Below are 105,831 nucleotides of genomic sequence, written 5' to 3'. Positions count from 1 at the left end.
GAGGATGAATGAAATGTCAAAAGGATACAAGTTCACAAAAGAAGAGTTAGTAGAGGCGTGGAAAGATCCACAAGTAAGAGAGAAGTTAAAAGACTTACCGAAACACCCATCGGGAAAAGCGTTAAATGAATTAAGTGAGGAAGAGTTAGCGGAAATTCAAGGGGCATCAGATGTACAACCAGAAACAACACCGCTTTGTGTGGGAGTCATTATAGGAATAACGGCATCAATTAAAATTTGTAAGTAGATAGGTTTCATTCAAAAGGGGTATTCATCTCCTTTTGAATGAAACAGATTCCAATATTCGAATGCGAAAAATCGAATGTTGGAATCTGTTTCCCCTGAAGGGGACCAATTTATTGGAATATGGATTTTAAAATAAGGAAGGGGATTAAATTATTATGTTAATTCACTCATATATAAATGAAAAGGCATTTGCAAAGAGTCTTAATTTGAAAGAGCGTTATAAAACGCTAAAAAGTAGAAGAGATTTATTATTATCGGAGGATTTAAATTTAGCCCAATTAAATAAATGGATAGATAAAATGTTTAAAAGTAATAAAGCTGATTTTGATTTTAAATTAAAGATGAATGAAATGACAAAAGAAGATTTTGCGAGTTTAATTGAGAAAATTCCTGAATCCAAAGAGCATTTATATATAGATGAATTAAATGAACATGTGAATTTGCGCGTGTTAGAAATGGGAATAGAGTTGTGTAAAAGTAAGCCATTAAGTGCAGAGGAAGATTTAGGGTTTATAGAATTTGTTAGGCCGTTTGCACTTTATGCAGCCGAAATGATAGATAGTTCGTTGAAATATAGATTAAATAAGATACGTTATGAGCATGAAGAAATTAAAGAAATGCTAGTACGATCTTTAGTAGAAGAGTTATTAAATAATGCGGTGCGCTCACTAGTCTTAGAATTTAATATTGCAAAACTAAGGGAGGAACTGGTAGGGGAGACTCCAGAAGAGCGATTTCTTTCCTTTGTCAGAGAGAAAGCTAGAAATAAGGAGAATTTAATTGCGTTCTATGAGGAATACGCAACATTAACGCGAAGGTTAATTTTGAGAACAGAGTATTTTATACAAAATGTTCAAATGTTACTATTTCGTTTGAATGAAAATTGGCTACAATTACAAAAAGAATTTCAATTGCAGGATGCATCATTAAGCGAAATTAAGGTTGGATTAGGAGATACACATCAAGAAGGAAAAACGGTTGTTCAGCTTGTGTTCTCTTCAGGTAAAGAAATTTTATATAAGCCAAAGTCTATGGAAATTACGAAATCGTACCATGCGTTTTTAGAATGGATGAATGAGGTAAGTGGAAGTATACAACTTCCATCATATAAAGTTTTAGACTGTGGTGAATATGGATGGGAAGAGAAAATATTGTATAAACCGTGTTCTTCTAAAGAAGAGGTAGAGCGTTACTATTCACGTTTTGGTAAGTTGATTGGTTTAATGCATATGTTAAAGGGTGCGGATTTGCATTTTGAAAATATAATTGCTCATGGAGAGTATCCATACATTATTGATTCGGAGACGATTTTTCATCAATATCCAAAACTGAATTTTCCAGATAGTGCGGAAGTAAAATTGAAATATGAACAAAGCGACTCAGTGATAGGATCTGGATTGCTGCCGCAAGCTATGTTTCAAAATATCGATGGAAAAGGTATCGATTTAAGTGCTTTAAATGGAAAAGAGCAAGATTTGCCGTTTAAGGTGTTGGCTTTAAATCAAAATAGTAAAGATGAAATGGAATTTACTATGAAAGAAGCTAAAAGTCAAAGTGCTAAAAATCTACCGAAACTTGGAGTAGAAGAGATTTATGTAGAGGATTATTTGAACTTTATTATTGATGGTTTTCAGGAAATGTGTAAATTTTTTATTGAGTATAAGGATGAGATTTTATCAGAAAGAGGACCTTTAATTACATTTAAAGAAAATAAAATTCGCATTGTTGCTAGGGCTACTCAACAATATTGTAATTTCCTACAAGAGTCTACACATCCAGACTATATGAGAGATTCAATTTTATTGGAACAATTATTTGAAAGAGTATGGTATTACCCATATGAAAATAAGGAACTAGTCATTCATGAGATTCAAGACTTATTACGTGCGGATGTTCCTATATTTACGACTTTTACAGATTCACGAGATCTATATAGTAGTACAGGTGAAAAGATGGAAGACTTTTTTAAGGAGAGCGGTTATGAGCAAGTATATAATAGAATTTATCATTTTGATGATAAGGAATTGGAAAAGCAACGAGGATGGCTGAAGTTGGCAATACAGGGAAATAGAGAAATTGATATTAAAGTGAGAAGAAAAGAGAGTTACAGAAGTGAATTATTAGAAAATCATCAGGAGACAATCTTGCAGGAAGCAATAAATATCGGAGAGTCTTTAGTAGAGAATGTAGTATTATCTGATGATAAAACAACAGCTTCATGGTTACAAGCAAATGTTATTCACGACAAGTGGTATGTTGCCCCTATGAAGCAAAATTTATATGACGGTTTAGGTGGCGTAGCACTATTCTTATTGTATCTAAATAAAGTTACAGGAAACGAAAAATATTTAGAGGTTGCTCATAAGGCGTTGAAATCAGCGATGAACCCTTTATCGAAAGCGAAGGGGCTTCTATCGACCTTCTTGGGTAAATATTCATTGTTATATCCATTAGCACATTTTCAATCTATAAGTCCTAGAAAAGAATATCAGGATTTTTTAGAAGAAATAAAAGTAGAATTAAAAGAAAGGCTCAAAGAAGAAGAAGAGTTTGATTTGTTAAGTGGCTCAGCGGGAGTTATTCAAGTGGCCCTTAATGTATTTGAAATGACAAAGGATCAAGATTATTTAGATCTTGCTGATATGTACAGTAAGCATTTGGCGGAAAATGTATCAATATTAGAAAATGGAGTAGCGTGGAAGAATAAACATACTAACAGTTATTTAGGTGGTTTTTCTCATGGAACGAGTGGTATCGCTTGGAGCTTATGGCGTTCGGGGATTATGAATAGGAATCAAGAATATATTGATTTAGCTAAAAAAGCGCTTGCTTATGATCGATCATTGTTTGACAAAGAAGAAAGTGCGTGGAAAGACACGAGAGAGAGTGAGAAGAAGTGCTTACATCAATGGTGCCACGGTTCCACCGGAATAGGATTGAGTAGGGTTTTAGTAAGAAGCTATGAAGAAGATGTAGAAATGGACGAAGAAATTCGAGTAGCTGTAGATAATGTACGAAAGTATGGATTTAAAAATAATGATACATTATGCCATGGGAATATGGGGGACACGGAATTACTATTGGCTGTTTCACAGTTATATGGTAATAAAGAATTGTATGAACAGGCGATACAAATTGGCATACAAGTTATTAATAATTATAGAGAAACGGGTAGTTATCAATGTGATGCACCAGATGATATTCAATCATTCGGCATGTTTGTAGGAATAGCAGGAGTTGGTATGCAGTTATTAAGACTATTACAACCGAATGAAATTCCATCTGTTATGACATTAGAAAATGTAAAAGGATAAATGAAAAGACATTCTACCTTTTGGTAGAATGTCTTTATTATACATTTACATTTATTATACCTTTTCGAACAGCTTCAGCTAGCGCTTCAGAACGAGAACTCACCTTGAACTTTTTAAATAGTTTCGTTAAATTATATTCAACAGCCCTAGAACTCATATATAATTCATCTGCAATTTGTTTATTACTTTTTCCTTTCGCGATGGATTCAAGAATTTCTAATTCTTTTTGTGTAATTGTAACATGGCTTGATGCTCTTTTCGTATCTAAGTTATCAACAGTCATATCTTCAACTCGAAGTTGTCGCAATAGAGAAATCGGGATTAAAGTATACCCATTTAAGACAGCACGAATAGCCATTAATAACTCTTGTTGTGATGCTGATTTGCTAACAATACCGCTAATACCAGAATCTATTAATAAATTAAATTGAGATAAATATTCGAAGCCTGTGTAGAGAATGATTTTTGCATCTGGTTGTATGTGTAAAAGTTTTTGAGCCACATCAAGTCCACTATAATTAGGCATGTTCATGTCTAAAAGATATATGTCAAAAGGTGTTTTTGAACTTTGAGAAATTGCTTCCTGTTCGTTTAAAATGTATGTTGCCTGAATATCTGCTTCTAATTCAATCATATTTTTTGTGCCTTCACCAACTATTTGGTGATCGTCTACAATCAAAACGTGTATCATTTTATTCACCTCGGTATAGTAATATTTACTTGTAGTCCATTTCCAATTTCTGAAATAAGTTGAATTTCGCCTCCTATTCCTTGAACACGCCCTTTAATCCCAGATAAACCCATATGTTTATTTGAGGAATAAGGGACTTGAGTATTAAAGCCGATGCCGTTATCACGATAATCTAGATAAATACAATTATTCTCCTCCCATAAGAATATATTAATTAAAGTTGCATTAGAGTGCTTATCAGCATTGTTTAATAATTCTTGGATAATACGATAAATAGATAGAATTTTATCAAATTCGTAATGATTCTCCTGTATTGAGTCGTATTCAAATTGAATTCGGAAATTAGTACGTAGTTGCATTTGTGCTAATAGCTCTTTAAGCGCACCTATAAGACCAATTTCAGATAGAAGAGCAGGTTTTAATTCATTACAAGTGTCACGAATTTGTTGAATAACATCTAACATACCGAATTTTATTTTTTCTAATTGTCCCTGCAATTCACCTGGTACAGTATGCTCTTTTAATACGGTTTCTAGTTTACGATACCAGACAATTTGGTCTTGCAAGGCAGCGTCATGAAGATCTGCAGCGAGTCGACGCCTTTCAGTCTCTGAGATTTGAAATAGTAGACGTGAAAGAGTTGCTGAGTGTGTTTTATTTGCTAGGCTTTCTTTTTCTAAAGATTGAATGATTTGGTTAACTGAATTTAGGTTTTCATAAACGAGACGTACATATTTGACGATAGCGATAAACCAAGTCTTTTCATTGATATTAAATTTAATATTGTTGGTTTTATTTCCAACCCAAATGTAATGCTTTGTATTTTGAGTAGAATATAAATAAATACCGATACATCCGTCATCTTCTAATAAATCATTTATATATCCCGATTCCATTCCCCATTGTTTCTTTTTCGAAAGATTAAATTTTTCTGTTTCCCCGTAACTCTTATAACAATTATATGTATTTTGTTTTATATCAAATTCAATAAATTGTATAAAACACGGTTTTAGTAGGGAGATAATTTCATTCATAAATTTCTTCTCTAAATCTTTTACTTTCATAATGGAAGAAAGTTGTTGTGCGAACTGATCAATACTTACATGTAGATTGGTTTTGCTTCTGAATAATTGATTGCGAAATGTGAAATCTAATCGTTCCTTTATTACAAGAAACAGTATGTTTAAAGGGAAAATGATAATAAAATTTTGCATGAGTCTAATTAAGAAACGTTCGTCAGGATTAATACCCCAGCTTATAATTAATGTAATAATGATAGTTGGAATTAATGAAAGCATAGAGTAGTACCGAACACGATCAAACATAAAATCAATATCAAAGATTTGCTTTGTTAATATTAAATAAAAGTAGCCAATTGGAATGCAAAATAGGAATAAGGCTGCAATATCAGCTCTAATCATGGCTGCATTTAATAATATCCTTGGAAGCGCATATAGCATGATAAATGGCCCGAAAGAAATACATTGGATAACTAACATAAATTTAAAAAAAGGTCTGTGTAAAGTATTTCTATATTTTATGTATCCTTTTAAAAGAAAATATAAACTTAAAAGAATACTAAAGCATAAATAAGCTAAATCTGTGTAAGCAGAGACTTGTTGCAAATTTGGAAAAAAGGTAACGGATAATAAGCCAGTAGTAACAACGGTCATGTATAGACAAATGTGAAATCTAACCACATTTTTATGTATAATAATAATTTCCTTCCGCTTAAACAGCTGATATAAAAATAAAGTAAGAAATAAAGATACACTTTGAAAAGAGATACTTATAATCAAGAGTCCGCCAAAATCAGATTTACTAGATATAGAAGAGGCGGAAAGGCTAATAGAGGTTGCTAATAAAAAAAGCATAAAATAACGCTCTTCTCGCCTTATAGCTTTATTTCTATAGAGAATAAAACATAAGCTTAGAATGGTTAGAGAAAAAATCATTGGTAGATATAATGTAATAAGTAGCTCTTCGTTGTCTGAAGTAGCTGCTGTACTATAAGTAGAAATCTTATCATTCTTTATAGTTTGAATTTCGGTTGCATTTAAAAATTGATTTTGGTACCGATTGAAAACCCCTAAATAAGGATTCTCCCCATCTACTTTGTAGATTTCATCGCCTACTTGTAATGCTGTTTTTGCAGCCCAACCCGACGTATCAATTTGACTGATTGTATATGTCTTATCGTTTTCTTTAGAAGCGATAATGCCACTGTAAGGCTGATAAAATTTGTAGAGGATGTAACTTTGTATGATTAAGTAAAAAATTATTAATGAAATTACGAAATAAATTGGACGTTGTTTAATCATTGCTAGAAATACCTCACTATCATATATAATTTCGGAATCCCGCAATAGGATTGCGGATAATAGCAAAAGAATATGTAATAATATAAAACTATAAAAATTGGTGGGGTGAACGATATATGATTAGGGAATTAGTTGAACGTATATTAGAAGATATTCAATTTAAAAATGTGTGTAGTCAAGGAACCATAGCCATTGATGGTATATCAAAACAAGAATTAGAAATTATATTAGGTACTTTAGATAAATCGACTTTACTTAGTAAAGCTGCTGAGACATGGAAGTAAACTAAATTAGAGTATCAATTAACCTATCCTTATTTGCTTGACTGATTGAAAGTTGTTCGATGTATCTTTGACATTTGTATACATATAGGTTTTGCATAACAGAGCAATACTCCATCGATCCACCGTATAGTAATATGTGTTTTAAAGTTTCTAATGTTTGATTATTTAATTCGTTATATTGTATCTCTTGATTAAAGAATTTTTTTATAAGTATAAAGTTATCATTTTTACTATTTAAATAATATAGTATTGGTAAAGTTTTCTTTAAATTAAGAAAATCATTTTTCTTATCCCATTGCATAATATCACGCATATCGTTTTTTATTTGATTAATAACGCCTATACATATTGCGTAGTTTTCAATTAAAGAACGCTGGATAGGGTTAATATTCCCTGTTCCTAATAAGCATGCAAGTTTAATTAGATATCCAGATTTGTGAGTTACCATATCAATATAGTCTTTCTCAGAATGGATTTCATTTTTAAGATCTAGCTGTTGTCCATTAATAGAGTTTAAAATACAAGAGTGTATTTCGTTTTTGAGCCAGTTTTTCATTTGAATTGAAAGGGAAGATTTGTCAACTTCTTGCAAACAAATAAGTAAGAATCCCATAATTATATTGAGATTTGTGGCAATTGGATGTTTTGTCCAAGGTCCTTCTAAGAAATCTTCATCTTGAATATCATCCATAATATCTAGAGAGAGCATAAGTAATTCTATAATTGTTAGCAGTAATTGTTTTTCTTCTTCATTTTGGTTATCTTGAAATATTTCATAATGTACGAGAGTGATGTTGGCAAAACGAGTAGAATCATTGAATTTGTATTCAATATATTCTGAAGAACATTGACGTAATGTAGATTCGAAAAAATGTCCATAAACCAGTTTTTTTGCACGCAAAATTAATTCATTTTGTAATGAATAAATCACTCGCAGCTCCCCTTTTGTAAAAATTCGGAATATTCCAATTGTAACATAAGAGGGAGATCTTCACAATTAAGCATATCGCAAATGCGATATGTTTTTTTTATGAAGATGTTGCGGAAAATCCCGCTAATTTGTTTGCGGTAACTACAACGTGCATTGCGGACAATAACGTTTAAAAGAAGGATATGATAGGAGTACAGATTAAGACAACACAGTTTAATAAACGAGAAAAAAATAATCTAATATGGATTGAGAATAAAGGAGGAGAATGATGAAGAAAGTTTTAAGTGATCGAGAAAAAGAAGTAGCTGTGTTGATTGCACGAGGTTTGAAGGATGTTGAAATAGCAAGGGAGTTATTTATTAGTAGAAGGAGAGTGGGGGAATTAGTAGCCTCAATTAAAAGAAAGTTAGAAATACATTCAAGGGTCCAAATTGGAATAGCTGCATATTTTTTAGGATTAATTACATTTGAATTTAATTTTAATCATGGTAACCATGAGGGTGTTGCTATGATTAATAGTTAAAGAGATAGGGGGGAATAAAATGGCAAAGGTGCCCTTTATAGAACAGATGGAACATAGCGAATGTGGATTAGCCTCATTGGCGATGGTCTTTAGTTTTTATGAAAAGCATGTTTCGTTAGCTGAATTAAGAGAAGAGTTTGGTGTTCCAAAAGGTGGTACATCTTTATACCAGCTTATGCATATTGCTAGGAAAAATGGTTTTCAAGTAAAAGGATATAAAGCTGAATATGAAGCTTTAAGCGAAGTTAAATTACCAGCAGTTATCCATTGGGAACATAAACATTATGTAGTCCTAGAGAAAGTGACAAAAAAGGGGGCTATAGTTATAGACCCTGCTTACGGAAGAAATAAAGTCTCTAAAAAAGAAATGGAGGAAAAGTATTCTGGATTTGTATTAACACTAGAACCAGATGAGTCATTTCAAAAACAAAAAGGTGTCTCTCATTTGCAATTCTTTTTATCGTTTGTGTTAGGGAAAAAGAAATTAATAGCTTTAATTGTATTAGCTTCTTTGATAATTCAGGCTTTTGCGCTGGTGATTCCATTTGTAACAAGTTGGATGACTGACCACGTAATTGTTCCGAGAGATCCGAGTTATATGAATATGATAGGTTACAGCATTTTAGTATTGCTAATAAGTTATCAAGTATTTGCTTCGTTAAGAGGCTTTCTAATAGCGAAATTGCAAACGGCAATTGATATGTCTTTAATGCAAAGTTTTATAGAAAAACTACTAAGTCTTTCTTATAACTTTTTTGAGAATCGATCCATGGGAGAACTGTTATTTAGAGCAAATTCCAATGTATATATTAGACAAATATTATCTACTAAGGTAATTTCCTTTCTTATAGATGGAATTCTGCTTTTCACTTACTTATTCTTCATGTTTCGTTATTCGACTTTATTAGGACTCGTTGTGTTAGCGGTTGGGATTGTTATATTCGCCTTACTTGTCATGAGCACGACTGTTTCTAAGAAGTTAGCTGATAAAGAGGTTTCGGCTCAAGCTCAAGTTCAAAGGATTTTGTCTGAGAGTATTAATGGGATTAGTGATGTGAAGGTTATGGGATTGGAAAAGCAAGTGTATAAAGAATGGAAAGAACGCTTTGGTTCTCAACTTATTCATGCAGAGAAGAGATCTATATGGACGGCATTGATGAATACATTAGCAGGTTCTATTCAATTTATCTTACCGTTGTTTCTACTTTGGTTCAGTGGACAACAGGTGCTAGCTGGAAATATGACATTAGGAAGTGTACTCGGCTTTAACGCGTTAGCGATTTCGTTTATAACACCGATTATTTCCATTGGGAGTGGCTATGGTGAATTGATTTATATTAGCTCTTATATTCAGCGGATTTACGATGTAATGCATGCGAGATCGGAGAGAGAGGTAAATCAATTTTCAGGAATTAAGAAACTGAATGGTGATATTGAGTTTGACAACGTTTCTTATCGTCACAATTATTTCAGTGAAGATGCAATTCAGAATGTTTCATTTAAAATCAAAGCTGGTGAGAAGGTCGCAATTGTTGGGGCGTCCGGTTCTGGAAAAAGTACAATTGTAAAAATGCTTCTCGGACTATATACACCAACGAAGGGGAAAATCCGATTTGATGGGATTGAAAGTGAAAAGTTAAATTTGAAATTTTTAAGGAAATCAATAGGTGTTGTTTTCCAAGAAGCGAGATTGTTTAACAAAACGGTAGGAGAAAATATTATTGCACAAAGGAAAGGTGTACCTCCAAATGGAGTAATTGAGGCATCAAAGCAAGCGAATATATTAGAAGATATTATGATGCTACCATTAAATTTTCAAACGATGGTATCTGAATTTGGAGTTAACTTCTCTGGTGGGCAAAGGCAAAGGTTAATATTAGCTAGAGCATTGGTAACAAACCCATCTATTTTAATATTGGATGAAGCGACAAGTGCACTCGATACATTGTCTGAAAGAGTTATTGATGAGAATTTAACTGATATGTTATGTACAAGGATTGTCATTGCACATAGATTAAGCACGGTTAAGAATGCAGATAAGATTATTGTTATGGATAAGGGAGCAATTGTAGAGATAGGATCACATACAGAGCTACTTGAGAAGCAAGGATATTATTATCAATTGTCAAAAGCTCAGGAAGTAAAAGGAGGGATTAAAAGTGAAAGATTGGCTTAAATATCGAAACACAATAGCGAAAATAGGTGCTGGAATTACTGTGGGATTATTATTAAACCTTCCTATAGTTGGAGTTAGTACGATAAGCGCTGAAGAAATGAAACATAATCAAATTAAAGAAAATTCGTATGTGTTTACATTGAGGCAAGGTGAAAATACGGATGAGATGATAAAGGAAATTAGAGATAAATATCCCGATTTAAAGCTAGAAGTAATAAAAGAAATTAAGATGCTGAATATTGAAGGTGATAATTTAGAAAGAGTACAAGAAGCGAAGCAGCATTTATTAAAAAATTATAAAGGGATAATTGAAAAAGCAGGTAGAGAGGATGTAGTGGAATTAAAGCCGCCCACTATAGTAAAGAATCCTTCAAATAAAATAAAATACGCACCTTCACAATTAGAACAAGAAGAGGCCGATTATAGCAAATGGAAATGGGATGTCGATAAGGTAACAGAAAATGGGGAGAGCTATAAAATTGAACAAGGAAATCATAGTGTAAAGATTGGTGTTATTGATAGTGGGATTGATGTAAATCATCCTGCGTTAAAGGGAAATATAGTTAGTCAGGGGAAAATTTTAGTTCCGAATGTAGAATCAATTGAAGATAATATTGGTCATGGAACAATGATTGCGGGGTTAATAGCTGCTGATGGGAAAATAAAGGGGGTAGCGCCCAAAATTGGGATTGTACCATATAAAGTATTTCAAGGTAGTTCTGCAGATTCAAGTTGGATTATTAAAGCTATTGTAGAGGCTGCAAATGATGGTATGGATGTTATCAATTTAAGTTTAGGAACATACAAGTCCATTAAAGACCCAGAAGAAGGAGCTGTGTATTTAGCTTACAAAAGAGCAATAGAATATGCGAATAGTAAAGGGAGTTTGCTAGTGGCTTCCTCTGGAACAGAAGGATTCGATATTTCAAATCCTTTTCAATTAGCTAAGCAAAGAGGATATGAAAACGACTTGCAACTTCATATGCCTGGGGGGTTACCGGGGGTAGTCACTGTTGCGGGAACAAATAAAGAGGATCGATTATCTTATTACTCTAATTATGGAACAAATGTTGATATTGCTGCTCCATCAGGAGATTATGGATCTTTGTGGGAAAGTGAAAAAGTGGGAGATGAAACAGCTATGGTATTAACCACATATCCTACAAATCTTCCGCAATCTCAACTAAGTGAATGGTTAGGATTTGATAGAGGATATGAGCTGATGATTGGAACGAGTCTAGCAGTTCCTAAAGTATCTGCTACAGCTGCACTTGTAATTGCGGAATATAAAGAAAAGTTTAGGCTGAAGCCTAGTAATGGATTTGTTAAAACGAGGTTATATCAGGGGGCTAAACCGGCATTGGGTGACGGGAAAAAATACTTTGGAAAAGGCATTGTAAATGCGAAGGGTGCACTTGATTTTCGAAATACAAATTTTAAAAAATGGGAGAGATAGGGATGAATTTTAAAAAGTTTTTACTTATGATTGGCGGAATTGCTTTAGGAATGGCAGTTATTTACTTTATTAAACAGTAAAAGGGGATGTTATATATGGCATTTGAAATTCAAGGTTTAAATAAAACATTTGGTGAATATAAAGCTGTTGATGATTTAAATATACGTGTAGAAGAAGGTGGAATTTTAGGGATGCTGGGCCGGAATGGTGCTGGTAAGACGACAACAATTCGTATGATCTTAGATTTAATCAAACCGGATAGCGGCCAAATTCTATGGAATAATCGCCCTTTTTCAAAGAAAGACTTGTCTATCGGCTATTTACCAGAAGAGCGTGGATTATACCCGAAAATGAATGTAGTGGAGCAATTAGTGTATTTCGGCAAGTTAGAAGGAATGCCAGCAAATCTTGCAAAAAGGCATGCGTTACAGTGGCTAGAAAAATTAGAAATGACACCACATTTAAAGAAGAAAACAGAGGAATTGTCAAAGGGAAATCAACAAAAAATCCAATTGATTTCAGCGATATTGCATAATCCGGAATTCATAATACTAGATGAGCCATTTAGTGGATTGGATCCTGTAAATGCAGAGATGTTAAAAAATGTTGTACTTGAGTTGATCGCGCAAAGAAAAACGATTATCTTTTGTAGTCATCAAATGGACAGTGTAGAAACGTTCTGTGAGGAAATTTGTATTATGAAAAACGGTCAAATTGTATTATCGGGTGCCTTGTCAGATATTAAGAAAAGTTATCAATACAAATATATGACGTTGCAAACGGAAGGGGATATTGAACCGATTCTTAAGAAGAAAAATTTCAATTTTGAAAAAGTTAATCGTACGTTCATGATTAAAGTTAATGATGGAGAGGATGCATTTTCGCTGCTTGAAGATATTAAAACTAAACAATATATCCGAGACGTTTCTATTAAAGAACCTTCTTTACATCAAATCTTTGTTGAAAAGGCGGGTGCATAAGTAATGAGGAATTTCTGGATTGTTTTAGGGCAAACGTACTGGGATCGTGTGAGGACGAAAATATTTATTGGGATGACATTGTTATTAATAGGAGGAGGGATATTCTTATTCTCTTTTCCAACTTTAGTACAAAAGTTTTCTGGAGAGAAAGAAAAAGCAAAGGTTGTATTTATTTCTGAAGCACCTAATGTTACGGTGGATCAATCTAATCTTAGTAAAGCTCTTCCGGAATGGGATTGGTCTTTAGGAGATAAAACAAAATTAAATCAATATAAGCAAGAATTGTTAGATAAGAAAATCGAAGCGCTCTTTATATTAAAAGAGGGCGTGGGTGCTGAACCAGTATTAGATTACTTTATGAAGCTGGATAATCCTAAGTTGATTCAAAGTGCACAGGTATTTGTACAAAATCAGTATTTTCAAAGTGCGGTAGTTAAACAACAGTTATCAGAAGAGGCTGTGAAATCACTGACGATGAACGTGCAAGCGAAAAAACAAAACTTAAATAACGAAGAAACAAGTTCGTTCTTACTAGTATATTTATTAGTAGCGATTATGTACTTAGCGATCACTTCATATGGAAATGCTATCGCGACAGCAGTTGCGTCAGAGAAGGCCTCACGTGTTATGGAAGTGATGGTCACAAAAGTATCTCCTGTCCATATGGTTTTCGGGAAAATTTTAGGAGTCGGTCTTGCTAGCTTGACACAGTTATTTATTTTCTTCCTTAGTATGGCGCTATATATTAAATCTGGAATTTTTAAGGTGTCGGATTCGTTTTTTGGAGTGAATATTGATGTGAATTTGATTACAGGTGAGCATGCTGCATATTTCTTGTTATATTTTGTTCTCGGTTACTTCGTTTATGCGGCACTTTTCGCAGTGTTTGGTTCGATGGTAAGCAGGCCAGAAGAATTATCCGGAACAACGATGCCAATCACTCTTATATTGATGGGAAGCTTAGTGGTGGAGTTATTAGTAGTACTTGATAACCCTGAAGGGCTAGTATCAAGGGTAACATCATATGTACCGTTTACAGCTCCGATTAGTATGGTAGTTAGGATTATTAATGGATCGGTTGGGAATTTAGAAATTATTACATCTATGGTTGTATTATTGGCTAGCATCAGTTTAATTGCTATGTTTGCAGCGAAGGTCTATCCAAAAGGTGTATTAAGAAGTGGTAAGAGCCTTAAATTTAGTCAATTGTTAAAAAATAATTAATTGTAGGGGGGAATAAATAATGAGATTTTTTTCGAAAAGAAAACAAAAAATGATGGATAGTAGTGGCGAGAGAAGTGCGAAAAAAATAGTTGAGTTATCTGTGGAAGAGATGAGAGGAATTCAAGGAGCGTCTAGTGAATCGAACGATTATCTCTATGATTCCTATGTAATTAGGAATCAAAGTTCCTTAGCTTTAAATAAGAGGTTTCTTCCTTAATAGTAATCATAAAAGAGTAGTTAGGCATAGTGAAGAGTCACTATACCTAAACTGCTCTTTTTATTTTGGGATTGAAAAGAGATAAATTTAATGTTGTTATATATAAAATTAAAAGTTACTATTAGTACGTGGTAATAAAAAATGAGTTTAATATTTTCTTTCAATATTATTCAAATTTCGGTTGTAAGTTGTAAATCTCATTAATACATATAAATTAATAATATTTTGGAATGGGTGTCTGTGATAGCATTCTCCTTTTACCAAACTTATTGTACAATAGAAACAAGGGGGAGATTAGTTTGAAGGCAAGTCTTTTACAAGAACAAAGCTTACGTTTGGCAATGACACAAGAGTTAAGGCAAGCGATTACAATGCTCCAGTATAATGTACAAGAATTATCGGAGTTTTTGTATGAGCAATCGTTAGAGAATCCCCTTATTGAGTTAGGTGGTTTTGAGAGGGAGAAGAAAAAGAGCTCTAACAACAGTAAAAGTACCAGCAAACAAGTCGAGAATCAGATGGAAATCTACAGTGTGGATTCTACAACGATTCAGCAACATTTATTAAATCAAATACAGTATTATAAAATAGAGGAAGAAGAGCGAAAAGTAGCTTCTTTCATTATTATGAACATGGATGGAAATGGGTATTTACAAGAAACGAATGAAGAGTTAGCAAATCTTCTTTCCGTACCACTTCATGTAGTTGACCGCTCTGTAGAGCTTGTCCAATCACTGGAGCCAGCAGGGGTAGGAGCGCGTAATATTCAGGAATGTCTAACTTTGCAATTGAAGCGCTTACAAAGACGGAATGGATTAGCAGAAGAGGTTGTAGAAGACCATTTCGCTTATTTCGTGAAGAAAGATTGGCGAAAGCTCGTTCAAGTGTTGAAGTGTAGTAATGAGGAATTGCAATCGGCGGTGAACTGTATTACGTCATTACAGCCGAAACCAGGTCTTGCGTTTTCTTCTGATAAACCACTTTATATTGTGCCTGATATGGCAGTGAAAAAAGATGGCGATCGTCTCGTTTTACAAATGAATGAGAGAAATATGCCGAGAATTGAAATTCATTCTGAATATAGTGCGCTTCTTAATAATAGTGAAAGTGAAGTAGCATCTTACGTTTCAGAAAAGTATCAGCATGTGCAGTGGATTATGCGTAGTTTGAAACAGAGAAAACAAACGCTTTTGCAAGTAATGACCATTATTATGGAAAAACAACGTGATTTCTTCTGGAAAGGTCCGGAGTATTTAAAGCCACTTGCTTTAAAAGAAGTAGCAGAAGAGTTAAGCGTCCATGAATCGACAATTAGTCGGGCAACGCGAAATAAATATGTGCAAACACCACACGGTTTATTTGAGATGAAATCGTTCTTTAGTAATGCCGTTTCGACTACTGAAGATGAAGCAGTTTCTACAAAGCGTGTAAAACAATTTATTCAAACGCTTGTTGAGGCAGAGAATAAGAAAAAGCCACTTTCAGATCAAAAGATTTCAAAATTATTAGAAGAAGAGCATGAAATCGTTATTTCTCGAAGAACAGTGGCGAAGTATAGAGAGCAAATGCACATTCCAGCGTCGTCATTACGAAAAACAATCGGATAGGTGAAGAAGATGAAAGTTGTACTGTATACAAAAAATGATTGCGGCCTTTGCGTGAAGGCGAAACAAGTTTTACAGGAAGTACAATGTGAATATTCTTTTCAAATCGAGGAAATAGATATATATGAAGATAATGACCTTTTAGAAAAATATCATCTAATGATTCCGGTTGTAGAAATAGACGGAAAACAAGTAGAATATGGTAACATTCACAAAGGTGTCATAATAAACTATATAAAGAATGCAGTTAAGAGTTGAATAAGTTTCTATCTCCTGTTACAATAATACACGTAGCAGGGATTATTTTTTTAACCTATGTGGGACACAAAATGTCACTACGGGACGTAAAGTGACCATGGAGGAAAAATGAACCGATGTAGTGAGGAGAAAAGATATGCGCTCATGGATTCAGAACACAAAAAAATTATTACCTGATCTGCTACCTGTTATGCAAACGAGAATGCAAATTCTTCAATACATTAGGCTCATGCAGCCGATTGGAAGAAGAAACTTATCAGCAAGTCTCGGTATGACAGAACGAGTATTGCGAAGTGAAGTTCAAGTTTTGAAAGAACAAAACTTAGTTCACGTCGCTTCTTCTGGAATGACATTGACAGAAGAAGGAACAGCTTTAGTTCTTGCTTTGGAAGACTTTATGAAAGAAATTTCCGGGTTAAAGGTTTTAGAAAAGCAACTTAAGGAAACATTAGACTTGGATGAAGTTTTCGTTGTCCCTGGTGATAGTGATGAATCGCCTTGGGTCAAACTGGAGATGGGCCGTGCTTGTGTGACTTGTATAAAAGACCGTCTGACAGCGAATAATATCGTTGCTGTGGCTGGAGGAACTACGCTAGCTGCTGTTGCGGACATGATGCAGCTTGATTGCAAAGATTTACATATGCTATTTGTCCCAGCACGTGGTGGAATTGGAGAAGGCGTCGAGTTAGAAGCCAATACTATTTGTGCCAAGATGGCGCAAAATACGATGAGTAATTATCGCTTATTGTATGTTCCAGACCATGTTAGCAGCGAAGCATATGCGTCTATTGTGACAGAGCCTTCCGTGAAAGAAGTTCTTGAGTTGATTCGATCTTCCAATATCGTCATTCATGGAATAGGTGATGCGTTAACAATGGCACGTCGCAGAAATACTTCAGAAGCAGATTGGTTAAAGATTCAGGCAAGCGAAGCAGTTGGCGAAGCTTTCGGTTACTACTTTAATGAACAAGGAAATGTTGTTCATAAAGTAAGAACAGTTGGTATGCAACTTGAGGATTTACAAAATGTATCTCACGTTGTTGCAGTCGCTGGAGGTTCTTCAAAGGCAAAGGCAATACAGGCTGTAATTAAACAAGGGCACACTTCAATTCTAATTACAGATGAAGGTGCAGCAAAACAGTTAACAAAGGGTATTACCCTTTAATATAATCCCCCAAGGAGGAAATTCAAATGACTAAAATTGGTATTAATGGATTTGGACGTATCGGACGTAACGTATTCCGCGCAGCTCTTAACAACTCTGAGGTAGAAGTAGTAGCAATCAACGACTTAACAGATGCTAAAACATTAGCTCACCTTTTAAAATATGACACAGTTCACGGAACTTTAAATGCAGAAGTATCTGCTAACGAAAACAGCATCGTTGTTAACGGTAAAGAAATTAAAGTTATCGCTGAGCGTGACCCAGCTCAATTACCATGGAGCGACTACGGAGTAGAAGTAGTAGTAGAATCTACTGGCCGTTTCACTAAAAAATCAGACGCTGAAAAACACTTAGGTGGATCAGTTAAGAAAGTTATCATCTCAGCTCCAGCTTCTGACGAAGATATCACTGTAGTTATGGGTGTTAACCACGAACAATACGATGCAGCTAACCACAACGTAGTATCTAACGCTTCTTGTACTACAAACTGTTTAGCTCCATTCGCTAAAGTATTAAACGAAAAATTCGGCGTAAAACGCGGAATGATGACAACAATTCACTCTTACACTAACGACCAACAAATCTTAGACTTACCACACAAAGATTTACGTCGTGCTCGTGCAGCAGCTGAAAACATGATCCCAACATCTACTGGTGCAGCTAAAGCTGTAGCATTAGTATTACCAGAACTTAAAGGTAAATTAAACGGTGGCGCTGTACGTGTTCCAACTGCTAACGTTTCTCTAGTTGACCTAGTTGTTGAACTTGACAAAGAAGTAACAGTTGAAGAAGTAAATGCAGCATTCAAAGCAGCAGCTGAAGGCGAATTAAAAGGTATCCTTGGATACAGCGAAGAGCCATTAGTATCTATCGACTATAACGGATGTACAGCTTCTTCTACAATCGATGCATTATCTACAATGGTAATGGAAGGTAACATGGTTAAAGTACTTTCTTGGTACGATAACGAAACTGGTTACTCTAACCGCGTAGTAGACCTAGCAGCTTACATGACTTCTAAAGGTCTTTAATTCTTAATTATATAAGTTATCAATGACAAAACGAGGGAGAGGGTTTGTTCCCTCTCTCTCTTCTTTCGTTTTAAAAGCAAATGTGTTAAGCTTTTGAGTGGGTTTTGTCAATCCTAACTAGTAGTCGGAGGGAAATCCAATGAACAAAAAATCAATTCGTGACGTAGATTTAAAAGGTAAGCGTGTATTTTGCCGCGTTGACTTCAACGTACCTATGAAAGAAGGCAAAATTACAGATGAAACTCGTATCCGTGCAGCTCTTCCTACAATTCAATATTTAGTAGAGCAAGGTGCGAAAGTTATTTTAGCAAGCCACTTAGGCCGTCCAAAAGGTCAAGTAGTAGAAGAAATGCGTTTAACTCCAGTAGCAGCACGTTTAGGCGAGCTTCTTGGTAAAGACGTTAAAAAAGCAGACGAAGCATTCGGACCAGCTGTACAAGAAATGGTTGCAGCAATGAACGAAGGCGACGTATTAGTTCTTGAAAACGTACGTTTCTATGCGGGCGAAGAAAAGAACGATGCAGAACTTGCGAAAGAATTTGCAGCTCTTGCTGACATCTTCGTAAACGATGCATTCGGTGCAGCTCACCGTGCTCATGCTTCTACAGCAGGAATCGCAGACTACCTACCAGCAGTATCTGGTCTATTAATGGAAAAAGAGTTAGAAGTATTAGGTAAAGCACTTTCTAACCCAGAACGTCCATTCACAGCTATCATCGGTGGTGCGAAAGTAAAAGATAAAATCGGTGTAATTCGTCATCTATTAGACAAAGTAGATAACTTAATCATCGGTGGCGGACTTGCTTACACATTCGTTAAAGCTTTAGGTCATGAAATTGGTCTATCTCTATGTGAAGACGACAAGATTGAACTAGCTAAAGAATTTATGCAACTTGCAAAAGAAAAAGGCGTAAACTTCTACATGCCAGTTGATGTTGTAATCACTGAGGAATTCTCTGAAACTGCAACAACTAAAATCGTTGGTATCGACTCTATCCCTTCTAACTGGGAAGGCGTGGACATCGGTCCTAAAACACGTGAAATTTATGCAGATGTAATTAAAAACTCTAAGCTTGTTGTATGGAATGGACCAATGGGTGTATTCGAAATGACTCCATTCTCACAAGGTACAAAAGCAGTAGGACAAGCATTAGCAGATGCAGAAGGTACATACTCTGTTATCGGCGGTGGTGACTCTGCAGCAGCTGTTGAAAAATTCGGTATGGCTGATAAAATGAGCCACATTTCTACTGGCGGCGGTGCGTCATTAGAATTTATGGAAGGTAAAGAGCTTCCAGGTGTAGTTTGTCTTAACGACAAATAAGTAGCAGCCAAAGAAAAAGGACGGTGCAAAGCATGCGTAAACCAATTATCGCAGGTAACTGGAAAATGAATAAAACTCTATCTGAAGCAGTTAGCTTCGTAGAGGAAGTTAAAGGTCAAATCCCAGCAGCTTCAGCTGTTGATGCAGTAGTTTGCTCTCCAGCTCTATTCTTAGAGCGCCTTGTAGCAGCGACTGAAGGAACTGATTTACAAGTAGGTGCACAAAACATGCACTTCGAAAAAAATGGTGCATTCACTGGCGAAATTAGCCCAGTAGCACTTAGCGACTTAAAAGTAGGCTACGTAGTACTTGGCCACTCTGAGCGTCGTGAAATGTTTGCTGAAACAGATGAGTCAGTAAACAAAAAGACTATCGCAGCATTTGAACATGGTTTAACACCAATCGTATGTTGTGGTGAGACTTTAGAAGAGCGCGAAAGCGGAAAAACATTTGATCTAGTAGCAGGTCAAGTGACAAAAGCACTTGCAGGTTTAACAGAAGAGCAAGTTAAAGCAACTGTTATCGCTTATGAGCCAATCTGGGCTATCGGTACAGGTAAATCTTCTTCTTCTGCAGATGCAAACGAAGTATGTGCGCACATCCGTAAAGTTGTTGCAGAAGCTGTTTCTCCAGCTGCTGCAGAAGCTGTTCGTATTCAATACGGCGGTAGCGTAAAACCAGAAAACATTAAAGAGTACATGGCACAATCTGACATCGACGGCGCTTTAGTTGGCGGTGCTAGCTTAGAGCCTGCTTCGTTCTTAGGTCTTCTGGGGGCGGTAAAATGAGAAAGCCAACAGCTTTAATCATTCTTGACGGTTTCGGACTTCGTGAAGAAACTTACGGGAATGCTGTAGCACAAGCTAAGAAACCTAATTTTGATGGTTACTGGAACAAATTCCCTCACACAACGCTTACAGCTTGTGGCGAGGCAGTAGGTCTTCCAGAAGGTCAAATGGGTAACTCTGAGGTTGGTCACTTAAATATCGGTGCTGGCCGCATTGTATATCAAAGCTTAACACGCGTAAACGTTGCAATTCGTGAAGGTGAGTTCGATAAGAACGAAACGTTCCAAAGTGCAATTAAAAGCGTAAAAGAAAAAGGTACTGCACTTCATTTATTCGGTTTACTTTCTGACGGTGGTGTGCACAGTCACATGAACCACATGTTTGCTCTTCTTCGCTTAGCAGCTAAAGAAGGCGTTGAGAAAGTATACATTCATGCATTCTTAGATGGCCGCGATGTTGGACCAAAAACAGCACAAAGCTATATTGATGCAACAAATGAAGTAATTAAAGAAACAGGAGTAGGACAATTCGCGACTATCTCTGGTCGTTATTACTCCATGGACCGTGACAAGCGTTGGGATCGCGTAGAAAAATGTTACCGTGCTATGGTGAATGGTGAAGGACCTACTTATAAATCAGCGGAAGAGTGTGTAGAAGACTCTTATGCAAATGGTATCTATGATGAATTCGTATTGCCGTCTGTAATTGTTAACGAAGATAACACGCCAGTTGCAACAATCAATGATGATGATGCAGTTATCTTCTATAACTTCCGTCCAGACCGTGCAATTCAAATTGCTCGTGTATTTACAAACGAAGACTTCCGTGAGTTCGATCGTGGTGAAAAAGTACCTCACATTCCAGAATTCGTATGTATGACACACTTTAGTGAAACAGTAGATGGTTACGTGGCATTCAAGCCAATGAACCTTGATAACACTTTAGGTGAAGTTGTTGCGCAAGCGGGATTAAAGCAACTTCGCATTGCGGAAACTGAAAAGTATCCGCACGTTACATTCTTCTTTAGCGGTGGTCGTGAGGCTGAATTCCCAGGAGAAGAGCGTATCTTAATTAACTCACCGAAGGTTGCAACGTATGACTTGAAACCTGAAATGAGCATTTACGAAGTAACGGACGCTTTAGTAAATGAAATCGAAAATGATAAACATGATGTTATCATTCTTAACTTTGCGAACTGTGATATGGTTGGCCATTCTGGGATGATGGAACCAACAATTAAAGCAGTAGAAGCAACTGACGAATGTTTAGGAAAAGTTGTAGAAGCGATTCTTGCTAAAGATGGTGTAGCACTTATTACTGCTGACCATGGTAATGCTGACGAAGAATTAACTTCTGACGGAGAGCCAATGACAGCTCATACAACTAACCCGGTTCCTTTCATCGTTACTAAGAACGACGTAGAATTACGTGAAGGTGGTATCTTAGGTGATATCGCTCCAACTATGCTTACACTTCTTGGTGTTGAGCAACCGAAAGAAATGACAGGTAAAACAATTATTAAATAATTTGCTTATATAAAAAGGAGAGAATTTATTATGTCAACAATTATTGATGTTTATGCTCGCGAAGTCCTTGACTCTCGTGGTAACCCAACTGTAGAAGTAGAAGTTTACACAGAAAGCGGCGCTTTCGGACGCGCTATCGTACCAAGTGGTGCATCTACTGGTGAGCACGAAGCAGTAGAATTACGTGACGGTGACAAATCTCGTTACCTTGGTAAAGGTGTTGTTAACGCAGTAAACAACGTTAACGAAATTATCGCTCCAGAAATCGTTGGTTTCGACGTAACTGACCAAGCTGGTATCGACCGTGCTATGATCGAATTAGATGGCACTCCAAACAAAGGTAAACTAGGCGCTAACGCTATCCTTGGTGTATCTATGGCAGTAGCTCACGCAGCAGCTGATTTCGTAGGTCTTCCATTATACCGTTACCTTGGTGGATTCAATGCAAAACAATTACCAACTCCAATGATGAACATCATCAACGGTGGTTCTCACGCTGATAACAACGTAGACTTCCAAGAGTTCATGATCTTACCAGTTGGTGCTCCAACATTCAAAGAATCAATCCGTATGGGTGCTGAAGTATTCCATGCACTTAAAGCTGTATTACATGACAAAGGTCTTAACACTGCAGTAGGTGACGAAGGTGGATTCGCTCCAAACCTTGGTTCTAACCGTGAAGCATTAGAAGTAATCATCGAAGCTATCGAAAAAGCTGGTTACAAAGCTGGCGAGAACGTATTCTTAGGAATGGACGTTGCTTCTTCTGAGTTCTACAACAAAGAAACTGGTAAATATGACCTTGCAGGCGAAGGCCGTACTGGCTTAACTTCTGCAGAAATGGTTGATTTCTACGAAGAGCTTTGCAAAGACTTCCCAATCATCTCTATCGAAGATGGTTTAGACGAAAACGACTGGGATGGTCACAAATTATTAACTGAGCGTCTTGGAAGCAAAGTACAATTAGTTGGTGACGACTTATTCGTAACTAACACTCAAAAACTTGCTGAAGGTATCGAAAAAGGTATCTCTAACTCAATCTTAATTAAAGTTAACCAAATCGGTACTTTAACTGAGACTTTCGAAGCTATCGAAATGGCTAAACGTGCTGGTTACACAGCAGTTGTATCTCACCGTTCTGGTGAAACTGAAGATGCTACAATCGCTGACATCGCAGTTGCAACTAACGCTGGCCAAATCAAAACTGGTTCTATGAGCCGTACTGACCGTATTGCTAAGTACAACCAATTATTACGCATCGAAGACGAACTAGGCGAAATCGCTGTTTACGATGGTATCAAATCTTTCTACAACATCAAACGATAATTGTAGAAAATAACGACAGACCGTGAGAAATCACGGTCTGTTTTTTTATGCTAAAATTGCTCACCCGTCATAAGTGACATGAAATGTTTAAAGAAACGATTATAATTAAAATCAATTGCGATTTGATGACTTGGCCAATCCATAAATGGTTTAGAATTTCCTAAAGAACGAAATTCCCCTATGCTTGCTCCTTGTGCATAAGATTCGGTCATGACAACGATAGGTGATTTGTGATACGTAAACATAGAGTTATCAAGTAAAGCGAGTATTGGCATTGTGTCATGGAAGGGGCTACCCTTTAAATGTGGTAGAGCATTTTTATAATAGCCGTAGTAATAATGATCGAATAACGGTTTGACGAGTGGGGCTTTTCCTTTTGCTTCAATATATTCAGCCATTTCTGGTGTAATGATGGAATATTGGGTGACGTTTAATGGATAGATGTACATGTTAGGTGAGGATTGAAGGACTATATTAGCGGCAGCAGGATCGCCATAAAAGTTTGCTTCAGAAATAGGGGTAACATTACCAGGATGTAAAAAGGCACCGCCCATTACGTAGTAAGATTTAATTTGTTTCATTAACTGTTTGCACATGATAAATAAAATTGCTAGAGAGGTAAGTCTTCCTAAACTTACAATGATTAATTCATCTTTATACTGTTCAATAAGAGGAATCACTTCAAAGAAATTCTCCATCTCTCCGTTAGTCACATTCCCATTTGGAATAATTGGCCCAAGCCCTTGTTTCCCGTGTACTTCTGTAAAAAAAGCAGGCGGGGCACCAGTAAGAGGGCGTTCTGAACCACCGAATATCTTAATATTTCTATTCCTTGTTTCATTCTTAAGAAAATGAGCATTTTGTACGGCCATCTCTTTTGGAACATTACCGTAATCAGCAACAATACCGATGATTTCTATTTCATCGATAAAGAATGCTAAGAGGAGAGCCATCGTATCATCAATGCCAGGATCACAAAAAATAAGAATTTTTTTGGGCATATGTTCACCACCTATCTTGTTTATATATATGTAAGCTTAAAGGTAAAAAGATTATTTTATTGAAATAACAACCTTTAAAATTCAGAAAATAAAAACTTCTTATATTAGGTCAAGGTTTTTGACTTAATTTTCTCTTGGAAATGTAGTCATATCAAGGTTGTAAGCGTATAACATAGGTGTTTTTTGATGTCAAGTTGATAAATTGCAGCTTTTTACAATTTATACTATGATAAAGATATTAACAGAAGATCGTATAAACAAGAGGGATGATGAACATGAAATTTACAAAGATTCTTGTCCAAATTGCTGCTCTTTACGTTTTTTATATGGTTGGAACTTGGGTACAAGAAATGTTAAATATTCCGATCCCAGGAAGTTTGATTGGAATGTTCCTCTTACTTGTTTTACTTAGCCTAAAAGTTCTTCCAGTGAAATGGTTCGATTTAGGAGCAGAAACACTCGTTGCTATTATGCCGTTTTTATTAATTCCGCCAACGCTTGGCCTAATGAATTACGGTGCTTTTTTTATGAGTAAAGGAATTTCTCTTTTCATTACAGTTGTAGCGAGTACATTTTTAATCATTATTGTCGCAGGACATACAGGACAATATCTTGCGAATAGAAAGGAAAGAGAGTCGCGATGAGTCAAATATTAATCGGGATCGGTTGGGTTCTTTTTACGGTGCTATTATATCAATTATCTAAAAAAATCTATAAATTATTTCCAACACCATTCACCATTCCAATGCTTGTAGCAACAGGATTAATGGCTTTCCTATTTATCGTGCTTGATATACCGTATCAACATTATATGGAAAGTGGTGGTGGCTGGATTGCAAAGCTACTTGGACCCGGTGTTGTAGCATTTGCAATTCCTCTTTATAAACAACGCCACGTTCTTCAAAAATATGTTGTACCGATTGCCGGCGGGGTACTAGTAGGTACAACAGTTGCCATTGCAAGTGACTTTGCTATTGCGTCACTTATGGGAACAGATAAAAGCTTAATTTTATCTTCTTTACCAAAATCAGTGACAATGCCAGTTGCGATGAGTGTTTCAGAGCAAGTTGGTGGTGTACCGTCATTAACAGCAGCTTTCGTTGTTATTGCAGGTATTACTGGAACGATTACCGGCCCGCTTTTATTGAAATGGAGCCGCGTTACAAACTCAGTTGGTAAAGGGATCGGATTTGGATGTGCTTCTCATATTATGGGTGTGATGAGAGCGATGAAAAATAATGAACATGAAGGTGTTATTGGATCGGTAACAATGACATTAACAGCGATTTTGACATGTTTGCTCGGGCCGTTATTTGCAATGATGTTCATGTAGTAGAAGAAAAGCGAGAGCAACCTTATAGCTCTCGCTTTTCTATAGAATTTATGCTACAGTTACAATAACTGAATTTTTGTAGGAGGTACGCCAAGTGCATACGTTATTATCCGTTTTACTTATTATTGTATCGATTTTAATGATTGTTATGGTACTTATGCAGTCTAGTAATAGCTCAGGCCTTTCAGGTGCAATTTCAGGCGGTGCAGAGCAATTATTTGGTAAGCAAAAAGCACGTGGAATTGAAGCGGTATTAAACCGTATTACAATTGTTTTAGCTGTATTGTTCTTCGCATTAACAATTGGTGTTACGTACTTAAACTTATAGAATGGAAAGAAGAAGCGTTAGTAAGATGTACTAATGGTTCTTCTTTTTTTGTTTTGCCATTTGAAAGATGTTTCTAATTAGATTATAGAAATATAAATATGGTACACTAGATATAGAAAGAATACGACTAGATTACAGAAGAGAAAGAGGAGAAGTACATGATGAAATTAGCATCTCCGAAACCATTTACATTTGAGGGTGGAGACCGCGCTGTTTTATTACTACATGGATTCACAGGAAACTCAGCTGATGTACGCATGTTAGGGCGTTTCTTAGAAAAGAAAGGCTACACTTGTCATGCGCCAATTTATAAAGGGCACGGTGTACCACCAGAAGAACTTGTTCATACAGGTCCTGAAGATTGGTGGCAAGATGTAACGGAAGCATATCAGCTTTTAAAAGATAAAGGGTTTGAGAAAATTGCTGTCGTTGGATTGTCACTTGGCGGCGTATTTTCTCTAAAATTAGGTTATACAGTACCGGTTTTAGGTGTAGTGCCAATGTGTGCACCGATGTATATTAAGAGTGAAGAAACGATGTACCAAGGTATATTGGCATATGCCCGCGAATATAAAAAGCGTGAGCAAAAATCACCAGAGCAAATCGAACAAGAAATGTTGGAATTCCAAAAGACACCGATGAATACATTAAAAGCATTACAACAATTAATTGCTGACGTACGTAACAATGTGGACATGATTTATGCACCAACATTTGTTGTACAAGCGCGTCATGATGAAATGATTAATACAGATAGTGCGAACATTATTTATAACGGTGTAGAATCAACGTTAAAAGACATTAAATGGTATGAAGACTCTACGCATGTCATTACACTTGATAAGCAGCGTGACGAGCTACATGAGGATGTATATAACTTCTTGGAGCAACTAGATTGGTAAGATCTAGTTGCCTCTTTTTTTCATAAGGAATTTTTTGTGAAAACTGTAAAAATCATAAGGGGAGTATTGAAGTTTCGCTTTATACATCCCCTATCTTTCGGATACACTAAATAATATAAGGTTTTAAAGGAGGTATTTTTGCTTGGAAGAAATCATACAAGAACATATTGATAAGTTGTTATTATTTATGAGAGAAGAAGCGTATAAACCGCTAACGATACAAGAGTTAGAAGAGGCATTTGGGATTGAAGGTTCTGAGGGCTTTAAAGATTTCGTAAAGGCACTTGTAACGATGGAAGAAAAGGGACTTGTTATTCGTACTCGTAGCAACCGTTACGGTCTTCCTGAAAAGATGAATTTAATACGTGGTAAGTTAATTGGACATGCACGTGGCTTTGCGTTTGTTGTACCAGACGAGAAGAAAACAGGAGACGACGATCTTTTCATTCCGCCTACAGAATTAAACGGTGCGCTTCATGGTGATACAGTATTAGCACGCCTTAGTTCTCAATCGAGTGGTTCGCGTCAAGAAGGTTCCATTGTACGCATTTTAGAACGCGGAACGAAAGAACTAGTTGGTACATATACAGAATCGAAAAACTTTGGATTTGTTATACCTGATAATAAGCGCTGGACGAGTGACATTTTCGTATTGAAAAGCGCATCAATGGGCGCTGTAGAAGGTCATAAAGTAGTTGTGAAAATTACGAGCTATCCAGAGAATCGTTTAAGTGCAGAAGGTGAAGTTATTCAAATTCTAGGTCATAAAAATGACCCAGGAGTAGATATTTTATCTGTTATTCATAAACATCATTTACCTTTAGCATTCCCAGAGGAAGTGATGGAACACGCAAACAGTGTACCAGAAACGATTTCAGAGGAAGATTTAAAAGATCGCCGTGACCTACGTGACCAAATGATCGTAACGATTGACGGTGCAGACGCGAAAGATTTAGATGACGCTGTTACAGTAACGAAGCTTGAGAACGGTAACTATAAGCTTGGCGTTCACATTGCGGATGTAAGCCATTACGTTCAAGAAGGTTCTCCAATTGATGTAGAAGCAGCAGAAAGAGCGACGAGTGTGTATCTTGTTGACCGTGTAATCCCGATGATTCCGCATCGTCTATCTAACGGTATTTGTTCATTAAATCCGAAAGTAGACCGTCTGACGTTATCTTGTGAAATGGAAATCAACAATTTAGGTGACGTTGTAAAGCACGAGATTTTCCAAAGTGTAATTAAAACGACAGAGCGTATGACGTATGCTGACGTAAGAAGCATTTTAGAAGATGAGGACGAAGAATTAATTAAACGCTATGAGCCGCTCGTACCGATGTTTAAAGAGATGGGCCAATTGGCACAAATTTTACGTGAAAAACGTATGCGCCGCGGGGCAATCGACTTTGACTTTAAAGAAGCGAAAGTATTAGTAGATGAAGAAGGAAAACCGACAGACGTTGTTATGCGTGATCGTTCTGTATCAGAGAAGTTAATTGAAGAATTTATGCTTGTCGCGAACGAAACAGTAGCAGAGCACTTCCACTGGATGAACGTACCATTCATGTACCGTGTCCATGAAGATCCGAAAGAAGATAAGCTAGAGCGTTTCTTTGAGTTTGTAACGAACTTTGGATATGCGGTAAAAGGACGTGCAAATGAAGTACATCCTCGTGCGCTGCAACAAATTCTTGAAATGGTTCAAGGGCAGCCAGAAGAAGTAGTCATTTCGACAGTAATGCTTCGTTCTATGAAGCAAGCACGTTACGATGCAGAAAGTTTAGGTCACTTTGGTTTATCAACTGAGTTCTACACACATTTCACATCACCAATTCGTCGTTACCCAGATACGATTGTTCATCGATTAATTCGTGAATACATCATTAACGGTAAAGTCGATAATGAAACGCAAGCAAAATGGCGTGAAAAATTACCTGAGATTGCAGATCATTCTTCTAATATGGAACGCCGTGCTGTTGAAGCAGAACGTGAAACAGACGAAATGAAAAAAGCAGAGTATATGGTCGATAAGATTGGTGAAGAGTATGATGGTATGATTAGCTCTGTAACAAACTTCGGTTTATTCGTAGAGCTTCCAAATACAATTGAAGGTCTTGTACACGTTAGTTACTTAACGGATGATTACTATCGTTATGATGAGCAGCACTTCGCAATGATCGGCGAACGTACAGGTAACGTATTCCGCATTGGTGACGAAATTACAATTCGCGTTATTAACGTAAACAAAGACGAGCGTGCAATTGACTTTGAAATCGTTGGTATGAAAGGTACGCCTCGTCGTAAGTTCAAAGACCGCCCAGTCGTGATCGAACAGCCAAGAACAGGCAGAAAGAAACGCGGCGGACGTAGCGAACGCAGTAATGAGCGCGGCGGAGAACGTGGCACAGGAAGAAAATTTGATCGTGGTGGCAAAGGTAAAGGAAGAGGATCTGCATCCGCGTCCGCTAGCCAACCAGGGAAAAAAGATGGTAACGGCAAGAAGAAAAAAGCATTCTTCGAAAACGTACCAGGATTTAAGAAGAAAAAGAAAAAGCGTAAGTAAGAAAAGGATGGCTTCGCTTTGATAAAAAGCGGGGCTTTTTCTTTTTTCTTAGTGGCTGGAGAACGAGCCACTTCCGCTTTTTATGGAATCCAGCTACAGTGGCTAGAATGTTCGGCGGCTTCGCTTCTTCCCGAGAGGCAAAGAGCGCCTCAAGGTCAGAAGCTCCATCCACCTCACATTCTGAATGAGCCACTTTCGCTTTTTGTATAATCCAGCTACAGTGGCTAGAATGTTCGGCGGCTTCGCTTCTTCTCTAGAGGCAAAGAACGCCTCAAGGTCAGAAGCTCCATCCACCTCACATTCTGAACGAGCCACTTTCGCTTTTTGTATAATCCAGCTACAGTGGCTAGAATCTGTTGGCCATTTCACTCCCTCGGACGAAGCAAAAAGCGCTTCTCTGTCGGGAGTCCCAATGTCCAAAGATTCTAAGCGAGCCACTTTCGCTTTTTAGTAACATTTGTTACAATAGTAAAAATAGAGGAGGGACGTTATATGCCAAAAGGTTCAGGTAAGGTTATTGCACAAAATAAAAAAGCTTTTCATGATTATTTCATCGAAGAAACATACGAAGCAGGGCTTGTCCTTCAAGGAACGGAAATTAAGTCGATTCGCGCTGGACGCGTGAACTTGAAAGATGCGTTTGCACGTGTACATAATGGTGAAGTATGGGTTCATAATATGCATATTAGTACGTACGAGCAAGGAAATCGTTTCAACCACGATCCGCTTCGTACGAGAAAGTTACTTCTGCATAAAAAAGAAATTGAGAAGTTAGCTGGTGCTTCAAAAGAAACAGGATATGCACTAGTTCCAGTTAGAATCTATTTAAAAAATGGATTTGCGAAAATGGCACTTGGTTTAGCAAAAGGTAAGAAACAATACGATAAACGTCACGATTTAAAAGAGAAAGAAGCTAAACGTGAAATTGCACGCGCGTTCCGTGATCGCCAAAAGATGTAATACAGATATTTACATTTGTAAAACGGCGCGCGTATGTTATAATAACTTATGTAAGGTTGTTGCACATTGAAAAACAGCTCTTAGTAGCTATCACGAAATTTTCTTCGTATGCTCCATTTTTATCATGGGGACGTTACGGATTCGACAGGGATAGTTCGAGCTTAGGTTGCGAGTCGAGGGGATCGGCCTCGTTAAAACGTCAAAGCCTATAATTGGCAAACAAAACAATCTTTCTTTAGCTGCTTAATTGCACTAAAGGTTCCTCCCTCCATCGTCCATGTGGTAGGGTAAGGGACTCAAACTAAGTGGACTACGCCGGAGTTCGCCGTCTGAGGACAAAGGAAGAGAATAACCAGACTAGCAACTTGGAAGCCTGTCGATAGGCCGAAGAGTTCGCGAAACGCTAATATATCGACTACACTCGTAGAAGCTTAAGTGCCGATATTTTTGGACGTGGGTTCGACTCCCACCGTCTCCACCAATACATATTTGGTGGTTTTTTATTTTTGTATGATATGAACCATAAGTTTGCCGGAATGGCAAGCTTATGGTTCTTTTTATTTGCGGCAAACTTATACTTCTAATATGCACACAACAAAAAAAGATAGCTCAATAGGCCATCATTAGTAGGTTATATAATTATCGTTATTGGAAGTTCTATGGATTACTCTTCATTTAAGGTTTTAGAATTAGATGGGCATATTATATATAGAATCCTTAATGTAAATCCCCTCATAGTTTTCTGAATATTATGGGAGGATGTAAATACTGTGAACACTGTATATTTAGTGTTTAATTGATCTTATAATAAAAAAAGCGCGCTAAATTGAATTGAAAGGTGCAAAAACATGATTACAAATCAACAATTAGTAATAAATAATTTAGAAGAAAAATTAAAAGTATTTACTCATACAGTTAGTGGAGAACTTATAACAGAAGAAGATTTCGTCATAGCAAATACAGGAATTCCTACTGATACATTCAATGTAGTAGTGCCGAAATCTCCAAGTATCAAAAATGCAGCTAAGATTAGACATGGCATTGATGATTTTTCTCATGAAAAATATCCCTTTAGTATTTGGATTGATGCTCAGTATTTAACCGAGGATTGGACAAAACTTATGCAAGAATATGACCTAAAAGAAGCAGAACGTAATGTAATGATGAAACTTGAAAATACTCTTAATGTTGGTCAAAGAATTTCCGATCAACTTATGATTACTAATGTAAAAAATAATGAAGAACTTTTAAAATATATAGATGTATTCATGAGCTTATTTGAGGGTACACGAGAAAAAGACGCATTAGAAAGTTATTTTAATAAGTTTTCTCAAGTGAAATTAGGTTCAGAAGTTCAAATGTTTATTGGATGCATAGATGAAATGCCTGTAACTACGGGTTTATTAATAGAAAGCAAAGATAGTTATGGTATTTATGATGTGATGACAAAAGAAACATTTAGAGGTAAAGGAATTGGCAGTGAAATGTTTCAATTTCTTCTAAATCAAACAACGGATAAACAAAAACCAGTTGTATTACAAGCTTCAGATGATGGAAAAAATATCTATAAGAGATTTGGATTTATAGATGTGGGAGAAATGGTTGTATTTGAATAGGGAGTTTTCTTATTAAGCTAAAGGTGTGTTTTGATCAATCTTTGTTCAAAACACGCTTTTTCTTTTTGTTTGTTTATCAAGGTTATTCCTCTTAATAATTCCTTAGCGTATAAAATTTGCGTTATGTTGTCGAGATCGCAAACATAACATGTGGACTGTATATCATATTCACGCTCGGTTAACATAACGTCCTATTATAAGAAGTTCTTCTCACCAACAATCCACGGCTTATTAACATGCTGTGAAGCATCCTCTTCACCTATATAAGCAGTTTCTTATTCATCCCGTTATATCAGTGGCTATAAGCTATCAGTTTCTTTATTTCCTATACTATATATGTATAAAATTCCGCATAAGCTAACGGCAAGCTTATGCGTTAATAATTAACTCACGGCAAAGTTATGCTTCCATTTTCTTTGGATAATCAGTTGAATATCTTCTAAAATAAGTGAATTCCGGCAAGTTTATGCTTCCAATTGCGGCAAACTTATAGGTAAAGTGACATTTTGTATGATATGAACCATAATCTTGCCAGGTTGGTGAGGTTATGGTTCTTTTTGTTTGCGGCAAATTTATGATTCCAAAAATAAAGGGAGTATCTCTTGTTAAGTAAGAGATACTCCCTTTATTTGTTTTAATAATTATTTTACACCTAATTTTTCTTTTGTTTTTGCAGGTAAATCTGATTTTTGTACTTCTTCATAAGATTTAACCTCTGTGTTTGGTATATCTGTTTTCTTTTCGTCCTCTTGTTTAATGTAAAGGCGTAAAAATGCATTTTCTTTCATTTTTTCATTATTTGGTTTTTCGCTAGTGAAAGTAACTTTCTTTTCGTCTCCATCTTCATTATAAGTAGGTAAAGTATAGACGCGTCTATTATCTTTAATCTCACCTTCACCTTGAATTTGAACGTAGTATTCTTCTGTGCCAATTTTACTTGGGGAAGATATATCACATCCTACCGTAAAGCTAGCGAATAAGGCGAAAGCAGCGCATGAAGCAAGTAATTTTTTCATATGAAAACTCCTCTATAAGTTATTTGTGTATTTAAATTGGACTATAACTAGTTATTAGTTTACAAGGGATGAATATTTGCAAACATCGATGTATCTAACTGGAAACTTACATTTTTGTAAGGAATCCTTATTTTGAAATCTATCTATATAAAAAGTGATTTTTAGTCATCTTGAATGATTTTAAATTTAAAGTAGTAATGAAGATATATTATATGAAAAGTTGTTGAGCGATTTTAATAACAGTAGCAACACCAGATAGTAAAATAAAACCGCCTAAGCAAGAAACAGTAACAATTTGGTTGAATAATAAGTTTTGGTTTTCTTTCATAAGGATTCGCTCCTTTAATTAATTTAGTAATGTATGATTGCAATGAATTTATATATTACATGAAAAGTTGTTGAGCGATTTTAGTAATAGCCGCAACACCAGATAGTAAAATAAAACCGCCTAAGCAAGAAACAGTAACAATTTGGTTGAATAATAAGTCTTGGTTTTCTTTCATGAGAATTCGCTCCTTTAAGTGATTTGATAATTTATAATTGCAATGAATTTATATATTACATGAAAAGTTGTTGAGCGATTTTAGTAATAGCCGCAACACCAGATAGTAAAACGAAGCCGCCTAAGCAAGAAACAGTAACGATTTGGTTGAATAATAAGTCTCGGTTTTCTTTCATGAGAATTCGCTCCTTTAAAAGTGTTTTTATTGTTGATTGATTATCTACTTTTAGTTTATATAAAATGTAAGATTGAAAACATCGAAGTAACTAACGATTGGCTTACAGTATTGTAAGGAATCTTACAGAAGTATGAAAAAAGGCTATTCTATTGAAAGAATAGCCAAAGCTGAAGTAGATGTTGTTATGGAGTTCTCTCATCTACTTCTACTTATCTCCATTAATTTTGAATGTCTAAATTAATTTTCGTTTTGATTATGTAATGCAAAAAAATCCCTTGAGAAAACGATGTAATTAGTATTATGATAAGTTGAATATGAAAAAACGTTGAAGAGGTAGTTGTAGTTGATAGAAATAAATTCCAATTATTTGCAACTACATTAGAACTAGAAGTATGCAATTGAATACAAGTTGCAATTTATCTTAAACCTTAAGGATTAATACAACTAGTTATCCAAGTACTTATTCAAATGGTTGAGACATATTTATTTCAAGGTACAATGGACTTTACAGAATAGAAAGGTATTTTCAATGAAAACAAATAAAATCCTTACAAATGCATCTTATTTATTTGTAAGTAACATCATCGTTCGCTTTGCACTTGCTGGTGCTACCATTATGTTCGCTAAATATTTTTCAAAAGACGACTATGGCACCTTAATCGTTGCATTAGCTGTTTCAGCAGTTGTTTGTTATTTTACAGATGCCGGTTTAACACATACCTTTATGCGTGAAGGGACAAGACAAGGAGCTAATATTAGCACACTCATAAGTAGTTATTTACGTGTAAGATTGGTATTAGCTGTTGTAATTTCTATTTCCTTCATCATTTTTGCACAATTTTTCTATACGGATCCTTATTTACGTTCCACAGTTTATGTAGTTGTACTGCCGACAATGTTTGGTGCAACTTTACAAGGAGTTGGGATGGCTTATTTCCAAGTAACGGAACGTATGCAATTTACGGCTGTTATTTCTGTTCTACAAGGATTGACAGCCGCCGCCGCCCTTCTATTAGGAATGATCTTTCAGTGGGATATAATGCTAGTTGCGGCTATGTATGGAGCATCTAGTCTTATTACAGGATTTATAGCATTTATAATGGTCATTCGTTATACGACTATCCATAAAGGTTGGGACAAGAAAATTTTAAACCAGCTTTTGGTTTTCACAATAAATGGTATTATCATTATGTTACTACCTCAATTAGGACCAATTATATTGGAAAAGGTTGCTTCAAGAAGCGATATTGCAGATTTTGGGGTGGCTTCACGAATACCGTCAGTACTTTATCAAATACCAGGTGTTGTTGCAGCTGCATTTTATCCAAAGCTATTTGCATTTGGAAATGAAAAAAAGCTTGATGAGCATAGGAAACTATCACATTTTGAATTAAAACTTATGTCTTTCTTAGGAATGGGAATTGCTATTCCATTTATTGCTGATCCAGGATTTTGGATTGTAGCCATATTAGGTGAAAAATATGTATCAGCAAGTGGTGCCTTAGCTATTTTAGCTTTTATGGTTATTTTGCAATCCATCAACTATCCACTTGCTGATAATTTAACAACAATTGGACAACAATGGAAACGAACAACAACAATGGCAATTGGCCTAATTGTAGCTATTATTAGTTATATAGTATTAGGAAGCAAGTTTGGAATGATAGGTACCGCGGTAGCATCTATATTAACAGAAGGAACCTTATTACTAGGATTTACTCTATTTGTTCATAAGGGTTTCCAATTATTGTTTAAAGGGATCATATTCAACGTCTTAGCATTTGTAATTAGTTACGGTATTTATTGTACCGTATTAATCAATTTACCATCGCTAGTATCTTTAATACTTACTGGCTTAATATTTGGGATTATTGGCCTTATAATTGATCCGCAAATACGCCTATTAGTTGTAGGGTTTTTAAATGAAAAATTACTTTGTAATAACAAACTTTCCAAATACCTCAATAAACTTCTTAAGAGGTAGCACGAAGTGCATATCTAGATAAGATAAGTTTGTACCCATATAGAAAAAACGCTATTCTTTCTGTAAAATCATAGGAAAGGATAGCGTTTTTGTATGTCTATTTCTGTAACAGGTGAATTACAACTATTCGCTCAAGAGATTCAAAGGTTTTTATCTTCAAATACATTACGAATCTTGCTAAAAAGATTTGCTTTGTGTAACGAACCAGTAAGTATCAGACAAAATATTTAGTATTTTTATGTGTATGGGTTAGTCAAAATGTTGCTAAAACTTCTTGAGTAAGTTAAAGGATCTTGTAATTTGAAGCGTTCCCCACAATAAAAAGGCAGGAACATATCAAATATGTTCCTGCCCTTGATTTTATTGAGTTTAACATCTATGGTCTAAATATAAAATGATTTGTTTTTTTCCTGGGTTATAGGCAGAAAATTTTCTGATTGGTTTATTGAAGAAAATTATAGGGAATTTCTTAGTAGTTGTTTCACATTCTGTAATAAAATAGATCCTTCAGATTATTCGTATTATTTGTTGAAATTTAAAATAGAACCAAGTACATATATTAGTGTAGCAGGTAAGTGAATTAATATGGGATATAAAAAAGCTGATGACAGCACGTCACCAGCTTTTTTTATTATCTTTCTTTCGGAAGTACAATCCCTTTATATAATTGAACTGTAATTAAGTAATAAACTGTATAGATCACTGCGAAAATTGCCAATGGAATCCAAATGCGGAAGTATGGATCAACCACAATGATGGAGAACAGATTCATACCAACAATTACATGGGAGATACCAATAGTAGCTGGGAATAAAAATACTAACAATAACTCCTTATAGATTGATCTTGCTAATAGCTCACGACGTACTCCTATTTTACGTAACATTTGATAGCGCTTCGTATCTTTCGTTGCACCAGATAGAATTTTAAACATTAAGCAACTTGCCATCATAGCTAAGAAAGCAATTCCTAAGAAGAAGCCCATAAAGACTGTACCACTTGTGAAATTGTACATGAATTCGTAAAAGCTATATTTACTATTCAACTGATCCGTAGTTATATCTTTATATTTTGCTAATTGTAATTGATCAAGTTCTTTCCATTCTTTCTTATACGCTGCATAATCATTAGTTTTTCCGATTACAACATATTGTTCTACTGTCTTTATTTGATTGTACATCTTTTGGTCTACAATTTTTATATGTTGTTGTTTGTATAAGTATTCAGGCTGTATTTCTTTGAATGCATTCTTCCATTCTTCCGAAAGAGTAGGACCGTCAATTGTATCGTTTTGACCTTTCTTTACAATTGCTCCAACAGGAAGTTCACTTGCAGTTTTTTCTACTTTACCGATTTTCTTTTTCTCAAATCCAATTTGAACGAGAGGTCGATTCTTTTCTAAGTCTTCTTTCAAGTAGTAAACAAATTGCTGATCTACTTTGTAGCGATAGTCTGCTTGTTCTTCGAATTTGATCTTTTTTAATATTTTTTTCTCATCTGCTGTTGGGTTATGAACTGCTACATCATATAGTTTAGTAATATCGGTAGCGAGGCTAATATTATTTTTAAAAGCCATTCCGCCAGCAATTGCTCCAACTGCAAGGGCAATTAACATTGCTACAGTTGCTAATACTTTCGTTAAATCATTCACTCGGAAGGTTAATTGAGCAAAAGTAAAAGAGTTTAATCCTTTTTCATTTAATGGCTTAATTTTTTTCAGTAATTTCATAGTTAGCGGTAATAAAGAGATGAAAATAAGATATGTTCCTAATGTCGTTGCTACTGTAGCGATAGGAAATCCAGCAAATGATAAAGTTTCTATGTTTATTAATGCTGCATATCCAATTGCTAATGAACCAGCACCAATTACTGATACAAAGAAAGTTTTGATTCCTTTTACTGAAGGTTTGTCTGTTTTCATCTCAGAATGAACGAGTTGTAATATTGTAATGCGAGATAGTTTTGCTGTATTCATAATGGCAGCTATGAGAAACAGAATGAAGAAAAATATTACTGTTATACGAATAGATGGAATATAAAGAGCATGGTATCCATCGGAAGTAAAATCTAACTCTTTCATAAGGAGTTGTCCAATTCCTTTAGAAAGTCCGATACCGATTCCAATCCCAATAATAAGTGAGCTGATACCGATAGCTAAAGTCTCTATAAACATGAGCATTGTAATTTTATATTTTTTTGCACCTAACATCATATACATACCGAATTCTTTTTGCCTTAATGAAAGTAAAAATGAATTCGCATATAAGATGTAGAAGAAGGTGATAGTCGCTAATAAAAACGAACCTATTTGAAAGATGATTCCAATAGTGCTCACCATTGCATTTGCTTTAATAAATGAATCATTCGTCGCTAGTGTTTGGAACATATAAAAGATAGAAATGGACATAACAAGTCCAATTAATAAGACAATGTAATCTCTTATTTTACTTTTTAGTCCTGACATGGAAAGTTTGAGTAACATGTTGTAAATTCCTTTCTTATGCTTTTTGTGTGCCTAAATCAGCAAGTACATTTAAAATTTCTTTATAGAACATTTCGCGGTTTGTTGTACGATGTAGTTCTCTATATAGCTCACCATCTTGAATGAACAAAATGCGCTGGCAGTAACTTGCGCTAAATGGATCATGAGTAACCATCATAATTGAAACATTTTGTTCTTCATTAAGGCTTTTCATTGCATCTAAAAGGCTAGTTGCATTTTTAGAATCAAGTGCTCCTGTTGGTTCATCTCCTAAAATAATTGCTGGCTCATGAACGAGTGCGCGTGCAGCAGCGGAACGTTGTTTTTGTCCACCAGATACTTCTGAAGGATACTTTTTTAGAATTGCTGAAATTCCTAACATCTCTGCTACTTTCGTTACCTTTGGTCCAATTTTTCGAGAAGGAACACCCTGCAGGGAAAGTGGCAATGCAATATTTTCATAGATTGATAAATTTTCTAAAAGGTTAAAGTCTTGAAAAATAAATCCTAATTTTTTAGAACGGAAATCAGAGAGTGCACCTTGCCTCATTTTTGTAATATCAGTTCCAGCAATTTCAACTTTGCCGTCTGTTGCATGATCTAATGTAGAAATTACATTTAATAATGTTGTTTTTCCTGAACCAGATGGTCCCATAATTCCTACAAATTCACCTTCTCGAATTGAAAAGGATAAACCTTTTAAGGCGTATGACTGATTTTCACCTTTTTTACCATATACTTTCTGAACATTTTTTACGTCTACAACAGGTCTTTGCATTTTTATATCCTCCTATATGTTATCTCTTGCTATTATTTTTTTCGGATAGGCATTAAGTTCCAATAAGTTAAGCAGCGCCAAATCCATTCTACAGGTCCAAAATTGAAATATTTTAACCAAACGTTGCTAAGCCAGATTTGTAGAATCCATGTTAGGAAACAAACACTTACCATAGCGATTGCTGGTGAAAATACGTTTAGAGTTAGTGGTAAAATGAACATTCCAATAAAGGTCTGTCCTAAATAATTACTCATTCCCATTCTCCCGTAAGCTTGTAATGGTTTTAATACAGTGCTTCCTACTGTACTTTTCAACAAAGCTACAAGGATTAAAATATAAGTTATTGTGAGAAATGGCTGTAAAATGTTTAGTAGTATAAAAGATAGCTTTGCACTTGGTGTTAGCATTTGTATAGTAATTCCAATTATAGAAACACCGCTAAACATAATAATGAGCCATTTATGAAGATTTGGACGTTGCTTCAATTTTGTTAGAACATCCAACTTCATTAGTGAATACCCTTCTATAAAATAGATTAAAAATGAAGTTATCATAGTTAATATTTGAAGAGCATCAAGAAATGGCGGTATGTTCGACTTTAACTGAAATATATAATCGTAATATACTATACTTACGATTATGCCTATTACATGTAAGCTTAAAGAAATTACTAACAATAACCGGCTAGGAACTTTATGAAGACTTAATAATAGTAACCCGACAATGGCGTAAGAGATTAAAACATCTCCTCCCCAAATGCTAGCGTGTAATAGACCGATTAATGCCAGTATGATCATACGACGTATATAAATAAAATATGGTTGCCCCTTTGCTTTCACCCGGGCCAAGAATAGGGCTGATCCAGCACCAAATAGTAGAGAGAAAATGGCATAAAACTTGCCGGTTACTAAAATGTTAACCCATTTGTTATCTGGTAAATTAGTATTAGATACACCAACTTCGTTAAAAAACATAGATATATTCACTAAGAAAATGCCAATTAAGGCAAAACCTCGTATGACATCTAAATCAACAATTCGATTCTTTTGAGGTAAACTTTGTTTTATTGCATTCATAATTCATACATCCTTTCTATGATGATTTTTAGTACATGTATTGCTTGATTAACTATTGTTAGTTTACAAGTGATTAAAAGTTGCAAACATCGATGTATCTAACTGGAATCTTACATTTTTGTAAGGAACCTTCATGTAGATATTTTTTATGTGCATAAAAAGACTCTAAGGAATTACTGGTAAGTAGTAATTCTTTAGAGTCTTTTTGATGAGGAATAAGTTAACTTGAAAATCAAATAAATTGAATGAAAAAACAAATAAAACTGAAAATGGCATAAAAAGAAAAATTTGTTATAATAGCGAATGTTGTATATTTTGGAGGTGAAGAACTTGGGTGCTTATTTATTCCCGATTAAGACGGCGATCATTACATTTCCAATCGCTGGTTTTATTTTATTAATTCCTTTTTTAATTTGGCAGTATCGCAAGCATGGGTATATTAATTATTTACGTATGTTTGTTTTGTACTCTTTATTATTATTTTCAATGGCGGCCTATTATTTAATTATTTTACCGTTTCCGGCAACGTTTGATACGTGTAGTATGCAACGTCCAGGAACACAGCATTATCAAATAACACCTTTTACTTCAATCATGGACATCTTAAGAGAAACAAAGGTGAATTTTGCGAATCCAATGTCATACATTGGAATTTTGAAAGAGCGTGCATTTTTACAGGTGGCATTTAACTTTCTTTTATTGTTACCATTAGGCGTTTATTTACGATATTATTTCCGTCGTAATCTGTTACAAACTGTTATTATTACATTTTTTGTTTCTTTATTCTTTGAAGTTACACAATTATCTGGATTCTATGGATTATATAATTGTCCATATCGTTTATTTGATGTTGATGATTTATTCTTAAATACGCTTGGTGGATTTGCTGGATATATGATTGCACCAATATTTACTTATTTCCTACCAGATGTACATGCGATGGATGAAAAAGTTGATTTTGAAAATAAGCCAGTTCGTATGACACGACGTTTCCTTGCTCTTTGGATGGATTGGTTTGTTATTGGGATTGTGACTTCTTTAATATTCAATGTGAAAGTTTCCATAGCATTTATATTTAACCCTGCTGAAAAATTGGACGAGCTTTTACTTGGCTTCGTTTGGATATTCGTTTATTTTATTGTTGTTCCTTATTTCACAAATGGGAAAACAATTGGGAAATGGATTCTTCATTTTAGAGTAAAAGGGCAAGGAGAGAGAATTACTTTCATTGAATTATGTAAACGCTATGGCCTGTTATATTACGGGATTGGTGGTATCAATTATATTTTAATTGCTTCTAGAATATTGAATGAGCAATTAGAGATAATTTTCCTTTTATTATTCTTTATTTTCAATGGTTTAATTTTATTGCATTTTGTATTGCATATTTTCAAACGAGATAAGCGTTTATTCTATGAGAAAATGAGTAAAACGTATAATGTGATAACTTTTAAAAAGAACAAATAAATAAAAAAAGCATCTGTTGAGATGCTTTTTTTATTTATTCACAATGTTATTGTAGGATTTTACTGTCAGTATATAGTAAGCAAAATAAATCAATGTATAGGCAACTATGGTAGTTAAAACTGGAATGAAAATATCTATGCCAAGTGTATTAGAAAGTGCATTTAAAGCGACAATACTATGCAAGCTACCGACAGTAAGTGGCAAAATGAATATAAAGGCAATTTGTTTTGCAATCGATTTAAAAATGGTTTGCTTACTTACACCTAATTTACGTAAAATGATATATTTGTCTTGATCTATAGTTGCTTCTGTTAATTGTTTAAAGTAAATGATGCTTCCAGTTGCAGCTAAAAAGACAAGTCCTAAAAAGACACCAGCGAAGATGACTAATCCTGTAGCTTCCACAACACCTGTATAAGCGCTGTATTTAGATATTAAATGGATGTCTTTAGGAAGGAGTATTTGCAGTGCTTTTGTTAACTCCTTAGTATTTTTGTCATCGGATACTTTATATGCTTGTAGCATATAGGGTTCTTGTTTTTTTGTAATATCAGAAAAAACTTTGTCGGTCACTACGATGGTGAATTCATGTAATGAGTCATTTAATATATTATCTTGAATTTTCCCTACAAATTGCAATGAATAATCATTACCTGAAAGATGCAGTTTTGCTTTGCCATTTTTATATTCAGTTTGAAATGTATTACTCCTATTTGCATCAAGGGCAATGATTTCTCTATTTTGAAGGGATACTTTTATATCCTTCTTCGTTTTATCGGCTAGAGTATTGAATGTACTCTCTGATAATAAATTTAATTTTTTAGGATTTCTTTCAAAATCGACTGGTAAGATGCCATTCACCTGTAAGTCTGCTTTTATTTTTATTAAAGGGATGGTAATTTTCTCTTTTATTGTATGATTAGAGTTTCTTATTGTATTTTCAATTTGCTGATCTATATGTGAATCGGTTTTTACATACATAAAGCTAAACGGTTCGGTTTTATTAATCATTACCTTATTTTTATAATACATACTATAAGAAGCACCGATTCCACACAGTGTGACTGTGCTTAATAGCGCAATGGCAGTTAGTGTTTTTGCATTTGATTGAATACGTGCTAATAGTTGAGACACACTAACCACATTAATCCCACGGTAATAGCGTGTTTTATTCTTCTGTAAGCCAAGTAATAAAAAAACAGTAAAAGAACGAAATATGAAATATGTACCAACTATAGAAAAACCTAAAATAATACACATATTCCGTATCGTATGGTCTAGCCATATAGAAGAGAAAATAGGTTGAAGTGCGAACCAGTAAGAAGAAATAACTAAAATAATTCCTAATAAGGCGGTCCATATAGAGCCTTTTGGAATGAGCTCATTTTGTCTCTCAGCCCGAAGTAATTCAATTAATTTAAACTTATAAATTATGCTATAACCTTGAAAAGATGTTATTAAAATAATAACGGTAAATATGAGTATGGTATGCATGATTGCTTCTAGAGAAATAGAAAACGAAATAGCAGTTGATAATTGCATTACTTTTAAAAGTAACATGGAAAACACCTTTGAGAGTAAAGCTCCGATGCTCATTCCTATAATGAGTGCAAACATTCCTATGATGAGATTTTCATAAAATAACAGGGCACCAATTTGACGTTTTCGAACACCTAGTAAGGAATACAACGCAATTTCTTTTTTTCTTCTCTTTGTGAAAAATGAATTTGAATACGAAATGAATATTGCTACAAAAATGATTAGAATAACAGAAGAGGCTGTAAAAACATCTGAAATCCCTTTAGCTGTATTCGTTTGTTCTACGATATCTTCGTTATATTGTAAGGATACAAAAATAAAATAAATGACAATACTAAGTATCATAGATGCAAAGTATAGTACATAATTTTTAAGATTTCTTTGCAAGTTTTTTTGGATGATACTAAATGGAGTCATACCCGTTACCTCCAAGAGCAGAAATGATACGTAACAGTTTTTGGAAAAAATCTTCTTGTGGCATCTCACCCTTTACAAGTTCCGTGAAAAATTTTCCATCTTTAATAAAGAGGATGCGTTCGCAATAACTTGCTACAAAAGGATCATGCGTAACCATCAAAATAGTGGCTATTTGTTTTTTATTTAATGCTTGTAGGCTGTTTAGTAAATGAGCTGCTGATTTAGAGTCCAGTGCACCTGTAGGTTCATCAGCTAAAATTAATTTCGGTTTTCCTATAATAGCCCTCGCTGCTGCAGTACGCTGTTGTTGTCCACCAGAAATTTGATACGGATATTTATTTAGCAATTCTTGAATGCCAAACAGTGTGGAAACTTCATCGACACGTGCATCAATTTCGTGTGCATTCATATTTCTTAAAGCAAGTGGTAGAAGTATATTATCCTTTATCGTTAACGTATCAAGTAAATTGTAGTCCTGAAAAATAAAGCCTAATGTGTCACTACGGAATGCAGTAAGTTGTTCATCTTTCATTTTTATAATATTTCTTCCATCAACAATAATTTCTCCTGTGGTTGGTATATCAATTGTCGATAATATATTTAATAAAGTAGATTTTCCAGATCCAGATGGACCCATTATGCCAACGAATTCACCTTCAAAAATTGTGAGATCAATATCATGGAGGGCAGTAAATATGCTACCTCTATTACTAAAGACCTTTCTTACGTGTTTTGCTTGTAATACGGGGTTCAATATGGATCCTCCTCTATTGTATGATAAGCTTATTGTATGGTAATTTTATACCCTAAACCATAGGACAACCTTACAAATTATAATTCAAACCTTACAAACTTGTAAGGTTAAAATAGTGCTAGGAGGCAAACTTTTTATGAAAGTCTTATTAGTTGAAGATGAACCAACTATTCGTGAAACAGTGGCCGATGAGTTAAGAAAATGGGGATTTGAAGTATGGGCAAGTACAAACTTTGAACATATTTTAAACGATTTTTTGGCTCAATCTCCGCAACTTGTTTTACTTGATATTAACCTTCCTCATTTTGATGGATTTTATTGGTGTAGAAAAATTCGTGAAGTATCGAAAGTACCAATTATTTTCTTATCATCTCGTGATAATCCTATGGATATGGTAATGGCCATGAATATGGGGGGAGATGATTTTATGCAGAAACCATTTTATACAGATGTTTTAGTAGCTAAAATTCAAGCTCTTATGAGACGTACATATTCTTATACACAAACGGAAACAAATGTTGTTGAATATGAAGGTGTCGTATTAAATTTACAGAGCGGGGAAGTAACATATCATAATCAAATATTGGAATTAACAAAAAATGAGTTTAAAATTTTACAGATATTAATGCAGAATATAGGATCGATTGTAAGTCGAGATAATATTATGCGTAAACTCTGGGAAAATGAAAGTTTTGTTGATGATAATACATTAACAGTAAACGTCGCTCGTGTAAGGAAGAAGCTTGCTGAACTTGGAAAAGAGGAATTTATCCATACGAAGAAAGGGCAAGGTTACATTATTACATGAGTATTTTTCGTTACGTAAAAGAACGCCGGTATTTTATGCTTCTTTACTTTTTGATTATGTCATTTATTTCTACCATGATTTATTTAAGCGAGGGATTAAGTAATACAAAAGCAAATCTTATATATATCAATGTCGTAAGTGCAATTTTTATTTTTATCTATCTTATAATCGGGTATTTTTATCATAAAAGATTTTATAAAGAACTTCATATTGCTCTTCATTTAGAGCAGGATACAGTTATTGCAATCCCAAATCCACATACATATGAACAGGAACTATATACAGATATATTAAAAAAACTGTACTTAGAGCAACAAGAGCAAATGTATGTATTGCATGAGGAAAAGAAAGAGTATCATGATTTTATTATGTCGTGGATTCATGAAGTGAAAATACCGATTGCTGCTAGTCAACTATTAATGCGCAGTGGCAAACCGGCAGATATTTTAATTGATAAATTAGAGGATGAGTTAGGAAAAATAGATCACTTTGTTGAACAAGCTTTATACTATTCACGGCTTGATTCCTTTTCAAAAGATTATTTCATTCAAGAAGTTTCTCTCGAGGCGATTACGGGTACTAGTATGAAAAAATATGCTAAGTCATTTATTTCAAAGCGCATTCAATTTGAACGTACAAACTTACAACTTCTAGTAGAGAGTGATACAAAATGGCTATCTTTTATTGTCGATCAGATTGTAGCAAATGCATTAAAGTATACGGATTCGCATGGAGAAATTAAGTTTATCGGAGAAGAAGACGAAGCGGAAAAGCGTCTCATTATTCAAGATAACGGCATTGGTATTAAGCTTGAAGACGTTGGACGAGTATTTGAACGTGGATTTACGGGAGCAAATGGACGAGTTCATACGAAATCAACTGGATTAGGATTATATTTAGCGAAACGATTGTCTCATAAATTGGGGCATGATATTTCTATTGAATCGAAAGAGAATGAATATACAAAAGTGACAATACATTTTCCTAAAGGGAATCAATATCATAAGATCGCGAAAACATAACAAAAGCACTTATTCTATGGATAAGTGCTTTTGTTATGTTTTCTTTTATCCTATTATCCGCCGAGATGCCTGTAAAAGTCCGATTGGAGGGAATTAAAAATTTACTTTATTCAAATCTTAATATGTTTTGTGTTTCTATACATACCTATTGTAAGATTATATAGAGTTCTCCTAATAAGCTGTTTTAATGGATTTTTTAGGGATTTAATATTTATAAGTCGTAAATAATTTTTTATCTAACTAAGTTATATTGAAGTAGAGGTGAACCATCGGTGAGGCAGGTGTTAGTAATTAAAAATGAACGGTCTTTAGCAAAGAAAATCGTAAGCGGTTTAACGGAAGAAGGCCACTTCATTTTAAAACTTCACAATGAAAACGAAGGTTTAAATATAGCATATGAACAAGATTGGGATATTATTATATTAGATTGGGATTCATTAAGCATATCTGGACCAGAAATTTGCAGGAAAATACGACTTGTTAAAATGACACCCATCATTATTGTGACCAACAATATTTCTAGCAAGGATTGCGTAGCAGGGTTACAAGCAGGAGCTGATGATTATATAAGAAAACCATTTGCGAAAGAAGAATTAGTAGCAAGAGTTCAAGCTATTTTAAGGAGAAGTAACTGTAACCAGCAAAATGAGATAAACTTTTATCAGTTTAAAGATCTCTTTGTTGATGCATCTAGCAATATTGTGAAAAAAGGTGGTAAAAATCTCTCGCTTACGAAACGTGAGTACGACTTACTTGTATTTTTAATCAAGAATAAAAACACAATATTGAGCCGTGAAATGCTTTTGAACCAAGTTTGGGGACATAACGTAGTCGTAAATCCAAATGTAGTAGACTTATATATTGGATATGTAAGAAAAAAGTTAAAGTGTGAGAAGAAAGACAGATATATTCAAACGATACATGGTAGAGGCTATTCAATGGTTGAATGATAAAAATAAGATAATAAAGTAGTTTCTGTGAAATATGAAAAGACAGAAACTATAAAAAGAAGATTGCTATCAGGAAATGGTCATTTTTTTGCAGTAGAAACCATGTTTTATAAGGTATGGGGGATGGATCTGCTGCGCATTAGTTGAGACCGTATCAAATTTATTTTTAATTTTATTAACTCACACCATTCACAAGATTTTCACATAATTAATGACTATACTTATTTACAGGATATTCAAATGAAAATGATTATCAATATTGATTTAGGTGAATAGCAGTTATTATCTAATTCAATCTTTGGAAGTCATCATTTTCGAAATAAATTACATAATAAGGAGTATACGTATGAAAAAAACTATGCTTTTAAAATTAGTAAGTATTCTAGCAATTTTCACTTTAATGTTAGTAGCTTGCTCAGATTCAGGTAAAGAAACTTCGAAGGCTACTAAAGATAATGGTAGTGATAAGCCAAAAACGGTTGAAATCACTGATGCGCATGGAAAAGTTACTGTTCCTGTAAATCCAAAGAATGTAGTTGCTTTAGATAATAGAACGTTTGAAACTTTAGCTGATTGGGGAATTAAATTAGCTGCTGCTCCAAAGGATATCATGCCTGCTGATTCAGCATATAAAAAGGATGAAAAAGTTCAAAATATTGGGAATCACCGTGAGCCAAATCTTGAAATTATTGCCGCTGCAAACCCTGACCTTGTAATTGTTGGTCAAAGATTTGCTAGCCATTACGAAGAAATCAAAAAATTAGTACCAAATGCAGCAGTTATTGATCTTAATGTTGATGTTTCTGAGAAGGCTACTAAGCCTGGAGAAAACTTAGTAAAAGGACTTAAAGATTCTACTGTTACTTTAGGAAAAATCTTCGATAAAGAGAAAGAAGCTAAAAAATTAGTAGCTGATTTTGATAAATCTATTGAAAATGCAAAATCTGCTTATAACGGAAAAGATAAAGTTATGAGTGTTATCGTTACTGGTGGTAATATCGGTTTTGCTGCGCCGCACTCTGGCCGTGTTTGGGGACCAATGTATGAAATTTTCGGTTGGACTCCAGCATTAGAAGTTTCTAATTCTACTGCAGGTCATAAAGGTGACGACGTTTCTGTTGAAGCTATTGCACAAACAAATCCTGATTGGCTGTTCGTATTAGATCGTGATGCTGCAACATCTGATGCAGCTAAGTCAGCTCCTGCTCAGGATGTTATTTCTAAATCACCAGCTCTTCAAAACACAACTGCTGTTTCTAAAAAACAAGTTATTTATGCACCAGCAGATACTTACACAAATGAATCAATTCAGACTTATATAGAGTTATTTGGAAATCTTGCAAAAACTTTAGCTAAGTAGTGTAAAGGAGTACGAAGCAGTGTCAAAAAATATAATTTCTAGGGTTGAGAATATTTCTCAACCCCAGTTTTATAATCACAATAAATTATGGACAAAATCTTTTATAATAGCGATTATAGTTGTTATAATTTTAGGGATTATATCACTGTTTACTGGCGTTTATGATATACGTGGACAAGAGGACGGGACAGAGATGTTTTTCATAACTCGTGTTCCGAGAACTGTTGCATTAATGCTTACTGGAGCTGCAATGGCGATGGCAGGTCTCGTCATGCAACTACTTACACAAAATCGTTTTGTTGAACCTACTACAACGGGGACTATTGAATGGTCAGGCTTAGGCCTGCTTTTTGTGTATTTACTATTTCCTGCCCCAACTTTAGTTCAAAGAATGACTGGTGCAATCATTTTTTCTTTTATAGGAACTATGATTTTCTTTCTATTTTTAAGAAGAGTTAAGCTCCGTTCGTCTTTAATTGTCCCGATTATTGGATTGATGCTTGGAGCAGTTATTTCTGCAGTATCTACTTTTTTGGGACTCCTTTTTCAAATGACGCAAAGTATTGAAACTTGGTTTGTAGGTTCATTTGCTAACATTCAGGTGGGAAGATACGAATATTTATGGCTGATTGTTATCATTACTTTTCTTATTTTTATGTATGCGAATAGATTGACGTTAGCTGGGCTAGGAGAAGATGTCGCAACAAGCCTTGGCGTTAATTACAATCGAATTGTTCTTTTTGGGACTGCTCTTATCTCTGTTGCAGTTGGGATTGTTGCAGCTGTTATTGGAAATTTACCTTTCTTAGGGTTAATTGTTCCAAATATTGTTTCCATGTTTAGAGGTGATGATCTTAGAAGTAATTTACCTTGGGTGTGCTTGATCGGAATGGGGACAATAACTGCCTGTGATATCATTTCTCGAACAATTATAAAACCTTTTGAATTACCTGTTTCTTTAATACTTGCATCAGTAGGAGCAGTCGTGTTTATTACTATTTTATTGAGAAAAAGAAAACCAAGGAGGCTACGATGATCACATTAGATTATAGAAATAAAGAAAATGTCGAAGTCGATTCTAGCCTTCATAATGAAAGTAGATCAGCTAGCGCTTTTCGTTCTAAGAAGGAAGCAAGACGTTATTGGATTGTACTGATAACATTGATTGCTTTAGGCCTCCTTTCTTCATATGGACTTTTAGTGTATAACAATCCAGTTCCGATAGATTCACCTTCTTTTATCCCAGTTGTTAAGAGAAGGATTGTAGCTATTGTTGCAATGATTATTGCAGCTGTTTGCCATAGTTTGTCGACAGTTGCTTTCCAATCCATTACGAATAATAAGATTATTACTCCTTCACTGTTAGGTTTCGAATCACTTTATTCAGCAATTCATACGAGCACAATATTCTTCTTTGGTGCTAGTGCATTGATCAATTTTAATGGAATTGGATCATTTTTATTTCAAGTCATTCTTATGGTCCTCATGAGTTTGATACTTTATGGATGGCTACTTTCCGGTAAATACGGGAATTTACAACTTATGCTTTTAGTTGGGATTATCATTGGCACTGGACTAAATTCTATGTCAACTTTCATGAGAAAACTACTTGCGCCTTCAGAGTTTGATATTTTGCAAGCGAAATTATTTGGCTCTGTTAATCATGCAGATCCTGCCTATTTTCCTATTGTAATTCCGATGATCATAATTGTAGCAGTATTAATTTTTGCTCATTCTAAGAATTTGAATGTCTTATCACTAGGAAAGGATGTTGCTACTTCTTTTGGAGTTAAATATCAACCTAGTGTAATTTATACGCTTGTATTAGTAGCTATTTTAATGTCTATTTCAACAGCTCTAATTGGGCCACTTACTTTCTACGGATTTTTAGTAGCAACTTTGAGTTATCAGGCGGCATCAACGTATGATCACAGATATATTTTCCCAATGGCTTTTGCAATCGGATTTTTAATAATGACGAGCGCATACTTTTTAATGTATCATGTATTCCATGCTCAAGGCGTAGTTTCAGTTATTATTGAATTATTTGGTGGAATTATATTCTTAACTATAGTTTTAAGGAAGAGGGCTTTATGATAAAAATTGATAATGTTAAAAAGTTCTATACTGATAAGGTAAAAATAGGACCTTTGGATATTGAAATACCAAAAGCGGGCTTTACTTCTTTAATTGGACCAAATGGTGCTGGAAAGTCTACGACACTTTTGATGATAGGAAGACTTTTAGATATGGATGAAGGTCAAATCCAAGTAGCAAATATGGATGTTTCTGAATCCAAATCAAAAGACTTAGCAAAAGTTTTGACTATATTGCGACAAGAAAATCATTTTGTAACGAGGCTTACTGTTAGACAATTAGTTGGATTTGGGCGCTTTCCTTATTCAAAGGGAAGATTAACGAAAGAGGATGAAGTTATTATTTCTAAATATATCGACTTCCTAGATTTAACGAATTTAGAGAATAGATATTTAGATGAGCTTTCTGGTGGTCAAAGACAAAGGGCATATGTAGCGATGGTATTGTGCCAAGAGACTGAATATGTACTTTTGGATGAGCCGCTAAATAACCTGGATGTTGCTCGATCTGTTCAAATGATGGAGCACTTGAGACGTGCGGCTAATGAATTTGGAAGAACAATTTTGACTGTTATGCATGACATAAATTTTGCAGCTAAATACTCTGACAAAATTTGTGCGATGAAAGATGGACAAATTGCTGCTTTTGGAACAGTAGAAGAAGTTATGGACTCAACACTTTTGACAGATATTTTTGAAACAAAAATAGAGATTATTAATGGTCCTTATGGGCCGATCGCTGTTTATTAGTTATAAAATGTATACTGTAGCTGCTGTCTATATTTTGTAGGCAGCAGCTTTTTTATCTGAAGAATTAACAAATCTTTTATCAGCGCTTCAAAAGCTAACGAAGGTAATTGAAGAGCTGTAGTGGTTGTTACATGTAAAAAGAAGCATAAGCTGACAAAAACGATCAGCTTATGCTAATTCATATTTCGAATATAAAAAGTGGAGTTTTAATCAAACAAATTAAAAACTAAATTGTGGCTTCATATCACCTGTATAAGGTTCATGTTCAACAAATACAGTGATGTCTTTCCCTGCTTGGTCTTTACCAGTTCTTTTATAAGTAAATTTCTTATTATTTAGTTCAGTAAGTTCAAGAGCCGCACCATATTTATTATTTCCAATTGAAACATGAGCTCTTATTTTATTTTCATGCACAACATCGAAGTAGCCATAGTCACCGCGGCTTTGGCCTGTTTCGCTATTGAAGAATTCATATTTATTAGATTTGTCATCGAATTTTGCTAGACTTATAAAATTTGAATTAAACTGTGTTACATCATTACCAGCTTCATCTAATACTTTTGTTCCGTGCCAAAGGGTTCCGCCTAAAATCTTATCTCCATCAACGTTTTTAACGATATCGCCTGTAGTTGTGTTCAGCTGCTTGTCCGGATCAGTGAAAGAAAGCTCTTTTTCTTTATATGGAACATGTTCAACGAAAACTTCTACATCTTTACCGTTAGCATCTTTCCCCATTCGTTTATAAGTAAATACATTCTTATTTAGCTTTGTCATATCAACAACAGCTTGATATTTCATTGATTCTGAAATTAATATTCTCTTCTTCCCATCATTTGTGATAAAGAAAGTTCCTTTATCGCCACGACTTGCACCTGTTTTAGCGTCAAAGAATTCATATCTTCCTGACTTTGCATCATATTTTGCAAGACCAATGAAGTTTGCATTTTCTTTTGTTAAGTCATTTTTATCTTTATCTAATACTCGTGTACCTTGCCAATTTGTGTCGCTAAGAATGTTAGCCATTTTTTGGCCTTTCGTTAACTTATTTTCCTTTTTTGTTTCTTTAGCAGCTTGTTCTTGTTTCGGTTTACTATGATTTTCTTCGGCTTTCGTACCAATGCACCCGGTTAGTGCGATTGTGAGTCCGAGCAATATAGATGATAGTGCTTTCGTTTTTTTGTTCATTTTTATCGTCTCCTCATTTTATAAATGTAAGTTGTACGGTTTGTGATTATAGTAATAGTTACTACGTTTATTATGTTAATACTGGAGTATAAACTGCCTCTAAATAAAACATTAAAAAAAGATAAACTAATTCCTAAAATTTTTTCATACTTATAAAAAGGTCTTTTACATGAGGTGAATGTAAATCTCTCATTTTGAAAAACGGCGTAATTAAATGGGCGGATTCATATTATGTTTACAGTGCGATTTTAGATGTGATGCTATACTGTGTATAGGATTTTATGTGTGTATGTTGTGTCGTTTTTTGTCGGTAAGTCGATATATTATGAAAATCGCTGATATAAATTGGGTTGCGACGATATATTTCGAAAATCGCCGATATAATTTGAGTTGCGCTGATATATTTGAAAAATCGCTGATATATTTTGGAGGGGAATAAAGATGATTGTGAAAGAACGGAAAATGTCCGTACATTTGCTTCAATTAGAAGCTTTACTTAGAAGATTGCCTGCTCATCATCCAAAAAGGAATGTGGTGGTTGAAAGTCTAGCGAAATTTATGGCTGGCTATAAAGGAGAGCAGGCAATTGAATATCCGCTTAGTTTTCTATCTGAAACAAAATATAGCATTTTACATGACATCAGATTGTTTGATCAGAAACATTATTTTCAAATTGATGCCCTCATAGTTTCCTCATGTTTTCTTCTTTTTCTTGAAATAAAAAATATCATTGGTACGTTAATTTTTGATGCAAAGTTTAATCAACTCATTCGAATCGCAGATGGTACTTCAGAAGAGGGTTTTCCAGATCCGCTTTTACAAGTGAAACGGCAAGAGATGCAGCTGAGAAAATGGCTGAGTTTGCATGGTTTATATAATATTCCGATTGAATCTCTCGTTGTAATTAGTTCTCCTCGTACAATTATTAAAACTTCAGATGAAATGCTTCCTAATAAAATTATCCACGGTGCAAATTTACCTAATAGAATTAAACAAATGGAAAGTCAATATAAAGAAGACGTAATTGATAATGTAGATGGACTTATAAATCAAATTATGAATGAGCACATTCCGCAGCGACAAAATATTCTTGCACAATATAAAGTGAAAAAAGAGGAATTGCTAAAGGGCGTGCAATGTGAGGAATGTTTTACAATGGCAATGTTAAAAGAAAAACAGGGATGGCGCTGCTCAAACTGTAATAGTACGTCTAAAAATGCTCATTTACGTGCTTTACAAGACTACACACTTCTGTTTGGAATGATAACTACTAATAGCAAGTTGAGGGATTTTCTTAATATGCAATCTAGTTCTGCGGTTAAAAGACTCCTCAAAACAATGAACATCCCACACACTGGCACCAACAAAGGACGAACCTATGATTTAACCCACCTCCAATTATAATTTTGCTATAATAAATATGTACTTATACGAAGGGGAGTTTAATGAGAAAATGAAATCATTTAATATTGATCATTTTATCGCGAGTGTTTTACAGTGGATATTAAATATAGCGTTAATTATATTATCCATTGTCTTATCTATTTTTTTAATTAACGAGACGATTACTTTTATTCAATACATATTTTCAGCGAAGAAGTATACGTCATATAAATTAGTTGAAAGTATTATCGTCTATTTCTTATACTTCGAGTTCATCGCATTGATTATTAAGTATTTTAAGTCGAACTACCATTTTCCGTTACGTTATTTTATTTATATTGGAATCACGGCGTTAATTCGATTAATTATTGTGTCTCATGAGGAACCGATGGAGACGTTATTATACGCAGGAGCAATTCTTATTTTAGTTATCGCTTTATACATATCAAATATGAGAGATTTGAGAAAAGAGTAGTAGTGCAGACATAAGTTTGCACTACTTTTTTTATCTTGACCTTCAAGTTACTTGAAAGTTTACAATGTAAATAGGGCGTTTGAAATTGAAAAAAATTGAGAAATTAAGTGAAGAGGTTTCTTTTACTTGGAGGTTATAGAAATGAATCAGGAATTGAAATTGCGTCCACTAGAGCGAGAAGATTTAAAGTTTGTACACGAACTGAATAATAATGCACATATTATGTCGTATTGGTTTGAAGAGCCGTATGAGGCATTTGTGGAGCTACAAGACTTATACGATAAACATATACATGATCAAAGCGAACGCCGATTTATCGTTGAAAAAGACAATGAAATGGTTGGATTAGTCGAGTTAGTGGAAATCGATTATATTCACCGTAGAACAGAATTCCAAATTATTATTGATCCAAATTATCAAGGATATGGTTATGCAGCGGAAGCGACGCGTTTAGCGATGGATTATGCTTTTTCTGTATTAAATATGCATAAGATTTATTTAGTGGTGGATAAGGAAAATGAAAAAGCGGTACATGTTTATAAAAAGGTTGGATTTATGGTAGAAGGTGAACTGTTAGACGAATTTTTCGTTGACGGTAACTATCATAATGCGATAAGAATGTGTATGTTCCAAAAGGCATACTTTGGCACAAAATAACCGTTTGGAAGAGCTATAGTAGGGAATCCGTTAATTGAAATAAAACACTCACCACGAAATAGAAACATACGATATGGAAGAAAAATAATAAGTGAGTTGAATAATGATGAATCATTATTTTTATAGTGGTAGACAAGTGGGAGCAGCTATTACGCTTGCTGGGGCACAGGGAACCATTCATGCTGTGAATCAAGTGATTCAAATGCAGCAACAAGCACAATTTGCAAAAATGATGCAGGGGCAGTATATGCCATACTCACAATTTCCGATGCAAAGTGTGCATTATGATGTGTATCCAGCTAGTTTCTTTTCCATTCCATATGGTGGGACTTATTTCTTATGAAAGAAAGCGACTGATAAGAGTCGCTTTCTTTTTTATATTCCGCCTAGCTTCATTCCAAGGAATGCGAAGAGGATACCAACTATGTAAGTAGCGCTTAAGTATAAAAGGAATGTGCTAAAGCTTTTACGATTGAGAAGCTGAACAGATTCTAGTTTAAACGTCGAGAATGTCGTGAAGGCACCCATAAATCCAGTACCTAATAATAATTGCCAACCTGTAGTGACTCCGTTGCCAATTATATATCCGAGTAAAAACGCTCCTGTTATATTAATGAGAAATGTAGCAATTGGAAAGGAAGTCTTATTTCTTTTTTTAAACCAATTACTAATTGCAAATCGTGTAATCGCACCGAAAAATCCTCCCGTTGCTACTAATAAAGCTTCTATCATAAGTGATCACCTTCCGTAAGATGTTTCTTAAGTAAGAAATTACCTAGTGTATAGCCAAGTCCAGACATAATGAGGCCACCAAGTATGCTGCATGATACATATAAGAAGGCTATGCTCCACTCAGAACGATTGATCAATTGAATAGTTTCTACACTAAATGTTGAAAACGTCGTAAAAGAACCGATGAATCCAGTCCCAATGCCTGTGATTACATCTGAAGGTAAGATGTTGAGCTTAGCGATATACGTAGTCAGCCAAGCTAATAAGAAGCATCCGGCTAAGTTAATCAGTAATGTAGCTAGTGGAAATGTATGATGCCAAAATTCATGAATAGTAAGACCTAAATAATAACGAGAAAGGGCTCCTAATATACCGGCAATGCCGACCATAATATAAATCAATTTTCTCACCTCTTTAAATAGCTTGCTCAAAAAAATAGACTCCTACCAGTAGTTATACTGGTAGGAGTCATTAGCTAAGCAGCGTTTATGGCGAACTCCATCGCCTATGATTATTACATATAGTGTACTAAACATTCCGCTTGATTTCCAGTGAAGGAGTTGGAGCATTTTGTATTTTTGATAATGTAAGAGTAAGAAATATTGCTTATAAACTAAATATAGTGATATAAGGTTTTTGGTGTGATAAAATATTTCGTATGTTGTCATTCAGTTTTAGTTAACTGAAAATAAGGAAAATTAAGTTGTGTGTTTTAGAAAAGGGGCGTTTATTTGAAGAAATTATTAAAAATAGTACTTATATGTATTTTAGTAGCATTGGGAGTGGTAGGTGTTTTTTTAGGGTATATGACACTTACTAAAGAGCAGCCTGCTGATGTTGTAAGTTTGAAGGTGGAAAATAATAAAGAGCGCGTATTAGCGACAGGAAATGAATTTAAAGTTACAACATTTAATATTGGATATGCTGGATTAGATAAGGACCAAGATTTCTTTATGGATGGGGGAAAGGGATCTGGTTCAAGTAGTAAAGAGCAAACGGAAGTTAACCTAAAGAATATGTTTTCGTTTTTACAAAATGAGAATAGTGATTTTGCGTTGTTACAAGAAGTTGATATAAAATCAATGCGATCTTTTGATGTAAATGAACATGAATTTTTGAAAAAAGGATTACCTGATTATGCTTCGTCATTTGGCAAGAACTACGATACGAAATGGGTTCCAGTACCAATAACAAATCCAATGGGATATGCGGAGGCTGGATTAAGTACGTTTTCTAAATACACTGTTCAAGAAGCGAAGAGATTCCAGCTTCCTGGAATGGAGCCTTGGCCGAAGCGTTTATTTGATTTAGATCGGGCGATTGTTGAACATACAATCCCTGTTAATAATGGAAAGCATGTTAGACTTGTAAACTTACATTTGTCTGCGTACGATGAAGGCGGGAAAATTAGAAAACAGCAAGTAGAGTTTTTAAAAGAATATATGAACAAGCATTATAAAAATGGTGATTACGTAATAATGGGCGGAGATTGGAATCAATTAGTTTCTGACGTTCAATTAAGTGATCCGAAGTTTGTGAAGGAGCGTCCTGAGTGGTTAGTAGAGTTACCGAAGGACTTTACTGATGGTGGATTTAAATGGGCTGTAGACCCGTCTGTTATGACAGTGAGAGACGATGTGAAGAAATATGTAGAAGGTGAAAACTTCGTCACGATTATTGATGGCTTTATCGTTTCACCGAATGTTGAAATTGTAAATGTGCAAGGAAAAGATTTAAAGTTTGAAAATAGTGATCATAACCCAGTGAGTGCGGTATTTAAGCTGAAGTAATTAAGTGCAGAAGGTGGGACTATATATGGAATGGTTAAAGAAAACTTGTTTTTCTAACCTTGAGAAAGAATCACAGAAAAATCATTTATTGCTGTTTATTACGATTTGTAGTTTCTTCCTTGGAATCATCGCAATTGGGTATTACGGATATATTTTTACAGAGAGAGCAATCGCGTTTTGGGTTTGTGGCATTTCTGTCGTTGTATTTGGAACACTTCTTACTTTTATAAAAAGCATGGAAACGACGTATAAATATATCATGACATTTATGTTGCTTATGATGTCTTTCATTATGGTACAAGCTTTTAATGAAAGCCCAGCTGTATTTCAAATGGTCTATTTTACACTAGCCGTTTCACTTATTTATTTAAGTGAACGCCTCGTTGTAATTCTAGGCGGAGTGGCAGTTGTAATCACATTTATCCTTTGTAGTTATTGGCCAGAGCAATTTTTTGCTTATACAGCTGCATCTGAAGCTGCAAACTTCGCAAGCTTGTTAGCAATCGTAACAATCGCTATGTGGGGCGTCACGAAAATTGGTTCTAACTTGCTGGCTCGTTTAAGTGATGAGAAGCAAGAAGTAATGAGAAAAGCTCAGGAGCTAGAAGAGACGCAAAGGCTTATTGAAGAAACAGTTGTGAAACTAGATCGTAATTTCAATTGTTTAAGAGAAAATATGAATACATCGATGGAGTCGATGAGTGACATTAATTTTGCTTTTGAAGAGGTAGCAGTTGGTACACAATCACAATCAGAGATGATGTCACGTTCAGTAGAAGTATTGAACGATATGGAAGGAAATATTGAACAAATCATTTCTCAAGTAAGAAATGCATCGATTCGTGTTGATGAAAGCTTAGAAATTTCAAAGGGTAGTGTACATACTTTAAGAAACTTTGAAGCAAATATGAAAAGTTTAAATGATGTTATTTCACAATCAGGAGTTATATTTAGAGATTTAATGATGCAATCGAAGCAAATTAATGAGATTGTAGATGTAATAACGAATATTTCAAGTCAGACGAGTTTACTAGCTTTAAATGCAAATATTGAAGCTGCAAGAGCAGGTGAGCATGGGAAAGGATTTGCGATTGTAGCGAATGAAGTATTAAAGCTTGCTGAGGAATCGAATCGTTCTGCGGGAAGAATTCAAGGGATTTTGAAGGAGTTTAGTAATCAAGCAAGTAAGGTAGAAGTGCAAGTAGAGAAATCAGAAAGAGTACAAGAAGAATGTAATGAAATGTTAGTAAGTGTTTTAACAAATGTAACGGATTTAGGGAAATTTATTGATGAAATTAATGATGTAATGCGAGAAATTGTTGGTCATCAAGAAAGTTTCCAAGTTAAAACGACGAATATCGTAAAGGATGTTACACATGCTTCCAATGTAATACAGCAAACTTCTGCGGCTACAGAAGAAGTGTTAGCAAGTGTGGAAGAAGAAAAGCATCGAAATGATACATCGGTGAAGACATTACATACTGTTAGCGAGCAAGTGAAATTGTTAGAAGATATTTTAGAAAAGTAATATCACTTAAAAAGGGCACAACGTTTGTGCCCTTTTTTCATTTAAACGAAGACTTGCTCGGATTTTAATTGCTTTTCTGCTCGTTTTCTGCCAAGCTTAAGAAGATGAAATTCAGCTAATAGCGGAATTAAAATACTTCAAAGAAAGAATTAAAAAGGTGACGTATATGATCGAAGTTAAGACTTCTGAACTTAGTGATGGAGAATTTAATAGAGGTGTATTTGCAACTCGTGATATTAAAAAAGGTGAGTTGATACACGCAGCGCCAGTTATCTCTTATCCGAATGAACAGCATGAACACATTGAGAAAACATTACTTGCTGACTACGCATTTGAGTATGGGATTAATCATACGGCAATCCTTTTAGGATACGGCATGTTATTCAATCATTCATATACACCGAATGCGACGTATGATATTGTCTTTGAGAATCATACATTTAACTTCTATGCTTATAAAGATATAAAAGCAGGAGAAGAAATCTTAATCAATTATAATGGTGAAGTGGATAACGATGAACTGTTATGGTTTGATAAAGAAAAAGAAGAGAACGAAAAGTAATTTAAAATAAGTAATGAAAAAGATGCCTTTACCTATGTAAAAGCATCTTTTTTGTTGATGAAAATAAAGTAAAGATTACAAAAAAATACCACTTTATTTTCGTGTGGTATAGTAAGATACTGAAGGGTAGTGTTTTGAAAAAGTAATATATTTTACAAATTGTTGTCTTTCTGATGACATGTCAAGTTTAGTAGCCCATTTGGGTTGCTTTATTATGCAATATATATTTTAATATGAGTGGCACCTCTTATAAATTAAGAGGTTAATAGGTGTCTCGAATTGATTTTGGGTACACTGTATCCACCACTTTAAGTTCGTTCATGTATGTGGGGATATTATGGGCCCGTATAACGGGATAAAAAGAATATAGAAATAGAGGAATCGTAAAATGAATATGCAAGAGGTTTATGAATATTTAAGTACGGTATTGCCTGAAGGTCATGTGAAACAAGATGAAATGTTAAAGAATCATACGCATATTAAAGTTGGTGGAAAAGCAGATGTGTTCGTTGCGCCGACAAATTATGATGAAATTCAAGAAGTTATTAAATATGCGAACAAATATAATATTCCAGTTACGTTTTTAGGAAATGGATCGAATGTTATTATTAAAGATGGTGGAATTCGCGGGATTACAGTAAGTTTAATTCATATTACAGGTGTTACTGTAACAGGAACGACGATTGTAGCACAGTGCGGTGCAGCAATTATTGACGTATCACGTATTGCACTAGAACATAACTTAACGGGGCTTGAGTTTGCTTGTGGTATTCCAGGTTCAGTTGGCGGAGCATTATATATGAATGCAGGTGCATACGGCGGTGAAATTTCGTATGTATTAACAGAAGCTGTCGTAATGACAGGTGATGGAGAGCTACGTACTTTGACGAAAGAAGCATTTGAATTTGGATATCGTAAGAGTGTATTTGCGAACAACCATTACATTATTCTTGAAGCGAGATTTGAACTTGAAGAAGGTGTACATGAAGAAATTAAAGCAAAAATGGATGATTTAACGTTTAAACGTGAATCAAAACAGCCTCTAGAATATCCTTCATGTGGTAGTGTATTTAAACGCCCACCAAATAACTTTGCTGGTAAATTGATTCAAGACTCAGGGTTACAAGGTAAGCGAATTGGTGGAGTGGAAGTTTCTTTAAAACACGCTGGATTTATGGTAAATGTTGATAACGGAACAGCACAAGATTACATCGACTTAATTCACTTCGTACAAAAAACAGTTGAAGAGAAATTTGGCGTGAAGTTAGAGCGTGAAGTAAGGATTATTGGAGAAGATAAAGAATAACATATACGTATGAAACTGCGAATTATTTTAAAATAACATTTGGGTATTGTTGACAATTTGTTTTCAATTCAATATAATGGCTAATAATTTAACAAATAACATACGTTGAAAGAGCCCAGTAGCAGTTTGTCACTGTTAATGAGAGAGCTAGGGGATGCTGGAACCTAGCACAAACAAATTTGCGAATTACACTCTGGAGTATCTTAGGTAATGCTAAGCGGATTGGCAATCGATATTATTGCTAAGAGTGGTATGAGTAGCTATGCTATTTATACAAACTGGGTGGTAACACGGTGAATCATCGTCCCTATGTCATAGACATAGGGACTTTTTGTTTTTAAAAAATAAAGGGGATGACAAAAGATGAATATCATTGATGAATTAGAATGGCGCGGTGCTGTTAATCAACAGACTGACGAAGAAGGTTTACGTAAGCTAGTAGAAGAGAAAAAGATTTCGCTATACTGCGGAGTTGATCCGACTGGTGATAGTATGCATATTGGACATTTGATTCCGTTTATGATGATGAAAAGATTCCAGTTAGCCGGCCATCATCCAGTTATTTTAATTGGCGGTGCAACAGGAACAATCGGTGATCCGAGTGGACGTCAATCAGAGCGTCAACTTCAAACGTTAGAAGTAGTTCAGCATAATGTAGATGCATTAACAGCGCAAATGAAAAAGCTATTTGATTTTGGCGGAAATAGCGAAGTGAAGATGGTAAATAACTACGATTGGACTCATGAAATAAATATTATTGAGTTTTTACGTGATTACGGGAAAAACTTTAGCATTAATAGCATGTTAGCAAAGGACATCGTAGCAAGTCGTTTAGATACAGGAATTTCTTTCACAGAATTTACGTACCAAATTTTGCAAGCGATGGACTTCCATCATTTATACACGAAAGAAGATGTTCAACTGCAAATTGGCGGTAGTGACCAATGGGGGAATATTACGAGTGGCTTAGATTTAATTCGTAAGTTAGAAGGGCACGAAGCAAAAGTATTTGGATTGACGATTCCGTTATTATTGAAATCAGATGGTACGAAGTTTGGTAAATCAGCAGGTGGTGCAGTTTGGCTTGATCCTGAAAAAACAACACCATTTGAATTTTACCAGTTCTGGGTAAATACAGATGACCGTGATGTCGTTAAATACTTGAAATACTTTACATTCTTAACGAAAGAGCGCATCGATGAATTGGCAGTGAAGGTAGAAACAGAGCCTCATAAACGTGAAGCGCAAAAAGTATTAGCGGAAGAAATGACGAAATTCGTTCATGGAGAGGAAGCATTGCTACAAGCTGTGAAAATTACAGGAGCGTTATTTAGCGGAGATATTAAATCGTTAACAGCTGATGAAATTGAACAAGGCTTTAAAGAAATGCCAACATTCCAGTCTTCAAAAGAGACGAAAAACATTGTAGAATGGCTAGTTGATTTAGGTATTGAACCATCTAGACGACAAGCGCGTGAAGATATTAATAACGGAGCTATTTCTATGAATGGCGAAAAAGTAACGGATGTAGGTACGGATGTTACGGTAGAGAATTCATTTGATGGACGATTCATTATTATTCGTAAAGGGAAGAAGAATTACAGTCTTGTGAAGTTAGGCGAATAGTTTGTGTGAAAGGATGGGAGTAGGAAGAATACTTCCATCTTTTCGTATACACAATTTGGACATAAAATAATCAGTAAATTTAGATAATTAAAAGGGTTATATTATTCTTCTGCCGAATAAATAAGTTAGAGAAAATTACGGATAAAGTGAAACTTTAATCAGTGGGGGTTTTCCTCATCCCCACTGATTATTAGCCCTCACCAATCGGACTTTTATGGGCAGTTGATCCCCCAACTAACTGCTTTGCTTTCGCTGAATTTTGAGGTGGGGGTCTTACTGCCCATTAAAGTGGGATAAAAATAGCCCGAACCATGCAGGGCATGATTCGGGCTTATATTCAGATTAGTAAGCTAAGCTGAATAGACCTTTAATGTGTGATAAGTAACGAACGTTACTTGCTTCTTTCATTAATGATGCTGGTAAGCCTTTAAGTGGAGTATTGCTTGCTCCGATTGTAGCAACAGCATCTTTACGTCCTAGACTAGCAAGTGTTCCAGAGTTTACAGGTGCGAACTCTTCGAATGCTTTGCCTTCTAGTGCTGCGTATAAGTTGTATCCAATTAACTCACCCATTTGCCAAGCGATTTGTGCAGTTGGTGGGTATGGACGTCCGTCTGGAGCGAAGACAACAGCGCTGTCTCCAGCAACGAATACGTTTTTGTGAGAAGTAGATTGTAGGTATGCATCAACTGTTGCACGACCACGGTTTACTTCAAGACCTGATTCACCGATTAGTGGGTTACCTTGAACGCCGCCCGTCCAAACGAATGTGTTAGCAACAAGTTTTTGACCGTCTTTTAAGTCAATTTCATTGCCAGCAACGTTTGTTACAGGAAGACCAGTTAAGAATGTAACGCCGCGTGCTTCTAGGCTAGTAGTTGCACGTTCGATTAAGTGGTCTGGTAATACTGGAAGGATTTTTGGACCTGCTTCAACAAGAAGAAGTTTAACTTCTTTTGGATTTACACCGTGGCTTTTTGCAAGTTTAGGCATAATGTCAGCAAGCTCACCAACTAGCTCAACGCCAGTTAATCCGCCACCACCGATTACGATTGTAGCATCAGCTTCGTTTTTCGTTTTCGCGTATTCACGAATACGGTCTTCAACGTGTTTGTAGATTTTGTTTGCATCAGCAGCAGATTTTAATACCATGCTGTTTTCTTCTAGTCCTGGAATACCGAAGTAAGCAGTTTTACTTCCTAAAGCAACTACAAGTGCATCGTAAGATAAAGTAGTGCCGCCAGCTAATTTGATTTCTTTGCTATCAACTGAGAATGACTCAACTGTTGCGATTTTAAGATCAATATCTTTACCTTTGAAAAGCTTTGTAAGTGGCATTGCAACTGCTTGCTCAGACACGTTACCAGCTGCAAGGCGGTGTAGTTCAGTGATGATTTGGTGTGTTGGGTATTGGTTAATCACTGTAACTTGTGCTTCTGATTTGCTGTAATATTTACGTACGTTTAAAGCGGCAAGAAGACCGCCATAACCAGCGCCTAAGATGACAATTTGTTTTGACATAGTATGATATCCCCCGTCTTTACTAATTGTTGTTATAAGTTAACTTATTTATTGTTACGTTCTGCACTAATTTGAAGATATGCGTTCACAAAGCGGAACATTTTTTGTGCTTGTGGATCTTTTAGTAATTTTAAAAGACCGAATAGGCCGATAACTTCGTTGCTTTCGTCAGCACGATCTTTCGCTTCGATCGCAGTAGCAGCCATGCTTTTTACTGTATCTTTTACAGGTTCTACAAGCTCTGTGATTGCACCAACAGTGTCGCTTTTTAATACTTCATCAGTAGCAACAGTTTGAGCGAAGTCATAAGACTTAGTTAAAATGTTAACAAGCTCAGTTAATTTTGGAAGCTGTTCTACTAGTGTTGTTAATGATTCTTGTACCTCAGGTTTTAACAACTGATCAAGTACATCAAGTTGTCCTTGGCTAGCAGAAATTTGTACAGTTTCTTGTTCTGGCTTTGTTTGAGTCATAGTTTCTGGCATCTCCAATTCTCCTTTACGATAGCAATACTCTTATTTTTGATAAGTAAGATAGTAAACGGTTACGAAACTTTACACAAAGTTTCACAAAACACAATAAAATGCCTTTAAATTTATGACAGCAACTAAGTTGCAAACATAAATCTAAAACCATAACGTCTTACTTATTATTTATGAACTGTCCGATATATGGCTTGTCCGCATAATGGAAAAGCTCCGTTACCGGAAAGTGTATATAATATATATCCTATATTATATACTATATACACCTATGTTAACATAAAAATGATTCCTAATTATTTGATATCGAGCGTATAACGTAGTACTGACAAGGTATGAAAGCGTATAAAATATTTTGTTTCAGTTAGAAATGTACATATATAATAAGAAAAAAAGGAAAAAATGAACAAATTCATGTTCGTTTTTTCCTTTTTCCTATTATTCACCTTCCGCAATTAGCATCGATGTCTTACCTTCTTTTTCAAGATGGCATTCGCCCCAAGAACAAAGAGAATCAAGAATGGATTCTAAAGACCAACCGTAATCAGTAAGAGAATATTCTACTTTTGGCGGGACTTGGTTGTATACTTTTCTTTGAATAACGCCGTCGTCTTCTAATTCACGTAATTGCTGTGTTAACATTTTTTGTGTAATACCAGGCATTGAGCGTTTTAATTCACTCGTTCTCTTTGTACCTTTCGTTAAGTGACAAAGGATAACAACTTTCCATTTGCCGCCGATAACTTCTAAAGTTGCCTCTACAGGAATATTGTATTGCTTCATATGAAACCCTCCCATTGTGAGTAAAATAAGTTAAATCATACAAATGTTACTTTTTAGTACCTATAGCACTTTAAAGTACGTACTTTTTATCATGTTAAATATGTTTCATAATAGCACATGTAAGAGGCAAATGAGTAGTACGGTACTGAAAAGTGACTATGTTACTTTTTGGTGCCTATCGTACTTTAAAGTGCGTTCTTCAAAAAAAGAATGAAACCATTCATAATAGCATTTGTAGAGATTAAATATATTTTTTTAGAAGATAAAAGGGCCTTTTTATCGCACTATTATGATTGGATTTCTTGTAATAAGGAGGAATTCAATTGAGTTCATATACAGTACCATCTTCGGAAGTTCAGACGAATCGAAGAAGTATGTTTGCTTTATTAGCACTAGCAATTAGTGCATTTGGAATTGGGACGACCGAGTTTATTAGTGTCGGTTTATTACCATCTATTTCAAAAGATTTAAATGTTTCGGTTACAACAGCTGGTTTAACTGTTTCCCTATATGCGTTAGGGGCGGCAGTAGGAGCTCCTGTTTTAACAGCGCTAACGGCTAGTATGTCGAGAAAGACATTATTAATGTGGATTATGGTTATTTTCATTATTGGTAATGGGATCGCGGCAGTAGCAACAAGTTTCACTATATTAATTATCGCAAGGATTGTATCTGCTTTTGCACATGGTGTGTTTATGTCGATAGGATCTACAATTGCGGCCGCAATCGTCCCAGAGAATAAACGTGCTAGCGCCATTGCCATTATGTTTACTGGATTAACAGTTGCGACTATTACAGGTGTGCCAATTGGAACGTTTATCGGTCAACAATTTGGCTGGAGAGCGTCATTTATGGCGATTGTCGTAATTGGAATTATTGCTTTTATCGCAAACAGCATACTAGTCCCATCTAATTTAAAAAATGGTGTACCTGTATCGTTTCGTGATCAATTCAAACTCATTAAAAACGGAAGACTATTACTAGTTTTCATTATTACTGCACTTGGATACGGCGGTACATTCGTAACATTTACGTATTTATCTCCATTATTACAAGAAGTAACAGGATTTGAAGCAAGTACCGTTACCATCATTTTATTAGTGTATGGAATTGCAATTGCGATAGGGAATATGGTTGGCGGAAAATTATCGAATCATAATCCGATTCGAGCGCTATTTTACATGTTCTTAATTCAAGCGATTATATTATTTGTTTTAACATTTACAGCGCCATTTAAAGTAGCTGGATTAATCACAATTATTTTCATGGGACTATTCGCATTTATGAATGTTCCGGGGCTACAAGTATATGTAGTTATATTGGCAGAGCGTTTTGTTCCGAGTGCGGTGGATGTTGCTTCAGCAATTAATATTGCCGCATTTAACGGAGGAATCGCTTTAGGTTCTTATATAGGTGGCCTTGTAACGAATTCGTTAGGATTAATCCATACTGCTTGGGTAGGCGGCCTTATGGTAGTAGCCGCTGTTATTTTAACAGCGTGGAGCATGACATTAGAAAAAAGAGATCAAGTAAAATAAAAGGAGAGAAAATAAAATGAAAAACTTACAAAGTAAAGCAGTATTAAATAACGGTGTAGAAATGCCTTGGTTCGGTTTAGGTGTATTTAAAGTAGAAGAAGGACCAGAACTTGTAGAAGCTGTAAAATCAGCAATTAAAGCAGGGTACCGCAGCATTGATACAGCTGCAATTTACGGAAATGAAAAAGCTGTAGGTGAAGGAATTCGTGCAGGTATCGAAGCAACTGGTATTTCAAGAGAAGATTTATTTATCACTTCAAAAGTGTGGAACGCAGACCAAGGATATGAAACAACAATCGCTGCATACGAAGAGAGTCTAAAAAAATTAGGACTAGATTATTTAGATTTATATCTTGTTCACTGGCCTTCAGAAGGAAAATATAAAGATACGTGGAGAGCGTTAGAAACACTTTATAAAGAAAAGCGCGTACGTGCAATTGGTGTAAGTAACTTCCAAATCCATCACTTACAAGATGTAATGAAAGATGCAGAAATTAAACCAATGATTAACCAAGTAGAATACCACCCTCGTTTAACACAAAAAGAACTACAAGCTTTCTGTAAAGAACAAGGTATTCAAATGGAAGCATGGTCACCATTAATGCAAGGTCAATTATTAGATAACGAAACATTACAAGAGATTGCTGAGAAACACGGCAAAACAACAGCGCAAGTGATTTTACGTTGGGATCTTCAAAATGGAGTAATTACAATTCCAAAATCAACGAAAGAACACCGCATCATTGCAAATGCTGATGTATTTAACTTTGAATTAACGAAAGAAGATATGGAAAAAATCGATGCGTTAAACCAAAATCACCGCGTTGGTCCAGATCCTGATAACTTCGATTTCTAAGATTAGGGTAAGAAAGAAGAGTGCGTAAAAGCACTCTTTTTTTTGCATAAAAATAGTTTCTAAATAAATACTACTTAGTATCAAGTTTGTTATAAGGGGCTGTAAACATGAATATAAAGCAATCGTTCAAACTTTTAGCTATGTTTTTAAGTGTTTTATTTGTGTTATTCCCGCTTCAAAAAGCATTCGCAGAAGTGATGGACCATACAAAGTATCAAATGGATTGGAGTTATAGTAAGTCTAAGAAGAAACCAATCCGAACAGAGCTTATTAAAACGGCAGATGGCAAAATTGCTTTTTGCTTAAATGTAGATTTAAAATCTCCAAGCGGTCAAGATTTACCGGAAATGGGGAAAGTGGATATTAACGTATACCGTGTATTATTAAATGGATATCCACAAAAGAGCCCGCAAGAATTAGGTGTTTCTGATTGGAGAGAAGCTCATTATGCAACGCAGCTTGCAGTATGGAATGCTTTAAAGCAAATCGATATTAATGATTTAGATTTCCGCAATAAAAATGTAGAAAAGGTAACGAAAGATATCGTTGCAAAAGCAAGCGCTAGTGAAGAGTTACAAGAAATTACAATGAGTGTAACTCCTACAGAAGAACAAGAAGCAGTATTAAAAAATGATTTCTTTGAAACAGGCTTATATACAGTAGAAACAAATGCAAAAAGTGGAACGTATAAAGTGCAAGCAACAGGTGCACCAGCAGGAGCGAAATTTGTAAATGAAAAAGGCGAAACAAAAACAGAATTTAATGTAGGAGAAAAGTTCCGCATTTTAATTCCGAAACAAACACCAGCTGGTGGTTTTAGCTTTAAAGTAATAGGGAAATTAACGAAGCTACAAGGGATTGCACATAAAGGTACACCAACAATTCAAAATGCAGTTGTATTACTTGAGCGTAGTGAAGAAGAAACAAGTCCGGAGTTATCAGTGAGTTGGAAAAAAGGAAATGGTCATGATAATAATAAACCACATACTCCAAACGAACCACATAAACCGAATCAATATAAAAGGTAAGGATGAAAGCATTGGTGTTAACCAATGCTTTTTATATATGAATTTTAAAGTTATATCAAAATAATTATTCACTATATAAAACACTGTTTTAATGGTAGAAAAACTATTTAGAAATAACGAAATATAATAAAATCTAAACGTTACGATTAATGAATTAAATTCACAAAATTGTAACATCATTCTGATTGGGAAGGCTATCAAACAAAGTAGAAAGCGTGTAAAATTCAGTTGGAAAAACTACCTATAGATGGTCATATATGAAGAAAATGTAAGATTCTATTGCTATTTTTATTTTTGGATGTATAGATGACAATACTAAAGTATATCTTTTACTATTCGCTTTTTATGTACGAAGAGAACTCATCACAAATAGAGAGACGTGAGGAGGGCATATTACATAAAAATTTTACAATGTAAGAAAGCGAATACATGGGGGGAATGCGGTAGTAATAGATACAGGTGCGCGAGGTGTTAGCCTATTCATTAAATGTTTTTATAAAAATAATAGGATTGTTTATTAAATGAATATATAGGATAGTTTCTCTAAATAAAGGAACAGGGGACACAGATTATGTCGAAGAAAAAGACGAGTAGGGTGTTAGTAGCTGGTATATGTATATCTACATTATTATCACCAGTAGCTTTTGAAGCATCGAAAGGATATGCCGCACCTTTGGAAGAGAATAAGGGCGGGAATTTAGAAGAGGTTAAAGAGAATAAATTTGAGCAGAGAGTATTTCAGTTGCCGGGGAAAGGCGATGTGGAAGAAGAGAGGAAACGCTTAAAGTATTTATATAAACTTTCGCCTAATGAGCCAACTGGAATTTATGCGAAGCCAAATGAAGAAATTACTATTGAAATAAAAGGAAGCCATGCTATTAAGGCTTTCATAGGGACACGTAGTTATGACAAGGAAGACCCGAAAGAATTTGATTTAAAGCCGGGGAAAAATATAATTTCAGCTCCTAATGGAGGGATTTTATACTTTTATAATTTAAATGATACAGGTGAGATTACTGCAACTGTTACAAGTGGTGGTAGTCATTTTCCTTTATTTATATTAGGGAAACATACGAAAAAAGATTGGGATGAAATGCTTAAAAAGTACAAAGATCCTTATGCGATAGAATTAAAAGGGGAAAGAAGTTTAATTACTGCCAGTTACGATAAAGTGAAAAAGAACATGGAAAAAACAAATCCGACAGATTTAATGAAGGCACATGATGAAGCGATTCGTATTGAAAACAACTTATCTGGATTATCAGAAGATGGTCCTGGAATGGCGAAGGCTAGCGAACATTATGTTCAGTTTATTGAGGCTAAATATCCAACGAATCCCTTTATGTATGCGACTAATTATTACACGGGATATGCACAAGAATCGATGGAATTTGTATTAGATATCGACAAGTTTAAGAATAAGGGCTGGGGACCTTGGCATGAAGTAGGGCATTTACATCAGCAACAACCTTGGGAATGGGCAGGGATGGAGGAAGTAATTGCGAATATTTACAGTTTAGCTGTTCAAACAGGCTTTGGAAATCCCTCTCGTATGGAGGTAGATGGTCGTTATGAACAAGCTTTTGAATATCTTAATAAACCAAACGATCAAAAGGATTTTGATAGCTCGGATCCAATTATAATGTTTTGGCAGTTACATTTAATCTATGGAGATCAGTTTTATCCAAAACTTCATCAAATGTATAGAGTAATGTCTGATGCAGATTATCCACTATTAGATATAGATCAAGTTGTTACCGATAGAGAGAAGAAACAACTATTTATTTATACGGCCTCAAAAGTAGCAGGGCAAAATTTAATTTCATACTTTGAAAAATGGGGATTACATGCGGACCCTGATACGGTAGAAAATGTAGGGAAGCTGCAATTGCCTGAACCGAAAAACGAAATATGGTTATCGAGAGATAGTGCCCCTATTCGTGAAACGCAAGTGAAACCATATAAAGCACCTTATGGTGAAGCTGTAAATACAGTACCAGATGTTTTAATAGGAACAGGATCAGGGAAAGAGTTAGATGAAGAAAAGGCAAGTGAGTTAGTACAAAACTTAGGTGAAAATGTAAAGGTATCCGGAAAAATTAGATGGTCTAAACAGGAAAGTGGAAAGCAAATTGTATATGTAGAGATCATAGATGAAAATGGAAATGTTAATTCAGTTCCGGTTTCTGTGAATGGAGTATACGGAGATAGTATGTTATTTAAAACATATTGGAATACAAACTCGGTGCTAACTTTACAGCATAAGGACAAGAAATTTAATGCGACATTAGTAAGAAATATATTGAATCATAGTTATCGAGATAAAAAATATGTAGGTGTTACAATCTATGATGCAAACGGAAATGAAAAGAAGAATGTTTCAGCCGAAGGACATGAGGGACTAAAGAATTTCGTGAAAGAGTTAGATGGAACGTCGTTTGAATACGGGGATATTGTTAAGGTATACCATATTCAGCCTCGATATTTAGAATGGTATCATGATAATGAACTTGTAGATCAAGGAGAAGCAAATAGTAAAAAGGAAAAATTATTTAAAATTACACCACAAGGATATGAACTAATTGATAGTTTACAGGAAGTAAAGGCAGTACCGCAAAAAGTAGTAATTGGAACAGATGTTGAAAAATTAGAAGCGAAAGACTTTGTTCAAGTGAAAGATGGAGAAGTAATTGGATTTGTAGAAAAGCTGGATACAACAAAGATTGGCGAACAAAAAGTAAAAGTGGAAACGAAAGATCGTTTAGGAAATAAAGCGGTGACAGAAGTACCTGTAGAAGTGATTTATGGAGATAGTATCGCGTATGTCGGATATGACAATAACATTGCTTCGGTTATAACGTTAAAGCATGAGGAGAAGAAATTCCATGTGACTGATATGAATAGCCAGATTCATAAGTATTTTAATAAAGAGCTATACATGGGAATCACGTTATATGATGGAGAAGGAAAAGAGAAAAAACATGTAACAGCAGAAGGACAAGAAACTTCAAAGAACTTTGCAGAACAAGTGAATGGTACGCAGTTTGAGTATGGAGATGTAGTGAAAGTATTCCATGCGGAACCGGATCGTTTGAAATGGTATCAAAATAATACTCTTACTGGTCAAGGTGAGCAAAAAGGAACAAAAGAACTATTCTTCAAAGTGACAGAAAAAGGTTTCGAGAAAATGGATATGTTGCAAGAAGTAACGGCAGTACCGCAAAAAGTAGTCATCGGAACAGACGCTGAAAAATTAAATGCAAAAGACTTTGTTCAAATGAAAGATGGAGAAGTAGTAGGTTTTGTAGAAAAGCCAAATACAACAAAAATCGGTGAACAGAAAGTCAAAGTAGAAACGAAAGATCGTTTTGGAAATAAGCAAGTGACAGAAGTACCTGTAGAAGTGATTTATGGAGATAGTATTATGTTCTTCGGTACATGGCATGGTGGAACGAATGTTAAATCGATTGTTACATTAAATCATGAAGAAAAGAAATTTAGCATAACAGATTCAGAAGGACCAATGCATACTTCATTTGCAGATGAGCAATATATGGCGATGACTGTATATGATAAAGGTGGAAAAGAGAAGAAAGCTTTATCGGTAAAAGCATCTGAGAATACGAAAGTATTTGCAGAACAATTTAATGGAACGGCCTTTGAATATGGGGATATCGTAAAAGTGTATCAAAGAGAGTTTGATAGATTTAAAGTGTACAAAAAGAACGAACTAGTGGATACGCAGTATGGTGTACATGAAGTGTTCTTTAAAGTGACAGAGCAAGGTTTCGAGAGAATGGAAGCTCAACAAGAAGTAACGGCAGTGCCGCAAAAAGTAGTCATCGGAACAGACGCTGAAAAATTAAATGCAAAAGACTTTGTTCAAATGAAAGATGGAGAAGTAGTAGGTTTTGTAGAAAAGCCAAATACAACAAAAATCGGTGAACAAAAAGTCAAAGTAGAAACGAAAGATCGTTTTGGAAATAAGAAAGTGACGGAAGTACCTGTAGAAGTAACATATGGAGATAGCATTGTATACCAAGGGCTTAGTAATGTTGTTCGTTCTATTGTAACGTTAAATCATGATGATAAGAAACTACATGTAACGTATACAAATGAACAAATTCATAGTTACTTTAATAATGAATTATATATGGGAATTACATTATATGATCAAAATAATAATGAGAAAAAGCATGTAACAGCAGAAGGACAAGAAACGTCGCAGAATTTTGCGAAACAAGTAAATGGTATGGTGTTTGAGTATGGTGATGTAGTAAAAGTGTATCATGCCGAATCAGATCGTTTAAGCTGGTACAAAAATAGTGAGTTCGTTGGAAAAGGAGATAAGAAAAAGTTTAAAGAAATTTCCTTTAAAATTACTCCAAGTGGTTTAGAACAAGTGCAATAATAAAAAAAGCTCGTAAAACATAACGTTTTACGAGCTTTTTTTATTACTCAGCTTCAGAAACAACTGTGAAGCGTTCGTTTACATGTTTTGGATTTTCGATTTCATCAAGTGCTGCTACTGCGAAGTCTTCGTAACTTACGTAGCTATCGCCTTTTGAGTTAACAAGCAGGTTGTCTTTGCCAGCTGTATAAGAACCTGTGCGTTTTCCTAATGCAAATAGTGCAGAAGGGCTGATGAATGTCCAAGTAATATCGTTAGTTTGTTGCAGGATTTCTAAGTTTTTACCTTGGTTTTGAGCTGTTGCAAGGTATTCGCCTGGGAAACCTGGTGTCTCAAATACACGTGTTGTTTTCTCTTCGTCTACAAATAAGCTTCCAGCGCCGCCGACTACAAGTAATTTTGTGTTAGGTGCACCTTTCATCGCTTCAATAAGTACGTTTCCTGCATCTACGTGAAGGTGTTCTTGTCCTGCTGGAGCACCAAATGCATTTACAACTACGTCGAATGCTTGTAAGTCGTTAGATGTAAGAGCGAATACGTCTTTCTCTAAAACCTTTACGTTTTCTTCTGTAATTTTTGCAGCATTTCTTACGATTGCAGTTACTTCATGTCCGCGATCTAATGCTTCTTTTAAAATACGACTTCCTGCTTTACCAGTTGCTCCGATAATTCCGATTTTCATAATAAATCCCTCCAAAGTGTTTTGTTAACGTGTATATCTGAAAGTGAATGAATGTATTGTAATTAGGTTTGTTACAACCCGATGTAATCATTATAGTTACAGTTAGGTGTGTTTGTCAAATGGTTTAATGAAATAAGGTTGAATTTAGTTTGTTCATTTTTCTAAAATAATGATGTTATGTTTGGTAACAATTACATGTTAGAAAACCTAACATTTTTTTGTCGAAAATTGTTGATTGTTTAAAGTTTTTAGAATATAATTTTCTTATTGTTAGGAAGAGGGGGCAATGCAATTATGGATTTTTTAGCTAAGGTAATTGGGGATATAAATAATGTCCTTTGGTCATATATCATTATTGCGATGTTAATTGGGTTAGGACTTTACTTTTCGTTTCGTGTGAAATTTGTCCAAGTTCGTTACTTCGGTGAAATGATTCGATTGCTTGGGGATGGGGCAAGTTCGAAAACGAGGAAAGCACAAAAAGAGAAGAGCGGTGTATCATCGTTCCAAGCTTTTTGTATGAGTACAGCTTCTCGTGTAGGTACTGGTAACTTAGCTGGTGTAGCTATCGCAATTTCAGCAGGTGGACCAGGCGCAGTATTTTGGATGTGGTTAATCGCGGTAATTGGGGGTGCTTCTGCATTTGTAGAGAGCACATTAGCGCAAATTTATAAAGTAAAAGATGGGAATACGTTCCGTGGTGGCCCAGCGTATTATATGGAAAAGGGTTTAAATAAACGCTGGCTTGGAGCTATTTTCTCTGTATTAATAACAGTAAGTTTCGGGTTAATTTTTAACGCTGTACAATCTAATACTGTAGCAGCTGCTTTTGATGGGGCATTCAAAACAGATAGTAGATTAGTAGGTCTTGTAATGGCTGGTCTACTTGCAGTTATTATTTTCGGCGGAGTAAAACGAATTGCTCGCGCGGTTGAAATGATCGTTCCAGTAATGGCAATCATTTATGTAGCAGTGGCATTATTCGTTGTTGTAACAAACATTACGGCAATTCCATATGTGTTTAAAGAAATTTTCTTACATGCTTTCGGAATTAAAGAAGTAGTAGGTGGGGGATTAGGAGCTGCGATTTTACTAGGGGTAAAACGCGGATTATTCTCAAATGAAGCTGGTATGGGTAGTGCGCCGAACGCGGCTGCGACTGCAAACGTAACGCACCCAGTTAAACAAGGTTTCATTCAAACTTTAGGGGTATTTACAGATACATTATTAATTTGTAGTTGTACAGCATTTATCATTCTTTTATCAGATGTGCATAATGCAGCTGATTTAAATGGTATTCAATTAACGCAGCAGGCGTTAAGTCAACATATCGGTCCATGGGCTTCTATATTTGTAGCAGTGGCAATCTTCTTGTTTGCATTCAGTTCATTAGTAGGTAACTACTACTATGGTGAAACAAATATTGAATTCTTAAATGGAAGTAAAGTACTATTAAATGCATACCGCATTGCTGTACTTGGTATGGTTATGTTAGGTTCTGTAGCAACAATTCAAATCGTTTGGGATTTAGCAGATTTATTCATGGGTATTATGGCTGTTATTAACTTAGTTGCAATCGTATTCCTTTCTAAGTATGCTTTTGCAGCGTTATCAGATTACGTAAAGCAAAAGAAACAAGGAAAAGATCCAGTCTTCTATGCGAATTCAATTCCAGGTCTGAAAAATACAGAGTGCTGGGAAGAGCAAGTAGCAGATAAAGAAAAAGCGGTATAATGAGGTGAGCATCAAGTGAAACTTGATGCTCATTTTTTTGTTTTATCCAGATATTTGTCGGTAGTAAAAGACGAACATTAATGAGTGTTTTATAATAAAATGTAATTTTTTTAAAGAAAAGTGCGGATATGAGTTGTGATTTATGTTAGAATGGAAAATGCCTTTGAAACAAGAGGTTTTATGATTTTTCCTATCTGATTGAAGATTTTGGAGGGGAAATGGAAAGTTCGGGTTATTTCTTGTTTTAGTGGTCAGACGTTCAACGTTAATGAAGAGTTAAATGGAGGATTTTATTAATGAAGTTTGTTATGTTTCTTATAGGATTACTCGTTGTATTTGTACTCGGTTTTCTTATAAGCTCCGATCGTAAGAAGATTAAGTATAAACCAATCGCAATTATGCTTGTTATTCAGCTAGCGTTATCTTATTTCTTATTAAATACACAAGTTGGTTATATTTTAGTAAAAGGAATTTCAGATGGATTTGGCGCACTTCTTGGATATGCGGAAGCTGGAATCGTTTTCGTATTTGGTGGTCTTGTTAATAAAGGAGAGGTTTCATTCTTCTTAACAGCGTTATTACCAATCGTATTCTTTGCCGTTTTAATCGGAATTCTGCAACACTTTAAAATTTTACCGATATTTATTCGTGCTATTGGTACGTTGTTAAGTAAAGTAAATGGTCTAGGAAAACTAGAATCATATAATGCAGTAGCAGCTGCTATTGTTGGGCAAGCGGAAGTATTTATTACAGTAAAAGATCAATTAAGTAAAATCCCAAAACATCGTTTATATACATTATGTGCATCTTCTATGTCGACAGTATCGATGTCAATCGTCGGTTCTTACATGAAAATGATCGAACCAAAATATGTAGTAACAGCACTTGTATTAAATTTATTTAGTGGTTTCATTATTATTCATATTATTAACCCGTACGATATTACAGAAGAAGAAGATACACTGAAATTAGAAAATAAGAAAAAACAATCGTTCTTTGAAATGCTAAGCGAATATATTATGCTTGGTTTCACAATCGCGATTACGGTAGCAGCGATGTTACTTGGTTTCGTAGCATTAATTACAGCAATCAATAGCTTGTTTGATTCTATGTTCGGTATTACATTCCAAGCTATTTTAGGATACATTTTCTCACCATTAGCATTCGTAATGGGTATTCCGCAAGCAGAGATGGTAACAGCGGGACAAATTATGGCAACGAAATTAGTATCAAACGAATTTGTTGCGATGCTTGATCTTGGAAAAGTAGCTGGTGATTTATCAGCTCGTACAGTTGGTATTCTTTCTGTATTCCTTGTATCATTTGCGAACTTCTCATCAATCGGGATTATCGCAGGTGCAACGAAAGGTATCGATGAAAATCAATCAAATGTTGTATCATCATTCGGTCTACGCCTTGTGTACGGTGCGACATTAGTAAGTATTCTATCAGCGATTATCGTTGGTGTTATGTTATAAAAAAGATGGTCCTAGCTCATAGCTAGGGCTATTTTTTTATGGTAAATTTGCATAGAAAAACCAATTAATTAGGAATATATTAACATATAAAAATCTTTTTAAATTTATATTGCTTTTCAGTTAGATAACGCTTACAATTTGATTTGTAGGTGGTATCAATTTCAGACTTTCAAGTATGGTAGGAGAGAAGAGGCTACCTTTAATAAATTGCAATTTATGTAAACGCTTACTGATCTTAGATAACAGTTGAATAGTATTTAGGGGTTTTAAATTTTTTTAACATCAATGGTCAGACGTCATTCGTTATACGTTATACGACCAATAACTCGTGGGAGAAGTGGAGGATTCACATATGAAAATAGTAATGTTTCTAGTCGGTTTACTTGTAGTATTTGTACTAGGGTTCCTTATCAGTTCAGATCGCAAGAAAATTAAATATAAACCAATTGCACTTATGCTTGTCATTCAATTGGTACTTGCGTATTTCTTACTAAATACAAAGGTCGGATTTGTATTAGTAAAAGGGATTGCAGATGGGTTTGGCGCTATTTTAAAATTTGCGGAAGCAGGGGTTAATTTCGTATTTGGTGGTCTAGCAAATGATGGACAAGCACCATTCTTCTTAACAGTATTATTACCAATTATTTTCTTAGCAGTACTAATTGGGATCTTACAACATATTAAAATTTTACCGATTATCATTCGTGCAGTCGGTTTCCTATTAAGCAAAGTTAACGGTTTAGGAAAACTAGAATCATATAATGCGGTAGCAGCTGCGATTGTTGGTCAAGGGGAAGTATTCATTACAGTAAAAGATCAATTAAGTAAATTACCGAAAAATCGTTTATACACACTTTGTGCATCTTCCATGTCTACAGTATCGATGTCAATTGTCGGTTCTTATATGAAAATGATTGATCCAAAATATGTAGTAACGGCACTTGTATTAAACTTATTTAGTGGATTCATTATCGTTCATATTATTAATCCATATGACGTGAAAGAAGAAGACGACATTTTAGAATTACAAGAAGATAAAAAGCAAACATTCTTTGAAATGTTAGGCGAATATATTATGCTTGGTTTCTCTATCGCTGTAACAGTAGCGGCGATGTTAATCGGTTTCGTAGCATTAATTACAGCAATTAACGGTGTATTCGATTCAATTTTCGGAATCACATTCCAAAGCATTTTAGGATACATTTTCTCACCATTAGCATTCGTAATGGGTATCCCAACATCAGAGATGCTAACAGCAGGACAAATTATGGCAACGAAATTAGTAACGAACGAATTCGTTGCAATGCTTGACCTTGGTAAAGTAGCTGGTGATTTATCAGCTCGTACAGTAGGTATTTTATCTATCTTCCTTGTATCATTTGCGAACTTCTCATCAATCGGAATTATCGCAGGTGCAACGAAGAGTATCGATGGCAAACAAGCAAACGTTGTATCATCATTCGGATTAAAACTTGTATACGGTGCAACGTTAGTAAGTATATTATCAGCGGTTATCGTTGGGGTTATGCTTTAATAAATAGTAAAGAGGTCGTTTATCTCTCGCCTAGAGGGATGAACGGCTTTTTTATTTTGGTATGATAAATAGTGTGGAGAGGGGGAATTAGGGTGAAAGAACAGAATAGTTTAAAGGAATTTGATGAGGTTATAGATAACATTAATCGTTTAACTGGAGAAGATGCTAGAGCGTTTTTGAAATTTATACATGGATATTTAAGCATAGTAGAAGAAGGAGATGGAACTTTTACTCATAGTGACTTTGTTGAAAAGGTTTCTGGGCTCTATAAAAAGGATGTGGCGAGGGTTATTCAACTTAGAGAAGAAATAAAAAAATCACCTTAATCCATTCATTAAGGTGATTGAAATACTACTCAGCTGAAGGCGTAAATGTACGTTTCTCTAATTCAGCATCTAGCATAAATAATGCGTTTGAATCGCTTGTAATACGCTTTAATTTTTGGATGATGCTATCGAATGAAGCTTCTTCTTCTACTTGCTCATCAACAAACCATTTTAAGAATGTAATTGTTGCGTGTTCACGCTCATCCCAAGCGATATCAGATAGGTTGTAAATACGTTTCGTTACTTCACGCTCGTGCTCAAGTGCCACTTCAAAAGCGTTCAGTACAGATTCATATTCGTTATTTGGATTATCAAATCCAGTAATAATAGCGCGCTCACCGCGGTCATTAATGTAGTTGTAAAGCTTCATTGCGTGGAAACGTTCTTCTTCAGCTTGTACAAGGAAAAAGTTAGCGAATCCATCATAGCTTTCGGCTGTACAGTAAGCAGCCATTGCCATATAAGCGTGGGCAGAGTAAAATTCAAAGTTCATTTGATCGTTTAGTGCGTCGTGCAATTTTTTTGATAACATAAAATCCCCCTTAGTATTGTGACAAGAATATTATACCATAATTGATAATATTCTCATTTGGATGTCTCGAACCTTTTCGAAAGCTTTGTGACGTGTGCGTCCATAATGTCTTGTAAGTCCAAATCATATTTTTGCGAAAGAATAATAAGATTAGATAGTACATCACCAAGTTCTTCTTTTAGTTCTTGTTTTAGCTCTTCTTCTGTTTTCACGTTTTCATCAGGGCGATCCCGACCGATTTCGATTGCGCGAACAACGCGTGAAACTTCCCCAACTTCCTCTGTTAAGAAATTTAACCGAATAAAGGCATTATACTGTGACCAGCTTCGTTTTTCGTAAAATTCCTCAACCCATCTTTCAAATGCGACGATATCCATTTCTTTCTCATCCCCTCAATATGTTGTACAATGTTCATTGTATCATAACAATATATAGTTTTGGGGTGTAAGGATGAGAAAGATTTGTGTGTTTGCAGGTTCCAATTTAGGGGAGAGACCAGAGTTCAAAGAGCAGGCAATTGAATTAGGTAAAATGTTTGTTGAGAATGATTATGAGCTTGTATACGGTGGTTCTTGCGTCGGATTAATGGGAGAAGTAGCAAACGAAGTTCTTCGCTTAGGTGGCCGTGTAACAGGTGTTATGCCGCGCGGTCTATTCCGAGGAGAGATCGTTCATACAGGGTTAACAGAATTAATTGAAGTAGAAACGATGCATGAACGTAAAGCGAAAATGGCAGAGCTTGCGGATGCTTTTATTGCACTACCAGGCGGATATGGAACGTTTGAAGAGCTATTTGAAGCAGTATGTTGGTCACAAATTGGTATACATAATAAGCCAGTTGGTTTATTGAACATAAAAGATTTTTATGGACCAATTCTGCAAATGGTTGAACGTGCAGCAGAAGAAGGATTCATGAATCCATCGAATAAAGAGTTAATCGTTGCCGCTGAAACGGCAGATACACTCATTCATAAGATACAAAATTACGAGCGTCCTATTTTAGGAACGAAGTGGAAGCAACTATCATAATACAATTGTATAGGAATTTTTGGAAACACATGTCATTTTATCTTGAAAAGGCATGTGTTTTTAATTTGGTTAAATATGTTAATGTTAAGGTGTAATGTTTTTGGAAAAGGAGAAATAGATGGAGGAATTCATATTTTTAAGGCCGGTTTTTAAATGTATTTTAGCGGCATCTATTCTTGTTATGCTAATTGTTTCAACACAGAAGAAAGAGCTTATTAATGCGTTTTCGCTTTGGTTTATTTCGATACTATGTATCGGTGTTTCCGCGATCACGTTGTTTATGTCTGGGTTTATTGTTGATGAGTATAATTTAGGTGGAGATGCACAATCGTTTTGTATGCTTATTGCGATTGGTTGTATTAGTGGTTTGAATTTAATTATTTACTATAGACGGAAACAATAAGGAAGGCATTCCGTATTATTTTGGAATGCCTTTATCATTTTGATTACTTTGTTTTTTATACAAGTACCAGCCACCCCAGCCGCCACCAATTGCTAAGACAATGAGGAAAGCATAGTCTTTAACCTCGATACGTATATTGAAAATATTAGCTATAAGTAAGACAATCCCAACTGTTATTAACGCAAAAAATGCTCTAATTAAGTAGTCTTTCAACTGAACCACTCCCGCCATTTAAGTAGTAAATGATGAATATGGAAAAGCTTTTTTGGATCTATTTTACTAAAGGGTGTTTCCTATATTTTAGCATAAAAGAGATTGTAATATATTGATGAAAGTGGGGAATGGGGAAGTGCTAATATTGTCGTGATTTGTCGGTAAGTCGATATCCTGTGTCGAATCGTCGATATAATGAAAAAATCGTTGATATATTGTGAGTTATCGTCGATATATTTGAAAAATCGTCGATATAAATTTCATGTACCAGAACGCGCGATCATTTCATAGAAAAAAGCGACTCTGAACGAGCCGCTTCCGCTTTTAATTATTATTGATTCAAGAACGCGCGTAGCATCCAAGCATGTTTTTCTAGTTCTGTGTAGATGCCTAGTAGTAGGTCAGATGTCATTTCGTCGTCAGAGTTTTGAGCGATTTCCATGCCTTTTTTCAGTTCGACTAGCATCATTTCGTAGTCTTTCATGATTGCTTCGACCATCCCTTCTGCAGTTTCTCCGTATGCTGCTTCTTGAATAGAAGATATTTCTAAGTATTCTTTCATTGTTGCTACTGGTTTACCACCAATTGCTAAAATACGTTCTGCAATTTCGTCGATGTGAGTAGCTGATTCTGTGTAAAGTTCTTCAAATTTCTCATGTAATGTGAAGAATTGAGGTCCTTTTACGTACCAATGGAAGTTGTGTAGTTTTGTGAATAAAACGCTCCAGTCTGCTACTTGTTTGTTTAATACTTCGATTACTTGTTTGTTCATTATGATCAATCTCCTTTTGAGTTGTTATGTGATATCAATTACTAATTTATAATTATTATAATCTAGTAATTCGTATAAATCAACCCTTTTGCTGGAATTAATTTGAACAAATTATGAACTGTGTAAATAAAAATCCCTATTACTGTAGAGTAATAGGGATTTTGTTTGATATATAGCTCTTGTTCTGAACGAGCCGCTTCACCGTTTAGTTGTTATACAGCTTTTTTATTTTCTTCTACATCCTGTCCATCCCAGCACTCTGTATTTTGTAAGCCAGGGATAGAGCTTGCAACGAAAACAGGATCTTTTCCTTGTTTCTTTTGCTTCATATAGTCTACTAATGCTGCGTAGGCGAACTTGCTTAGGAATGAGATGGCAATTAAGTTTGTAAATACCATTAGTCCCATGAATAAATCAGCTAAGCTCCAAACAGTCTGAAGGGCAGCGATTGATCCGAAGAATACCATTCCGACAACGGCAACGCGATAAATCATTAACCAAGTTTTGCTTTCTTTAATGAATGCGATGTTTGTTTCACCATAATAGTAGTTTCCTAGTAAAGAACTGAACGCGAATAGGAAAATAATAATCGCTAAGAAAGTGCTTGCCCATGGTCCGATTTGTGAACTTAATGCACTTTGTGTTAATTCAATACCTTGTAAATTTGTTCCTTTGTAAAGTCCAGAGCATAATACGATAAATGCTGTTGATGTACATACTAAGAACGTGTCTACGAAAACACCTAATGCTTGAACAAGTCCTTGTTTGACAGGGTGAGATACATCTGATGTTGCAGCTGCGTTAGGAGAGCTACCCATACCTGCTTCTGTCGCGAATAAACCGCGCTGAATTCCGAACTTGATTGCTGCTCCAATACCACCAGCGATGGCTTGGTCTAAACCGAATGCACCATTAAATATTTCCATAAAAATGCTTGGTAACATAGTAAAGTTGTTAATAACAACAAAAATAGCCACACCAATATAAATGATTGCCATTGGAGGAACAATCATTTCCGTAATACGTGAAATGCTCTTAATACCACCGAAAATAATAACTGCAACTAATAAAGCTAATAGAGCTCCTACGATCGTTCGCTCTAGTCCAAAAGCATTTTCAAATGCTATTGTTACTGTGTTTGCTTGTACAGAGTTGAAAATTAATCCGTACGCAACTGTAATAAGAAGTGAGAACCAAACACCCATCCAGCGTTTGTTTAATCCTTTTTCCATATAATATGCTGGGCCACCACGGAATCTGCTTCCATCTTTTACTTTATAAATTTGCGCGAGCGTACATTCTACGAAACTAGTAGCTGCTCCAAGGATAGCGATAAACCACATCCAAAATACTGCGCCAGGTCCGCCCATTGAGATAGCTAATGCTACACCAGCTAAGTTTCCGATACCGATACGTGCAGCTGCACTTAAGCAAAATGCCTGGAACGGGGAGATACTATCTTTCTTTTTTTCTTTTCGATTAAATCCTTTACTAATTAAACCGACCATCTCACCGAAATGAGTAATTTGGACAAACTTCAATTTAAAAGAGAAATAAAGACCAAAGCCGATTAGCATTGCAATAAGAATATATGACCATAAAATATTATTCGTTACCTCAAGGAATCTGCTAAAGATATCAACCATATAATACACTTCCTTTTTTACGTAATAAGAAAATTATATGCAAAAAATATACGAGAATCAATTTTTCTAAAAAATCATGTTACTTAAATGCATTTTATGTTATGATTATGTTACATAATAATATTTTTAGAATTATTTACATTTTAAAAAACTAAATGTAAAGCGAGAAAGAGGGGGTGATTTGAAAGAAGAATCTTTATGGAAAGTAAGCCTTGAGAGTTTGAAAATGAGAAGTAATATATGTTTTATCATTACATCTTTTAGTATCTTTTTAGGAGCCACTTATTATTACAATAAAAGATTTCCAAATCACAGGTATCCTGAATGGTTAGAATTTCTAAAATGGATTGGATGAATAAAAGATAGAAAAACAGAAAATTTAAATAAAATTTGAGGAGGAGCTAAACATGAATATTAGAGAAAGTGAACTTCCGGGTATTGGCTATAAATTTCAAATCGTTACGAAAGGTAATGAAAAGATGGTAATTGTTATTCATGATGACGGACGTAGAGAAATGTATCATTTTGATTCAGACCATGAAGAAAGTATCTCAAGTATTTCATTACGCGACTCAGAGGCAAGACAAATTGCAGCAATATTAGGTGGAATGGTGTATAAACCTAGAGCATTAGAAAATGTTGAAATGGTCTTTGAAGGTTTAGCGATTGAGTGGTTTAAAGTAGAGAATGCAGCGCCAGCAATCGGAAAAACAATTGGTGATCTTGAAATAAGAAAAAACTATAGCGTAACGATCATTGCAGTTATGAAGAAGAATATGAAAAAGCTATTTAATCCAGGACCAGATGCGGTAATTGAAGAAGGCGATATGCTTGTAGTTTCTGGTGAGAGAGAAGAAATTAAAAAAATCATTAATGAGTTACTTTCGAATAGGGGGACTGACTAGATGGATACGTTAATTTTTGAAGTTGGTACAGCTTTAGTTTTAGTTGCAATTGCAGCAGTAATTGCTGGAAAGTTTAAATTCTCAGTCATTCCATTTCTAATTGTTCTTGGGATGCTAGTGGGACCACATGCGCCGACAATAGGTGTGATCGATTTCAAATTTATTGAAAGTGCAAATGTAATTTCGTTTCTTGGACGGATTGGCGTTCTGTTTCTTCTGTTCTATCTAGGACTAGAGTTTTCAATGAAAAAACTAATTAAATCTGGACGTTCTATTGCGATTGGTGGAACAATCTATATTTTAATTAACTTTTCACTTGGGTTATTATACGGATTTATCATGGGATTCCCTTTACTAGAAATTTTAATTATTGCGGGTATTATTACGATTTCTTCTAGCGCTATCGTTGCAAAGGTGTTAGTGGACTTAAGAAGAACTGGTAATAATGAGACCGAATTAATTTTAGGAATTATCATGTTCGAAGATATATTCCTTGCTGTATATTTATCAGTCGTTTCTGGTTTAGTTCTAGGGGATCATGCTTCATTCTTAGGTGCCCTTACTTCAATTGGAATTGCTTTAGGATATATGCTTCTATTCTTTATTGTAGCTAGAAAGGCGACGCCGTTATTAAATAAATTGCTCAATATTAGTTCAGATGAAATTTTCATTATTGTAGTATTTGCTTCATTATTCTTTATTGCAGGATTCTCAGAAACAATTCACGTTGCTGAAGCAATTGGAGCACTTCTTTTAGGGTTAGTTTTCTCTGAGACAGAGCATAGTGACAGAATTGAACATCTCGTCGTTCCATTTAGAGACTTTTTCGGAGCTATTTTCTTCTTCAGTTTCGGATTAAGCATTGATCCGTTTTCATTAGGAGGGGCAATATGGTTAACGTTAGGTGCTGTCCTTCTTACAATCATCGGAAACTTTGTAGCAGGGATGATTGCTGGGAGACAAGCTGGATTATCTCATAAAGCATCAACAAATATTGGATTAACAATCGTTTCAAGAGGAGAATTCTCCATCATTATGGCCAATATTGGTATCGCGGGTGGTTTAATGTCAGTACTGAAACCATTCTCAGCATTATACGTGCTTATACTATCGATCTTAGGTCCACTTCTGACGAAAGAGTCAAAGAATGTATATAAATTGTTAAATAAAATCTTTAAGTGGGATATGAAGAAGAGCTAAATTTTTAAAAATCAAAGTACAAAATATGTATGAAAAATGGATCTATGTCGACATAGATCCATTTTTTTATTGGCATTTTTTTTAGGATGAAAGAATACGTTTAATATTTACCATATTGTGGCATACATATAGAAAAAGGTGCTTGGAAAGGGGAATAAAGAGAAATGGAACTCCAGTTTCAAAATGTATATCAACAGGTGGAGAATTGGTATGTGTTGGATTCGGAGCTTCCTTGGGATGTCAAAAGGCTTAGAGACGATTTATTTTCACTGATTGAAGTATGTAAAACGCCAGTTATTTTTTGTGATACGTGTGATGCGAATCATGTGCTTTTATCACTAGGAGAAGAGGAAGAAGAGTTTTTATTTCCGGTAGGTGGTTTTTATCATAAAGAAAAACAATTAATTTTTGTTTGTATGTGGGAAGAGTATGAGCAAGTCCTTAAAACACTACTGCATGAATTTCGTCATGCGATGCAGCATAAGAGTGAAATATTGTATGTCGGAAGTGAAACTTACGAAGAAAGATGGATTGAGAAAGATGCGAGAAAGTTCGCGGAGAGGAAGTTAGATGAATATAAAAATAGAAAGTTAATGTAAAGCATAGTGGAGAAATGGCGCTGTGCTTTCTTTATTTCTTACTAAAAATAAGTAATTGACTTTTATGAAGTTTAGTTCTAAACTAACGATATAAAACGAGCGAGGTGATAGAATGAAAACCGAAGATAGGCTTGGATTATTATTATGGTTTCGTTTATCACGTTTTTATAATAAAAGTATTCGTGAGACGAATAAGCATTTGAAGAAATGGAATATATCTGCCGCGCAGTTTGATGTACTAGCTCAAGTTGGAGGGCATAATCGTTTAACGCAGCAAGAGCTTGGAAATAAGCTATTTGTTACGAAAGGAAATATTACGCAGCTTTTAAATAAAATGGAACAGCTCGAGTGGATTCGTCGTGAACAAGAAGGTACTACAAAATATATTTCGTTAACAGAAAAGGGAAGAGCTTTATATGAAGAAATCGTCCCGCCTCAAGAAACATTCCAAGCGGAGCAGTTTCAAAATTTAAATGTAGAAGAACAACATCAATTATTACAATTACTAAAAAAGTTACAGTGAGAAAAATTTTAAAATAAATCTTGAATTCGAGATAATATGAGGTGAACGGTATGTTTAGAAAAGTTGATCATAAAAATATGGGAAGAGCAAATCACGGTTGGTTAAATACACATTTTCATTTTTCCTTTGCGAATTACTATAATCCAAATAACATGAGCTTTGGAGCATTACGTGTTATTAATGATGACTTAGTAGCACCGCAAACTGGTTTTGATATGCATCCACACCGCGATATGGAAATCATTTCGTACGTTGTAGACGGTGCTTTAACACATGAAGATAGCATGGGGAATCGCGGAACAATTGAGCGAGGACATGTTCAATATATGAGTGCTGGCACAGGTGTATTTCATAGTGAGCATAATTTAGGAAATGAAACACTACGTTTATTACAAATTTGGATTTTACCAGACCGTGAGGATCATAAGCCAAACTATGGTGAGTTTAAATTTGATTGGAGTAAGCGTGAAAACGAATGGTTCCATATGGTATCTCCATTAGAAGGAGAGGCACCAATTCAAATTCATCAAGATGCGAATTTATATTCTTTATCGTTAGAAGCAGGAAAAGAAATTCATTTTCCTGTGAAAGAAGGTCGTCAGTTGTATCTTGTTCAAATTGAAGGAAGTAGTGCAATCAATGGTGAAACACTTGTTATGCGTGATGCGGCAGAAGCGATTGAAGAAGATATTCATATTGAAGCGAAAGAGCAATCACACTATTTAGCAATTGAATTGAAAAAGCAATAAAATGTTTATAAAAAAGAGGACGTCCGATAGGATGTCCTCTTTTTTTGAGTGGAATTGTCAGAAAAAACTTTCTCAAATTTTAGGTAAAGGTATCCACTTGAAAACCAAGAACTGTATAAAAGTGTCAAAAATCTTTAGGGAATGGGGAATGTTATAGTGAAAAAGCAAGTCATTTCATCAGCATTAGCGTTAACTGTTATCGCCGGGGGATTTGGAACATTTGGAGCAACGACAACGAAAGCGGAAGAACAAAAAATTCAATACCATCAAGAATTTAAAACGCCTGCATACATAGGTGAAGAATGGAAAGCACCGGAAGGACTAGATAAAAAAGAAACGGTCTTTCAATATTTAGAGAGTAAGAAAGATATGTTCAAATTAGCAGGAAATATTGATAAACACTTTAATGTCGTTGGGGAAGAAAAAGATGCTGAATCCGGTACAACACACGTGAAGCTAGTTGAGAAACATAATAACATTCCTGTGTACGGTTCAGATCAAACAGTTACACTAGATAAAGAAAATAATGTAAAAGCTTTCTTCGGACAAGTTATCCCGAATTTAGAGGATAAAAATATTCCTGCATTTGCAAAGATTAGTGCAGAGCAAGCAGAAACAATTGCAAAGGCAGATATTGAAAAAGAAGTTGGTAAAGTAAAGAATTATGATGGTGTGAAAAAAGATTTATATGTGTATGAAAAAGATGGGAATTACTATCTTGTATACTTAGTGAAAGCATCGATTTCAAAGCCAGCTCCAGGGTATTGGCATTACTTTGTTGATGCAACGAATGGAAATGTGATTGAGAAATATAACGCTGTAGATCACATTACAGGATTTGGTTACGGAGTACTAGGAGCTAGACAATCATTTGAAATTGCTCAAGATGAGAAAACAGGACAATTCAACTTGTTTGATGGTAAACGAGGACAAGGTATCCATACGTTTGATGCAGAAAATATGGATGAAAACTTGTTTAATTTATTCTCACAATGGCTTGGATATACAGGAGAAGAAGTTGAAAGTAAATCTAAGTTCTTCGAAGATAAAGCGGCAGTTGATGCGCATGTAAATGCGGGGAAAGTGTATGATTACTACAAAAAGACATTTAATCGTAACTCTTTCGATGATAAAGGTGCGAAGCTAATTTCTACTGTTCACGTTGGAGAAAGCTGGAATAACGCAGCTTGGAACGGTGTGCAAATGATGTATGGTGATGGCGATGGTAAAACATTCATTCCATTATCTGCTGGACTAGATGTTATCGGTCACGAATTAACGCATGCTGTCACTGAGCATACAGCAAATCTTGTTTATAAAAATGAGTCAGGTGCGTTAAATGAATCGTTGTCTGATATTATGGGTGTCATGGTTGAGAAGAAGAGCTGGGATTTAGGTGCTGACATTTATACACCTGGAAAACCTGGTGATGCACTTCGTTCTCTGAAAGATCCAGCATCTATTCCAAATCCATTAAAACCAGGTGAAGGTTACCCAGATCATTACAATAAGCGCTACACTGGAACAGCTGATAATGGAGGCGTTCATATTAACAGCAGCATTAACAATAAAGCTGCATACTTAGTATCTGAAGGTGGAGATCATTACGGCGTGAAAGTAACAGGGGTAGGCCGTGAAGCGACAGAAAAAATTTATTACCGTGCTCTTACGAAATATTTAACTGCAAACTCTGACTTTAAGATGATGCGTCAAGCAGCACTTCAGTCAGCTGAAGATTTATATGGTAAAAACTCTAAAGCTGTACAAGCTGTAACGAAAGCTTATGATGCAGTAGGCGTAAAATAATAAGAGAAAAAGACCTGACTAGGATGTCAGGTCTTTCTGTATTTAGTCGCGAATACCTAATGCAATTTTCGCCATACGTGACATGCGTTCTTTCGACCATGGTGGATTCCAAACGACATTTACTTCTATTTCATTGACTTCAGGTACGTTCGTTGATAATACTTTTTTTACGTCTGATACAATTTGCCCAGCCATTGGACAGCCGATAGAAGTCATCGTCATCGTAATGACAGCATTATTATTTTCATCTGCTGTAACGTCATAAACTAATCCAAGATTAATAATATCAACACCTAGTTCAGGGTCAATAACAGCTTCTAAATTGGCATATAATTTATTTTCAAATGCTTCTTGTGACATAAGTAGCACCCCCTGCATTTTAATGATATCGATTCTCATTATAACGGAAATGTGTATAATATGCAGGGAATGAGCTCAAAAAAATATCCCTTTTGGAAGAGGGATATTTTTTAAAGGCTATTCAGTTTTGAAGTGTGATACGAGTTGATCTAATTCTTCAACTGTTTGTTTCATTTGTTTAGCTGTTTGTGTCATCTCATTCATCGTAATGACTTTTTGCTCAGCAGATTGTGCTGTTGCTGCTGTTTCACTAGATACTTCAGTCGAAATAGAAGCGATGTTATTCAGTGAAGCATTCATTTCTTCAGCACTTGCAGCCATTTCTTCAGCAGTTGCTGAGATGTCTTGCATTTGAGTAGATACTTTATTTACTTGTTCTACAATTGTTGTGAAAGAATTGCCAGCTTCGCGAATAACATGAATGCCTTCAGATGCTTCCGAACGGCCTTGTGACATCATAGAGTTAGCAGTTTCAGTGTCTTGTTGAATTTGATGTAGTAGCCGGTTAATATCTGTTGCCGCTGTTTTAGATTGTTCAGCAAGTTTTCGAACTTCGTCAGCCACGACAGCGAAACCTTTTCCTTGTTCGCCAGCACGAGCTGCTTCAATAGAGGCGTTTAAAGCAAGTAAGTTTGTTTGTTCTGCAATATTAGAAATAGATTGTACAGCTGTATCAATATATTTCGTGTGAGTGATTAGACGTTCGACCACTTCTGATGTAGCATTTACCGCGTCGTGTATCGTTGTCATTTGTGAAACAGATTTTTGAATAACAGTATTTCCATCGTTAGCTTGTTCAGATGTAGCTACAGCAAGTTCAGTTACAGATGAAGCAGATTCAGCAATGCGCTGAACACTTACTGTCATATCGTCCATTGCAGTTGAGCTTTCTTCCATGCTAGCAGATTGTGATTGAATACTTGCATTTAAGCTAGACATCGAGCTTTGAACTTTTATTGTTGCCTCACGTGATATATTCGTCTTTTCTAGCATATTTTCAGAAGCGTTTTGTACTTCCACAGATGTTTTTTGAACACGATTAATGATATGTTGTAGGTTTTCTAACATTGTATTAAATGATGTTGCAATCGTACCAATTTCATCATTACTATTTACTTGTAGGCGGGCTGTTAAGTCACCTTCTTGAGATGATAATTCTTTTAGTTTGCTATCAATTTGTTGAATTGGTTTAACAAGTTTACCAGAGAACCACCATGCAAGTGTGATAGCTACGATAATACAAATAACAAGTGATAAGAAAACAACATATTCAATTTGTAGTGAAGATTGATCAATTTTTTTAATAGATTGATCACGTAACTTAGCTTGTTCATTACTGTAATTTGTGAAGTCACCAATTACTTTATAAACAGTACCATTTTCTGCATAAGCTACTTGCAGGGCCTCTTCCCACTTTTGTTCTTTTGCAAGAGGGAAAACTTTTTCTTCAATATATTTTCTCCAAGTTGATCCTGATTCCATTGTATTTTTCATGGACTCAGAAACATTTGGATTAGAAAGAAGCTTATCTTTTGCATCTTCAAGCTCTTTACTCATTGAATTAAACTTGTCAAATTCAACTTGATCATGTTGTAATAAGTACCCTCTTAAGGCAGAGAGCTGTACTTGATAAGCATCCCCGCGCTCTTTTAATTGTGTTGCAAGGGGAGAAATCTCTTTTTGTAATGCTTCAGCTTGACGAGATTGATCAATAGCAAAAAATAAAATAAAAGCTAAGGCGATGCCAAATAAAGCGCAAATCGTTCCCATCATGAACATTAGTTTTTTTCGAATGCTAATAAAGCTCATATGATAAAAGCCTCCTTTATGAAATCATAGTATTAGAATTAATTAATGTAAAAAATTGAAAGAAAGCTTTACTCCATTGGGAATAAAGCTTTCTTCTTTCCTTTAGGAATTATAGCAGACGGAATGGGAGATAGAAAGAAATATTTTAAGGTGAAAAAAGAGAGAGTGTAAATCCCTCTTTTTACTAGTTGAGAACTCCTAAAAATATAAATGAAAGTTTCGCTTTAAATGTTTGTTTTGAAATGAGAAACGAGAACTTCAAGTTCTTGCACAGTCGTTTTCATTTCAGACGCTTTTTTAGCAACGACACTCATTTTGTTTACTTGGTCACCAGCTGAAGTTGCTGTTTGTGATGTTTCGGCGGCAACTTCATTTGAAATAGAAGCGATGTTATTTAAAGCTGCATTCATTTCTTCAGAACTTGCGGCCATTTCTTCAGCAGTTGCAGACACTTCTTGCATTTGTGTAGAGACTTTGTTAATGTGGTTAACAATTTCTGAGAATGAAGATCCAGCGGTACGAATGACTGTAATGCCTTCAGAAGCCTCTGACTGACCTTGCGTCATCATTTCATTTGCTATTTTTGTATCTTCTTGAATTCGATGAAGTAAATGATTAATATCAGTAGCTGCTAGCTGAGATTGTTCAGCAAGTTTTCGTACTTCATCGGCAACAACAGCGAAGCCTTTTCCATGTTCACCAGCACGGGCCGCTTCAATGGAAGCATTTAAAGCGAGTAAGTTTGTTTGTTCCGCGATATTAGAAATGGATTGAAGTGCAGTATCAATATGATTTGTATGTGTAATAAGTCGTTCTACTACTTGTGATGTAGCGTTAACAGCTTCATTAATGGTATGCATTTGTGTAATAGATTTCTCAATGACTTTATTCCCGCTATCAGCTTTTTCAGAAGTTGTAACAGCTAGGGTAGCAACAGAAGAGGCGGATTCTGCAATACGCTGAACACTCGTTGCCATATCGTCCATTGCAGTTGAACTTTCTTCGATGCTGGAAACTTGTGAACGAATATTGTGCTCAAGAGCATTCATAGTCTCTTCAGTTTTTGCGGTATTTTCCATAGAAGCAGTTGTTTCGATAAACACATTTTCAGATGCTTCTTTTACACTTGTTGATGTTTGTTGCACTTGCTTTATTATACGTTGTAAATTAGCGAGCATTTGATTAAAGGAATTGGCGATATCACCAATTTCATCTTTACTCGTTACATGCAATCTAGCAGTTAAATCACCATCTTGCGAAGCTAATTCTTTTAATTTCTCATCAATTTGTCGTATCGGTTTAACGAGCTTACCAGAGAACCACCATGCTAATAAAATAGACGTTACTGTACATGTAATGAGTGAGAAGAAGATAATATATTGAATAAGGGATGAAGAAGACTCCACGTCAGCAATTAATGCGTCACGTTTATCATTTTCTTCATTTGCATATTTCGTAAAACGACTTAAAAGGTCGTTTACGTAATCAGTTTGAGCTAAAGCGATTTTAGATGCTTCGTCCCATTTTCCTTCGCGAGCGAGAGGGAGGACTTCATTATCTATGACGCTTCGCCATTTTCCGCCCATTAAAATCGCTTCTTTCATTCCTTCGGGGAGTTTTTTATCACTTGTTACTTTCTCTCTCGTATCAGCTAGTTTTTTTCCTTCTCGGTTGAATTTATCCAATCCTTTTTGATCATGTGATAGTAAATATTCTTGTAAGCCAGCAACTTGTGCTTGAAACCAATCGCCACGTTCTTTTAAAATGGTTGCTCTTTTTGATACATCATTTTTTAACGTTTCAATTTCGCTCGCTTGGCTCATAGCGAATGAAAGAATAACAATAAGAGCAATGCTAAATAAAGAAGAAATGCTTAAGAGTGTGAACAGTAGTTTTTTTCGAATACTAACATATTTCATCGTTACCCCTGCCTTTTAAAAACTATTTATTATAATTTATAAATATTTAGAGCAGAATTAATAAAAACATCATTATGAAGTTATTAATCTGTTCAATAAAAATTATAGCAGATAATGGAATATGGCAGATTCATATGAGTAAATGTTCTTAAAATGTATACATTTGTATATCAAAAAATTCATAAATAAAAATGAGAAATGCTATTGTAATTTGAAATAACATCATGTATACTTCTAATTAGTTGATAACGATTATCAGTATCAACTAAAAACATTACTCTTCGTTATGTTGGTCATACCCCTTTTTGACGACGTAAGTCAGAGACGAAATGTTGAAATATCTTGTGTCCTATTCTACAGAATTATGGTAATCTCCAACCTCAACTTATATGCGTGAGCATGCAAAAAGGATCCTATCCGTGAAGGGATCCTTTTTTGCATGCTGTCGCAATTAATGTATAGAGACCCGGTACACGCTCTTCCATTCCTTCCGGTGCAGTAGAAGGGAAGACCCATCTTTGATGAGGCCCATGTTCTTCAACTAGTTTTTCAATTTTAAAATGTTCTTCTGCAAGTGTTGTAACAATTTCTCCTAGCGTCCAGCGGCGGATGGTTGTTTTAGGTAACGATTCTTTCTGCGCTTCTGTAAGAAGGATGCTATAAGCAACATCCTCTTCAATTAATTCTTTATCAAAATAATTTCCATTGGCCTGAAATGATGGGTGGTCGACTCCTAATAATTTCGTGTAAACAGGATGATAGTCACGAAGGATAAGCATTCCATCTTCTTTAAGTAAAGTAGCAATTTTTTGAAAGAGCGGTTTTAAATCTAAAAAGTAATGGAGTACACCAAGTTCCAGCAATACGATATCAAATGATTGTGAGAGCTGTACATGTAATACATCAGAAACGACATACTCGATAGAGACACCGGCTGCGTCCGCAAGTTCATTTGCATATTTTGCATTACTTGCTGAAATATCAACAACTGTTACGTCAGCTCCTAAAAGAGCGAGAGCAACAGCTTTGTTTCCTTTTGACCCGAGTAAATTAATAATACGTTTTCCTTTCGGAGATTGTATGTAAGGTAAATAGTGATCTACCTCACGCATAGGGTCTTCTATGATTTTTGTCGCATAATCAGCTGGTGCCCCGTGACGATTCGTCCAAGCTTCATAAGCAGCTGCATTCCAGCTTTTTTCATTACGTATGCTTAGTTGTTTTTGATTCAATCGTATCACTCCTTTTGTGAACATATAGGTATTCGGCAGGGGGATGGGATTTCCTTTTCTTTTTGGATAAAAGTTTGATTTTTCTGTTATTAAGTCGTACAATACATGTTATACGTAAAAGCGTTGAAAAGGAAAAGTAGGATGAACACATTCTTTCCAGAGAGCTTCGGTAGCTGAGAAGAAGCAAGAATATTCATTTGAACAATGGCCTTTGAGCTTCGTCCTGAACTTATCAAATGATAATAGTAGGCGGCGACGAGAGTTGGTACTCGTTATCAAAACCACAGTATAAGAGCGTATAGCTCCGTACTTGTTAAGGCTAATTATATGAGTAATTGGCGAAATAAGGTGGTACCGCGACTGTTTATACAGCCCCGCCCTTATCTTTTTTTAGATAAGGGCGGGGCTTTTTATATTTTTAAAGGAGGAATGTAAGATGAGTATTTTTATTGGAGGAGCTTGGCCGTATGCAAATGGTTCGTTACATCTTGGACATATTGCGAGTTTGTTACCTGGAGATATTTTAGCACGTTATTACCGGGCAAAAGGTGAGAATGTGTTGTATGTTTCGGGGAGTGATTGCAATGGAACACCAATTGCAATTCGGGCAAAACAAGAAGGTGTGACGGCGAAGGAAATTGCTGATCAGTATCATGAAGAGTTCCAGCGATGTTTCCGTAGCCTTGGTTTTACGTATGATTGCTATACACGTACAGATAGTGAGCACCATCATGAAACGGTTCAAAATGTTTTTTTACGTTTATTAGAAGAGGGACATATTTATAAAAAAACAGTGGAACAAGCATATTGCGAAACGTGTACGCAGTTTTTACCTGATCGTTATGTAGAAGGTGTTTGTCCACATTGCCATGAAGAGGCAAGAGGAGATCAATGCGATGCGTGTTCAGCTATTTTAGATCCACTCGATTTGTTAGAAAAGAAATGTAAGTTATGTGGTAGTACACCATCCATACAGGAAACAGAGCATTTCTATTTCGCATTGCATACATTTCAGGAGCAAATTAAAAGGGCTGTAGAAATCGCTAAACAAACAGGAACATGGCGCGACAATGCGATTCAACTAACAGAGAGATATGTAAAGGAAGGATTACTAGATAGGGCCGTATCACGCGATTTACCAATCGGGGTACCAATTCCAGTAGAAGGGTATGAAGATAAGAAAATTTACGTATGGATTGAAGCAGTGACAGGGTATTATTCAGCAAGTAAACATTGGGCTGAAGAAACAGGGAAAGAGGATCGAGAGTTTTGGGATAGCGAAGCGAAAACATATTATGTGCACGGAAAGGATAATATTCCGTTTCATTCCGTCATTTGGCCAGCAGTATTACTTGGAATAGGAGAAGGGGCAATTCCTCGTCATATCGTTTCGAATGAATATTTAACAGTTGAAAAAAGAAAATTATCTACGAGTAAAAACTGGGCAGTATGGGTGCCTGATATATTAGAACGCTATGATCCAGATTCTATTCGTTACTTTTTAACAGTAAATGCACCAGAAAATCGTGACACTGACTTTTCATGGCGTGAATTTATTTACAGTCATAATAGTGAATTGTTAGGGGCATACGGAAACTTTGTAAACCGGACATTAAAATTTATTGAAAAGTATTATGGTGGTATCGTGCCGAATGGAAGTATTGATGTAGAGCTAAAAGATAAGATAGAAAGATTATATAAACATGTAGGAGAGGCGATTGAGCAAACTAAATTTAAGATGGCATTAGAATCAATATTTGATGCAGTACGTTTTGCAAATAAATACTTTGATGAGAGGCAGCCATGGAAACAAAGGGAAGATGATCCAGTTTCATGCGAAGAAACGATTTATAATTGTGTGTATCTCATCGCTAATTTTGCAAATCTCCTGGAACCATTTTTACCATTTTCAAGTGAAAGAATTAGAAATACATTATCGATTGTGAACCGAAATTGGGAGCCTCAACATACGTTGCCAAGTAGAATTGATAGCGTGCAGCCACTATTTGAACGAATCGATGTAAAACAAATTGAGCGTGAGTTAGAAAAGCTATATGAAGCAATAAAGTGAGATAGAGAAAAAGACCTTTCAAATAAATGAAAGGTCTTTTGTTATGCAGTAGGATTCTCTTTCTTATCCTTTAAGAAGAACAGCACAGCAAGGATTACGAGAATAATAGCTGCAATATCATATGTTATTTTGAATGTAGTATTAAAGTTTAAGTACTCCACTAAAGGGGTTTTGACTGCTCCAGCATATATACAAATAGGAATGACGAGCACATCGTAAAATTTCTTTTCTTTCATATATCTTATTAGGAAGAAGATACACATAATGGCAAAAAAGGCTACGCTTAAAATAGTCATTTATACCTCCAAATAGATTTGAAATTATACCACATTGTAACTTTATTTCCATTTATACGCAAGTTAATATTTTTAGGCACTATACACGCGATTACGTTTTTTTTCTTTCCTAGCTGTAAGAAGTTGAGGAGTGAAAATCCCAAGTAATATAACGATAATCCCAATCCACTGCATGAACGTTACGACTTCATGTACAAGTGTAATAGAAGCGATAATGGCTGTTGGTAATTCAGCTGCTCCTAGTATTGTACCAAGTCCTGTTCCTACTTTCGGTACGCCAATTGAAAAACAAATGACAGGTACGACAACGCCGAATAATCCGAGGAAGAAAGCATATTTCCATAGGCCAGCTTGCAGGGCACCATCTGTTAAAAAGGTTGGTGGGAAGAATAGGCATACGATAAGCGTAGCGCTTGTTGTCATAAGAAAGCTTTTCGTATAAGGCGGAACTTCTGTAGCAACACGCCCGCTTGCAAAAACATAGAATGAAAAGGAAACAGCAGCTAATAGTCCAAAGATTATACCTTTCGTGGAAAAGTTTTGTCCGAGACCTTCAAAGACACCGCCTGCAAACAATGTTCCAGCAAATAAAATAATGATAGATATAACTTTCTCACGGCTTGGAAATGTTCGGTTTGCAATTGCTTCAATAACGACACCAATCCATGTGAACTGGAAAAGTAGGACGACAGCGATAGATGCTGGTAGTTCTTCTACAGAAATAGCGTAGAAGATACCGGTCATACTCATCGTTGTGCCAACTGTTAGTAAGGAAAAGAATTGCTTTTTTGTTACTTTATGACGTGAAACGAAAAGAACGAGCAGAAGAAGACCGATCCATCCGAAGACATATTGACCTCCTAATAGTTGATGGGCTGAAAATCCATCAATGAATCCGAGTTTGAAAATAGTTGAAAGTACGCCGTAGCTACAAGCTCCGAATAAAACGAGTAATGAATACTTAAATTTCTCCATGAAAATCCTCCTTTTACATAATAAAAAACGCCCGCTATCCAAATAAGGATAACGGGCGAACGAAACAGAGTCATATACTCTACAAAATTCCGCCACTCATACGAAGTATGAATTTGGGATATGAAATTGTAGTAGGTTTTTACATTGCTTTTGGGAATACAATAGAACATTTTACACCTTGAGGCGTGTTTTGTATACCATAAGGAAATTGATGTTTATCTAGTATTTGTTTTACAATGTATAACCCAAGACCACTACCTTGTACTAAGCCGTGTTTGTCAGGGTTTGCGCGATAGAATGGCTCAAATAAATGGGCAAGTTTATCCTCATCTATTTGTGAACCTGTATTTAATACTTCTAATGCGTAACCGTTTGGCTTTTCATAAAGCTTTATATATACATGCTGATGGTCAATTGTATAATGAATTGCATTTGAAATAATGTTAAAAATGGCAGTTTGAATAAATTTAGGATCAGCTAAAACTTGTACATCTTGTTTAATGTTAGATTGAACATTTAACTGTTTTACAGATACGAAATAATCTACTTTCTTCATAACATCCTCAATAATATTAGTTAATGAGATAACTTTTAAATCAGGTTTAAATTGAGGGTTTTGTATTTTGGATAATTCCGACATTTTTTCCGTTAATATGTTAATGTCTTGCATCATTTCATAGGAACGTTTTAAATATTTATCTCTATCTTTATAAGCTCCAATTCCGTGAATCATGCCATCTAGTTGTCCCATAACGGCTGCGATTGGTGTTTTTAATTCATGGGAAACCATAGACATAAATTCTTTACGGGATTGTTCTAATTGTTGCTCCTTTTTGAGTTCATTTCTTAAATCTTGATTGCTCGCATGTAAATTCTTCACTATATTTGGTATTTGTGAAGCAGCTACTTGTAAATTAAAATCTGTTTGATCCGTATTTTTGTTGAGTAGCTTTTTATCTGAGAAATCAAGATTCATAATATCTTTTAAAGCATCACTCATATATTGAAAAGGTTTAGCAATTAGTTTTGCATAAATTAAAGATCCGAGCAGAGATAATGCAAGCATTGTTGCGCCAATATGTGGAGCTAATTGCTGCAGTACATCTGTTAATTTTGGATTATCTTGTGCATCATTTGCTTTACTTGCTGCATTTTGTTTATGTAAGGCATCATTAGTAGCGACTTGCTTTTCCGTTTCTGTAGATGGAGCAGAAGCGCTATTTTCCCCTGAAATATTTTGAGCATGTTCTTTTGCTTTTGCAGTTTGGCTAGGCTGCAAAAGATGATTGATAGCTGTAGAGAGAGAATTATAATCTATAATAGCAGATTGGAAATTAAACATGTCCCCCTGTGATACAGCTTTATTTTGATTCGTTTTACTTTGGTCGTTTTGTTTATCTGAATCCGCTTGTTCTGTAGTATGCGTTCCATTTTCTTTCGCAAAACGTTCTTTATCGTAGTTTGAAGCTAAGAAGTAAATAACTTGATAAAGACAAAGTGATAAAAGAATACAAAATAATAAGGTTTTGATGAAAATATTTTTGGTGATGTTGTCTTTGCTACGATTCGATTTTGTAGCCAATGCCTTTCACCGTTTTAATATAAGGAATTCCTAATTTTTTTCGTAAGTTTTTAATATGTGTATCTATAACTCTTACATCACCATAATGTTCATAGCCCCATACCTTATTCAACAAATCACTTCTTGATAATACTTTTCCTCGATTTTGCAGTAAAGTATAAATAATTTCAAATTCTTTTGTTGTCAATTCAATTTGATTACCATGAACATAAGCGGCGTATGCTGTAGAATTTAACATCAATTCATGGAATTGTAGTATAGTCGCAGCTTCGGCTTCCTTCGTTGCTGCCCTTCTTAATACAGCTTCTACACGTTTAATAAATACGGTGTAATGGAACGGTTTCGTAATATAGTCATCAATACCTAATTCAAATCCTTTAATTTCACTTTCTTCATTATGTAAGCCTGTTAACATAATGATTGGTACATCAGATTGTCCTCGCATAATTTTACAAATACTATAGCCATCTATATCTGGTAACATCACATCAAGGAGGACAAGATCGTATGAATTTTTTTGGAAAAGAAGTATACCTTCTGTCCCAGCACCAACGACATCAACAGTAAAGTTTTGTGCCATTAGAAATTCACGAATCAGCTCTTGTATATCTGGGTTGTCTTCAATCACCAGTATATGCGTCATAGTAACACCTCCTAAATAACGCTTTTAACTGCAATATTCGAATTCATCATTTTTTCGATGACTCAGATTGTTTATACATATAATAAGCCCCCGCCATAAAATAATCATGAAAGTAGCAAGGGGAGTTGTTTAGTGAAACTGAATATTTAAGAATTACAGTAATTCTATTATAGTATGTATTATAAAATTTATAAAATATTATAACTGTATAATTTTAATATCCATGTTTATCAATGTTTGGATGTTACTTAACACAATCTATTCCTATTATATATGTAAATACAGTTGTTTTGCTACTGTAAATGAAGAAATAAAATAAGCCAAGACATAAAATTCTTGGCTACACGTAAATCGCGCTTTGAGGTTATTTTACAGTGACAGTAGCTTGCTGGGGAATACGCTCAAATAACCAGTGTATATCATTGTTATACATACGAATACAACCTAGTGTTGTCCACTTACCAATTGCCTGGTTATTGTTCGTACCATGAATCGCATAAGTTGTTCCGTAAGTTCCTGCCATGTTTAGTCCGAGCCAACGGTCACCAAGTGGATTACGTGGATCGCCGCCTTTAATTTTGCCTGTGTAATAAGGACGATTTTTAATTTTATTTACGATTTGGAAAGTACCTTTAGGTGTAGGAGTAGATGCTTTTCCAGTAGCGACAGTAAAACTCTTTATGAATTTTCCGTTTTGATAATAATCCATTTTATTTAACTGTGTGTTTACAATCAGTTGATCTTTCGTTGTAGCTGCTTCAGTAGTTGTGAATGGAATAGTTAAAAATCCTAATGATAATAGTGCGCCTAATAATAGTTTTTTCATTATATTCTCCTTTTTACTATTGTAGTAGTCTTACATACAATGAACTTGCAACCCTCGTAATACTTTATTTACATTTTCATCTAATGTTTCAAAGAAATTAGTAATTTTGGCATCGTGTTTGTTGTTTTTATCAATAAGTAATCTTTCATTTAGTAAAAGTTCACCATGTAGTCCAAAACTTTGAACTTGAATATTTAATTCATCTTCCGTTTCAGAAATGATTGGTAAGAAGTAGTGAAAAGCTTTCGTTGGAATGATATAGCTTTTACCAATCATGCTTTCTTGATTTGAATTAATCCATTTTTTCGTGACAATTTTAATGTTCTTTTTTGAAACGATAAAAGATAGTGTTGTAGACTTTGTTAAACTTACGTCAAATTCATTTGTTTCACATATGTGCAAATTAAAAACGGTTTCATTTTGGTGAGATTCAACATTTGTATTAATAAAATCGTGCATTTTATAAGCTTCCATTTCGTATTCACCCTTTTTTCAATTTCGAAAAGCGATTAATATTTATTCAAATTAATGTTTAGTCATATATTAGTTAAATTTTTAAACAAATTCCGATATAATCTTACAATACGTATATGAAGCTAATATGAAGTTCGTATGAGTTTGTAGTGGTTTTTTATTAAGAACAAAATATAACGATTTTTAAGTGTTAAAAAATGGATAAAAAATGCATATTAAGGCCCTGGTTTCTCAAGTTATATACTTGTTAAGTTGTCTGAAAGTGAAAGTAAATAAAGAACGTAAAAGTTTAGTGAGAGCCTTACAAAAATGTAATAAAAATGTAAGCTATTGTGATAGTTATTTCGACAATTTTTTTATACAATATTAGTAAGAAGTTGCACGTGATTGAAAGGAGAGATGACATGGAATGGATTCATGAATTATTTCAGCAATACGGGTACTATGTTGTACTTGTCGGCTTGCTGTTAGAATATATTGCACTTCCGTTTCCGGGAGAGCCAACGTTAGCATATGCGGGATTTTTAGCACATAAAGGTGATTTAAGTTTACCGATTTTAATCATTCTATCCTTTATTGGGACAAGTGTAGGAATGACGATTCAATACTTTTTAGGAAATAAATTAGGTATGCCCTTTATTCAAAAGTATGGGAAATACGTATTTTTAACACAAAGAAAAATCGACTTAACAAGAATGTGGTTTGATAAGTATGGATATTTCCTAATCTTTATCGGTTTCTTTATTCCTGGTGTACGTCACTTTACAGGATACTTTGCAGGAATTATTAACTTACCATTCCGCCGTTTTGCAATTACAATTTACTCAGGTGCTCTATTTTGGGTATCATTCTTCTTAATTGGTGGTTACTGGTTAGGTGGAAACTTGCATGATATTTTTGGAGCGCTAGAAGGTCACATCGGTAAAATTATTTTTGGAGTGATTGCGATTGTAGCAATTACGTTAGGAGTTCGTTTCCGTAAACAGTTAAAACGAGCATTATTACAAAACGCAAGTTAATATGGAATCCATTCTATGTCAGAATTTAGGAAGGCAGTGCAGAAGCACTGCCTTTTTTATTTTATGTTCCAATCGATTTTTAACTTTCCTTTTGATTGATTTCCGCTAACTATAATGTAATAAGTGCCTGTCTTAATTGCTGCGAAATGGTACGTATTAGGGCCAGCTGGAGCTAAATAATTTTCTTCCTCTTGAAACTCACTAGCCATTTTTATGTCCCCTATGTAGCCATTCGAATTTTCAGCTTGTGATTCAATAGTGAATTCTAATATGTCACCTCGTTTTAGCTCAATTGGGACTTTATGTTCACCACTAAAATGTTGAAAAGATGCTTCGAAAGAGTTATCGGTTTTTGTTTCGACCCATTGTTCTTTTGATGTTCCAACCCTTGCTATATCTACTAAGTGAATTGTGATAAATATAATAAACATAATGCTTGGTACGAAATACTGTATCCATTTAAATTTTGTTGCTATGACTGTGCATAAATAGAAAGAAAGAGAACATACTGCTCCGATTGATCCGAGGAACAAGAACTGTATTAGATCAGCTTCTTTAAATATTAAGAAGGGAAGAAAAAATAAATAGCCGCAAAAAATATAAAGTAATAATGTCTTCAGTCTTGTATATGTTTTTAATTTCAAGTTATCTATGCAAATAGAGCAAAAAATTGCATATACCGCAAGGAAAGGAACGAAGGGAAAATATAGTAGTTCTCGTAATCCAGCTAAGAAACTATATAATGTTGGTTGACTAGTTGTTAAGAGAAGCGTGCTAATAAGTAATAATAAAAAGAAAGTCGCTGTAAGTTTAGTAAGAATATAGGAAAAAGTAGATGTTTTATTCATAGGTCACTTCCTTTGTTTAATATTTCACATTCATTATATAGGTTATTTTTATCATAATATATCTTTATTTTTGTCAATTATTAACGTCAAAATGACAATTATAATTGACAAAAATAAGGATATTATTTACAATTTTAATTAAATAAATGAAAAAGAGGGAAGATATGAAGCTTCAAAATCGGGTGAGGGAACTACGAGCAAAGCATCGTTTATCACAAGGGGATTTAGGGAAAGCGATTGGGTCATCGCGGCAAACGATTAGTTTAATTGAGCGCGGAGATTATGCACCATCTATCGTATTGTCGTTAAAAATCGCACAAATTTTCAATGTACCGGTGGAGGAAATATTTACGTTAGTGGAGGGGGAAGATGATGGTGAAGGGTAAAGTAAAGGGGAAAATGTTGGCTATACTGAAGCTGTTAGCAGGAGTGATATGCGGCGGGTTCATAGGGTATGTAGTAGGGGATAGTGCAACAGAGGGAACTAGTAAAATATCCCCTGTTATTAGCATTGGCATGATGAGTTTATTTGGCGTAATAGCTATATATTATATTTGGAAGCGTACAAGAGTACTCGCACAAACGAAAGATGAAGAAGAAAATGTTAAGGGACGAAGGTTAGGGATAGTGCTTATTTATTTTCGAGTAATGGAAATTATTATTCCATCATGGTTTGTTTGCTCAGTTATTGCGTTTTATAGAACGTATACAAAAGAAGGGAGCTTGCTCTTTGTTAGTGTAAGTATTGTGGTATCTACAGTGTGCTTTATTGCTATAACTTGGTTAGGGTCTGTAATGAGGAAAAGGTATAACGCTTTATATCCAGAACAGAGTGTTACGTATTCTCAGTCAATGGAAATGTGGGCAAAGAATGCAGATGAAGGACAAAAACAAATTGTTCATGAGGCGGGATATAAGGCATATCAATATACAAATATGACACTTGCCTGTGCATGGTTAGTGGCAATTGCGCATGTACTTTTAGATGGGAAAGATTATTTTATGGTCATTATGATTTCGTTCGTTTGGGTTTTACATGTTGGAACATATATGTACGAAATGCATAGAAAAATGATTTATTAAGGGGAGAAAAAGGTGGATATTTTAAGAAGGCCAGCTGGTACTATGACGGCGGCGTTAGTTTTGTCCATTTTATACGGAGTAATCCGAACTGGGAAATTAGAAGTAATGTTGGATATATGGGCATTATTTGGAATTTTTTTATTGGTGTTAGCTATTCATGAGCTAGGACATGTAGCGTTTGGTTTAATAGGTGGTTTACATTTTAAATTTATGACAGTAGGGCCGATTACTTTTCAAAAAGAGAAGGGGAAAGTACGCATTCGAGAAAATAAATTGTGGATGTACTTTGGAGGCGTGGCGATGTTAGTGCCTCCTTCCATAGAGACACCAAATCTTTCGAAAAAATGGGCGTGGCTCACTTTAGGTGGACCGATTGTGAGTTTACTATTTGGTATTACTTCTGGTTACATATACATGGTGAGTTATTATCAATATCTTTTATATTTTTCTGTATTACACTTTGTGATTTTTGCAGCTACAATCGTACCGATAAAAGGAACGTTTTTGAGTGATGGTATGCAATTTCTCATTTTAATTAAAGATGATGAAAAAGCGAGGCAGCATTTATATAACATTCAAGTATCGAGTGAGTTATTTAGTTATAAGAGGCCGAAAGTTTGGGATAAGAGATTAATAGAACTTAGTGAGGAAAAATTAAAGGAAGATAAAAGTATAAGAGATATAATGAGCGGACTTATGCTCGTTTTTTATACCAGAGCCGATCAAGAAGGAATGGAAAGAGCGATACCATATATAGAACCAATTGTTCAACTACCTGTAACGAAAGAAAATAAATATTTCGTTAGTAGTTTTCATAGTTGGTATCTTTTATATAAAGCTCTTTATCAGATGGATAGTCTTTCTCTGCAAGAAGCGAAAGAACATGGGAAGGCTATTACAAAAATAGACTTACATGGGTATTATCGTACACAAGGAATTGTGAAATATGTAGAGGGCGATATGGAAGCTTCCAACGTTTATATGAGGAAAGCGGATAAAGAATTGAAGAGCGCCGAGAAGAGTGAAATGGGATATTTACAATTAGAAAGAGAATGGTTTGAGCAGCTGAAAGAGAGGGTATCTTACGATGGGTGAGGTATCCTCTTTTTTCTATGTCGTCTTATGCCGTTCCATAAAAAGTGTGGGGCGAGTAAAATAAGATGTGAGGAGCAAAGCTTGGAGGAATTCTAGATGGAAATTTTAACGATTATTTTAATCGTCTTGCTCATTTATGCTGTTTTTAAAGTAGCGTATGTAGCATTAAAAATACTCGCGATCTTATTAATTATCTTTTTAATCGTAGAGTTCGGCAGTAAATTGCTTGGGGGATAGGGTATGTTGTGCGCTTTGATTGTCGAAGAATGTCGGTAAGTCGATATCCTGTGTCGAACCGTCGATATAATGAAAAAATCGCCGATAAAAGTGTAGAAATC

The 105,831-nt window shown here is 35.1% G+C and carries 98 protein-coding genes, 1 other RNA gene, 1 pseudogene, 1 riboswitch and 2 other annotated features; of the genes and pseudogenes, 66 read left to right on the top strand and 34 right to left on the bottom strand.

Going from position 1 to position 105,831, the window contains the following annotated elements; all coding sequences use genetic code 11:
• Together MR147_RS22110 and MR147_RS22105 are read left to right on the top strand one after the other, a co-directional pair.
• A partial coding sequence (locus tag MR147_RS22110) for a mersacidin family lantibiotic (RefSeq protein ID WP_242304752.1) occupies positions 1–247 on the top strand: 247 nt, incomplete at its 5' end.
• A 154-nt stretch (positions 248–401) separates the two neighbouring features.
• On the top strand, positions 402–3,560 hold the full coding sequence (locus MR147_RS22105; RefSeq protein WP_074608749.1) for a type 2 lanthipeptide synthetase LanM family protein: 3,159 nt from the start codon (positions 402–404) through the stop codon (positions 3,558–3,560).
• Positions 3,561–3,597: 37 nt separating this feature from the next.
• On the opposite strand, the gene MR147_RS22100 is transcribed toward MR147_RS22105, so the two are convergent.
• Both MR147_RS22100 and MR147_RS22095 read right to left on the bottom strand, forming a co-directional pair.
• Positions 3,598–4,251 carry a response regulator gene (locus tag MR147_RS22100; RefSeq protein WP_000582193.1) on the bottom strand — a complete coding sequence of 218 codons (654 nt, stop codon included), beginning with the start codon at positions 4,249–4,251 and terminating at the stop codon, positions 3,598–3,600.
• A 5-nt stretch (positions 4,252–4,256) separates the two neighbouring features.
• A complete protein-coding gene (locus tag MR147_RS22095) occupies positions 4,257–6,572 on the bottom strand; it encodes a sensor histidine kinase (RefSeq protein ID WP_074608748.1) in 2,316 nt (771 codons plus the stop codon).
• A gap of 116 nt (positions 6,573–6,688) precedes the next feature.
• Here MR147_RS22095 and MR147_RS22090 point away from each other — a divergent pair, with 116 nt between their 5' ends.
• A complete protein-coding gene (locus MR147_RS22090) occupies positions 6,689–6,856 on the top strand; it encodes a hypothetical protein (RefSeq protein WP_000617613.1) in 168 nt (55 codons plus the stop codon).
• Between the two features lies 1 nt (position 6,857).
• Here the strand turns inward: MR147_RS22090 and MR147_RS22085 are convergent, their stop codons facing one another.
• Positions 6,858–7,787 carry a polyprenyl synthetase family protein gene (locus MR147_RS22085; RefSeq protein WP_000640555.1) on the bottom strand — a complete coding sequence of 310 codons (930 nt, stop codon included), beginning with the start codon at positions 7,785–7,787 and terminating at the stop codon, positions 6,858–6,860.
• 268 nt (positions 7,788–8,055) lie between these two features.
• Here MR147_RS22085 and MR147_RS22080 point away from each other — a divergent pair, with 268 nt between their 5' ends.
• The 14 genes from MR147_RS22080 to eno all read left to right on the top strand — a co-directional run bounded on the left by MR147_RS22080 (position 8,056) and on the right by eno (position 23,385).
• Entirely contained in the window at positions 8,056–8,310 is a 255-nt protein-coding gene (locus MR147_RS22080; protein ID WP_000757186.1) for a response regulator transcription factor, read from the top strand.
• Between the two features lie 19 nt (positions 8,311–8,329).
• On the top strand, positions 8,330–10,486 hold the full coding sequence (locus MR147_RS22075) for a peptidase domain-containing ABC transporter (RefSeq protein WP_242304751.1): 2,157 nt from the start codon (positions 8,330–8,332) through the stop codon (positions 10,484–10,486).
• Positions 10,470–11,942: a S8 family peptidase gene (locus tag MR147_RS22070; protein ID WP_000656162.1), complete on the top strand. Its 1,473-nt coding sequence runs from the start codon at positions 10,470–10,472 to the stop codon at positions 11,940–11,942. Before MR147_RS22075 ends, MR147_RS22070 begins: the two co-directional genes overlap by 17 nt.
• Positions 11,943–12,037: 95 nt before the next feature.
• Positions 12,038–12,922 (top strand): ABC transporter ATP-binding protein, encoded by an 885-nt coding sequence (locus MR147_RS22065; protein ID WP_000863488.1) that lies wholly within the window; start codon positions 12,038–12,040, stop codon positions 12,920–12,922.
• Between the two features lie 3 nt (positions 12,923–12,925).
• Positions 12,926–14,146, top strand: a complete 1,221-nt coding sequence (locus MR147_RS22060; protein ID WP_074608743.1) for an ABC transporter permease — start codon at positions 12,926–12,928, stop codon at positions 14,144–14,146.
• A gap of 19 nt (positions 14,147–14,165) precedes the next feature.
• Positions 14,166–14,363, top strand: a complete 198-nt coding sequence (locus tag MR147_RS22055) for a hypothetical protein (protein WP_001210631.1) — start codon at positions 14,166–14,168, stop codon at positions 14,361–14,363.
• Positions 14,364–14,662: 299 nt separating this feature from the next.
• Entirely contained in the window at positions 14,663–15,970 is a 1,308-nt protein-coding gene (rpoN, locus tag MR147_RS22050; RefSeq protein WP_000647974.1) for an RNA polymerase factor sigma-54, read from the top strand.
• 9 nt (positions 15,971–15,979) lie between these two features.
• Entirely contained in the window at positions 15,980–16,225 is a 246-nt protein-coding gene (locus MR147_RS22045) for a glutaredoxin family protein (RefSeq protein ID WP_000869738.1), read from the top strand.
• Between the two features lie 136 nt (positions 16,226–16,361).
• On the top strand, positions 16,362–17,390 hold the full coding sequence (cggR, locus tag MR147_RS22040) for a gapA transcriptional regulator CggR (RefSeq protein WP_001258187.1): 1,029 nt from the start codon (positions 16,362–16,364) through the stop codon (positions 17,388–17,390).
• Positions 17,391–17,416: 26 nt separating this feature from the next.
• On the top strand, positions 17,417–18,421 hold the full coding sequence (gene gap, locus MR147_RS22035; RefSeq protein ID WP_000161236.1) for a type I glyceraldehyde-3-phosphate dehydrogenase: 1,005 nt from the start codon (positions 17,417–17,419) through the stop codon (positions 18,419–18,421).
• A 139-nt stretch (positions 18,422–18,560) separates the two neighbouring features.
• Positions 18,561–19,745, top strand: coding sequence for a phosphoglycerate kinase (locus MR147_RS22030; protein ID WP_001036349.1), 1,185 nt, complete (start codon positions 18,561–18,563; stop codon positions 19,743–19,745).
• A gap of 32 nt (positions 19,746–19,777) precedes the next feature.
• Positions 19,778–20,533 (top strand): triose-phosphate isomerase, encoded by a 756-nt coding sequence (gene tpiA, locus MR147_RS22025; RefSeq protein ID WP_001231037.1) that lies wholly within the window; start codon positions 19,778–19,780, stop codon positions 20,531–20,533.
• A complete protein-coding gene (gpmI, locus tag MR147_RS22020) occupies positions 20,530–22,059 on the top strand; it encodes a 2,3-bisphosphoglycerate-independent phosphoglycerate mutase (protein WP_001231150.1) in 1,530 nt (509 codons plus the stop codon). The genes tpiA and gpmI overlap by 4 nt, the downstream gene beginning before the upstream one ends.
• Positions 22,060–22,089: 30 nt before the next feature.
• On the top strand, positions 22,090–23,385 hold the full coding sequence (gene eno / locus MR147_RS22015) for a phosphopyruvate hydratase (RefSeq protein WP_000103957.1): 1,296 nt from the start codon (positions 22,090–22,092) through the stop codon (positions 23,383–23,385).
• Positions 23,386–23,435: 50 nt separating this feature from the next.
• On the opposite strand, the gene MR147_RS22010 is transcribed toward eno, so the two are convergent.
• Entirely contained in the window at positions 23,436–24,386 is a 951-nt protein-coding gene (locus tag MR147_RS22010; protein ID WP_242304750.1) for a nucleoside hydrolase, read from the bottom strand.
• A gap of 275 nt (positions 24,387–24,661) precedes the next feature.
• Between MR147_RS22010 and MR147_RS22005 the strand changes: the two genes are divergently transcribed.
• The 8 genes from MR147_RS22005 to MR147_RS21970 all read left to right on the top strand — a co-directional run bounded on the left by MR147_RS22005 (position 24,662) and on the right by MR147_RS21970 (position 32,088).
• Positions 24,662–25,030, top strand: coding sequence for a CidA/LrgA family holin-like protein (locus MR147_RS22005; RefSeq protein ID WP_000673222.1), 369 nt, complete (start codon positions 24,662–24,664; stop codon positions 25,028–25,030).
• Entirely contained in the window at positions 25,027–25,719 is a 693-nt protein-coding gene (locus tag MR147_RS22000; RefSeq protein WP_000078304.1) for an LrgB family protein, read from the top strand. The genes MR147_RS22005 and MR147_RS22000 overlap by 4 nt, the downstream gene beginning before the upstream one ends.
• Before the next feature lie 94 nt (positions 25,720–25,813).
• Positions 25,814–26,047: a preprotein translocase subunit SecG gene (gene secG, locus MR147_RS21995; protein WP_000557262.1), complete on the top strand. Its 234-nt coding sequence runs from the start codon at positions 25,814–25,816 to the stop codon at positions 26,045–26,047.
• A 161-nt stretch (positions 26,048–26,208) separates the two neighbouring features.
• Positions 26,209–26,949: a carboxylesterase gene (gene estA / locus MR147_RS21990; RefSeq protein WP_000761976.1), complete on the top strand. Its 741-nt coding sequence runs from the start codon at positions 26,209–26,211 to the stop codon at positions 26,947–26,949.
• A gap of 142 nt (positions 26,950–27,091) precedes the next feature.
• Complete coding sequence (gene rnr / locus MR147_RS21985; RefSeq protein WP_242304749.1) at positions 27,092–29,512, top strand: ribonuclease R; 2,421 nt, start codon at positions 27,092–27,094, stop codon at positions 29,510–29,512.
• A 492-nt stretch (positions 29,513–30,004) separates the two neighbouring features.
• Entirely contained in the window at positions 30,005–30,472 is a 468-nt protein-coding gene (smpB, locus tag MR147_RS21980; RefSeq protein ID WP_001123905.1) for an SsrA-binding protein, read from the top strand.
• A 126-nt stretch (positions 30,473–30,598) separates the two neighbouring features.
• Positions 30,599–30,953: a transfer-messenger RNA gene (gene ssrA / locus MR147_RS21975) on the top strand.
• Between the two features lie 367 nt (positions 30,954–31,320).
• Positions 31,321–32,088, top strand: coding sequence for a GNAT family N-acetyltransferase (locus tag MR147_RS21970; RefSeq protein ID WP_242304748.1), 768 nt, complete (start codon positions 31,321–31,323; stop codon positions 32,086–32,088).
• Positions 32,089–32,729: 641 nt separating this feature from the next.
• Here the strand turns inward: MR147_RS21970 and MR147_RS21965 are convergent.
• Together MR147_RS21965 and MR147_RS21960 are read right to left on the bottom strand one after the other, a co-directional pair.
• Positions 32,730–33,104: a YxeA family protein gene (locus MR147_RS21965; RefSeq protein WP_242304747.1), complete on the bottom strand. Its 375-nt coding sequence runs from the start codon at positions 33,102–33,104 to the stop codon at positions 32,730–32,732.
• A 208-nt stretch (positions 33,105–33,312) separates the two neighbouring features.
• Positions 33,313–33,432, bottom strand: a complete 120-nt coding sequence (locus tag MR147_RS21960) for a DUF4027 family protein (protein ID WP_242304746.1) — start codon at positions 33,430–33,432, stop codon at positions 33,313–33,315.
• Between the two features lie 881 nt (positions 33,433–34,313).
• Here MR147_RS21960 and MR147_RS21955 point away from each other — a divergent pair.
• Together MR147_RS21955 and MR147_RS21950 are read left to right on the top strand one after the other, a co-directional pair.
• Entirely contained in the window at positions 34,314–35,768 is a 1,455-nt protein-coding gene (locus MR147_RS21955) for an oligosaccharide flippase family protein (protein WP_074608734.1), read from the top strand.
• 93 nt (positions 35,769–35,861) lie between these two features.
• Positions 35,862–36,043, top strand: a pseudogene (locus MR147_RS21950) (IS4 family transposase); the annotation flags it as partial.
• A gap of 356 nt (positions 36,044–36,399) precedes the next feature.
• Here MR147_RS21950 and MR147_RS21945 read toward each other — a convergent pair.
• Genes MR147_RS21945 through MR147_RS21935 form a run of 3 tightly spaced genes read right to left on the bottom strand, consistent with a single transcriptional unit; the run spans position 36,400 to position 40,104 of the window.
• Positions 36,400–38,250 carry an FtsX-like permease family protein gene (locus MR147_RS21945; protein ID WP_242304745.1) on the bottom strand — a complete coding sequence of 617 codons (1,851 nt, stop codon included), beginning with the start codon at positions 38,248–38,250 and terminating at the stop codon, positions 36,400–36,402.
• A gap of 16 nt (positions 38,251–38,266) precedes the next feature.
• On the bottom strand, positions 38,267–39,028 hold the full coding sequence (locus MR147_RS21940) for an ABC transporter ATP-binding protein (protein WP_242304744.1): 762 nt from the start codon (positions 39,026–39,028) through the stop codon (positions 38,267–38,269).
• Positions 39,029–39,060: 32 nt separating this feature from the next.
• Positions 39,061–40,104 (bottom strand): DUF418 domain-containing protein, encoded by a 1,044-nt coding sequence (locus MR147_RS21935; RefSeq protein ID WP_242304743.1) that lies wholly within the window; start codon positions 40,102–40,104, stop codon positions 39,061–39,063.
• A 330-nt stretch (positions 40,105–40,434) separates the two neighbouring features.
• Between MR147_RS21935 and MR147_RS21930 the strand changes: the two genes are divergently transcribed.
• Positions 40,435–41,571 (top strand): VanZ family protein, encoded by a 1,137-nt coding sequence (locus MR147_RS21930; protein ID WP_242304742.1) that lies wholly within the window; start codon positions 40,435–40,437, stop codon positions 41,569–41,571.
• Positions 41,572–41,601: 30 nt separating this feature from the next.
• Here the strand turns inward: MR147_RS21930 and MR147_RS21925 are convergent, their stop codons facing one another.
• Positions 41,602–43,527 carry an ABC transporter permease gene (locus tag MR147_RS21925; protein ID WP_242304741.1) on the bottom strand — a complete coding sequence of 642 codons (1,926 nt, stop codon included), beginning with the start codon at positions 43,525–43,527 and terminating at the stop codon, positions 41,602–41,604.
• Positions 43,514–44,281: an ABC transporter ATP-binding protein gene (locus MR147_RS21920; RefSeq protein WP_242304740.1), complete on the bottom strand. Its 768-nt coding sequence runs from the start codon at positions 44,279–44,281 to the stop codon at positions 43,514–43,516. The genes MR147_RS21925 and MR147_RS21920 overlap by 14 nt, the downstream gene beginning before the upstream one ends.
• A 136-nt stretch (positions 44,282–44,417) precedes the next feature.
• Between MR147_RS21920 and MR147_RS21915 the strand changes: the two genes are divergently transcribed.
• From MR147_RS21915 to MR147_RS21885, 7 genes are all read left to right on the top strand, one after another.
• Complete coding sequence (locus MR147_RS21915; RefSeq protein ID WP_000866336.1) at positions 44,418–45,089, top strand: response regulator transcription factor; 672 nt, start codon at positions 44,418–44,420, stop codon at positions 45,087–45,089.
• A complete protein-coding gene (locus MR147_RS21910; RefSeq protein WP_242304739.1) occupies positions 45,086–46,111 on the top strand; it encodes a sensor histidine kinase in 1,026 nt (341 codons plus the stop codon). Before MR147_RS21915 ends, MR147_RS21910 begins: the two co-directional genes overlap by 4 nt.
• A 272-nt stretch (positions 46,112–46,383) precedes the next feature.
• On the top strand, positions 46,384–47,061 hold the full coding sequence (locus MR147_RS21905) for a response regulator transcription factor (protein ID WP_242304738.1): 678 nt from the start codon (positions 46,384–46,386) through the stop codon (positions 47,059–47,061).
• Between the two features lie 346 nt (positions 47,062–47,407).
• Complete coding sequence (locus MR147_RS21900) at positions 47,408–48,421, top strand: siderophore ABC transporter substrate-binding protein (protein WP_000753432.1); 1,014 nt, start codon at positions 47,408–47,410, stop codon at positions 48,419–48,421.
• Positions 48,422–48,440: 19 nt separating this feature from the next.
• Positions 48,441–49,457, top strand: coding sequence for an ABC transporter permease (locus tag MR147_RS21895; RefSeq protein WP_000041833.1), 1,017 nt, complete (start codon positions 48,441–48,443; stop codon positions 49,455–49,457).
• Entirely contained in the window at positions 49,454–50,518 is a 1,065-nt protein-coding gene (locus tag MR147_RS21890; protein WP_242304737.1) for an iron chelate uptake ABC transporter family permease subunit, read from the top strand. The genes MR147_RS21895 and MR147_RS21890 overlap by 4 nt, the downstream gene beginning before the upstream one ends.
• Positions 50,515–51,267, top strand: a complete 753-nt coding sequence (locus MR147_RS21885) for an iron ABC transporter ATP-binding protein (protein ID WP_000590067.1) — start codon at positions 50,515–50,517, stop codon at positions 51,265–51,267. Before MR147_RS21890 ends, MR147_RS21885 begins: the two co-directional genes overlap by 4 nt.
• A 219-nt stretch (positions 51,268–51,486) precedes the next feature.
• Here the strand turns inward: MR147_RS21885 and MR147_RS21880 are convergent, their stop codons facing one another.
• Positions 51,487–52,452: a DUF4822 domain-containing protein gene (locus MR147_RS21880; RefSeq protein ID WP_242304736.1), complete on the bottom strand. Its 966-nt coding sequence runs from the start codon at positions 52,450–52,452 to the stop codon at positions 51,487–51,489.
• Positions 52,453–52,893: 441 nt separating this feature from the next.
• Here MR147_RS21880 and MR147_RS21875 point away from each other — a divergent pair, with 441 nt between their 5' ends.
• The 4 genes from MR147_RS21875 to MR147_RS21860 all read left to right on the top strand — a co-directional run bounded on the left by MR147_RS21875 (position 52,894) and on the right by MR147_RS21860 (position 55,310).
• A complete protein-coding gene (locus MR147_RS21875; RefSeq protein WP_144533452.1) occupies positions 52,894–53,856 on the top strand; it encodes a nuclease-related domain-containing protein in 963 nt (320 codons plus the stop codon).
• A gap of 49 nt (positions 53,857–53,905) precedes the next feature.
• The gene (gene psiE, locus MR147_RS21870) at positions 53,906–54,310 is read left to right on the top strand and encodes a phosphate-starvation-inducible protein PsiE (RefSeq protein ID WP_000834703.1); all 405 of its coding nucleotides are present in this window, start codon (positions 53,906–53,908) and stop codon (positions 54,308–54,310) included.
• Positions 54,311–54,451: 141 nt separating this feature from the next.
• Positions 54,452–54,967: a spermidine N1-acetyltransferase gene (speG, locus tag MR147_RS21865; RefSeq protein WP_001071086.1), complete on the top strand. Its 516-nt coding sequence runs from the start codon at positions 54,452–54,454 to the stop codon at positions 54,965–54,967.
• A gap of 103 nt (positions 54,968–55,070) precedes the next feature.
• The gene (locus MR147_RS21860) at positions 55,071–55,310 is read left to right on the top strand and encodes a DUF3947 family protein (protein ID WP_242304735.1); all 240 of its coding nucleotides are present in this window, start codon (positions 55,071–55,073) and stop codon (positions 55,308–55,310) included.
• A gap of 32 nt (positions 55,311–55,342) precedes the next feature.
• Here the strand turns inward: MR147_RS21860 and crcB (MR147_RS21855) are convergent, their stop codons facing one another.
• Together crcB (MR147_RS21855) and crcB (MR147_RS21850) are read right to left on the bottom strand one after the other, a co-directional pair.
• The gene (crcB, locus tag MR147_RS21855; protein ID WP_000568596.1) at positions 55,343–55,699 is read right to left on the bottom strand and encodes a fluoride efflux transporter CrcB; all 357 of its coding nucleotides are present in this window, start codon (positions 55,697–55,699) and stop codon (positions 55,343–55,345) included.
• Entirely contained in the window at positions 55,696–56,100 is a 405-nt protein-coding gene (gene crcB, locus MR147_RS21850) for a fluoride efflux transporter CrcB (RefSeq protein ID WP_242304754.1), read from the bottom strand. Before crcB (MR147_RS21850) ends, crcB (MR147_RS21855) begins: the two co-directional genes overlap by 4 nt.
• A gap of 54 nt (positions 56,101–56,154) precedes the next feature.
• Positions 56,155–56,214, bottom strand: a riboswitch (Fluoride riboswitch).
• A 216-nt stretch (positions 56,215–56,430) separates the two neighbouring features.
• Here crcB (MR147_RS21850) and MR147_RS21845 point away from each other — a divergent pair.
• The 5 genes from MR147_RS21845 to tyrS all read left to right on the top strand — a co-directional run bounded on the left by MR147_RS21845 (position 56,431) and on the right by tyrS (position 62,511).
• Positions 56,431–57,489: an endonuclease/exonuclease/phosphatase family protein gene (locus tag MR147_RS21845; protein WP_242304734.1), complete on the top strand. Its 1,059-nt coding sequence runs from the start codon at positions 56,431–56,433 to the stop codon at positions 57,487–57,489.
• Positions 57,490–57,514: 25 nt separating this feature from the next.
• Positions 57,515–59,017, top strand: coding sequence for a DUF4077 domain-containing protein (locus tag MR147_RS21840; protein ID WP_074606984.1), 1,503 nt, complete (start codon positions 57,515–57,517; stop codon positions 59,015–59,017).
• 166 nt (positions 59,018–59,183) lie between these two features.
• Positions 59,184–59,579 carry an SET domain-containing protein gene (locus MR147_RS21835; protein ID WP_000573649.1) on the top strand — a complete coding sequence of 132 codons (396 nt, stop codon included), beginning with the start codon at positions 59,184–59,186 and terminating at the stop codon, positions 59,577–59,579.
• Between the two features lie 388 nt (positions 59,580–59,967).
• Positions 59,968–60,885 carry a UDP-N-acetylmuramate dehydrogenase gene (gene murB / locus MR147_RS21830; protein ID WP_001057091.1) on the top strand — a complete coding sequence of 306 codons (918 nt, stop codon included), beginning with the start codon at positions 59,968–59,970 and terminating at the stop codon, positions 60,883–60,885.
• A 96-nt stretch (positions 60,886–60,981) separates the two neighbouring features.
• Positions 60,982–61,197, top strand: a binding site (T-box leader).
• A 51-nt stretch (positions 61,198–61,248) separates the two neighbouring features.
• A complete protein-coding gene (gene tyrS, locus MR147_RS21825; RefSeq protein ID WP_074606988.1) occupies positions 61,249–62,511 on the top strand; it encodes a tyrosine--tRNA ligase in 1,263 nt (420 codons plus the stop codon).
• A gap of 342 nt (positions 62,512–62,853) precedes the next feature.
• Here the strand turns inward: tyrS and MR147_RS21820 are convergent, their stop codons facing one another.
• The 3 genes from MR147_RS21820 to MR147_RS21810 form a co-directional block, all read right to left on the bottom strand.
• Positions 62,854–64,032, bottom strand: coding sequence for an NAD(P)/FAD-dependent oxidoreductase (locus MR147_RS21820; RefSeq protein WP_000043204.1), 1,179 nt, complete (start codon positions 64,030–64,032; stop codon positions 62,854–62,856).
• Between the two features lie 44 nt (positions 64,033–64,076).
• Complete coding sequence (locus MR147_RS21815) at positions 64,077–64,517, bottom strand: DUF1641 domain-containing protein (RefSeq protein ID WP_001115309.1); 441 nt, start codon at positions 64,515–64,517, stop codon at positions 64,077–64,079.
• A gap of 435 nt (positions 64,518–64,952) precedes the next feature.
• Positions 64,953–65,297, bottom strand: coding sequence for a winged helix-turn-helix transcriptional regulator (locus tag MR147_RS21810; protein ID WP_000816344.1), 345 nt, complete (start codon positions 65,295–65,297; stop codon positions 64,953–64,955).
• A 374-nt stretch (positions 65,298–65,671) separates the two neighbouring features.
• Between MR147_RS21810 and MR147_RS21805 the strand changes: the two genes are divergently transcribed.
• The 4 genes from MR147_RS21805 to MR147_RS21790 all read left to right on the top strand — a co-directional run bounded on the left by MR147_RS21805 (position 65,672) and on the right by MR147_RS21790 (position 73,130).
• Positions 65,672–66,835 carry an MFS transporter gene (locus MR147_RS21805; protein WP_002037401.1) on the top strand — a complete coding sequence of 388 codons (1,164 nt, stop codon included), beginning with the start codon at positions 65,672–65,674 and terminating at the stop codon, positions 66,833–66,835.
• Positions 66,836–66,851: 16 nt separating this feature from the next.
• Positions 66,852–67,691 carry an aldo/keto reductase gene (locus MR147_RS21800; protein ID WP_000793541.1) on the top strand — a complete coding sequence of 280 codons (840 nt, stop codon included), beginning with the start codon at positions 66,852–66,854 and terminating at the stop codon, positions 67,689–67,691.
• 107 nt (positions 67,692–67,798) lie between these two features.
• On the top strand, positions 67,799–68,719 hold the full coding sequence (locus tag MR147_RS21795; RefSeq protein WP_074606990.1) for a thioester domain-containing protein: 921 nt from the start codon (positions 67,799–67,801) through the stop codon (positions 68,717–68,719).
• Between the two features lie 571 nt (positions 68,720–69,290).
• A complete protein-coding gene (locus MR147_RS21790) occupies positions 69,291–73,130 on the top strand; it encodes a putative mucin/carbohydrate-binding domain-containing protein (protein ID WP_242304733.1) in 3,840 nt (1,279 codons plus the stop codon).
• Between the two features lie 43 nt (positions 73,131–73,173).
• Here the strand turns inward: MR147_RS21790 and MR147_RS21785 are convergent, their stop codons facing one another.
• A complete protein-coding gene (locus MR147_RS21785; RefSeq protein WP_000689887.1) occupies positions 73,174–73,812 on the bottom strand; it encodes an NAD(P)-dependent oxidoreductase in 639 nt (212 codons plus the stop codon).
• Between the two features lie 294 nt (positions 73,813–74,106).
• On the opposite strand from MR147_RS21785, the gene MR147_RS21780 reads away from it, so the two are divergent.
• The 4 genes from MR147_RS21780 (at position 74,107) to MR147_RS21765 (ending at position 78,884) form a co-directional block, all read left to right on the top strand.
• Positions 74,107–75,546, top strand: a complete 1,440-nt coding sequence (locus MR147_RS21780; RefSeq protein WP_000346383.1) for an alanine/glycine:cation symporter family protein — start codon at positions 74,107–74,109, stop codon at positions 75,544–75,546.
• A gap of 296 nt (positions 75,547–75,842) precedes the next feature.
• Positions 75,843–77,024, top strand: coding sequence for a NupC/NupG family nucleoside CNT transporter (locus MR147_RS21775; RefSeq protein WP_074606994.1), 1,182 nt, complete (start codon positions 75,843–75,845; stop codon positions 77,022–77,024).
• A 352-nt stretch (positions 77,025–77,376) separates the two neighbouring features.
• Positions 77,377–78,558, top strand: coding sequence for a NupC/NupG family nucleoside CNT transporter (locus MR147_RS21770; RefSeq protein WP_000706846.1), 1,182 nt, complete (start codon positions 77,377–77,379; stop codon positions 78,556–78,558).
• A gap of 92 nt (positions 78,559–78,650) precedes the next feature.
• Positions 78,651–78,884, top strand: a complete 234-nt coding sequence (locus MR147_RS21765; RefSeq protein WP_048557411.1) for a hypothetical protein — start codon at positions 78,651–78,653, stop codon at positions 78,882–78,884.
• Between the two features lie 25 nt (positions 78,885–78,909).
• On the opposite strand, the gene MR147_RS21760 is transcribed toward MR147_RS21765, so the two are convergent.
• Positions 78,910–79,416 (bottom strand): ferritin, encoded by a 507-nt coding sequence (locus MR147_RS21760; protein ID WP_242304732.1) that lies wholly within the window; start codon positions 79,414–79,416, stop codon positions 78,910–78,912.
• A gap of 53 nt (positions 79,417–79,469) precedes the next feature.
• Positions 79,470–79,793 carry a MazG nucleotide pyrophosphohydrolase domain-containing protein gene (locus MR147_RS21755; RefSeq protein ID WP_000355737.1) on the bottom strand — a complete coding sequence of 108 codons (324 nt, stop codon included), beginning with the start codon at positions 79,791–79,793 and terminating at the stop codon, positions 79,470–79,472.
• A 73-nt stretch (positions 79,794–79,866) separates the two neighbouring features.
• Between MR147_RS21755 and MR147_RS21750 the strand changes: the two genes are divergently transcribed.
• Positions 79,867–80,445: an LOG family protein gene (locus MR147_RS21750; protein WP_074606996.1), complete on the top strand. Its 579-nt coding sequence runs from the start codon at positions 79,867–79,869 to the stop codon at positions 80,443–80,445.
• 118 nt (positions 80,446–80,563) lie between these two features.
• Positions 80,564–80,848: a hypothetical protein gene (locus tag MR147_RS21745; protein ID WP_242304731.1), complete on the top strand. Its 285-nt coding sequence runs from the start codon at positions 80,564–80,566 to the stop codon at positions 80,846–80,848.
• 15 nt (positions 80,849–80,863) lie between these two features.
• Here MR147_RS21745 and MR147_RS21740 read toward each other — a convergent pair whose 3' ends face one another.
• The 3 genes from MR147_RS21740 to MR147_RS21730 form a co-directional block, all read right to left on the bottom strand.
• Complete coding sequence (locus MR147_RS21740) at positions 80,864–81,061, bottom strand: hypothetical protein (protein WP_000656318.1); 198 nt, start codon at positions 81,059–81,061, stop codon at positions 80,864–80,866.
• A 331-nt stretch (positions 81,062–81,392) separates the two neighbouring features.
• Positions 81,393–81,833 carry a Dps family protein gene (locus tag MR147_RS21735; protein ID WP_001041890.1) on the bottom strand — a complete coding sequence of 147 codons (441 nt, stop codon included), beginning with the start codon at positions 81,831–81,833 and terminating at the stop codon, positions 81,393–81,395.
• A gap of 212 nt (positions 81,834–82,045) precedes the next feature.
• Complete coding sequence (locus tag MR147_RS21730) at positions 82,046–83,479, bottom strand: alanine/glycine:cation symporter family protein (RefSeq protein WP_000227572.1); 1,434 nt, start codon at positions 83,477–83,479, stop codon at positions 82,046–82,048.
• A gap of 407 nt (positions 83,480–83,886) precedes the next feature.
• Here MR147_RS21730 and MR147_RS21725 point away from each other — a divergent pair, with 407 nt between their 5' ends.
• From MR147_RS21725 to nprB, 6 genes are all read left to right on the top strand, one after another.
• A complete protein-coding gene (locus tag MR147_RS21725) occupies positions 83,887–84,384 on the top strand; it encodes a cation:proton antiporter regulatory subunit (protein ID WP_001026065.1) in 498 nt (165 codons plus the stop codon).
• Entirely contained in the window at positions 84,385–85,584 is a 1,200-nt protein-coding gene (locus tag MR147_RS21720) for a cation:proton antiporter (protein WP_000380209.1), read from the top strand. It begins immediately after the preceding gene.
• Between the two features lie 164 nt (positions 85,585–85,748).
• On the top strand, positions 85,749–86,183 hold the full coding sequence (locus MR147_RS21715; protein WP_074607000.1) for a DUF3920 family protein: 435 nt from the start codon (positions 85,749–85,751) through the stop codon (positions 86,181–86,183).
• A gap of 112 nt (positions 86,184–86,295) precedes the next feature.
• Positions 86,296–86,706 carry a MarR family winged helix-turn-helix transcriptional regulator gene (locus MR147_RS21710; protein WP_074607001.1) on the top strand — a complete coding sequence of 137 codons (411 nt, stop codon included), beginning with the start codon at positions 86,296–86,298 and terminating at the stop codon, positions 86,704–86,706.
• Between the two features lie 50 nt (positions 86,707–86,756).
• Positions 86,757–87,455 (top strand): pirin family protein, encoded by a 699-nt coding sequence (locus MR147_RS21705; protein ID WP_000488957.1) that lies wholly within the window; start codon positions 86,757–86,759, stop codon positions 87,453–87,455.
• A 156-nt stretch (positions 87,456–87,611) separates the two neighbouring features.
• A complete protein-coding gene (gene nprB / locus MR147_RS21700) occupies positions 87,612–89,261 on the top strand; it encodes a neutral protease NprB (protein ID WP_242304730.1) in 1,650 nt (549 codons plus the stop codon).
• A 42-nt stretch (positions 89,262–89,303) separates the two neighbouring features.
• Here nprB and MR147_RS21695 read toward each other — a convergent pair whose 3' ends face one another.
• The 4 genes from MR147_RS21695 to MR147_RS21680 all read right to left on the bottom strand — a co-directional run bounded on the left by MR147_RS21695 (position 89,304) and on the right by MR147_RS21680 (position 94,581).
• The gene (locus tag MR147_RS21695; protein ID WP_000076425.1) at positions 89,304–89,621 is read right to left on the bottom strand and encodes a metal-sulfur cluster assembly factor; all 318 of its coding nucleotides are present in this window, start codon (positions 89,619–89,621) and stop codon (positions 89,304–89,306) included.
• Positions 89,622–89,738: 117 nt separating this feature from the next.
• The gene (locus MR147_RS21690; protein WP_074607005.1) at positions 89,739–91,430 is read right to left on the bottom strand and encodes a methyl-accepting chemotaxis protein; all 1,692 of its coding nucleotides are present in this window, start codon (positions 91,428–91,430) and stop codon (positions 89,739–89,741) included.
• A 224-nt stretch (positions 91,431–91,654) separates the two neighbouring features.
• Positions 91,655–93,349, bottom strand: coding sequence for a methyl-accepting chemotaxis protein (locus MR147_RS21685; protein WP_074607007.1), 1,695 nt, complete (start codon positions 93,347–93,349; stop codon positions 91,655–91,657).
• A gap of 413 nt (positions 93,350–93,762) precedes the next feature.
• Positions 93,763–94,581, bottom strand: coding sequence for a class I SAM-dependent methyltransferase (locus MR147_RS21680; protein ID WP_074607008.1), 819 nt, complete (start codon positions 94,579–94,581; stop codon positions 93,763–93,765).
• A 114-nt stretch (positions 94,582–94,695) separates the two neighbouring features.
• Positions 94,696–94,966, top strand: a binding site (T-box leader).
• A gap of 51 nt (positions 94,967–95,017) precedes the next feature.
• Here MR147_RS21680 and metG point away from each other — a divergent pair.
• Positions 95,018–96,652 (top strand): methionine--tRNA ligase, encoded by a 1,635-nt coding sequence (gene metG, locus MR147_RS21675; RefSeq protein WP_074607009.1) that lies wholly within the window; start codon positions 95,018–95,020, stop codon positions 96,650–96,652.
• A 41-nt stretch (positions 96,653–96,693) separates the two neighbouring features.
• Here metG and MR147_RS21670 read toward each other — a convergent pair whose 3' ends face one another.
• The 6 genes from MR147_RS21670 to MR147_RS21645 all read right to left on the bottom strand — a co-directional run bounded on the left by MR147_RS21670 (position 96,694) and on the right by MR147_RS21645 (position 101,448).
• Positions 96,694–96,948 carry a hypothetical protein gene (locus MR147_RS21670; protein ID WP_000154155.1) on the bottom strand — a complete coding sequence of 85 codons (255 nt, stop codon included), beginning with the start codon at positions 96,946–96,948 and terminating at the stop codon, positions 96,694–96,696.
• A gap of 72 nt (positions 96,949–97,020) precedes the next feature.
• Complete coding sequence (locus tag MR147_RS21665) at positions 97,021–97,923, bottom strand: EamA family transporter (RefSeq protein WP_074607010.1); 903 nt, start codon at positions 97,921–97,923, stop codon at positions 97,021–97,023.
• A gap of 139 nt (positions 97,924–98,062) precedes the next feature.
• The gene (locus MR147_RS21660) at positions 98,063–99,505 is read right to left on the bottom strand and encodes a sensor histidine kinase (RefSeq protein WP_074607011.1); all 1,443 of its coding nucleotides are present in this window, start codon (positions 99,503–99,505) and stop codon (positions 98,063–98,065) included.
• Positions 99,483–100,148, bottom strand: a complete 666-nt coding sequence (locus tag MR147_RS21655) for a response regulator transcription factor (RefSeq protein ID WP_000148833.1) — start codon at positions 100,146–100,148, stop codon at positions 99,483–99,485. Before MR147_RS21655 ends, MR147_RS21660 begins: the two co-directional genes overlap by 23 nt.
• A 364-nt stretch (positions 100,149–100,512) precedes the next feature.
• Complete coding sequence (locus tag MR147_RS21650; RefSeq protein ID WP_000734938.1) at positions 100,513–100,974, bottom strand: L,D-transpeptidase; 462 nt, start codon at positions 100,972–100,974, stop codon at positions 100,513–100,515.
• Between the two features lie 30 nt (positions 100,975–101,004).
• A complete protein-coding gene (locus MR147_RS21645; protein WP_074607013.1) occupies positions 101,005–101,448 on the bottom strand; it encodes a DUF3978 domain-containing protein in 444 nt (147 codons plus the stop codon).
• A 404-nt stretch (positions 101,449–101,852) separates the two neighbouring features.
• Between MR147_RS21645 and MR147_RS21640 the strand changes: the two genes are divergently transcribed.
• A complete protein-coding gene (locus tag MR147_RS21640) occupies positions 101,853–102,467 on the top strand; it encodes a DedA family protein (protein WP_000454749.1) in 615 nt (204 codons plus the stop codon).
• 56 nt (positions 102,468–102,523) lie between these two features.
• On the opposite strand, the gene MR147_RS21635 is transcribed toward MR147_RS21640, so the two are convergent.
• A complete protein-coding gene (locus MR147_RS21635; protein WP_074607015.1) occupies positions 102,524–103,315 on the bottom strand; it encodes a hypothetical protein in 792 nt (263 codons plus the stop codon).
• A gap of 164 nt (positions 103,316–103,479) precedes the next feature.
• Here MR147_RS21635 and MR147_RS21630 point away from each other — a divergent pair, with 164 nt between their 5' ends.
• The 4 genes from MR147_RS21630 to MR147_RS21615 all read left to right on the top strand — a co-directional run bounded on the left by MR147_RS21630 (position 103,480) and on the right by MR147_RS21615 (position 105,730).
• Positions 103,480–103,701, top strand: a complete 222-nt coding sequence (locus MR147_RS21630) for a helix-turn-helix transcriptional regulator (RefSeq protein WP_000776167.1) — start codon at positions 103,480–103,482, stop codon at positions 103,699–103,701.
• A complete protein-coding gene (locus tag MR147_RS21625) occupies positions 103,685–104,398 on the top strand; it encodes a DUF3169 family protein (protein ID WP_080493698.1) in 714 nt (237 codons plus the stop codon). Before MR147_RS21630 ends, MR147_RS21625 begins: the two co-directional genes overlap by 17 nt.
• Positions 104,399–104,440: 42 nt before the next feature.
• The gene (locus tag MR147_RS21620) at positions 104,441–105,493 is read left to right on the top strand and encodes a M50 family metallopeptidase (protein WP_242304753.1); all 1,053 of its coding nucleotides are present in this window, start codon (positions 104,441–104,443) and stop codon (positions 105,491–105,493) included.
• Between the two features lie 96 nt (positions 105,494–105,589).
• Positions 105,590–105,730, top strand: a complete 141-nt coding sequence (locus MR147_RS21615) for a DUF3985 family protein (protein ID WP_000404782.1) — start codon at positions 105,590–105,592, stop codon at positions 105,728–105,730.
• Positions 105,731–105,831: the final 101 nt, after the last annotated feature.

Source organism: Bacillus cereus group sp. BfR-BA-01350 (assembly GCF_022663775.1).
In the GTDB taxonomy this organism is placed as follows: Bacteria; Bacillota; Bacilli; order Bacillales; family Bacillaceae_G; genus Bacillus_A; species Bacillus_A paranthracis.
This window is presented reverse-complemented; position numbering and strand designations above follow the sequence as displayed.

What these genes read in the sequence shown, in the direction of transcription:
- murB (WP_001057091.1), top strand. Translation starts at nt 59,968, where the DNA reads ATGAATATGCAAGAGGTTTATGAATATTTAAGTACGGTATTGCCTGAA.
- MR147_RS21815 (WP_001115309.1), bottom strand. Translation starts at nt 64,517, where the DNA reads ATGCCAGAAACTATGACTCAAACAAAGCCAGAACAAGAAACTGTACAA.
- MR147_RS21790 (WP_242304733.1), top strand. Translation starts at nt 69,291, where the DNA reads ATGTCGAAGAAAAAGACGAGTAGGGTGTTAGTAGCTGGTATATGTATA.
- MR147_RS22075 (WP_242304751.1), top strand. Translation starts at nt 8,330, where the DNA reads ATGGCAAAGGTGCCCTTTATAGAACAGATGGAACATAGCGAATGTGGA.
- MR147_RS22045 (WP_000869738.1), top strand. Translation starts at nt 15,980, where the DNA reads ATGAAAGTTGTACTGTATACAAAAAATGATTGCGGCCTTTGCGTGAAG.
- MR147_RS21925 (WP_242304741.1), bottom strand. Translation starts at nt 43,527, where the DNA reads ATGACTCCATTTAGTATCATCCAAAAAAACTTGCAAAGAAATCTTAAA.
- MR147_RS22105 (WP_074608749.1), top strand. Translation starts at nt 402, where the DNA reads ATGTTAATTCACTCATATATAAATGAAAAGGCATTTGCAAAGAGTCTT.
- MR147_RS22090 (WP_000617613.1), top strand. Translation starts at nt 6,689, where the DNA reads ATGATTAGGGAATTAGTTGAACGTATATTAGAAGATATTCAATTTAAA.
- eno (WP_000103957.1), top strand. Translation starts at nt 22,090, where the DNA reads ATGTCAACAATTATTGATGTTTATGCTCGCGAAGTCCTTGACTCTCGT.
- MR147_RS21625 (WP_080493698.1), top strand. Translation starts at nt 103,685, where the DNA reads ATGATGGTGAAGGGTAAAGTAAAGGGGAAAATGTTGGCTATACTGAAG.
- MR147_RS21780 (WP_000346383.1), top strand. Translation starts at nt 74,107, where the DNA reads ATGGATTTTTTAGCTAAGGTAATTGGGGATATAAATAATGTCCTTTGG.
- MR147_RS21685 (WP_074607007.1), bottom strand. Translation starts at nt 93,349, where the DNA reads ATGAAATATGTTAGTATTCGAAAAAAACTACTGTTCACACTCTTAAGC.
- MR147_RS21795 (WP_074606990.1), top strand. Translation starts at nt 67,799, where the DNA reads ATGAATATAAAGCAATCGTTCAAACTTTTAGCTATGTTTTTAAGTGTT.
- MR147_RS21620 (WP_242304753.1), top strand. Translation starts at nt 104,441, where the DNA reads ATGACGGCGGCGTTAGTTTTGTCCATTTTATACGGAGTAATCCGAACT.
- MR147_RS21910 (WP_242304739.1), top strand. Translation starts at nt 45,086, where the DNA reads ATGAGTATTTTTCGTTACGTAAAAGAACGCCGGTATTTTATGCTTCTT.
- MR147_RS22005 (WP_000673222.1), top strand. Translation starts at nt 24,662, where the DNA reads ATGAAATTTACAAAGATTCTTGTCCAAATTGCTGCTCTTTACGTTTTT.
- MR147_RS21745 (WP_242304731.1), top strand. Translation starts at nt 80,564, where the DNA reads ATGGAGGAATTCATATTTTTAAGGCCGGTTTTTAAATGTATTTTAGCG.
- speG (WP_001071086.1), top strand. Translation starts at nt 54,452, where the DNA reads ATGAATCAGGAATTGAAATTGCGTCCACTAGAGCGAGAAGATTTAAAG.
- MR147_RS22000 (WP_000078304.1), top strand. Translation starts at nt 25,027, where the DNA reads ATGAGTCAAATATTAATCGGGATCGGTTGGGTTCTTTTTACGGTGCTA.
- MR147_RS21875 (WP_144533452.1), top strand. Translation starts at nt 52,894, where the DNA reads ATGATTGTGAAAGAACGGAAAATGTCCGTACATTTGCTTCAATTAGAA.
- metG (WP_074607009.1), top strand. Translation starts at nt 95,018, where the DNA reads ATGAGTATTTTTATTGGAGGAGCTTGGCCGTATGCAAATGGTTCGTTA.
- MR147_RS21820 (WP_000043204.1), bottom strand. Translation starts at nt 64,032, where the DNA reads ATGTCAAAACAAATTGTCATCTTAGGCGCTGGTTATGGCGGTCTTCTT.
- MR147_RS21695 (WP_000076425.1), bottom strand. Translation starts at nt 89,621, where the DNA reads ATGTCACAAGAAGCATTTGAAAATAAATTATATGCCAATTTAGAAGCT.
- MR147_RS21785 (WP_000689887.1), bottom strand. Translation starts at nt 73,812, where the DNA reads ATGAAAATCGGAATTATCGGAGCAACTGGTAAAGCAGGAAGTCGTATT.
- MR147_RS21965 (WP_242304747.1), bottom strand. Translation starts at nt 33,104, where the DNA reads ATGAAAAAATTACTTGCTTCATGCGCTGCTTTCGCCTTATTCGCTAGC.
- MR147_RS21635 (WP_074607015.1), bottom strand. Translation starts at nt 103,315, where the DNA reads ATGAATAAAACATCTACTTTTTCCTATATTCTTACTAAACTTACAGCG.
- smpB (WP_001123905.1), top strand. Translation starts at nt 30,005, where the DNA reads ATGCCAAAAGGTTCAGGTAAGGTTATTGCACAAAATAAAAAAGCTTTT.
- MR147_RS21810 (WP_000816344.1), bottom strand. Translation starts at nt 65,297, where the DNA reads ATGAAGCAATACAATATTCCTGTAGAGGCAACTTTAGAAGTTATCGGC.
- MR147_RS21720 (WP_000380209.1), top strand. Translation starts at nt 84,385, where the DNA reads ATGGATACGTTAATTTTTGAAGTTGGTACAGCTTTAGTTTTAGTTGCA.
- MR147_RS22065 (WP_000863488.1), top strand. Translation starts at nt 12,038, where the DNA reads ATGGCATTTGAAATTCAAGGTTTAAATAAAACATTTGGTGAATATAAA.
- MR147_RS21735 (WP_001041890.1), bottom strand. Translation starts at nt 81,833, where the DNA reads ATGAACAAACAAGTAATCGAAGTATTAAACAAACAAGTAGCAGACTGG.
- MR147_RS21710 (WP_074607001.1), top strand. Translation starts at nt 86,296, where the DNA reads ATGAAAACCGAAGATAGGCTTGGATTATTATTATGGTTTCGTTTATCA.
- MR147_RS21885 (WP_000590067.1), top strand. Translation starts at nt 50,515, where the DNA reads ATGATAAAAATTGATAATGTTAAAAAGTTCTATACTGATAAGGTAAAA.
- MR147_RS21890 (WP_242304737.1), top strand. Translation starts at nt 49,454, where the DNA reads ATGATCACATTAGATTATAGAAATAAAGAAAATGTCGAAGTCGATTCT.
- MR147_RS21775 (WP_074606994.1), top strand. Translation starts at nt 75,843, where the DNA reads ATGAAGTTTGTTATGTTTCTTATAGGATTACTCGTTGTATTTGTACTC.
- MR147_RS21940 (WP_242304744.1), bottom strand. Translation starts at nt 39,028, where the DNA reads ATGCAAAGACCTGTTGTAGACGTAAAAAATGTTCAGAAAGTATATGGT.
- MR147_RS21880 (WP_242304736.1), bottom strand. Translation starts at nt 52,452, where the DNA reads ATGAACAAAAAAACGAAAGCACTATCATCTATATTGCTCGGACTCACA.
- MR147_RS21730 (WP_000227572.1), bottom strand. Translation starts at nt 83,479, where the DNA reads ATGGTTGATATCTTTAGCAGATTCCTTGAGGTAACGAATAATATTTTA.
- MR147_RS21915 (WP_000866336.1), top strand. Translation starts at nt 44,418, where the DNA reads ATGAAAGTCTTATTAGTTGAAGATGAACCAACTATTCGTGAAACAGTG.
- MR147_RS21650 (WP_000734938.1), bottom strand. Translation starts at nt 100,974, where the DNA reads ATGAAAAAACTATTATTAGGCGCACTATTATCATTAGGATTTTTAACT.
- MR147_RS22100 (WP_000582193.1), bottom strand. Translation starts at nt 4,251, where the DNA reads ATGATACACGTTTTGATTGTAGACGATCACCAAATAGTTGGTGAAGGC.
- tyrS (WP_074606988.1), top strand. Translation starts at nt 61,249, where the DNA reads ATGAATATCATTGATGAATTAGAATGGCGCGGTGCTGTTAATCAACAG.
- MR147_RS21690 (WP_074607005.1), bottom strand. Translation starts at nt 91,430, where the DNA reads ATGAGCTTTATTAGCATTCGAAAAAAACTAATGTTCATGATGGGAACG.
- gpmI (WP_001231150.1), top strand. Translation starts at nt 20,530, where the DNA reads ATGAGAAAGCCAACAGCTTTAATCATTCTTGACGGTTTCGGACTTCGT.
- MR147_RS21955 (WP_074608734.1), top strand. Translation starts at nt 34,314, where the DNA reads ATGAAAACAAATAAAATCCTTACAAATGCATCTTATTTATTTGTAAGT.
- MR147_RS21935 (WP_242304743.1), bottom strand. Translation starts at nt 40,104, where the DNA reads ATGAATGCAATAAAACAAAGTTTACCTCAAAAGAATCGAATTGTTGAT.
- MR147_RS22030 (WP_001036349.1), top strand. Translation starts at nt 18,561, where the DNA reads ATGAACAAAAAATCAATTCGTGACGTAGATTTAAAAGGTAAGCGTGTA.
- MR147_RS21805 (WP_002037401.1), top strand. Translation starts at nt 65,672, where the DNA reads ATGTTTGCTTTATTAGCACTAGCAATTAGTGCATTTGGAATTGGGACG.
- MR147_RS21900 (WP_000753432.1), top strand. Translation starts at nt 47,408, where the DNA reads ATGAAAAAAACTATGCTTTTAAAATTAGTAAGTATTCTAGCAATTTTC.
- MR147_RS22095 (WP_074608748.1), bottom strand. Translation starts at nt 6,572, where the DNA reads ATGATTAAACAACGTCCAATTTATTTCGTAATTTCATTAATAATTTTT.
- MR147_RS21755 (WP_000355737.1), bottom strand. Translation starts at nt 79,793, where the DNA reads ATGGATATCGTCGCATTTGAAAGATGGGTTGAGGAATTTTACGAAAAA.
- MR147_RS21835 (WP_000573649.1), top strand. Translation starts at nt 59,184, where the DNA reads ATGATCGAAGTTAAGACTTCTGAACTTAGTGATGGAGAATTTAATAGA.
- cggR (WP_001258187.1), top strand. Translation starts at nt 16,362, where the DNA reads ATGCGCTCATGGATTCAGAACACAAAAAAATTATTACCTGATCTGCTA.
- gap (WP_000161236.1), top strand. Translation starts at nt 17,417, where the DNA reads ATGACTAAAATTGGTATTAATGGATTTGGACGTATCGGACGTAACGTA.
- MR147_RS21760 (WP_242304732.1), bottom strand. Translation starts at nt 79,416, where the DNA reads ATGTTATCAAAAAAATTGCACGACGCACTAAACGATCAAATGAACTTT.
- MR147_RS21800 (WP_000793541.1), top strand. Translation starts at nt 66,852, where the DNA reads ATGAAAAACTTACAAAGTAAAGCAGTATTAAATAACGGTGTAGAAATG.
- MR147_RS21705 (WP_000488957.1), top strand. Translation starts at nt 86,757, where the DNA reads ATGTTTAGAAAAGTTGATCATAAAAATATGGGAAGAGCAAATCACGGT.
- MR147_RS21970 (WP_242304748.1), top strand. Translation starts at nt 31,321, where the DNA reads ATGATTACAAATCAACAATTAGTAATAAATAATTTAGAAGAAAAATTA.
- MR147_RS22010 (WP_242304750.1), bottom strand. Translation starts at nt 24,386, where the DNA reads ATGCCCAAAAAAATTCTTATTTTTTGTGATCCTGGCATTGATGATACG.
- MR147_RS21645 (WP_074607013.1), bottom strand. Translation starts at nt 101,448, where the DNA reads ATGGAAGCTTATAAAATGCACGATTTTATTAATACAAATGTTGAATCT.
- MR147_RS21960 (WP_242304746.1), bottom strand. Translation starts at nt 33,432, where the DNA reads ATGAAAGAAAACCAAAACTTATTATTCAACCAAATTGTTACTGTTTCT.
- MR147_RS21670 (WP_000154155.1), bottom strand. Translation starts at nt 96,948, where the DNA reads ATGACTATTTTAAGCGTAGCCTTTTTTGCCATTATGTGTATCTTCTTC.
- MR147_RS21665 (WP_074607010.1), bottom strand. Translation starts at nt 97,923, where the DNA reads ATGGAGAAATTTAAGTATTCATTACTCGTTTTATTCGGAGCTTGTAGC.
- estA (WP_000761976.1), top strand. Translation starts at nt 26,209, where the DNA reads ATGAAATTAGCATCTCCGAAACCATTTACATTTGAGGGTGGAGACCGC.
- MR147_RS21655 (WP_000148833.1), bottom strand. Translation starts at nt 100,148, where the DNA reads ATGACGCATATACTGGTGATTGAAGACAACCCAGATATACAAGAGCTG.
- MR147_RS21860 (WP_242304735.1), top strand. Translation starts at nt 55,071, where the DNA reads ATGATGAATCATTATTTTTATAGTGGTAGACAAGTGGGAGCAGCTATT.
- MR147_RS21840 (WP_074606984.1), top strand. Translation starts at nt 57,515, where the DNA reads ATGGAATGGTTAAAGAAAACTTGTTTTTCTAACCTTGAGAAAGAATCA.
- MR147_RS21630 (WP_000776167.1), top strand. Translation starts at nt 103,480, where the DNA reads ATGAAGCTTCAAAATCGGGTGAGGGAACTACGAGCAAAGCATCGTTTA.
- MR147_RS22055 (WP_001210631.1), top strand. Translation starts at nt 14,166, where the DNA reads ATGAGATTTTTTTCGAAAAGAAAACAAAAAATGATGGATAGTAGTGGC.
- MR147_RS22080 (WP_000757186.1), top strand. Translation starts at nt 8,056, where the DNA reads ATGAAGAAAGTTTTAAGTGATCGAGAAAAAGAAGTAGCTGTGTTGATT.
- MR147_RS21770 (WP_000706846.1), top strand. Translation starts at nt 77,377, where the DNA reads ATGAAAATAGTAATGTTTCTAGTCGGTTTACTTGTAGTATTTGTACTA.
- psiE (WP_000834703.1), top strand. Translation starts at nt 53,906, where the DNA reads ATGAAATCATTTAATATTGATCATTTTATCGCGAGTGTTTTACAGTGG.
- tpiA (WP_001231037.1), top strand. Translation starts at nt 19,778, where the DNA reads ATGCGTAAACCAATTATCGCAGGTAACTGGAAAATGAATAAAACTCTA.
- MR147_RS21750 (WP_074606996.1), top strand. Translation starts at nt 79,867, where the DNA reads ATGAGAAAGATTTGTGTGTTTGCAGGTTCCAATTTAGGGGAGAGACCA.
- MR147_RS21615 (WP_000404782.1), top strand. Translation starts at nt 105,590, where the DNA reads ATGGAAATTTTAACGATTATTTTAATCGTCTTGCTCATTTATGCTGTT.
- MR147_RS21715 (WP_074607000.1), top strand. Translation starts at nt 85,749, where the DNA reads ATGGAACTCCAGTTTCAAAATGTATATCAACAGGTGGAGAATTGGTAT.
- MR147_RS22060 (WP_074608743.1), top strand. Translation starts at nt 12,926, where the DNA reads ATGAGGAATTTCTGGATTGTTTTAGGGCAAACGTACTGGGATCGTGTG.
- MR147_RS21640 (WP_000454749.1), top strand. Translation starts at nt 101,853, where the DNA reads ATGGAATGGATTCATGAATTATTTCAGCAATACGGGTACTATGTTGTA.
- MR147_RS21945 (WP_242304745.1), bottom strand. Translation starts at nt 38,250, where the DNA reads ATGTTACTCAAACTTTCCATGTCAGGACTAAAAAGTAAAATAAGAGAT.
- MR147_RS21725 (WP_001026065.1), top strand. Translation starts at nt 83,887, where the DNA reads ATGAATATTAGAGAAAGTGAACTTCCGGGTATTGGCTATAAATTTCAA.
- crcB (WP_000568596.1), bottom strand. Translation starts at nt 55,699, where the DNA reads ATGATAGAAGCTTTATTAGTAGCAACGGGAGGATTTTTCGGTGCGATT.